Here is a 115,343-nt window from a genome sequence, read left to right on the forward strand (position 1 = left end):
AAAGTAATGCAGCACCATCTTTGAATTGCAATCAAATTTCAGACGATAGGATAGAATATAAAACATAAAGAACGAAAACAAAGCTACGATATATATAGAGACACCTAGTTCACCTGTATCAGAGCTGGACTTAGTATCTAATGAAAAAGGTAGCAAGACAAGTACAGCCATGTAAAAAAAGATAGTTAAGTAGCTTATATTGCGTCGATTCGTCCCAGCGTGAAGAAAAGGTGAAAATAAGGCGGCTACATTGTGAGTTAAAAAAGCAAAAGCCAAAGAATAAATTCTTTTTAAATAGCCAGCCTCAATATACATCAAAGACATGAAATAAACAAAAAAACAACAAGATAAGTACTGCCTGTATACGTTATTTATACCCATTACTGATGGAAAAAATAAAAAAAATAAAAACGGGAAATACTGAGGAAGCTTTATATTTTCTCTAGCTTTAAGCACGGCTATAAAACTAAGAAAATCGTAAACCATAAATGTAACTTCTGGCGATCCCAATAAATCATACAAATATCGAGAAATAACCCAATATATAGGCTCCTTTAAGTAATACATTGATATCACATTAGTTTCTAAAGTTGATACGTAAACATTCATATCAATATCAAAACCTGAGTACCGCATAACAGCAGAATTTATCATGAGCAGAATTAATGTACTAGTAAAATATAATACTTTAGAGCTTAAACTGCAAAAGCAATAAATGAGACCTACAAAAAACAAACTAAAATAGCAAACTAATTCATATGTCATAACTGAACCAACTTTTTATAAAGATTATATAACAAAATTCGGTAGTTACTATATGCAAGCGCTGAGAAGCATATTACATTATGGAGTCTATTAGGAAATATCTAGCAAATTTATTTTAGGAGCATAATACTGTTACATTAAAGAAATATTCACAAAAAAGACTACGCAAATCTACCCTACATAGTAACTACATTCAATAAAACTGTACGCCATACAATCTTTCGTTGATAACAGTGGCGCTTCACCATTCACCAGTGGCCACTCGACACCCACGCTGGGGTCATTCCATTTCAGCGAGTACTCATCCCCCGGGGCATAATAATCCGTGCATTTATACTGAAATTCCGCGGTTTCACTGATGACATAGAAGCCATGGGCGAATCCCGGTGGTACCCACAGCATCTGCTGATTGTCTTCACTCAGATGGGCGCCGACCCACTGACCGAACGTCGGGCTGCTCTTGCGCATGTCCACGGCCACATCATAGACTTCTCCCTGGGTGACACGCACCAGCTTGCCCTGCGGCTGCTTCAGCTGGTAGTGCAGGCCACGCAGAATACCCTGACGGGATTTGCTGTGGTTGTCCTGCACGAAGGTGTAATCACCGCAGTGCTCGACGAATTCGCTCTGGCGAAAGGTCTCCATGAAGAAGCCGCGCTCGTCACCGAATTTTTGTGGGGTCAGCAGCACGACATCCGGGATGGCGAGTTTTTCAAAATTCATGCGGGAATTGCTCCTTGTAGGGGACAGATATCACTTCAACAATCACAGGGCTCGATGCCCTGCCGGCCCAGGGCACGACAAGGCTCAGTCTCAATAGCGCGCAGGCATGGGGGGCGCCATGAAAATTCCCGCAGCCCTCGCCTTGTTGGCGACGACTGCGGGAAAGCGAGTACATCAGCATTGACTTCACTGCATGCGTACCCGGCCACAGCACCCTGGCTCATGTGTCGAGCTCAGTAGTTGCCACGGCGCTTGTCATCCAGGCGCTTCAGCAGGTACTGGCCGTAACCGGTCTTCTTGAGTGCGGTGCCCTGCTCTTCGAGCTGCTCGTCGCTGATCCAGCCGTTGATCCAGGCGATTTCCTCGAGACATGCCACCTTCAGGCCCTGACGATGCTCGATGGTCTGCACGTACTGGCCGGCTTCCAGCAGGCTGTCGTGGGTACCGGTATCCAGCCAGGCAAAGCCACGACCCAATCGCTCGACACGCAGATCACCGCGTTCCAGGTAGGCATTGTTGACGCTGGTGATTTCCAGCTCACCACGCTCGGAAGGCTCGACGGACTTGGCGATCTCGACCGCGTCATTGTCATAGAAGTAGAGGCCAGTCACGGCATACGGTGACTTGGGCTTCAGCGGCTTCTCCTCGATGGACATCGCCTTGCCGGACTCATCGAACTCCACCACGCCGAAGCGCTCCGGGTCCTGCACGAGGTAACCGAAAACGGTCGCGCCGCTCGGCTGAGTCGCGGCACGCTTGAGCTGATCCGAGAAGTGCTGACCGTGGAAGATGTTGTCACCCAGCACCAGGCAGACCGGGTCATCGCCGATGAATTCCTCACCGATGATGAAGGCTTGGGCCAGGCCATCCGGACTCGGCTGCACGGCATACTCGAAACGCACGCCGTACTGCTCGCCGTTGCCCAGCAGCTTTTCATATTGCGGCAGGTCTTCCGGGGTGGAGATGATCAGGATCTCGCGGATGCCGGCCAGCATCAGGACAGAGACCGGATAGAAGATCATCGGCTTGTCATAGATCGGCAGCAGCTGCTTGGAAACACCGCGAGTGATTGGATGCAGTCGTGTACCGGAACCACCGGCGAGGATGATGCCCTTGCGCGCCATATCAAAATCCTTGTCGTATCGACGTGTAGCGTTTCATTCGAAGAAGATCAGGTGCCGCGGGATGCCACACACTGAAGATGACCTGCCAATGTGACAGAGACCGCTGACTCAGCGATCCAGATGTTCCCTGAGCGTCAGCGCCAGCTGAGACTGCCAGTCAGGCAGATCGAGGCCAAGTGCCGCCTCAAGTTTCGTCAGCGCAAGACGGGAATTCAGTGGGCGTGTCGCCGGTGTCGGGTATTCCGCTGTCGGAATGCCACCCAGCGTCTGTGGGTCGACAGCCAGGGCTTCGCCCTGCTCGATGGCCAGACGCAAGATAGACTGGGCAAAGCCATGCCAGCTGGTGGTGCCCTGCGGCGCCAGGTGATAAAGCCCGGAGTCGATCCGTTTGCGCAATGCCTCACAGGTGAGCTGGGCGATCAGGCGCGCCGGAGTAGGCGCACCGATCTGATCATTGACGATATTCAGCGCGTCGCGATCACGCCCCAGCTTGAGCATCGTCTTCATGAAGTTGTTGCCACGGGCGGCATACACCCAGCTGGTGCGGAACACCAGATGACGACAGCCACTGGCCAATACTGCCTCATCGCCGACCAGCTTGCTCTCGCCATAGACGGATAGCGGCGCAGTGGGGCTATCTTCACGCCACGGCTGATCTCCATCTCCCGGATAGACGTAATCTGAGGAGTAATGCACCAGTGTCACACCCAGCGCGCTGGCCTTTTCTGCCAACAATGCCGGCAGCTCGGCATTGAGGCGCATAGCGCCCTCGCGCTCCTCCTCGGCCTTGTCGACCGCTGTCCAGGCAGCCGCATTGAGGATCAACTGCGGTTGATAGGCGTCAATCAATGTGGCGACAGCGTCGAGATCGCTGGCATCGACGTCGCTACGGCGCGGAGCACGCACCTCACCGAAGGGCGCAAAGCTGCGCTGCAACTCGAACCCGACCTGGCCATTGCCACCCAGAATCAGAATGCGGCCAAAGCATGTGGACGTCGTCATCATCAGCTCCCGGCACCCAGACGTTCACCGCGATAGCTGCCGTCCTGAACACGCTGCCACCAGCTTTCATTCGCCAGGTACCACTCGACCGTCTTGCGCAGACCGGTCTCGAAGGTTTCTTGCGGTACCCAGCCCAGCTCACGCTCGATCTTGGCGGCATCGATGGCATATCGCACATCATGGCCAGGACGATCAGTCACGTACTTGATCAGGTCTTCATACTTGGCAATGCCGGCCGGCTTCTGCGGTACCAGTTCTTCCAGCAGGGAACACAACGTCTTCACGACTTCGATGTTCTGCTTCTCGTTATGGCCACCGATGTTGTAGGTCTCGGCGATCTCGCCTTCGGTGGCGACCTTGATCAACGCCCGAGCGTGGTCTTCCACGTACAACCAGTCACGCACCTGCTTGCCATCGCCATACACCGGCAGCGCCTTGCCCGCCAGAGCATTCAGAATCATCAGCGGGATGAGCTTCTCGGGGAAATGGTACGGGCCGTAGTTGTTGGAGCAGTTGGTGACCAACGTCGGCAGACCATAGGTACGCTGCCAAGCCCGCACGAGGTGATCCGAACTTGCCTTGCTGGCAGAGTACGGGGAGCTGGGGGCATAGGCAGTCGTCTCGGTGAAGAGGTCTTCCGGCCCTTCGAGATCTCCATACACCTCATCAGTGGAGATGTGATGGAAACGGAAACCAGCAGCCTTCTCGGCATCAGTCTCCTTCAAGCCCTTCCAATACTGACGTGCCGCTTCCAACAGCTGATAGGTACCGACGATATTCGTCTGGATGAAATCCGCCGGACCATCGATGGAGCGATCCACATGGCTCTCGGCCGCCAGGTGCATCACGATATCCGGCTGTAACTCTGCAAAAACAGCTTTCATCTTCTCGCCATCGCAGATGTCCGCCTGCACGAAGTGATATCGCTTAGAATCCGCGACATCCGCCAAGGATTCGAGATTGCCGGCGTAGGTCAATGCATCCAGATTGATGACGGTATGTTGAGTTGAGCGAATCAGCTCACGGACGACCGCAGAGCCGATGAAGCCAGCGCCGCCGGTAACTAAGTAAATAGACATTTTTAATCCAATTCAAGAGCAGAAAAGTATTTTTTAGAAATAACTTCCCAAGTGTAAAAGCGATTAGCAATTGACTTTACTTCAAAGATAGATTTAGTGCAATTATTCTGACTCGAAATTATAATTTCTTTTAAAGAATCAGAATTATTGAAAAACGTACCTTGCCCCTTTAAGGTTTCACGGTTATAACAACAGTCAAAAGCCAGTATAGGTGTAGAAAAATGCATCATTTCAACTAAGGAGGGATTAGTACCACCAGCTGTGTGGCCATGTACATATGTACTAGCATTTGATCTGTATGAATGTAATTCCGCTACATCGTAAATAGGGTCAAGTATATGGATGTTATTATAACCTGTATACTTTTCTCTTAACTTTCGGCCATACTCGCTATTCTCCCAGTTACCTATAAACACAATATTCTTATTTGTCAAAGAGTACGCTTTCAGTATGAGGCCTACACTATTTTCTGGCTCTATACGGCAAACTGAAAGAGCATACTCAAATTTCACTGGGGATTTAACATTATCAGACATATTCAAAGTGGCATGATCACCACCATAAGCAATAGTAAGGGATGCCTTATTATACTCGCGTTGAACATAGTCTGTTATTGCTTTATTATCCGTAATAACAACGTTTGAAAATTTCACAGCCAGTTTTTCAGAAAACTTTAGGAAACTCTTGGCTAACATTGACCATTTATCACGCTTCCACTCTAACCCATCAATATTGGTAACAATTTTAGTCTTAGGCTTTATCAATCTAACAAGAGGTATAATTATGGCCCCAGACACACCTAGTATTAGGATACAATCTGATTTTTTCCTAATCGCAGAGAGTACCGAGATTATATCATAAAAAACACTAGAAATGCCGTTAGCATTTAAATTAATATATTTTAAACTAGCTCCTTTATAAGTTTTTTGTCTATTGACATAAGATTTAGCTGAACAGTAAACAGTAACAGTGTTATTATCAGCCATACCATTTGATAACAAATTCTCTACTAATGTTTCAAAGCCGCCGTACGATGCAGGAACACCGACAATACCAACAATTGAGATTTTCATATCACAACTCTAAATTAGAATATAAATAATGCATACCATAAGTCTCTCTAACCTTAGTTACATTCTCTTTTTTATCTCTTATATTATGTAAATCTAACTCATCTAGAAACGCTGTTAACTGATCACTATCATCTTGCAGAACCCACCCAATGTCATGTTTCGTAATTAACTTATTAACATCCTTAGAGTTATAAGTTATAATCGGCAAAGCTGATGCCATAAAATCAAAAAATTTATTTGGCAAGTAAGAGGCAGCACCCTTTTTAAGTGGCAGAAGACCAACATCAAACTTGGGGAGATTTTTAGATATAAAGAGCGGATGACACATACCATGAAATACTATTCTATTTGATGAAGTCATGCTTTTATATTTTTCTAAATTGATCCCACCACCAAAAATGTGAAAAACAACATTATGAGAAGTGGACGAACAAAAAGCTTTTATAAAACTCGTAAGGTCAAACTGTTGTGATAAATACCCGACATAAGCAATATTTATATTATCGGAGTCTAACTTAACATCCTCGTGCCCAGTACAATCCTCTCTCCATCTAGAATCATCATAACCAAGGGGTATGAATTTAAGCTTGTCTGAATTTATACTGATCGAGGTATTCTTGTGTATCCAGGGTAAAAAACCTGGTGCTACATACAAAATTTTTGCTACATTAGAGAACGAGTACTTATAAAAGAAATTACAATAAGCAGAAAACAAGTCGATCATTTTACTTCGTGATTCAGAGTTCACTAAAGCATCCGGCCATATATCTCTAACATCAACTATTAACTTGAAACCTTTGATCTTCGATGCTAGATTGCATGTAAATAAAACTTCTGGCGGTATTGCATTTACTAACACTGCATCATCTTTTTTGGAGCGAAACAGCAAATAGATCAAGAGCATTAGTGCAAATGAAACATTAGATAACACGCGCATTATAGAGATATTTTTATTGTACTTCAATATAGGGAGTATTACATTAGGGACTTCCATACTCTGCAACTTATTCTTTAGCTCACTTTTGCTTCTTAATAATTTATACCTGTGGTCAAATTTAGACGTAATCAATATAGCTTCTTGATTACTATTACGCATAAACTCTATATTGCGACTTGAAATATCTTTAATGTAGTTTTCAGATTCGAATGGAGCTACAACATGCAACATAAAATTACCTTTTAGTATTTATAAACGAATAATTGCTTACTAATAAGAAAATTAGAAACGCACCAAATAAGACCCCCGCATAGAATAAATGTGTAGTATAGCTAATGCCCCATGCTATACTTACAGCAATTAATAGGTATATATTGATTTTTAGTGCGCTTCGATGGCCACCCCAATATCGGTACCTTAAATCTATAAATAACAAAAGCGATAATAAGTATACAATAAATACTGACAATGATTCAAAGTCGATTTTATTAACGAACTCTATATACATGCCCAACATAACACTCACATTAAATGTATCAAATAAAAGAGCCATGACAGAGGCGGTTAACATAAAAATTATGGGTATAAGTATAGGTGGGTTTGAAAGACTTTTATTTAGAGCGTGTGCATATCTTCGGTTTATCACAACCATGCTAATTTGCCAAAATGCCTCAGCTACCGAATAAGTAATTGACATTGAATCAGTTAACCCCCCCGTAATAACAGCCAGTATTAGAACCGGAGATCTAAAAGAAAAATAATATATGGTACCAGAAACACTTTTAGTCCAAGAATCTCGAATCAATTTCAATAATATATTAAAATCACCCAATTTATTACTAGCAAAAAGCTTTAATGGCATCATTTTAATTATTACGGTAGTAACACAAACGTGACAAAGCAAGTGAATTATTAATAATTCACTTCCACTAGTCGGTCTATAAAGCAAAACTGTCGGTAAAAAAATCAACCAGGGCAAATTTACCATTAAGTCGTATTTATCCGGTGAAATAGTTCTTACTATTCCATTGATATAAAAACTAAATGAGAACACTATAATAGCAACCGGTATGTAGTTGCCTATGTAAATTGATATAAAAAGAGACGATATAAATAGTAGAGCAAAGGTTGGCAGTGCTGAAGACAAAAAATATGAAGAAATCTTATTTGAACCTTTTACTTTTGTAGGCAAATACTCTTCTAAACCTCCTAAAATAATTTTAGTGGCAAGCATCGAAAACGTAAGTCCTAAGAAATAATCAGAAAACACTCCACTCTGTAGATTAGGCGCCAACATCAATAAAAAAGTTAATTTACAACATAAACTAAAAACTTTAAGAAATATTCCCTTATACATTTTTATCCCTATGAATAAGCTAATTCGTTATAAAAACAATTCCAAACCGGTTTAACTTTATAAGCCACCACACTACTAAAGCAACCGACTAAAAGACATTCGAATTAATTAACAAGTGCCTCTTGCATAATAACACTACGATTACATTTGGAACCAAGAATAAAATTTATGTGAGATGTCATTGCGGGAGGTTTTATTCGTATACTTAATCACAATACAAGCAAAGCATACTATCTTGCACCTGAACCAAAAATGACTGTCTTAATGGTACGAACCAAAACAAGTAAATCAAGCCAAAAAGAAAAATTCTTTATATAGTAGAAATCGTATTCCAATTTCTCAATCATGCCTTCTACTTCTGCTGCATACCCTTGTTCAACCTGCGCCCAACCAGTAATTCCAGGGCGCACGACATGGCGATAGTTGAAAAACGGCACATCTTTCTCATACCATTCAGTCAAACTCATAGATTCTGGCCGCGGACCAATCATGCTCATATCGCCTTTCAAGACATTGAAGAGCTGTGGAAGCTCATCCAGGCGGCACTTGCGAATGAATCGCCCCACGCGCGTGATACGTGGATCATTACCTTCTTGGGTAAAGCCAGAGCCTTTCATGTCGGTATACATGCTACGAAACTTGTAGACCGTAAACGGACGGCAGTGGAAGCCCATACGCGGCTGGCAGAACAGCGCCTTGCCCGGGCTATCCAGTCGAATGGCAAGTGCCGTCAGCAACATGACAGGGGCCAACAGCGGAATCAGGATCAAGGCCGCGAGGATATCCATGCCGCGCTTGATCACTTCATAGTCTTCACGTGGCGTTAGAGAGCCGAATTCGTTGGCATAGAGGTGATCCAGCAGTACCTTGCCGGTAATCATTTCATGGGCCTGGGTGGCGTGATACACCGGAATACGGTGAATCGTGCAGTCAGCGAGAAAACGCTGCCACTCTTCCGGGAGATCTGCCCGCAGGTCCGCAACCACGGCGTCAATACGCTTGAACCCGACCAGTGTCGGTTCCTTCATCGCATACCAGTACACTGACTTGCTGTGGTGATCACATAAGGACGGGGCTTTCCCGAAGGGCGCCACTGCCATGCGCTTAGTGGTCAGCTTGCTGTCAACATAATAAAAGGCCCCACCGAAGACGATCGCCAGCACGAAGGAAATCCCGACCTGCAGACGTGACACCTCGATTTCCAGCACACCGCAGATGATGATGAGCAAGGTATAGGCAGCTGCAACTGTCGGAATGACATACGTGAAGGAGCGTGTCCCCGGCAGTTGGCAAAGACGGTTGATCAGCGTCAGCGACAAGGTGAAGGCGGCGGCGGTGCCTAGAATCGCATTCCATTGTGCCAAGGTGGAGGTATTCCAGAAATCGAATCCCCAGCGGTACATGGCAGGCAGTACCACAACCAGTAGCACGCCAAAGAATGTCTGCAGGCGCTTGCTGGCAAGCAAGCGCTCATAGTGACGTGAATAGCGCCGCTGATGCTCCATGGTAGAGCTCATGTCTTTCATGTCTAGTTCCCTTCGAATTCAATATGACTGATAACGGAATACAGCGGGATCATTTATAGCTGTAGTTGTAATAGCCATAATTCTCGCCATAGGCACCGGCGGCCTTGCGCTCCATGGCGTTGAGGATTCCACCTTTCACGGCAATGCCAGAAGCTGCCAGGCGCTTGAGAGAGACTTCCACTTCCTTGGGCGCGTTCACCTCGAAGCGTGAGACCAGCAGTGTCGTGCCCACATGCTTGCCGATGACGGCGGCATCGGTGACGGCAAGGATGGGCGGGGAGTCAATGATGATCAGGTCATAACGCTCGCTGACCGCAGCCAGGAAGTCCCGGAAACGCGCACTCATCAGCAGTTCCGAGGGGTTGGGCGGCGCAATGCCACGCGCGACGTAGGAAAGTGTCTCAAGCGCGGAAACAGGGCGAATGACCTCTTCCAGCGATTTCTTGCCTGCCAGGTAGTCACTCAAGCCACACTCGGAGCGCTCATCGAAGATGGAGTGCATATGGCCCTTGCGCATGTCGGCATCCACTACCAGCACGCGTTGCCCGGCCTGGGCACAGACAGCCGCCAGGTTGGCGGCGATGAAACTCTTGCCTATCCCCGGGCTGGGGCCGGTGATCATCAGGGTGTTGGATGAGGATTCCAGCATGGCGAAGTGCAGGCTGGTGCGTAAGCCACGCAAGGCCTCGATCGCGAGATCCGCAGGATTGCGTTCGGCCAGCAGTCCGTTGGGAATCTTGCGCGAATGCTTGTCTGTCGCACGCTTCACCTTGCGGCTCAGCTTGCCCTGCTCATCCGAGAGCGGGATGGTGGCATACATCGGTAGGCCCAGCGCTTCCAGCTGGTCCGGCGATTCCACCCCACGCCTAAACGCCGCACGCAGCAGAATGACACCGACGGACAGCATGCCACCCAGCAGTGTCATGATGACCACGATCATGGCCTTCTTCGGCTTGACGGGCTGCGGCAAGATACCGGCATCGTCCAGGATGCGCACATTGCCCACCGTACTGGCCTTGGCGATCTCCATTTCCTGCACTTTATTCAGCAGCTGCACATAGATGGCCTGAGTCACTTCCACACTACGTGTCAGGCGCAACACTTCCTGCTGGGTTTCCGGAAGGTCCTTCACCTGAGCATTCAGCTTGTCCATCTCGCGCTTGAGCTGAGACTTCTTCTCGAGCAGTGCCGCGTAGGTGGGGTGGCTAGGCGTATAACGCTTGGCGATCTCGGCTTCGGTCAGTTCCAGCTGATTGACCTGGGCCTCCAGATTCACGATGCGCTCCAGCACTGACTGGGTCTCCAGTGAGAGATCCACACTGTCACGTGACGTCCTGAACGCATTCAGGCGCGATTCCGCCTCATCGAGCTGGGCACGCACCTTGGGTACCTGGTTATCGAGAAACTCGAGACTGTTGCGCGCCTCTTCACTCTGACGCTGAACATTCTGTGAATAATAGATATCCGCGATGGTATTCAGCGTGCGCTGTAGCTCACGCGGCTGCTCGCCCGTCATCGACCAGGAGAGAATGCCGGTCTCCTTGCCCTGCTCCGAGACGGAGAATGATTTACGTAGATCTTCGATCGCCTGCATGCGGCTGATGTGGGTCAGCTCGAATTCCGCGCCTGTAGCGGCATTCAAGGCAGTGACACGCAGATTCAGCTGACCATCGGCAAAGCTGTCCAGCTGATTGATGCGCCCCTTGCCCAGCAACTCACCGTCATTGATCAACTCGTAATGCGCATCATCGACGACACGCAGGGTAATGGTGCTACCCAACATGGCCTCATCGACAGGCATCTCACTGACGCTGATGCTCTCCCCTGCCCAGGTACTTGCCCAACCCTGAGCGAAATCCGGGCGCTCCACCCCGCGGCGCACAAGGAAATCTCCCAGCAGCGGCAGTCGCTTCGGCGTGACGGTGACATCCAGGTTGAGCAGGTCCACCGCGCGGCCGAGTACCATCCGCGAGCGGATGATCTCGATCTCGGACTGGGACGGCGGCTCCTTGCCCAGAATCGAATTGACGTCAGCCAATGGATTGGTCGAAGGGGCATCATCGATCTGGATCAGGGCATCCACCTTGTAGATGGGCGTCGCCAATAGCGCGTAGACCACCCCGATGACGGCAAACAGGCCAGTGATCGCGATGATCCATTGCTTGTGATCGAGCAGGATGCCGAACAGGCGCCCCAGATCAATCGCATCGTCATCGTTGTCGCGAGTGGCAGGCGCTGGCATCGCCCCAGTGGCCGTATGTTGCGGGGTCTGATTCATGAAACACCCTTCGAGTGCTGCGGCTCTCGTGAGAACCAGTGGTAGATGGTAATGAAGAGGGAGACGGGAGGATGACGCGGATCAATCATCACTGCGCAGGTCATCGAAATCACTGGCGGAACGCGTCACCTGATAGACGGCGGTCAGCGTCGGCATCAGCTGGTTGACGACACGGTTCCAGCGACTGAGCGGCGCGGCCGTGACGTAGACCACATCCGAAGGCTGAAGCATGAATTCCGCACCGATCACGAAGGCCGCCGAATCACGCGCATCCAGCTGGTAGACCGTTGCCAGCTTGCCAGTGCTGGTGTCCGCACGCCGCACGACGAAGATGCCCTTGGCATCTGCCTGGCCTTCATCGATACCGCCAGACTGTGCGATGGCATCCGTCAGCGAGATACGCGAATTGCCCATCGCCAGACTGCCCGGCAATTGCACCTCGCCCATTACGTAGACCTTCTGATTGCCCACATCCGGGATATGCAGTACATCGCCGTCGCGCAGCAGACGGTTGTTGCTCAGCGCGCCGTTCTGCAGCAGGTCATACAGCGAGAAGTGCTCATCACTGTCATCACGTGTCAGTACCACGTCGTGCCAGTTGGCCAGCGGCGACAGGCCGCCTGCCTGATTGACGGCATCGAGGATGGTCAGCGGCACATTGGTGATTGGCAGGATTCCCGGCGTTTCCACCTGCCCGGTGACGTAAACCTTCTGGGACTTGAATGCCGCCACCTGCACATCGATCTGCGGGGAGGCGATATAGCCGGACAGGCGACGCTCGATGACCGCCCGCAATTCCTTGACGGTGAGCCCCGCCGCTTTCACGCGCCCGATATAGGGATAAAAGATGGTGCCGTCACTGTGAACGCTGTTGCCGGATTCGATGGCGCTGCGCTCGGAGCCAGCCGGGATGGTCAGTTCGGGGTGGTCATAGACGATGATGTTGAGCACATCCCCTCGGCCGATACGGTAATCGTAATCGGCCAGCTGCTGTTCCAGCTTCTCATTGTCACGCTGGGCCTTCCCGTGACTGTCCTTCAAGGCATCTACCATGCCAAAGGTGATGGGCCGGACCTCGAGCGCATCATCCAGGGGAGCCGTTTCCGTTTGATAATCCATGTTGCCACCGGGGGCAAAGGCACAGCCGGTGGTAGACAACATGGCAATCAACAGCGCGGTGGTCATTGCCAGGCGGGGGCGCGGCTTCAGCGCACAGCCCTTGCCAAACATGGTGACCTTGATCATGTAAAACCCCCGAAACCTGCAAGATGAAGTAAGCAGCTCACCCGGCGCGCCTTGGCAAGGCACATCCGCCATGAGTGCTGAAGCGATGAAAGACGATGGATCGTCAGGAAGAGACGCTGGTTCGCTGCCCAGGAACCGAGGTGGTGCACCTCTGAGCCCTTCAGCGTTCAGGCACGCTACCGCCCTGAGGTATATGACGGCGCTTACCCCAAGGCCCGGACACGCCCACCAGCAGAGGCTGCTGATGACGCGACAGAATTGCTTCCACGATGGAAACAATTAAAGAATTTTAAGACGAACGTTTCCCCACCCTGGAAAGGGCGTTACGAGAAGTCATAGGGAAAGCAGCAATGCAATGTGGCGCCTTGAAACGAAGTTCTCGAGTTCAATGCTGGATGGCCTTGACTCCTTCTCTTGATTTCATCAAGGCGAGACACAAAGCAGCACCTCAAGACAGAAAGCACATAGTAAGCATCGCCTTGAGGCGTGAGGATTCATCCATCACACGCAGGCATGTCGAGCTCATGAAGTTGCTTTGTGTCTTGACGCTATAGCGTTTGAGTGACTCAACTATGACATTGGCAGTACAAGAACTTCTTTACGCAAAAAAGCACGTCACCAGCGAGTCAGATGCAGGCGTGATTGACAAGAAAGAAGATTGCCAGCAGTAGCGGTAGGAGAATGTGTCACTTGCCAGAGGAGCACACGACAACCTCTGTGGTGCTTGATTTCCTATCAATCTGGTTCGCACCCTTGCCAACCCTGTCGCCTTTTCGCAACACCACGGTGACAAATTAGGTGCGCATCATACTGTAAAATCACGCAATTCATCTACCAGTTTTTCACATTTCATTCAGGTCCAGGAGTGAGAATCTGGCACCATGCATCTCATAAGATACTGATATAAAGACAATTTTCTATCATTTCACCCACTTTCCACTGTACCGTTCACAGTTGACAAGACCCACCGTGCGTCTGTCATATGCGACGCAGTAGTACTCACATGCCTCCGCGCCGTTACACAGAGATACGCAAATATACATTCTGGACCACAACAAGCCCCGACAAGCATTAGACAAACCATTCCCAAGAAATTAATTAAGCACCTTCTTATAATGACTTTCACTAACCGGATTTAGTAAGCTCAGCCCCCTGAAAGATTTAAGGCCCCATATGATTTCGGTAGGTGAAGACGTCACATTGGCTCCCATATCTCTGCCAGCGGGTGAATTGAGATTCTCTAAAGAATGGGAATACGCTAAGATGGTTCGCACTATCACTAGATGCGCCATGCTTCAACTGATTTCACCTGTCATTGATGAGAATGTCATGGCTTGAGTGTCCGCTTGCTTCTTTCACTCGCATGCCGGGCGCATTGTTCCAACTCTGTTCAAGTCTTGTCATAAAAATGTGCATGACCTGCCAATTGGTGCCAACAGGGAACCTATCGGCAGGACATCACGATCACAACCAGATGTGCAGATGTACTCTGCAGGAGATAAGGCCCTCTCATGAAACGTACTGCTACAACATTGGTCATCGCGGGATTGGCGCTATCCCCTCTCGTTGCCGGGATCACGCGCGCGGAAAGTGAAGCGCCAGCGCAGACGGGCACGACATCCACCGGCTCTTCCACAAGTACGGGCAGTAGCAGCGGTGGTGGCACTGCCGCAGGTGCCGGCGCAGCCGGTGGCATGGCAGCCGGCAGCATCGCCGCCGTTGCCGCTGGCCTCGCAGCGGCAGTGGGCGTCGCGGCGACTGTCGCATCTGGTGGCGATGGCAGTAGTGGTGGTAGCACTGGCGGCGATATCGGCACTGATCCGGGTGATGGCGGCGGCGGCGACGGCGGCACTGATCCAGGTGATGGCGGCGACGGCGGCACTGATCCAGGTGATGGTGGCGATGGCGGCACTGATCCGGGTGATGGCGGCGATGGCGGCACTGATCCGGGTGATGGCGGCGATGGCGGCACTGATCCGGGTGATGGTGGCGATGGCGGCACTGATCCGGGTGATGGTGGCGACGGCGGTACTTATCCGGGTGATGGCTCCACTGGCACCACCGATCCGGGCGATGGCGACGGCTCCACTGGCACCACCGATCCGGGTGACGGCGACGGCTCCACTGGCACCACCGATCCGGGTGACGGCGACGGCTCCACTGGCACCACCGATCCGGGTGACGGCGACGGCTCCACTGGCACCACCGATCCGGGCGATGGCGACGGCTCCACTGGCACCACCGATCCGGGTGACGGCGATGGCTCGACTGGCACCACCGATCCGGGTGACGGCGACGGCTCGACTGGCACCACCGATCCGGGCGATGGCGACGGCTCCCCTGGCACCACCGACCCAGGTGACGGCGATGGCTCGACTGGCACCACCGATCCGGGCGATGGCGACGGCTCGACCGGCACCACCGACCCAGGTGACGGCGACGGCTCCACTGGCACCACTGATCCGGGCGATGGCGACGGCTCGACCGGCACGACTGATCCCGACGATGGCAGTAACCCGGATGACGGCGGCGAGCCGGGCGATGGTGACGGCACGACAGGTACCACCGGGACGACAGGCACCACTGGCACGACAGGTACCACGGGCACGACCGGCACCACCGGTTCTACCGGGACGACAGGCACCACCGGCACGACAGGTACTTTCTGATCATCATGATCTCGACATCCATCAGAATGGGGGGTCGCCTGGCGGCCCCTTTGCTCGTGTCCGGCGCACTGCTGCTTGGCGGCTGTTCCGCGCTTGAGCAGGGGCAGCTGGGTCAGACGGCGAGTGCCGTGTTCGGCAGCGATCAATTCGATGCCGAGCGCGCGCGCGCCCTGCCCTACGCGTCGCTGCGTCTACGCTACGACGGCAACACCGGCATGGTGGTACTGGCGTCACTTGAGACCGTCAGTTCCCGCCCCCCCAGCGCCACGGACGCGAGTCCGACACAAGCAGACCACGAGCTGTCTTCACCGGCAGCCTCGTCATCTTCCGCCACTTCTGCCGGAACAGTGACGACTCCCTCGTTGTCTCCGACAGAACTGGCCCGTTTTGAAACCGCGGACCACGCCTTCGTTCGCCTGGAGAACGGCTGGCTGACCGGCACCGCCGGCTTCGACAGCGACCTCCTGGACATGCATCGCGAGACTCGCCTGACCACGCTGATGTCCGCGTTGGCCGCTGGCGAGCCGGCTCCCGGCTACCACGTACGCACGCGCTGGCAACGCGCCAATGGCACCGAGGGCTATGCCCAGGGCCGTGCCGACTGGTCGTGTGCCGCGCCGAGCGTGCAGCCCTTCCCGCTTGGCGAGCAACGCGTCGCCCGCTGTGAGGAGAGCATTCACTGGAGCGACGGCACGTTGAGCGTCAATCACTACGCGGTGGCGCCCGCCATGACACCGGATGCCTCCCCCAGAATCTGGGCGGCAGAGGTTCAGGCCTGGCCTGACTCACCCCATTGGCATTGGGAGGTGGCACGTGCCTGGTGGTAAGCGTGGTACCCGGTATGAAAGTGCCTGGCAAGACGGTACATGGCATGACAGCCGCCGGCGTCAGCGCCTTGATCACGTCGCCCCTCGCGGGGGAGCCGACGGCCATTCTCCTGTTCGTCGAGGTGTCGTGAAACCTTATCTGCCAACACGTCTGAAGGCCGTCCTGTCCGCCGCACTACTCGGCTCTCTGATGGCCGCGTCAGGGGCCTTTCTGACGCCTGCGCCAGCGTTTGCCGCTGATGCCGCGACTGACCGCGCTCAGCCACCCACCACGCTGACCATCAGCGAGGCACTGTCACGTCACCTCGCCGAACTGAGGGGTGAGCACGGCATTGAATGGCCGCACACCTTCGTGGCGACCCGGCAGGCACGTGAGCACTCCCGCCATCTGGGACGTCGGCTGTTCTTCGAATTGCGTCAACTGAGTTCACAGGCGGTGTTCGATGAGCGGTTGCCCGCCGCCGGGCTCAAGCATTGGATGCAGATCGTCAAGCGCACGCCGATCGGCGGCCGTCAGGTGGGGCGTATCGATCCCATCGCACTGTGGCGTTTCCCGCGCCTGGATATCCCGCTCAGCACGCATGACTGGATCGGGCAATGCCAGCCCGAGACACGCCTCCAGCTGTGGAGCGCCGTGGGCGTTCGTCAGCTTGACTGGCGGCCAGAGCTGACCCTGCGCGAGGCCATCGCCGGCCTGCCGGGCGCACGGACCAGCGCCGAGAGCGCCAGTGTCATCACGCTCAGCGGCCGAGTGATCGAGCGCGGTATCAGCGCCTGGAACGAGCAGCCCTACACGCTGGCACCGGGGGATCGTGTCGTGATCCATCTGCCGCGCCTCTCGCCCTCGGCGGCCTGGGTCAATCGCAGTCTTCCCGAGTGGTTGAGCCTGCAATGGCCGGGCAAGGCGTGCCGCAGCCTGGATGCCATCACGGGCCAACCCCAGGCGCCGGAGTACCTGCTGTCGCTGCGTGAGCTGGACGCCTCTCCTGAGGCAGCAGAAGCGAAAGCCCCAGAAGGCACGGCTGAGGCGAAGGTGGCGGCCGACAACGCCCCCGCCGACGCGTCGACGCCCGCATCCGACGAGAGTGAGACCCCATGAGCGAGGCGTCCATGAACCCGCCGCATGCTTCGCGCTCAGGCAAGCAAAGGATGGCAGCAGACAGCATGCATCATTTCCCCTCTTCTCCCGCCATGCAGGCCAGGCCGCGTCTGGCACCGCTGCCACGCATCATTCGCAGGCTGGCGCTGCTCAGCGCGGGCGTGATGCTGGCACCCGTGAGCCACGCCGGCGTGCTGGATGGTCCGCAGCCCGTTGAGAGCCGCCTGAGCGGCCTGGGGCACGGCCAATCGGATTTCGGCGGCGTCGGGCTGATGCAGACACCGACCGCGCGCATGCAGAAGCCGGGCAGCATCCACTTCTCCTACAGCCAGGTCGAACCGTATCAGCGCTATAACGTCAGCCTGCAGCCGCTTGACTGGCTGGAAGTGGGCTTTCGCTATACCGAGGTCACCAACCGCCTGTATGGCGAATCCATCGCCGGTGACCGCGATTATCTGGACAAGGGGGTCGATGCCAAGATCCGCCTGTGGGAAGAGAGCCGCTATCTGCCGCAGCTCGCGGTCGGCCTGCGCGACATGGGCGGTACCAGCCTGTTCGGTAGTGAATATCTGGTCGCCAGCAAGCGCTGGTATGACCTGGACTTCACGCTGGGACTGGGCTGGGGGTATCTGGGCTCTCGCGGGGATCTCTCCAACCCCATCGGCTGGATACGCGACAGCTACAACGACCGTCCCGGTCGCGGCGAGACCGGCGGTGACCAGGGTGGCGAGTTCTCCCTCAACAGCCTGTTCAAGGGCGACATGGGCGTGTTCGGCGGCGTGGAATGGCAGACCCCGTGGGACCCGCTGGTGATGATGGTGGAGCTGGATGGCAACGACTATCAGAGCGAGCCACAGGACAACGATCAAGCGCAGGACAGCCCGATCAATCTGGGCGCTCGCCTGAGCGTGACGGACAACCTGACCCTCAAGGCCGGTTGGGAGCGGGGCAATACCGCGATGCTGGGCGTCAACTTCGGGGTGGATCTCGCCGGGCTCTCCCAGGCCAAGCTGGACCGCCCGCCGGAGGCCTTGCAGGCAGAAGCCCCCTCACGCAACCAGGTCAGCTGGCCTGAGCTGTCCCGCGAGATCCAGGCGCAATCCGGCATTCGTGTCGATAGCCTGTCCCGCGAAGGCACGGCGCTGATCGTCAGCGGCGAGAGTACGCGTTTCCGCTCGACCGCACAGGCCGAAGGCCGTGCCAACCGCGTATTGCACAACCGCCTGGATGACTATTTCGAGAGCTTCCATTACCGCCTGCGCTCCGGCGGCCTGGATACCCGCGAAGATGTCCACCAGCGTGCCGATATCGTCAACGCCGGTCACGACGCCCGCCAGCAGCTGCGCTATACCCATGGCGTCTATGCGCTGGCCGCCACCGAACCCGACAGTGACGAGGCACAAGGTGCCGCACGCTACCCGGGTGAGAAGGTACTGCTCGAGAATCCCGATGATCGCTGGAGCGCCGGCTTCTCCCCCGGCCTCAACCAGAACATCGGCGGCCCGGATGGCTATCTCTATCAAGCCTATCTGCGCGGCTCCGCCGCCTGGCGTACCGATCGCCACGGCTGGCTCTCCGGCTCGGCGCAGCTGACCCTGTTCGACAACTTCGACAAGTTCGATTACATCTCGGACTCCAAGCTGCCGAGGGTTCGCTCCTATATCGGGCGCTATATCGAAGAGACCGACGTCGGTATCGACAACCTGCAGTACACCCGCACCCACCAGTTCGGGCGTGACTGGTACGGCATGGCCTATGGCGGCATCCTGGAGATGATGTATGCCGGTGTCGGCGCCGAGGTGCTCTATCGTCCGCTGGGCTCTCCACTGGCCTACGGGGTCGATGTGAACTGGGTCAAGCAGCGTGAATTCGACCAGCAGTTCGGGTTGCGCGACTACTCCACCACCACCGGCCATGCCAGCGTCTACTGGGATACCGGCTACGAGGATGTGCTGGCCAAGGCCAGTATCGGCCGCTATCTGGCAGAAGATGTCGGCGTGACGCTGGATGTCTCGCGCGGCTTCGCCAATGGCGCACGCATGGGTGCCTGGGCCACCTTTACCGATGCCGGTGACGACTTCGGTGAGGGTAGCTTCGACAAGGGCCTCTACATCGTGCTGCCGCTGGATGCCTTCTTCATGCACTCCACCCGCGACAATGTCGGCCTGGCATGGAATCCGCTGACGCGTGATGGTGGCGCCCGCCTCAATCGCAAGTTCAGCCTGTATGACATGACCAGCTATCGCGACATGGACGACTACTGGCGCGGTTTCGCCTCACAGGTATGGAAGTGATCCTGACCGCAAGCTGACCACTGGTCCCGCAGACAACGGCAGGTCGTGCTGAAATTCCCTCTGTCACCTGCCGTGCCAACGACAAGGCCCCGATCCTCTGGATCGGGGCCTTGTCGTCTACGCCTTCTGGTCTGCGCCTTCTGGTCTGCGCCTTCACTCATGCCTTCTTGAGCGAAGGCATGAGTGGGTCACAATCTCTCACGCCATACTCACCGACCGGTGAAGTTGTTGCGCACCAGATCGACCACATCATCCATGCGCCCATTGAGCACCGCCTTGGCGGAGTAGAGCGCGGTGGAGGCGACCTGTCCGGCTTCGATGTGCGGCGGCATCACCAGCTCCATGCGGTTGACCTTGACTTCGAGCACCCCGGGGCCGTCCTGGGCCAGCAGGCTCTGCACTGCCTCATCCAGCTCGTGCTTCTCCTCGACACGCCGTCCCCAGAGCCCCATGGACTGGGCGACCAGCGAGAAGTCGGGGTTCTCGAGTTCGGTGTAGGTATCCAGGATGCCCTCGACCTTCTGCTCCAGCTCCACGAAGCCCAGCGTGCTGTTGTTGAAGATGACGATCTTGAGCGGAATCTTCTCCTGCTTGAGAGTCAGCAGGTCCCCCATCAGCATCGACAGACCACCATCACCGCACATGGCGATCACCTGACGTTCAGGGTAGGCCTTCTGGATGCCGATGCCCTGAGGGTAGGCATTGGCCATGGTGCCATGCATCAGACTTGGCAGCGTGCGGCGCTTGCCGTTGGCGCGGATATGACGCAGGCACCACACCATGGGGCTGCCGCCATCGGCGGTGAAGACAGCGTCCTCACTGGCATGGCGGTCCAGCGCCAGGGTCAGCTCCTGCGGGTGAATCAGATGCTCATCGTCGGAGGTGACGGCGGCCTCGTCGCGTGCCTCGAGATATTTCTTGCGGCAGCTGTCAAGCCAGCCGCTGTCGTCACGCGGGTCCACGCGGGTCAGCAGAGCGTCGCAGGTGTCCTTGACGCTACCGACGACACCGAGATCCACCGGATGACGGATACCGATCTTGCCGGGGTCGAGATCCACCTGGATCACGGTGGCCTTGTCCGGATAGAACTGGGACCAGGCAAAGCTGCAGCCCAGCAGCAGCAAGGTGTCACATTCCGCGACAGCCTCGTAGCCGCCCTGCAGACCGAACACGCCGGTCATGCCGACTTCGAGTTCATTGTTGGGCTCGATGAAGTCCTTGGCACGCGACGTCCAGGCCACCGGCGCATTGAGGCGACGTGCCAATGCCAGCACTTCTTCCTGCGCATCCTGACAGCCGACCCCGGCGTAGATCGACACCTTGCCCGGCTTATTGAGCGCCTCGGCCACGGCGGCCAGCTCCTGCTCACTCGGACGGATCACCGGCGAGAAGCGGTGGGCACGCCAGGGCAGCGAGGCCTTCGGCTTCTGCGGGAATAGATCCCCCGGGACAATCAGCACCGCGACCCCACCTTCCGCCAGCGCCTTCTGCGCCGCGATGGCCACCATGCGGCGAGCATTCTCGGGATTGGTCAGGTATTCACAGAACACGCTGTACTGGGAATAAAGCGCCTTCTGGTCCACATCCTGCGGGAAGCCCACGCCCATCTCGGCGGTATCGATCTGCGAGGCGATGAACACCACCGGTGCGCCATTGCGATGCGATTCGATCAGACCATTGAGAAAGTGGGTACTCCCCGGGCCACAGGTGCCGGCGCAGCAGGTCAGCTCCCCACTGATGAAGGACTCGCCCCCTGCCGCGAAGCCGGCCACCTCCTCATGCCGCACATGCACCCACTCCATCTCGGAGCGCCGGATGGCGTCGGTGAAATGGTTGATGGTATCGCCGACGATGCCGTAACAGCGCTTGGCACCTGCCTCGAGCAGGGATTCGGTGATGATCTCGGAGACGCTATGGGCCGAAGAATGGGACTTGGACATGGGGGCGCTTTCCTTTTCCGTTGAGTTGCGGTGAAGGATGAGCAATGCATTCACTCATTCGAATAAACAGTAAACAAGACGTTGGGATGACCCGAGGAAATGCAATGGTGAGGACACAAGGCATCAGTGGCACACGGCGTTGCGTACGGCGTAGCATGGGCCTGAGACACCCGAACCACGAGGACCTGATCACGCCACACAGCGTGCCCAGGCGGAGTGCACAGGCAGAGTGGTGCTTGCAGAGCAGAGCGCAGTGCCAGAGAGAACGATGCTGAGGAGAACGAAAATGCTGAAGAGGATGGGGATGCAGTGGCCGATCATTCAGGCCCCGATGGCAGGCGTCTCGACGCCGCGTCTGGCAGCCGAGGTCTCGAAGGCAGGCGGACTGGGCTCGATCGGCGTCGGTGCCACGGATGCCGACGGCGCCCGCAGGATGATCACAGAACTGCAAGCGCTGACCGACAGGCCCTTCAACGTCAATGTCTTCGTGCACCCGGCCCCGACACATGACCCTGCTCGCGAGACAGCCTGGCGGGAGTGGCTGACGCCTTACTTCCAGGCTTTCAAGGCAACGCCCCCCGCCAGACTCGATACGCTCTATACCAGCTTTGCCGATGATCCCGACATGCTGGCGATGTTGCTGGAGACTCGCCCACCCGTCGTCAGCTTTCACTTCGGCCTGCCCTCACGCGATTTCATCCGCGCCTTGAAAGAGGCAGGCATCTGGCTCATGGCGACGGCGACCCACCTGGAGGAAGCCCGCGCCATCGAGCGGGCCGGCCTGGATGCCATCGTGGCGCAGGGATTCGAAGCGGGAGGTCATCGCGGCATGTTTGATCCAAAAACCGCGGATACCCAGCTGAGCACTGCCGCCCTGACCAGGCAGCTGGTAGACGCCACGCATCTGCCGATCATTGCCGCAGGAGGCATCATGAATGGTGAGGCCATTGCCGCCGCTCTCGCGAATGGTGCCGTGGCAGCCCAACTCGGAACCGCCTTCATCGCCTGCCTGGAATCCAGCGCCGATGCCGCCTATCGAGACGCACTCACAGGACCGGCAGCGCATGACACCCGCATGACCTCGATCGTCTCGGGCCGCCCCGCACGCATTCTCGCCAATCGATTCGTCAGCCTGATGGAAGACCCATCATGCCCCACACCACCGGACTACCCTCTCACCTACGCCGCCGGCAAGGCGCTCAACGCTGCCGCCAGATCGCAGGGCGACAACGGTTTCGGGGCACAGTGGGCGGGCCAGGGCGCCCCGCTGGCCAGAGCGATGCCAGCGGGAGAGCTGATGGCAATATTGGGAAAGGAATGGACAGAGGCGTCTAGCAATACGCAATGATCAGCGCTTCATCTTGTCCCGCGTCGTGTAATAGACGCTGTCGATATGCGAGAGCATGGCACGTTCGGCGGCGTCAGGGTCGCCGGCGCGCAGCGCTTCGACGATACGTACGTGCTCTTCATAGCTGCGCTTGATCGAGCCATGCTCGGCCATGACCTGGCGACGAATATTGAGCGCATAGGTATAGAGCTCGTGGGCGTAGCGGATCAAGATCTCGTTGCGCGAATACTCCGCGATCACCTGATGGAAGTTCTGATCCGAGAGCTGGAAGTTCACCGGCGAGTCGAAATGCTGGGACTGGGCGTCCAGCAAGGCATCCAGCTTCTTGAGGCCCGCGGCATCGATGTGCCGAGCAGCACGGCGGGCGATGGCCGACTCCACCACGATACGGCTCTCGAAGACGCTCTCGATGTCCAGATTGTTGAGCTCGTCGCCCTGCTGACGTGCGGGATGATTGCGAAAGCTGTCGATCACCGCCTCGCTGGCACACACCCGTGACTTGCTGCCATGCGAGACATTGAGTAGGCCATAGCCCGTCAACAGCGCCAGCCCCCCGCGCACGGTCTCACGACTCACTTCAAACAGCTGCGCCAGCTCACGCTCGCTGGGCAGCTCATCCCCATCGCGCAACAGGCCGGTCAGGATCATCTCGATGAGCTTGTCGGCGAGAATTTCCTTCTTGGTCTGATTTTTCAGCGCTTTCTCGAAGGCGAAAGGCGTCTGGTTCATGCGGCCCCCACTGGTATAGATTTCATACCAGAATAACTGACAACCGAATCAGACGCACCAGAAAACCGACCATGGTCGCAATTTTCGAGAAATCCTTGACCAATCATCGTGCGCTCGGCTAGCTTTCATCTCAACTGGTCCGGTAAACCAACCAGCAGTCCAATCAAGTCGTGATATTTCACAGTCCTGAACTGTCTTGAACTGTCTTGAGAAGGCCCTCACGCCAGAGGCCGAACTGCTGAGCACGCCTGACATCGACACGATCTACCACATCGATCGACAACGACAACAACGACGACACCACCAAGAGGCTGATCCCATGTCCGCAACACGCCCTGTCATTGCCCTGACCCTCGGTGACCCCGCCGGTATCGGCCCGGAGCTGATCGCTCGCCTGATCACGGAACCCGAGCAGTTCGCCGAGACCCACAGCGTGCTGGTCGGGGATCAGTGGCTTTGGGAGCAGGGCCAACGCCAGGCCGGGCTCTTCACCGAGCTGCCACGCGTCACAAGCTTCGCGGAAGCCCGTGAACATGAAGGCCTGTCATTGATGGTGGTGGAGAGCGTGGCACAGCAGGAGGTGACGCTGGCCGAGGAAAGTGCCGCCTGTGGCGCCTCGACCCTCGCGGTGCTGTCTCGTTGCCTGGAAGCGGCCCAGAACGAGGAAGTCGACGCCATCTGCTTCGCGCCACTCAACAAGCTGTCGATGAAGAAAGGCGGCCTTGGCCATGAGGACGAGCTGCACTTCTTCGCCGAGACGCTGGGCGTCAAGGGCTACTTCTGCGAGTTCAACACCCTGGGGACGCTGTGGACCTCACGCATCTCCTCGCATATCCCGCTCAAGGATGCCGCCGAGTACGTCACTCAGGAGCGCATCATCGCCGCCAGCCAGCTGATTCATGACTCGCTGACACTGGCCGGCGTCGAGCAGCCACGCATCGCCGTAGCCGCCTTCAATCCCCATGGTGGCGAGGGCGGCACCTGCGGGCGTGAGGAGATCGATGTCATCGCGCCGGCCGTGGCCGAGTGCCGCGCCCAGGGCTATCCCGTGGAAGGCCCCTTCCCTGCCGACACCATCTTCCTCAAGGCACGCGATGGCGAGTACGACGCCATCGTGACCATGTACCACGACCAGGGGCAGATCGCGATCAAGCTGCTGGGCTTCAAGTCCGGCGTCACCGTCCAGGGCGGCCTGCCGATCCCCATCACCACGCCGGCCCACGGCACCGCCTTCGATATCGCAGGCCAGGGCAAGGCGGACGTGAACCCGACCCGCAATGCCTTCGCGATCGCCAAGCGCATGGGCACCAACCTGCGCGCGCTGCGCCTCGAGACCGCGTCGGCCTGACGCCTTGCCACTCTTGCTCACCTATCTGCGCCAACGTCATCCACAACAAGGATAATCCGATGAAAATCACCAAGGTCAGAACTCGCGTCTTCGAATGGAAAGGCCACACCGTCCCCCCCACTGCCCACTTCTGCTCCAACGCCATGGATGAGCTGTGGGACAAGGGTGACTCGATGGGCACCTTCCGCTTCCACGGCTGGACGGTGGTGGAAATCGAGACCGACAACGGGCTGGTGGGGCTTGGCAACGTGGCACTCGCCCCGCGCATCGCCAAGGCGATCATCGATCAGTACCTCGCGCCGCTGATCATCGGCCAGGACCCCTTCGACTACGAATACCTGTGGCAGCGCATGTATCGCTCCACCCACGCCTGGGGTCGCAAGGGCATCGGCATGGCCGCTATTTCCGGCGTGGATATCGCCATCTGGGACATCATGGGCAAGGCAGTCGGCAAGCCGGTCTTCAAGCTGCTGGGCGGGCGCACCAAGGACAAGATCCCCTGCTACGCCTCCAAGCTCTATCGCACCGACCTCAAGGGCATGCAGGAAGAGGCCCAGTCCTATCTGGATCAAGGCTTCACCGCCATGAAGATGCGCTTCGGCTACGGTCCGCGTGACGGTGTCGAGGGCGTACGTGCCAACCTGGATAGCGTCGCCGCCGTGCGCGAAGTCATCGGCGAGGATGTCGACCTGATGCTCGAGTGCTACATGGGCTGGAACCTGGACTACGCCAAGCGCATGTTGCCGAAGCTCGAGCGCTTCCAGCCGCGCTGGCTGGAAGAGCCGGTGATCGCCGATGACATCGATGGCTACGCCGAACTCAATCAGCTGACCAGCATTCCCATCTCCGGTGGCGAGCACGAATTCACCCATTACGGCTTCCGCCAGCTGCTGGAAAAGCGTGCCGTCTCCGTCATCCAGTACGACACCAACCGGGTCGGTGGCATCACCGCGGCGCGCAAGATCAACGCCCTGGCCGAATCCTTCAGCGTGCCGGTCATCCCGCATGCCGGCCAGATGCACAACTACCACCTGACCATGGCCTCACTGGCCTCCCCGATGAGCGAATACTTCCCGGTGCATGACGTCGAGATCGGCAACGAGCTCTTCTACTACATCTTCAAGGGCGACCCGGAGCCGGTGAACGGCTTCATCGACCTCGACGAAGAGACCCCGGGGCTGGGCCTTGAGCTGAACAGCGACTACTTCGATCAGTTCAACATCATCGAGTGAGGAAGCCATCATGAGACTCGTCCAACTTCGCACCGCCAACGGCCCACGGGTCGCCGTGGTCGAAAGCCGTGACCAGCTGCGCCTGCTCGACTTCCCGGGCGGCACCTATGAGCTGGCCTCTCGCGCCATCGAGCTGGGCATCGGGCTCAGCGCACTGATCGAACAGCACTACTCCCACACCCTGGTCGACTACAAGCAGGCGATTGATCGCCAGGAACTGCTGCCGCCGGTCACCCACCCGGATCGCGCGCGCTGCACCGTCACCGGTACCGGCCTGACTCACCTGGGCAGCGCCGATACCCGCGACGCCATGCATGCCGCCGCACAGGCGCAGGATGACGCAAGCCTCACCGACTCGATGCGCATGTTCCGCATGGGGCTCGAGGGCGGCAAGCCCGCCGAGGGGCAGGTCGGCGCGCAGCCGGAATGGTTCTACAAGGGTGACGGCAGCATCGTGGTGGCACCGGAAACCGCGATCAGCGTGCCGGCCTTCGCCGAAGACGCCGGTGAAGAGCCCGAGCTGGTCGGCCTGTACGTGAACGATGCCAACGGTCAGCCGCATCGCATCGGCTACGCGGTAGGCAACGAGTTCTCCGACCACATCACCGAGCGCGCCAACTACCTGTGGCTGGCCCACTCCAAGCTGCGCGCCTGCAGCTACGGCCCTGAACTGCTGATCGGCGAGCTGCCCCAGCATCTGGAAGGCACTAGCCGCATCACCCGCGACGGCCAGACCCTGTGGGAGAAACCCTTCCTGACCGGTGAGGCCAACATGGCCCATAGCCTGGCCAACCTGGAGCATCACCACTTCAAGTACGCCCAGTTCCGCGCGCCCGGTGACCTGCATGTGCACTTCTTTGGCACCGCCACCCTGAGCTTCGCCGATCAGATCAAGGTGCAGGAAGGCGATCGCTTCGAGATCGAACTGCCCGCCTTCGGGCGTGCACTGCGCAATCCCGTCGCGTTCGAGACCCATGCCAACGACGCTGAGCAGCCATCCGCCATGGCGGTGCTGTGAGCACGCTTGATCAGCACGAGCCATAGAGGAGGGATCAGGGCCTGGAGGGTGTCGCCACCACCCGGCCCTGACCCCGTCAGCACCAGTAACAGAAACACCAGCAGCACCGGCGTCAATAACGCCTGTACGCACCAGAAGCATCACGACAATAACGAGAAAAGGGCTTCGCCATGACCATCACGACCCGCCATACCGCCGCCTCATTCATCACCGCCGCTCTTGCCGGTCTGCTGCTGGCAGGCCCCGCACACGCCGCCACCTCGCTGACCTTCGCGCATGCGCATCCGGTCACCGACTCGCAGCACCTGGCCGCCGAACGCTTCGCCGAACGTCTGGCAGAGCGCAGTGACGGTGAACTGACCGTCAAGATCTTCCCCAACGGTCAGCTGGGCAATGACCAGGCCATGATCTCGGGCGTGCGCAGCGGCACCATCGATATCGAGCTCTCAGGCAATCCCTACTTCAGCGGGCTGGTCGGCGAGCTCAATGTGCTCGACCTGCCCTTCCTGTTCGACACCCGTGAGCAGGCCTATCAGGTGCTGGATGGCGATATCGGCCAGGAGCTGCTGACCGCCATGCAGCCGCAACAGATCGAAGGACTGGCCTTCTGGGAAATCGGCTTTCGCAACCTCACCAACTCGCGACGTGCGGTCGAGAACGCCGATGACGTCAACGGCCTGACCCTGCGCACCACCCCGAATCCGGCGCATATCGCCGCCTTCCAGGCACTGGGTGCCAATCCGACCCCGATGCCCTTCGCGGAGCTCTATACCGCGCTGGAAACCCGCACCGTGGATGGCCAGGAGAATCCGGTCAGCCTGATCCGCTCCGCCAACCTGTACTCCGTGCAGGAGCACCTGTCGCTCACCGCACACGCCTACACCGCCGCCCCTTTGATCATGAACAAGCAGACGTTCGACAGCCTCGCGCCCGAACTGCAGACCCTGATCAAGGAAGAAGCTCAGGAAGCGGCCCGCTATCAGCGCCAGCTCAATCATGACAATGAGCAAGGCGATCTGGCCTTCCTCGAAGAGCAAGGCATGCAGGTCGTGCGCGAGCCCGATACCGCCAGCATGCGTACCAAGGTCGCCGAGCCGGTGCGCGCCGAGTTCACCGAGAAGCACGGCAGTGAGCTGTTGGATCGCATCGACACCGAGCTCGCGCGCTGATCACGCTCGCCTGACTCGCCACCAGAGGAAGCCCGCCATGCTTTCTGACTCACTCAAATCCCCGGTGGTGCCCGTGTCGCTTGCCGAACTGAGCGAGCAACGCGAGCGCTATCTAACCACGCAGCAAGAGAATGACCTGCCGATCATCGATGCCCACATGCATGTCTGGGATCCGACGCGTAATTACCACCCCTGGCTGTGTGACGAGCCGATGATCCCCTTCCGCTACGGCGACTATGCCGCAATTCGTCGCCCCTACCTCCCCGCCGAGCATTTTCAGGCAGTGGGCGAGGCGCACCGGTTGATGGGATGTGTCTACATGGAAGCGGAATGGGCGCGGGGCGATGCGCTCAAGGAAGTGCGCTGGATCGAGGAGACTGCCCGCGAGAGCGGCTGGCCCGATGCCATGATCGCCCAGGCCTGGCTGGATCAGAGCGACATCGGCGATCAGCTGGAAGGACTTTGCGCATCAGGAATGGTCAAGGGGGTCCGCCACAAGCCAGCTGCACTGGAGCGCTACGACCCGAGGCTGGCCACCCACGCCATGCCCGGTTCGCTACGCTGCCCGCGCTATCAGTATGGCGTCGGTGAAGTCGCGCGTCGTAGCCTGATCTTCGAGCTGCAGGTGCCCTGGTGGCACCTCGAGGAATTGCTGCCCTTGCTGCAACGCCATCCCGAGATGCCGGTGGTGATCAATCATGCAGGCGTGCCCGGCGATCGTCATCCCGACACCCTGCGTCAGTGGTCACGGGCCCTCGCCAAGGTCGCCGTTTGGCCACAGGTGATGATCAAGTTCTCGGGCCTCGGCGTCGCGGGCCAGCCCTGGCGGCTGGAAGACAACCGCGAGGTCTTCGAGATCGTGCTGCGCCATTTCGGGGTCCACCGCGTGATGTTCGCCAGCAACTTCCCGGTCGATGGGCTGGTGACCTCGCTCGATACGCTGTGGCAGGCCTTCAAGGACCTCAGTCGCTCATTGAGTCCCGAAAACCGCCTCAATCTGTTCTGCGACAACGCCGTTCGCTGCTACTCGCTGGACACCAGCGCCTAGCGCTCGTTCGACGCTCCAACGGTCGCCATGACATCCGCCCCACGACAACAGGCGCTGTATAACAGTCCCTATAAAAACAGTCCCTATAACAACAACCTGCAAGGAATTCGCCATGCTTATTCGCCACGCTCTGTCTGACAAGACTCTGCTCAACAACGCGCTGCTCAAGACAGTCACTACGCTGGGACTGATGTTGACCTTCGCGACCACCGCTCACGCCGAGATCACAGCGCGCATGGGCACCAGCCTGCCAGATGCCCACCCGCAGACGCTGGGCGCCAAGAAATTTGCACAACTGGTCGAGGAAAAATCAGACGGTGAGATCACCATCAAGGTGTTCTCCAACGGCATCCTGGGCAACGACGTCAACATGACCTCGATGCTGCAATCCGGGACCCTGGATTTCACCGCTCCCTCCACTGCGACGCTCAGCAGCCTCAATCCTGACTTCAACATCGTCAGCCTGCCCTTCCAGTTCGATGACAGTGAACACGCCGATGCGGTACTGGATGGCGAGGCCGGCCGTGCCCTGCTCGCAAGCCTCGATGACAAGCAGCTGGTGGCACTCGAGTACTGGGAGAACGGCTTCCGTCACATGACCAACAGCCGCCGTCCCATCGAGACGCTCGAGGACATCGAGGGCCTCAAGATTCGCACCATGCAGAACGCCCTCTACATCGACCTCTTCAATGGACTGAATGCCAATGCCGTGCCCATGTCGGTCAATGAACTGTTCACCGCCATGGAAACCCGCACGGTGGATGGTCAGGAAAACCCCTACACCGTGATCGATGCCAAGCGCTTCTACGAGGTCCAGAAGTACCTGTCGCGCACCGCGCATGCCTATGACGCCCAGGTGCTGGTCGCCTCAGCGGGCTTCATGCAGTCACTCGATGACACCCAACGCCAGCTGGTCCGTGATGCCGCCCGTGAAGCCACGCTCTATCAGCGTGAACAGAGCCGCGCCATGAACGAGGAACTGTTGAACGAGTTGCAGAACAAGATGACCGTCAACGTGGTGGCGGACAGTGAACGTCAGCGCATGCGCGAGGCACTGGCACCGGTGATCCAGCAGCACACCCAAGCGCTGGATCCGGCGGTGGTGACGCAATTCCAGGCAGCGCTGGCCGACGCGCGCTGACACCTGACATAAGCCCCTGCGTCATCAAGCCCTGACATCAGTCCCAGCCACCGACACGCGGCAGCGCCCTTTTCGCTGCAACCAGAGGGGCGCAATGACAGCGCTGCCGCACCGTCATCGAGATGCCTCCTTCGGGGATGACACCATGAACAAACTGACCCAAGAGATGCCGTTATCCATGTCGATCAAACCGCCCTCCGCCACGCATGCCGAGTCCCGCAAGGCCGCTGGCGACGCGCAGGAAAAGACAGCACCTCAGGACACGGCCGCTCCCTCGAGGCTTGCCATCAGCATCACGTCACTGTTCAAGGGATTGGAGAAGACCCTGACTCTGCTGATGGTGCTGGCGCTGGTGGCGATGATCGTACTGGTGTTCGTCAATGTGGTGCTGCGCTACGGCTTCAACAGCGGCATCTCGATCAGTGTCGAGCTGTCCCGCTTCCTGTTCGTGTGGGTCACCTTCATGGGCGCGGTCACGGCGCTGATCCGTCAGGAGCATCTGAGCGTCAATACCTTCGCCGACAAGCTGCCTGCGGCCATGCGCGCCGGGCTTGATCGGCTGGTGACCCTGGCGATGCTCGGCTGCTGCCTGATGCTGCTCAAGGGCAGCTATGCCCAGACGGTGCTCAACTGGAGCAACCTCTCTCCCATCAGCGGTATTCCGGTCGGCGTCTTCTATCTCGCCGGCCTGATGGCAGGCGTGCTGATGTCACTGATTCTGCTCTGGCGTCTGCTGACGCCGCTGGCACTGCATGGTGTCACGCCGCGCATCGCACCAAGCCAAGCCTCTGATTCGCAAGGAGACACGCCATGACCATCGGGCTCTTTCTCGGCTCCCTGCTGGCCGCCATCGGCCTGAGCCTTCCCATCGCCTTCGCCCTGCTGGTCAGTGCCATCGTGCTGATGCTGCACTTGGATCTGTTCAACTCGCAGATCCTGGCCCAGAACCTCGTCAATGGCGCCGACAGCTACACCCTGCTGGCCATTCCCTTCTTCCTCACCGCCGGCGAAGTGATGTCGCGCGGCGGGCTTTCCCAGCGCATCGTCACCCTGGCGATGTCACTGGTGGGTCATCGCAAGGGTGGACTGGGTTTCGTCGCCATCTTCGCCGCCATCGTCATGGCCAGCCTGTCCGGTTCCGCCGTCGCCGATACCGCCGCGCTGGCCAGCATGCTGCTGCCGATGATGCGCAAGGCGGGCTATCCGCTAGGCCGCTCCTCCGGTCTGATGGCCGCCGGTGGCATCATCGCGCCGATCATCCCGCCCTCGATCCCGCTGATCATCATCGGGGTCGCCGGTGGCATCTCCATCGGCAAGCTGTTCCTCGCCGGCATCGTGCCGGGCCTGATCATGGGCGTGACCCTGGTGGTGATGTGGCTGTTCATGACCCGCAAGGAAGATCTGGTGGTCACGAAGAAGGCCAGCGGGCGTGAGCGCCTCAAGGCACTCAAGGACAGCTTCTGGGCCATCATGCTGCCGGTCATCATCATCGGCGGTATCAAGAGCGGCATCTTCACCCCGACCGAAGCCGGTGTGGTCGCGGCGGTCTACGCCATCTTCGTTGCCACCGTGGTCTATCGCGAACTCGACCTCAGCCAGCTCTACGCCGTGCTCGCCCAGGCCGCCCGCAGCACCGCCATCGTGATGTTCCTGGTCGCCGCGGCGATGGTCGCCTCCTGGCTGATTAGCATCGCCCAGCTGCCGCTGATAGTGGCCGGTCTGCTGCAGCCGCTCGCCGATGACCCGCGCCTCCTGATGCTCGCCATCATGGGCATCGTGCTGGTGGTCGGCATGGTGATGGACCTGACGCCGACCATTCTGGTGCTCACCCCGATCCTGATGCCCATCGTCAAGCTGGCCGGCATCGACCCGGTCTACTTCGGGATCATGTTCGTCCTCAACTGCGCCATCGGGCTGATCACCCCGCCGGTCGGCAACGTGCTCAACGTGATCACCAGCGTCGGCAACCTCAAGTTCGAGAAGGCGGTCAGTGGCGTCGCGCCCTTCGCCCTTGCCTATGTGGTGATTCTGCTGCTGTTCGTCGCCTTCCCGCAGATCATCACCACGCCGCTTTACTGGATGACCGACTGACCCCGTGACAACCAAGACAACCAAGCCGGAAAAGAAGACAGGAAGAAGGCAAGACGCCAACGACACGCCGCTTGCTTAGCCAGCCGCCAACAAAGACAGCCGCCAACAAAGACAACAAGAGAGCCATTCAATGACACCCATAATCAAGACGACCCTCGCCAGCCTGCTGTTGATCGCCCCTCTGAGTGCTGCCCATGCCCAGATGATGCTCAAGCTGGCCCACGCCGCCCCGACCACCGATACCCAGCAGCAGGCGGCCGAGCGCTTCGCCGAGCTGGTCAAGGAAGGCACGGATGGCGAGGTCACCGTCAACATCTTCGGCAATGGTGTGCTCGGGGGCGATCAGCAGATGATCGCCGGCGTGCGCAGCGGCACCATCGATATCGAGATGTCCGGCAACCCCAACTTCGCGGGCCTTCAGCCGGCGCTGGGTGCCTTCGATCTGCCCTATATCTTCCCGGACCGCAAGACGGCCTATCAGGTGCTGGACGGCAAGGTCGGCGATGATGCCCTGGCTCTGCTCAAGGAAGACAACCTCAAGGGGCTGGCCTTCTGGGAGGTCGGCTTCCGCGCGATGACCAACTCCAAGCACCCGATCAAGACTCCCGAGGATGTCGACGGACTGGTGATGCGCACCAACTCCAACAAGTCGCTGATCGAGGCCTTCTCTTTGCTGGGCGCGAATCCGGTGCCGATGCCACTGGGCGAGCTCTACACCGCGATGGAGACGGGAACGGTCGATGCCCAGGACCACCCGATCAGCATCGTCTGGTCGGCGGGCTTCTATGAGGTCCAGGACTACCTGTCACTGACCAACCAGGCCTACACCTCGCTGCTGATGGTGATGAACGACGACAAGTTCGAAAGCCTGTCACCAGAATATCAGCAGGTACTGGTAAATGCGGCGCGCGAGGCCGGTGATTATCAGCGTGAACTGAACGCGAAGAACGAACAGAAGATTCTCGCTGAACTGGCCGACAAGGGCATGAAGATCGAGACCGACGTCGATACCGCCGCCTTCCAGAAGGTCGTGCTGCCGACCTGGGACAGCTATATCGCCGCCAATGGTCGCGACTGGATCGATGCCATACAGGGTGCCAGCCAGGCCAGCGCCGATGTAAATGCAAAAGACGAGCCGCAAGTCACGCAAACAACCACGGCCGCCGTGACGCAGTAACGCCCATCCGTTCTATCGCCTTGCTTACCTGTCACCCAGCGAGGGCAGAGCCCCGACGGCACCCTCGCTGATTGGAGAAATGTTATGTCCCGAGATGTTCTGCTGCTCAACCAGAAATGCGCGCACACCCTGAGTCTGTTCGACGCCACCAGCGGTGAGGAGCTCAACCATCTGCGCCTGCCGGACTACCCACATGAATTCGTGGTGGATTCCACTGGCCGCTACGCCTTCGTGGGCCACTACGGCATCCTCGGTGCCGACTGCATCGGCGACCAGGGCGGCTGCTCGGTGTTCGTGGTCGATCTCGAGACCTTCACGCTGATCAACACGCTCACCACCTGGCCGTACTACCGCATCCATGGGCTGGGCATTGATGAGCAGGATCGTCTGTATGCGATGAGCGAAGGCCACAACACCCTGCTGCTGTTCAATACGCCCCTGGCCCAGACCACGCCAGATCTGGCCGTGTCCTCCGGTGGTTACAAGACCCACCTGTTCGCGCTCACCAAGGCTGGCGACTGGGCCTACGGCATCAATCTGCTCAGCAATACCATCACCAAGTTCAAACCTCACGATGCCACTTTCGCGCCCATCGCGATGATTCCGGGCCGCAAGCCGGAGGGCAACAGCCTGTCCGCCGATGGCCGTACCCTGTTCATCAGCAACCGCGATGACGACAGCATCGTGGCGGTAGATACCGAATCGATGACCGTACGCGCCTCGGCGACCACCGGCCGAGATCCCAACCGCATCTACCGTGACCCTAAGGGGCGCCTGATCACCACCAATTACGGGGAAAGCTCGCTGTCATTGTTCGATGAGGCGCTGGCGCCGCTGGGCACCATCCAGCTCGAAGCGATTCCCATCGCGATGAGCTTCCACCCGGATGGTGAGCAGGCCTTCGTCTCACTCAAGGGGGATCGCATCGCGGTGCTGGATCTGGAGAGCGGCCAGGTACGCAGAAGCTTCGCGACACGCGCCGAGCCGGACGTGTCCCGCCTGCTGGTGCGTGACCACTGAGTCAATCGGCACTTGATGCTTCATTACCAGGACCCGAACCAGTCATGACGGATACCACATTCAGGCACAAGCCTTCACACAGCCAGCCGCTGGTCGATGCGCACCATCACTTCTGGGCACTGGATGGCCAGGTAGCGTACCCCTGGCTAGAAGAGTCACCGGTGGAGAACTTCTTTCTCGGCGATTACGCCGCGATCCGTCGGCCCTTTGTGGCCGCGGACTTGAAGCGCGTGGTGCCTGATGGCTTCCGGCTGGTGGGCAGCGTGCACTGCGAAGCCGAAGCCGCACGCTCTCAGGCACTGGAAGAGACGCGCTGGATCACCCGACAGCAAGCCACTCATGCGCTACCCAGCGCGCATGTCGGCTGGGCCGCCTTCGGCACTGACGAGTGCGCCGCTCAGCTGGACGCCCAGCGTGAATCGCCGCTGTTTCGCGGCGTGCGCGCCAAGCCGGTCACCGCCGCCACGCCCCAGACCCGCCAGTCAGTGGCGGGCACCATCGGCAGTCTGCAGGATCCGCGCTGGTGCGAGGGACTGGCGCTGCTCGAAGCGCGTGACCTGAGCTGGGACCTGCGCGTGCCCGCCTGGCACCTCGAAGAGGCGGCCACGACCCTTCAGGACTACCCCGGCTTGCGCGTCATTCTCAATCACAGCGGCCTGCCGTGGGATCGTACGCAGGAAGGTCTCGCCCAATGGCACGCAGGCATGCGGGCGCTTTCTGAGAACCCGAATGTCGCCGTCAAGCTCTCGGAGCTGGGCACGCCCTGGCATACCTGGGATGCCAGCGCCAATCACGAGCTGCTCTGCGAGGTACTGGACATCTTCGGAACCCGTCGTTGCCTGTTCGCCAGCAACTTCCCGGTCTCCGGACTCAAGGTCAGCTATGGCGATTGGCTATCACTGGTGACCGGGTCCATTGCGCAGACGGCGTCTCACGACCAACGCCAGATCGCGTTCGACCAGGTTCTGCACGACAACGCCATTCACTGGTATCGGCTGCCGATTGCCGCTATCACCCACGATGCCAGACTCACTCAACATGCCAGACAGGAGGCACCATGACACTCAACGGCCATCAGCTCATCGGGCAGCGCAGCTTTGCCGCCAAGGGCGAGGTGATCCACGCCATCAACCCGGCCACCGGAGAGCGCCTGGCGCCCGGCTACCCGGGGGCCAATGCAGGGGATGTGGAAGACGCCTGCCGACTGGCCGGCCAGGCCTTTGATGCCTATCGCGCCACGACGCCCGAAGAAAGAGCCATCTTTCTCGAGACCATCGCCGAGGAGATCGAGGCACTCGGTGAGACCCTGACCCAGCGCGGAATGCAGGAAACCGGCCTGCCTGAGGCACGCCTTAACGGTGAACGCGGTCGCACCTGCGGACAGCTCAAGCTGTTCGCCAAGGTGCTGCGTCGCGGTGAGTGGCAGGATGTGCGCGTCGACCCTGCGCTGCCGGAGCGCACTCCCCTGCCGCGGACAGACCTGCGCCAGCGTCAGATACCGCTTGGCCCGGTCGCCGTCTTCGGTGCCAGCAACTTCCCATTGGCCTTCTCGGTGGCCGGCGGCGATACCGCCTCCGCACTGGCTGCAGGCTGTCCGGTCGTGGTCAAGGGACACTCGGCCCACCCGGGCACCTCGGAACTGGTCGGTCAGGCCGTGGCTCGCGCCGCCCGGCGTTGTCAGATGCCGGAAGGCGTCTTCTCGTTGCTGTTCGGCCCCGGCAATGAGGTCGGTCAGGCACTGGTCAAACATCCCGAGATCCAGGCGGTCGGCTTTACCGGCTCGCGCAGTGGTGGCACCGCCCTGCTGACGCTCGCCCAGTCGCGTCCGCAGCCGATTCCGGTCTACGCCGAAATGAGCAGCATCAATCCGGTCATCCTGATGCCAGCGGCCCTGGAAGCCCGCGCCGAATTGCTGGGTGAGGCCTTCGTCGGCTCGCTCAACATGGGCGCCGGGCAGTTCTGCACCAACCCGGGCCTGGTGCTGGCAGTGAAAGGCGCAGCGCTGGAACGCTTCAAGCAGGCGGCCATCCCTGCCATTCAGGCAAGCCCGGTGCAGACCATGCTGACACCCGGCATCCACAAGGCCTATGCCCAAGGCGTCGCGAGCCTGTCCGAACAGCCAGGCATCACCTGCCTGGCCAACGGTGAAAGCGACTCCCCCATCGCCAGCCCGTGTCAGACACAGTTGTTCAGCACCCAGGCGAGTGACTTTCTTGCCAATGAGGCCATGCAGGCGGAAGTCTTCGGCTCCAGCTCGTTGATCGTCGAATGCGAGGATCTCGCTCAGCTCAAGCAGGTCTGCAGTGCACTCGAAGGCCAGCTGACCGCCACGCTGCATCTCGATGAAGCAGATCACACCGCGGCCTGCCACTTGCTACCAGTGCTGGAGCGTCGTGCGGGCCGCATCCTCGTCAATGGCTGGCCGACAGGGGTCGAAGTCTGTGACGCCATGGTGCACGGCGGCCCCTGGCCCGCCACCTCCGATAGCCGCACCACCTCGGTCGGCACCGCCGCGATTCACCGCTTCCTGCGCCCGGTCTGCTATCAGGACCTGCCGGATGCCCTGCTGCCACCGGAGCTCAAGCACAACGCGCCCTCCGACATCAGTCGACTGGTGGATGGGAAGCGCCAGGTCATGCGGTGACAAACAAAAAAGCCCGCCAATTTGGCGGGCTTTTGTCATTCATATCCTTGATACCGTCACGCGATACCTACAGCATTCCCACGATGCCAGAAACCGTATCTTCGCGATCCTCTAACAATAACGATAGACACCGCCTTGCTTGAGGATCATCCCATCGCTTTCCAGTGCAGAGAGGTATTGACGTGCCTTCTCGACATCACCGTCAAGCAGATAGCGATAAATGACCTTGCTCAAGTACGTGATTGAACGCGCAGTTCGAGAATAACGAATGTTGGGAGGATCAATACTACAATCAAAACGCGTCACGGGGGTACGCCAATCGCCATAGTTCTCAGTCAAGTAACGATCAGCATCCGCGGCACCTTTGACTACCTGACTGCCCAAGGTGTAGTCAGTCAACGAAAACTCCGAGTTGTCCCACCGGTGGATAGCGGAGCCATGCCAGACGACGCTCCCCTCTTGCACATGAACAAAAAGGTCAGCGACAAGGCCGGTATGGTGCACGAGTTTGACAAGTATCGGCTGAGTCAATCTGGAATATCGCACGGCGCTCTCGGATACGACTTCCCGGAAAGTACAATAACTTTCTGACTTTATGAACCAGGTATTGTCGGATCCAGCAACAGCATCTCGAAGTTGCTTGATATCGAAGTCCTTGGCGTCGACACCGATATCAATATCGTAGTCATGTCCCAGGAAATCCTGTTCTCTCACGGCTCCAAGGAGCGTGCCACTGATGACATACCAGGGCCATTCAAGGCTACCCATCAAACTATCGCAATCCTTGATCGTGCGATAGGCATCATTCTTGTCAAACGACTGTGCTGACTTCTGGAACTTATGCGCCACGACAGGCGCTGCTGTCGGATTGTCCATGTCAGCGCTGATGATCGACAATGCATGATTGACGCTGGCGCAGAATGATTTGTCATATTGCCAGAGTGAGTCTTGCGGAGAGATGACCAGACTGCTGGTAGACGTATCACGATCATTATCACACTCTGAGAAATCGGCTTTTTCCAGCTTCCCACCATGCAGATCAGCCTGCCAGATATGGCGCTCAAAGTCAGTGATGCGCCGGTTGTCAGCCAACCAGGCAATGAGGCAGTCGGCCGCCTTGGTAGACATTTCTTCAGAAATATCGAAAAAGAAATCAGACCTGGTCGACACTGGCAGCCACCCGGTATGCGCAAACCAGATGCCTCGCCGCACGACGATTTTCAGGCCATTGCTTCGCGATGCAAGCTTGATACTGTCTGCCGCTACGGCTAGAGGCGCACCCAGCATCCACACACCAATGCCGGATAACAAGGCCAAAGGATAACGAAGTAATGGGTGGCGTGGTTTATTCAAAAACCGTAGAAGCCGATAGGATTTTTCGACTTCGATATTCATTTCACTTTCACCAATGTGTCAGTACGCATGTTTATGGATCAAACCCTTGAAGAGAGTCAGCATGATGATACGTAAGTCCAGCCATAATGACCAATGCTCTACATACCACAGGTCGCATTCAATTCGCTTGGCCAGGTCCGTATCGCCTCGCCAACCATTGATCTGTGCCCAGCCCGTGATACCGGCCTTGACCATGTGCTTTTGCATATAACCAGGAATTTCGTGACGAAGTTTTTCGACGAAGATCGTGCGTTCTGGACGCGGCCCCACGATTGACATGTCACCTTTGAGCACGTTGAGGAACTGCGGCAACTCATCCAGGCTGGTCTTGCGAAGGAACCTGCCCACAAGGGTAGTACGTTTCGCCTGGGCATTTCCCCACTGCACCCCACCCTTTTCACTGCCGACTGGCATCGAGCGGAATTTCAGCATTTTGAAGGGCTTTCCGTTCAATCCGACCCTTTCCTGGGTATAGAATACCGGGCCCGCAGAGGTACATTTCACCAATAGCGCGATAAGCGCCAATAAAGGTGACAGCAGAATCACGATGATCAATGACAGCAGGCGATCCTCGATCCACTTGAGAAGCTTTGCCCCCAGCGACATGCGACTGCAACTTAGATCAAGCATGAATAGACCGGCAACATCTGATACATCATGGTTGATAAGGCGAAAATCACGCATATCGGGCATGTAACGCACATTGCAGGTCGTCAGGCTCAACTCTGACTGGATATCACGAACCAAGTTACCTTGCGTCAATGGGAGACAGATCCAGACTTCCTGCTCCTGGTGGACGATCTGTTGGTCAGGCTGGTAGCGCTCTGGCTCAATCGCGCTCGACCCCCAATGCTCAATCCCCTCAGTCAAGATGACTCGTTCTACATCAAAGCCTGCTGTCGGGATCTTGGCCAGCTGACGCACTGCACCAACACAGGTCAAGGCATCACCAATCAAGAGGACGCTTTTGCGGTTCTTGCCCTTGGCTCGCAGATGGTTGAGAACAGGATAAGCAATCGCACGAATCAGGATGGAGTATGTCGTAGCACTTACCATCCAGTAGCCAACCCACAGCCGGGAGAACTTGTCACCGGTCTTGGTCATGAACATGACCAGCGCCAACAGCCCTCCCAACATCATGTATCCGGCCATGATCTGGAATACCAGACGGAAGCGGACTTGTCCTCTCCACGAACGATAGAGATTGAAATGCGGCAGTACCAGAAGAGCTAATATCCCCCCCAGCAACATGCCCCATCCATATCTCTCGGAAACATCCAGCCCCCCAAAATGGAACCAGTGTGCACTGAACCCTGCCAGAAAGATAATACAGAAATCGACCAAGCGTACCAATTCAGTGGTATACATGGTATAGCCACTCAAGACACGATTTTGAACTTTCATAGCGTTTGTAACATCATCATTATTCAAGATCTCTACGGAGCAATTCCAAGACTTCGAATGCCTTGATGAGATCTTCATGAGGAATAGACAAGAACCGCTTCAGTGAGCGCTTCAAATCCGTCGTGGAAATATCCTTGGTGCGCTCCAGATACAGTACCTCACAATACTCCTGCAGAAAATCGAACTCGCCTTTCCAGTCTTCCCCTATAGCGAAAGTATCAACGCTGTATGCCTTGACATCGTGTACTTTTTGTTCCCAGTTATTTTCGGGAATGACAAGATCTACACAGTCGATCGCTTCCACAATCTTGGCACGCTGATCGTAGGGAATCAGAGTTTTCTTACCTTTAAGTAAATTAAACTCATCTGTCGAAACACCGACAATTAACTGATCACCAAGTAAGCTAAGTTTTTTTAGTAAATTCAGGTGACCAACATGAAACATATCAAATGTTCCATATGTGATAATTACCTTCATAGTTGATCACTCCAAAGTTTGTATTATATCGCGCAAGTTCTCAGATGACTTATCAATTGAGTAGTTATTTTTAATATGTTCGTGAGATCTATAGCACATTTCCTTATATACATCTGGATTATCGATTAGATAAGAAATCTTATTAGCCAGATCATGATAATCAAAGCAAGATGCTTTAAGGCCATTAATACCATCTATAACAAGTTCTTTAGGCCCATAACCAATATCAAAACAGACTATTGGTACAGCCTCTGCATTAGCTTCAATAATAGTCATTCCAAAGGATTCGGATGAAGATGTCAATACACATAAATCAGAGTTGCGATACACTGTGGCAACGTCATTTATAGCACCATTTATCGTTACACAATCTTCAAGTCCTAACTGTTTAACTTGTTGTACAAGCTCAGCTTTTAAATCGCCATGCCCATATATATTAAGGCTTATATTGTATTCTTGCTTCTTCAATATATCAGCAGCTAATATCAATAAGTCGATCTGTTTCAATGTCACATAGCGACCTAAACAGACTATATTGAAAACACGATCATCCTCTTGCGCGACTTCTATAAACTCATTATTTAATCTAACTGGTCTCTCTGGGCAATGAGTACCATTTGGTGCTATTAATATCTTCCCGCCGACTTGCTTTTCATATACTGACTTATCGTCTTGTGTCAATACTGTTACTATATCGCAACCGGGATAATACTTTTTTATACTATCTTGCATACTTTTACTATGAGCATCAAAATATCGATGCTCTTGAGCAATAACTTTAACTGTAGAGTTAGTCCATTTAGAGAGCATGATGTTGATGCTAGGTAGAGTGCCGATAGCGATACAGTCATCTAAATTTTTTATTTTTCTCAATAACTTTACATCTGTTAAAAAGCTTAAGTTATCATAAAGCTCTTCATCTTTATGAAATGCAAATGATTTAAAGCGAGATAAGCCACTAACCACTAGGTGATATGTAAGTTTTTTTAATCCTTGCTTTGAGTCAATTTTATATATATTGCGCCTAGCATCGTAGCAATGAGTAACTCGTATGCCTGGATGCAATCCCATCTTAGGGTATTTTGACGTCCTTCTAACACTAACAACTTCAACCTCATAACCTTTGGTGTAAAGCCAGTTAGCAAAATTTGTTACAGTTCTAACAGTTCCACCGACACCATATATATTATAGACAAAAAAGTATATTTTTTTCTTTATATTAGAAATACTGTCAAGTAATTTAGCTGAGCAACTAGAGGGCAAAGACAATTGACTTTTTAAGCTATTGCTGTCGATCTTATTATCTATCTTATTTCCAATCGACTCTATTAGTGATTCTTCATCATAGTAAATACTACCAATCCAATCAGAATCATTGTCTACGTAAGAACCTCTTTTAGCATAATAGTCTTCATAGTCAAATTGATAAAAAACAACTTCTTTTTTGAGAGCATTAAAATCCCAAGAAAGGCTAGAATAATCAGTAATCAAAATAGTCGACTGACAAATTATTTTCTGAACATCAACGTCACCAGTGACAACTTCGACTATATCGCTTTTTACATCATCGAATAATTGGACAAAATTATCTTTCTCTACATGTAGTAGAAATAAAATTCTCCAACCTTTAGATCTCAATTCATCACATAACTTCGTATTCGAAAGTAAGGAGAAATAGCTTTTAAAAAAATCAGATTCAGCAAATCCTTTCTCATCTTTATTAGCTAACCACTCTCTCCAGGTAGGGAATATTAAGATTGTTTTAGTTTGCTTAATATCACCAGCTAACTCTCTTAATTTATCATATCTTGGCAATCCAGAATTAATTACTCGTCCTTCTGCAATACCAATTTTTTTTTCTTCAAATTCAAGACTTGCACTCAGTTTTTCTCTGTATCCAGTCGACTCAATATATTCACCTAGCTCTACCTGAGAATGATTTGAAACTAATGCATCGTGAGAATATAACTTCCATCTTAAAAATTTAAGTCGATGCTCCGTCCGTCGGGGCATCATTCTATTTGTTACTATTTCTTTTTCTGATTCTGAAGATACTACAAATCTCAAGATATTTTTATTATATGACTCCGAGTTATAAAATATTTTTTTATATTTTATAACTCCATGCTGCAGATAAATTATAGGCTTAACGTTCTTTTTTTTCCTTGATACGAACATATCGGGTACGGCATCTTTTATGCCGTGTGAGACTATGCAAAAACGTGCTTTCAAGTAAATCTGACTATGCCTACGTGTATTCCTTTTTATCAATTTATCATTGCTGATCGACTTTAATTTGTTATTATCTTTGAATTTTTTAACATCATATACAAAATAGCAATCAACTTGAGCATTATGCTCTAAGCAGTATTTAAAAAATAGGAAGCCGTTATCTCTAGCTGTCTTTCCTAAATTTTCACCAAATAACCAAATAGGCTTTTTCATTTGATTACTGTCGATCTCTTTACTTAATTTACCAAACATATATGGTCCCTATTTTGCATGTAAAATTATATAAATATTTTCCATCGAAAATCTTTGCACTGATTGAAAAATCATTCTTCCAATTAATAGTAAAAACAATGCATTAAAGACTCCAATATTATTTATCTCAACTTGTAAGGCTAACATTGCGAATATAGCTATAAAACTTACAGATGAAAGATATTCAATATATTGCTTTCTATGCAGTCGAAGTATTCCTATTCGATCATGCTCTTTAACATAAAATACTTTTTTAACAAAGACTAAATAATTCCCGACCACTAAAAATACGACAAATAGGAAAGTATAAGGATCGACAATAATAGTTAACAGCATGGAAATAATAAGCAAGTATATTTCGGACATCAATTTTGCAATGTGTCCATGTAGCTTTTCAAAGCTAGATTTAGATTTAACTTTAAAAGCTTCTACCGTATTATTATTATTGACCCACATTGAAATATCTTTATCTAGATAGTATCTATGCAACACTCCAAAAACAATATACCCAAGATATGTTATCGGCACCAAAGCAAACATTAATAACATGATATAGTTATGATTAATATCGAAAGGTAAGTAAGAAAAAGAAAGCGGTATACTATTAGGCGAAGATAACAGTATTAATATCTTAAGTGGTAAAAAGAAACTTATAACTTGCAAGAGTCTAGATACAGATAGAAATACGCTACTCATTTGGTAAGAGCGCGAATTGAATATGAATTCAAACAAGACGATTTTTATAAATCTATAGTGATCAAGTGATGTAGTGTTCAAATTTCATCTCCAACATCAATCATTTTCAACTATCTTTTTAAATCTAGCCAAGGCACCTTCAGGAAATTCACCTAAAGATTCAAGCCTAATCTTACGTCTCGCTTCGTATAAACTATCATCAGTTTCTATTTGCTTTAATGTTTCTATAACATCAATATTTTTATCTATTAAACTCGCTGCTTTGCTAGATGGAAAATCTTGCATAAACTGCTCTTCATTATTGCAACCAGGCTTATATAATACTATCGGTTTCTGTGTTACTAAATACTCATTTAACACACTAGAAACATCACATATTAAGGCATCGCTCTTATTCATCAACTCATGGAGTGATGTCTCACTACCATAAATTTCTTGATGATGATCTGAGAATAACTTTTTTATCTTTTCGAGAAATATTTTGTTTTTCCTATTTATCTTGCCAGTGTAGGGGTGAGGTTTAAATAATACATTATACTTACCTGAAGAAAGCAATCTATCGCAAAATTTATATCCATCTTGGTTAATAGAGCTATAGTTGACTCCTTCTACATATCCTTCCCATGTAGGGGCATACAACACTGTTTCGATTTTCTCGACTTCTGATTTTATGTTTAATGACATATCAGCCTGTGGTCTCCCCACATACTTTATCTGCTCAGTACGTACGGGAATGCCGGAATCATGTAGACGACGCTCTGATAAAGGGCCTGCTATATATAATTTATCATAAGCCATTAAGAATTTACTTTGATTTACGGCTTTATCACTTTCCCCATGATTAATAAAGCAATGCTCCAGATGATGATAACGCAAGGCTTGTACATTCTTCATCGTATTAGCAGGATATAAAACTTTTTTTATCGATGTAGGTTGGCCAAATATAATCTCTAGATCTAATTGAGTTCTAGCTGAAATCACTGTTATATTAGTAGGCAACATTCCCAAATATATATCTGCTTCTCGAACAACGATAATTACTCTTTGTTCTAACTTCTCTAATACTGGCAACCACTGATTTATCTGATATGCAACGCCCTGCATACCAGTCACATATACTGCGATCATGGGCCTTTCATTTTTCATACGATTTATTGCATACTCTCGTATACACTTTCTGTTAGTTATTCTATGAACTAAAGGAGCAAAATAATAAACGGATAGTACGACATAAACTGCAAAAACAATCATAGCCACATAAGATGGTGTTAATGCAACAAAAAATGGCACGATTGAGCTTGCGAGAGATAATTTATAAGAGTGATTATGTAACTTTCGGAAATGTTTTTCCTTTTGTATTTCTAGACCAGCAATTCGGAAATCTATTTTAGATAATTTAGCCGTTAAGATTTGGAAGCAACATATCAGAGCGAATATAGCTACCGTAAAAAAATCAACTGATGAATTTATTACACTTGCAAAAAGTAAAGATAGTAAAGATAAGAAGATTGGGAATAAACTGTGTTTAAATAATTTTCCTATTGGACCTTTCATAGTTGCTTGTCTCTTCCCAAGTTTTGGACACGCTACCGCCCCAGAATTAAAGGGCATTTTCTGAAGCCTGAGGCACAATCAAGGAGCCGTAAGAATTGAAACAGTTCCTTGATCGATGCACAAAAATAGCGGTATAGATTCATAAAAGCTTCATCGATTATACACAATTCTGACGTATTAGGCCAGAGATTAGGAGTAAATCCAGCTTACATACAAGACCAAAGATAACTTTAAGCGCATAATGTAAAATTTAGAAAATAGTCTTTATTGATGCTTGTCCGATCGAGTGATCAAAGAACTCTTAATAAAAAAGCACTTCGGATATACCGAAGTGCTTTTTTACTATGGATACATACACTCAATATTTTCGAATTTTCCAGCGCCAGTAATGCGTTACCAAACCACCGACAATCAGGTTATGCACAAACAGGCCTGTCGGGAATGAATTATAGGATTCAAAGTTACTGATTATCATCCAATAGATGAAGAACATCAGACCGAAGCAGGCAATGTCATTAGGCATCGCATTACCCCGCCATGCGAGCCAGGTGGCACGGCCAATCCAGAATGCCAATAGGGACATCGCGACAAGTCCAACAATCCCATATTCGACCCAGGTTTCAAGGAAGTAATTATGCAGGTGGCCATATTTTGCCAGTACCCAATCTGGCAGCCAAGTCGTTTCCGACATGACCAACTGACGGCCTTCAGGTCCCCACCCTGTCATCGGGCGTTCCGCAATCCACTGGCTCGCCGCGATCCAGCTATTGATACGAATGCCGATGCTTGTATAAGGAACTTCCGTGATTTCGCCATCTACCAACTGAGATATCACACTGCTCTCTTTATGGAAGCGATGATTGAGAGAGTCTCCCAGTGTAGAGACCAGTACCCCTGCCCCGATTACAATGGATAATAGAATTGTGACGAGATACTTTGTCAAATGTCTGGTTCTACCCTCCAGCACGGACTTGATAATCCACAGAATTAGACCAATGCCACTCGCAATCGTGGCACTAAGCCAGACGGCTCTTGTCTGACCAACGGCGATGCCAGTCACCACCATCACCATCGCCAGGCACCAAAGCGCTATTCTCAAATACCGCGCGTTACCGTCGCTCCAAAAGCGACGAGCAAAACAGAGCAAACCCAATAGCGAAACCCCAAACAACATGGATGCATGCTGGTTGTTACGGATGCCAAATCCCACTCTCTCACCAGTGAATCCCGTCAGCCACCCATCATCATCTGGTGCGATCAATGTCGTTAGCAAGATTCCAGCTACAGCCAGCCCCCATACAATAAGTGTATTCCGTGTACTACCTTTCAACCACCAAGCAACACAGATAAAAATGAATAACCTGGCCAGATCTTGAAGTCTAGGATCATCAATCGCCCACTGAGGATATTGCCACAACCCTAGTGTCCACGAGAAAAATTGTAAGCAAAGAAAACCAATCAACAATAATAGTGGAGCTTTGCGTATTCCTTTTCCATATAAACAAAATGCTATTAAGCCCGTTAGCACCAAGACTTTTTCGACTGCTCCCTGTATTTCAGGGATCAAAAATTGCATTGAGGAATATAAAATTAATGACAAGATGCCTATACAAGCCAGCCAACGGGGCTCGAGGCTATCCTCTAATGAATACCAATTCTTTATAGGCTGCATGATAACTCTTCTTGGCTCGGGGACTTTAAAACTTGGCTTTAATTTTGTATATCAGAAAGCTCTGAGAAATGTGCTTTTGATAATCTTTTCAGGCTTCATTGTCGCCCTACAATTCTGGACGCTGAATTTTACACAATTCTAAAGAGCACGACAATGTAAACAAACCTGAAGGGTTAGCAATGCAACTACCGCCATGTCAAAACCAAGCCTAACGCCAAACTACTAGTGCATTAGTGCATCTCATTCTTGATACGGGCATACCTCCAGTACTCGCAGCGTCAACAGGGTTTAGCTGCAGGGCTTGGGTCTCTTGCTAGGGGCTTGCTTTTCCTCTATGTGCACCGCCCTCCTCAGCCCTGGCGATCAGCCAATCCCGGAACAATCGCGCGGAGGCCGAGAGCGGTCGCTCGAGATCAAACACGAGATGCTCCGCAAGACCGGTGATCGCGCGATGATCCGTGACACGTACCAGCTCGCCCTTGGCGATGGCGTCCGCCGCCATGAAGTCCCATGCCAGCCCGATGCCAGCACCTCGCTGGATGGCGGCATAGGTCAGTGTGAGCTGATTGAAGGTGATGTCGGACTTGGGTGGACGGTAGCGAATACCGAAGTGGGCAAACCAGTGAGACCAGTCCATGCAGTTCCAGGAGGAGACCAGCTGAATCAGCGGGCGCTGGGCTAGCTCTTCCAGCGAAAGTACCTCCTCCTTAATCACATCTGGGTGCGCCACAGGATAGATATCTTCGTGAATCAGCGGCGTGGCACTTAGCGCTGGCCATCCGCCGTCGCCATAGAGGATCGCGAGATCATGGTCCGGCACCATGCTGGCATCCATCTCGTTGCTGGCGTGGATGTGCACGGTGATCTCGGGATGCTCGGCGCTGAAGCTCAACAGGCAGGGAAACAGCCAATACTGGGACACAGCATGCGTTGCCAGCACGCTGACGGTATCAGGGTGCTGAAGCGCGCGTAGGCGCTGCCCGGCCATCTCGAGCCCTTGTAAGGCCGGGAGAATGTGCTGCTGGTAGTGCATTCCCGCAGTGGAGAGCGTGACACCGCGCGCCTTGCGCACGAACAACGACGTGCCAAGCGACGCTTCCAGCGCCCGAATCTGCTTGCTGATGGCGCTCTGAGTCAGGCATAGCTCATCGGCGGCTCGGGTGAAGCTTCCCAATCGACTCACCGACTCGAAGGCTGCGAGACCCTCCAGCGAGGGAAGATGACGAAAACGTCCTGCCATGAGGGCTCCCTGTGTCTGTATTAGTGTCTGAGCTCGAGAAAAGTATTTATGACAGCCCTCGCGCCATACATTCCTGAATGGAATGTCTTGATGCGGAAAATTCGCTGCTTCATCACGAAGTAACGCATTAAAGTACCCCCCTGATCAAGACAAGGGCGACTCATCATGAAGAAAGCAATAGTCCATGCAGGCATGGCAGGCGCCCTCTGGGGAGGCGTCATCGTGTTGCCATCACTGCTTGGCGACATCCATCCAGTGGTCATCAGCTGCGCGCGTTTCGGGCTCTATGGACTGTTTGCCGCGGCGATCGCATTGCCCCATGCTCGCCGCCTGTCTTCTCGCCTCACCCCGCGCGATACCCGCTTGCTGCTGGAGTTGGCGCTGACAGGCAATGTGGCGTATTTCATTCTGCTGACGGCTGCCGTCCAATATGCCGGCGTGGCCATTGCGGCATTGATCAACGGGCTGGTGCCGGTGGCGGTGATGTTGATCGGGAGACGCCATATTCAGGCGAGCCGCCTGTCCGTGAGCCTGTCCCTGACGCTGATCGGGGTGGGAATCGTCTGCATGAACGTGCCTGTTCTGCTTCGCTTCCTGCAGGGCGCGGGAGACTGGCGAGATCTTATCGGCGTGCTGTGTGGCTCACTCGGTGTGATGTCCTGGGCATGGTTCGCGCTGCGCAATGCCCAGCAGCTCAAGGCCGGTCGTTTTTCCGCGCGAGAGTGGTCCACCCTGCAAGGCATCGCGACCGGGGTCGTGGCAGTGATGATTCTTGTGCTGGTCGCCGTCTTGCAACCGCGGATACTGCCGCTGGAGCTCTCATCTGAACGCTGGCTGGCCTTCGCTGCTGCAGCCCTGTTCATGTCGGTCGGGGGCTCCTGGATCGCCAATGCCCTGTGGAATTCCTCGGCCCAGCGCCTGCCGGTATCGGTAGGCGGCCAGATGATTGTCTTCGAGACCTGCTGTGCGTTGCTCTACGGATATCTGCTTGCCTGGCAATGGCCGCAGACCAATGAAGTGCTGGGCATGCTGTTGATTCTCGGCGGTGTCATGTGGGCGCTGCGCGCCGAGCAGCGTGTGTCCGGCCCTCGGCAGATACCACCAGGCAACCCTATTGCTGAGCCGGAGCAGTGAAATACCCCGCCTGATGAAACCTGGCCTGGCTGATGGTCATACACCGCGGACTTCACGCGCCTATTTCAGACACGCCAAGGCCGCCCTTTTAGGCGGCCTTGGCGTGTCTGGCGGGCAGCCTCCCTCCCTGCCTTCTCAACCATTGCTCTCAGCCATAGCGCTTAACCATAGAAGTGCTCGACAAGACTCATGGGAATCGCCGGCACGTAGGTAACCAGCATCAGCACCAGGAAGAGCACGAATATCATCGGCAGATTGACCTTGGTGGTCTCCCACATGTCCGTCTTGGCGATGGAGCATGAGGTGGCCAGCACCGAAGCCACGGGCGGCGTTTGCTGACCGATGGCCAGATTGAGGGTCAGGATCAGGCCGAAGTGGATGGGATCGATCCCGATCTGCTGGATCAGTGGCATCACGATCGGCACTACCAAGATGATAGCCGCGGCACCATGCAGGAACATCCCCAACAACAGCAGCAGGATATTGAGCAACGCCAGCACAGCTACCGGGTCCGTAGTGATCGCAGTGATTTCCTGGGCCAGCTGTTGCGGCAGCTGCATCTCGGTCAGGAACAGTCCCAGCACTGCGGACGTGGCGACCAGCAGCATCACGACGGAGGTCTGGATCACGCCATCGATCACCGCGCGATACAGCACCTGCAGGTTCAGCTCACGATACACCAGCCCACCGATGACCAGCGCCGCCAGCACGGCGATGCCCGCGCCTTCGGTAGCGGTCACGAAGCCTCCGAAGATCCCGCCCAGAATGATGACCGGCAGCGTCAGGGCCCAGAAGGCCTCGCGGAATGCCTTACCGAGTGTCGACAGCGAGAAGGCGGCCTCACGCGGCATATCGTACTTGCGGGCGTAGTAATAGCAGAGCATCGCCAGCCCCAGACCGCCCAGAATCCCCGGGATAATGCCGGCGACGAACAGCTTGACGATGGACGTGTCCGCGATGGCGCCATAGAGAATCATCGACAGTGACGGCGGGATGATGATGGCAAGCGACGCCGAAGACGACGTGATCGCCGCCGAGAACTGCGGTGTATACTTGCGCTTCTTCATCTCGGGAATCAGCACCGAACCCGTCGCAGCCACATCGGCCACCGCAGAGCCGGAAATCTCGGCGAAGAACAGCGATACCCCGACATTGACCATGGCCAGACCACCGCGCACGAACCCGACCATGGCCGTGACGAGGTTGATCAGTCGCATGGAGATGCCCGAGGTATTCATCAGCGCGCCGGCCAGAATGAACAACGGAATCGCGATCAGCGGGAACTTGGTGGCGCCATTGAAGAGCGTCAGCGGCACGTTCACCAGCGCGTCCACGCCCATGAAGATCACCACTCCGACGACCCCGACGGTGCCGATGGCGACCGCAATGGGCACGTTGATCAACACCAGTGCGAACAGCGCCGCGATAATGATCAGTAGCGTCATGAACGGTGCTCCTTGAGGTCTTGCTCGGCGAGACGGATGGCTTCCGCGATCTCTTCCTCTTCGCTGTTGACGCCTGCACACATCTTGCGCCACGCATGAGGCAGACTCAGCAGTTCACACAGAATGAAGAGCGCCGCACTGATCGGAATCACCGACTGGGTGAAATCCAGACCGATGGTCGGCAAGGCGATGAGGGAGTCCCAGGCCAGCACGTCCAATACCTGATAGCCGAACCAGCCCACCACGGCGAAGAATCCGATCACGATTAGCTCAGAGGTAATAAACAGCGCACTGCGCAATGCGATGGGCGCCTTGGTGATCAGACCAGGGAAGCCCATATGGGAACGCTTCAGAGCCGCCAGGCCAGCGCCATAGAAGCTGAGCCAGGCCAGATTGATCGAGGCGACCTCGTCATACCAGGGCAAGGAGCCCCCGAAGGTACGCAAGGCCACCGCCGCCAGCACGATCACCGTCAGCGAGAGCAGCAACCCGACAGTGAACACTTCCAGGCAGCGTTCCACCACCCGATTGAGTCTGTCCAGCAGCGTCAGGTCAGCCGTGGCCGTCAGTCCTTCCCCACTCTCGGTGGGGAAGGTTGCCTTGGCCGCATGGGAATGCGAGCTCATGACTTACTCCTTGGCCAGTGCCATGGCCCGGTCAACCATCGCCTGGCCACCGTCGACCTTGTCGGAGAACGCCTGATAGACCGGCGCACTCGCGGTGACGAAAGCATCCCGATCCACCTCATTGACGGCCATGCCGCCGGCCTTGAGGCTCGCCAGCAGCTTTTCATCCAGTTCTGCACCCTTGGCGAAGGCCCAACTCTGGGTCTCGGCGGACACCTCGGCAATCGCGGCCTTCACGTCCTCGGGCATCTTGCTCCAGCCGACCTGACTGCTGGTCAGCCAGATGGGCGAATAGACATGATTGGAGAGCGACAGGTACTTCTGGACCTCCTGGAACTTGGCACCATCGATGTTGGACAGCGGGTTCTCCTGGCCATCGACCACCCCAGTCTGGAGTGCCACGAAGACTTCCGAGAAGGCCATCGGTGTCGGATTGGCCCCCCACGCCGTGAACATGCCGGTACGCCATTCGCTCTGCGGGGTGCGCAGCTTCAGTCCGTCCAGATCTTCCGGCTGCACCACAGGGTGTTCATTGTTGGTGATCTGACGGAAGCCATTCTCCCAGGTGGAGACCAGCTTGAGGCCCTTGGCCTTGGCATCCTCGGCCAGATCCGTCATTACGATCTCATCATCGATACGCTTGAGATGCTCGCGGTCCTTGACCATGAAAGGCATGTCAAACAGCGCAAAGCTAGGCGATACGGACGACATCACCGAGGAAATCGCGGCCAGGTCGACCGTGCCAAGACGCAGCTTCTGGATCAGCTGGCGCTCATCCCCCAGCTGGCCACTGTGGTAGTACTCGACTTGATGCTCATCCCCAAGTCGAGCTTGCAGACTATCGGCGAAATGTTGCGCAGTCTGGCCCTGCAGACTGTTGGGGCTCCCTCCGATGGCAAATACGATCTTCTCTGCATGCGCGGTTGTGGTACCCAAGGCGGCGGCTAACAGTGTGGCGGCAAGCATGGCTCGCTTCATTGTCGAATCCCTTTGATTGTTATGATTCTGGAGATGGGCGTATCGGGCCTGGCTTGCTACTTGAACGGTCCGGACCTGAGCGTGTGGCGAGGAAGGCTCAGGGCTTCACGATCAAGTCCCACCTCCCAAAGTGGACTGCAAACCATACCAGATGAAGCAAAACTTAGTCGCCAACCGGCGCAAAGGTCAATCACTCCGCCGCATAAATAGACCTTTGTCTAGAAAAATACGCAACAATTCGCCATTTCTGACTCCATCTGGACTGGATGGCAAACCACACCAACAGCAACTGGCATGTGTGACATCAGAGGCTTTCATCAATCTGGAGTCCCTGGAAAGCCAAAAGCCCCGCCGATATTATCGGCAGGGCTTGCAGGCGCATCAGAGATGCCAGGGCCTCAACAGAATGGGAAGAAGAGTGCGGCTGGCCGTCACTCAGTCACGGCGCCCCCAGGCGACGGCGTCGTGGGGGTGAAGGCTCTCGATATGGCGCACATGGACATGCGCTTCGCCGTCGGTGATCGACAGACCATTGATCAAGCGGCGTGCGGCGTCTTCGACGAACATCAGATTCTGACCATTGAGCGCCGCAAACGCCTGCTCATCGGCGCGTTTCACGGCCGTCTGGACTGGCGTCGCCACGGCCTGCTCGATGGCATCGATCAACCCGATCAGCCCCAGATCCTTGGCTTCAGGCTTGAGCGTGACCTGAACCAGTGCTTCACTGCGCTGGCTGTGGGGTGTGGCCAGGGTGGCATGCTGGGTGAGCCACTCGGCGACCTGCTCCGGGGTCAGTGTGATGTCATTGCGGTGAGCCTCCAGGAACGCCTGCTCTATCAGCTGGCGCGACAAGGCCGCCGAGCAGGGACAGGTGGAGGAATAGCCCACCGTGACACTGGCCTGCAACGTGAACCTGCACTCTTGCAGGTTGGCCTCCAGCATGACGGGATACGACTTCCAGCCAGAGAGCCCCGGCGTGACTAGCGCCGGACGCTTCACCAGCAGCGCGAATTCCAGCCTGACACGCGCATTGCGCGAGGCGCAGTCATGATGGCTTGCCACCATCGCGGCGAGCACCTCCTGCAGATTGCCCGGGGTCAGCGCCTTGCCCTCCGCCAGCCCATCCAGCAGTCGGTAGAGGCGCGACATGTGAATGCCCTTGGTGTGCGGCATCGGCAGGTCGACCTGCGCATCCACATGGGCATGCAATTCACGGCGATAATCGCCCTCCTCGATGAGTACGGGCAGATCGATCCCCTGCATGCCCACCCACTCCAGGGGACTCAGGGAGCGGGAGCACTCGGTCAGGGAAACGTCGGGGAGTATTGCAGTCATTCGTCAGATATCCAGAGCGGCTCTCATCACTGTCGCCTCCCTCACGCCGGTGGGAGGCAGGCACTGAGTTCAGCCGAAGTGTGGGGAGTGTCAGGAGAGATGAAGAACACAGCGCGGACGACTCGACGTCAGCGCAGGCTCATCCCGCCAGTCGCGAGGAGTGATGGCCGGTGATCTTCCACTCGCCCAAGATCTCCTCGAAGGTGAACAGAAAACGGGCCGGTATCGTGACCGTCTCGTCAGCGGCACGATACTCAAAGGTGTAGTGCCCGCCGATCACGACGGTCCCCAGCTTGCGGCTGACACGAGGTGAGTACTCCCCCAGCTCGCAGGCCAGTGCCTCATTGGCGAGAAAGCCATCGAAGTAGGCCTGACGCTGCTGGCGATTCTCACGCACATCATCAGCGACCGTCGGCACCAGGATCGCATCTTCGGCATAAAGCGAGAGAAGCGTCTCCTTTTCTCCGCGAGTGACGGCGATCGCCCAGCGCTCAAGCGTGCGCGTGGCGGCATTGATGCAGAATTCAGCGTCACGTTCCGTCAATGGAGGGGACGTCGGATGAGGCATGCTGTAGCTCTCCCTTGAGGATGAGGCTCTTGAGGTTTTAGAAGAAAAGACGGGGGCCTGCCGCCTCTCCGCCCAGGTGTCACGTGATCGCTCAGGCGTCGGCACACTGCAGGATGCCCTGCCCCAAGCGCTCGATCAGCTGTGGATAGAGTGTCTCGCCCAGCGGCAGCCCGACACCCAGCGGCTCGAAGACGATGGAGGTCTTGACGCCGGTCCACTCGAAGACACTCTCGATCAACGCCGGGTTGTACTGTGGCTCACGGAAGACGCACTGGATGTTGTCCCGCGCCACGCGCGCCTGAATCTCCTTGATGCGAGCCGGGCTGGGCGTGGAGGCATCTCCCAGCGAGATGGCACCGGAGGCCGGAGCATCGAAGCGGTGCTCGAAGTACTGGTAGGCATCATGGAAGACGATGTAGCGAGTGCCCTGCACCTGCGCGAGGCGTGCTGACAATGCGTCCGTCATCGCCTCGAGCTCCTGCTGTCCGGCCTGGGCATTGCTGCGATAGGTGTCCGCGTGCTCCGGGTCCTGCGCTGCCAGCGATTCCGCGATCGCCGCCAACCAGAGATGCGCATTCATCGGGTCCAGCCAGCCATGCGGGTTCATGCCATCGTGGGCATGCTCATGGTGCTCGTCATGGCCGCCGTGATGCTCGTCGTGCTCCGCATGGACTTCGTGACCGCCATCATGATGCTCGTCATGGTCACCATGCTCGTCATGATCACCACCGTGATGCTCATCGTGATCGCCATGCGCTTTATCATGTTCGGAAGACGCCTCGTCATCATGATGATGCGCTTCGAAGGTGGCGCCCTCGCGATAGTTCAGATGAAGGGTACCGGGCACTTCCATCAGCTCGACGGCATCGGCATCCGCCGCCAGCGACGTACGTGCCTTGGCAAGCCAGGGCGTCAGGTCGTCACTGACGAAGAACACGATATCCGCGTCGGCCAGTGATCTGGCCTCGGAGGTCCGCATGGAATAGCCGTGCGGAGACGCGCCCGGCTGAATGACAAGATCGGGGCTGCCCAGCTCCCCCATGACGCGCGAGACCAATGAATGCACGGGAGGGATGTCCACCGCGACCGAGGGCACCTCGGCCACTGCTACGGCAGGTGCCAACATCAGGGGCAGAGAGAGACAAGGCAAAAACCGATGGCGCATGACGGTTCTCCAATAGAGGCGATATCGCGGAAGGAAGATCGAAGACTGCAATGACCAATCATAATATGTTATAACATAACATTAACAGTTACTTCCCCGTCAACTCTTCAGCGCCAAGAGGTCCCCATGTCGCTGTTATCGATCAAGAATCTCTGTGTCACGCTTGGCAGGCATCGCATCCTCGAAGCGATCGATCTGCAGGTGGAGCGCGGCGAAATCGTCACCCTGGTTGGACCGAATGGATCGGGAAAATCCACGCTGCTTCGCAGCATCATCGGGGCCATAGCCCCTTCGCGTGGCCACATAACGCGACAGCCCGGACTCAAGATCGGCTATGTTCCCCAACGCCTGAGCCTTGACCCGACACTGCCGATGACGGTGGAGCGCTTTCTTAACCTGCCACATCGACATTCGCTGGATGCCGTGGCCCACGCTCTCCTGCAGGCCGGGATCCCCGGCGCCGAGGTGCAGCAGATCGCCAGCCTCTCCGGCGGCCAGTTCCAGCGCGTTCTGCTGGCGCGCGCACTGCTCGACTCCCCTGATCTCCTGCTGCTGGATGAGGCGACTCAGGGGCTGGATCACCGAGGTATCGCGGACTTCTACCGTCAGATCGACCGTGTCCGTCACACCCTCGGTTGCGGGGTCCTGATGGTCAGTCACGAGCTGCATGTGGTGATGCGCGCCTCGGACCGCGTCGTCTGCCTGCATGGGCATGTCTGTTGTCAGGGCACGCCCGAGCGTGTCATGGCCTCATCGGCCTACCAGGACCTGTTCGGACTCGACACCGCCGATGCCCTCGCCTTCTACCGCCATGACCATCGGCACAGCCATCACCACAGCCACTCGGCACCGCCGCTGGATGACAGCATCCCGCCACGTACTTCCACGACTCCCGTTTCAGAGAGACTGCACTGATGCTCGACGCTTTCATGAACGACTTCATGGTCCGCGCCGCACTGGCGGGTATTGCCGTCGCGCTTGCAGCAGCACCATTGGGCTGTTTCGTCGTCTGGCGACGCATGGCCTATTTCGGCGATGCCACGGCCCATGCCGCGATTCTCGGCGTAGCCCTATCACTATTGATGTCCACCTCGATTCTGGTCGGCGTGCTCGCCGTCTCGCTGATCATGGCGACACTGGTGACCCTGCTCAGTGGGCGTGGCTATGCCATGGACACCCTGCTTGGCGTCATGGCGCACTCCGCTCTCGCCTTCGGCCTGGTGGCCGTCTCCTTCCTGCCAGGCGTACGCATCGACCTGATGGCCTATCTGTTCGGTGACATTCTGGCAGTGAACAAGATGGATCTTGCCATCATCACCTCAGGTGGCCTGCTGGTCATCGGCCTCATACGCTGGCGCTGGTCAGCACTGCTCACCGCCACGCTCAACGAGGACCTAGCGCGAGCCAGCGGCATCAACCCACGACGCGAGCAGCTGGTGCTGACACTGTCGCTGGCCGTGGTGGTCGCGGTCGCCCTCAAGGTGGTCGGTGCGCTTCTGATCACCGCACTGCTGATCATTCCAGCGGCCACGGCGCGTCGCTTCTGCCATACCCCCGAACTCATGGCGATCACCGCTGCCATCATCGGCGGGATTTCCACCACCGGCGGCCTGCAGGTGGCTTACTGGCTTGATACCCCCACCGGCCCGACCATTGTGTGCCTCGCCACCCTGCTGTTTGCCCTGAGCACTGTCGCGACACGCATCTCACGCCTCGTTTCTCAGGCCAGCAGCGAAGCGCCTGCTCGTGGAAAGTGACAGCCTCCTCCCATCTTGATCAGCACGACTGTCGATCAGTACGAAGCCGATCAGGAGCGTAATAGACGCGCCACCAATGAAGACACCCCACTGATCGCGGATCAGCGGGGTGTCTTGGCGAATATCAGCAGATCAGGGTCTCAGGCGCCGTCACTCACTCCCAGGCGGGGAACGGGTCAGGCAGAGTACGCCAGGCTTCCTTGCCCGCCAGTAACGTGGCGTCATCGAGCAGACATTCATCCAGCGCCTTGCAGATGCGCACTTCATCCAGATTCTGACCGATGAAGACGAGCTCCTGACGCATGTCGCCGAACGGCTCCTGCCACTTTTCCCGGATCGACTCCAGGTACTCGGGGTCTTCTGGCCATTCGACCTCCGGCACTGCCCTCCAGAACATGCCGCCGAACCCATAGTGCGCGATGCCACCGGCCTGATTCCACTGACCCGCGAACTGTGGGCGCGTGGCCAGCCAGAAGAAGCCCTTGGAGCGCAGCAGCTTGCCACCAAACCAGTCACCGTGGAGCAGCTGATGGAATTTCTCGGGATGGAACGGCACACGGGCATGGTAAGAGAAGCTCGAGATGCCGTACTCCTCGGTCTCCGGCACGTGCTCGCCGCGCATCTCCTTCAGCCAGCCCGGCGCCTGCTGCGCGCGATCGAAGCTAAAGCGGGCGGTATCCAGCACCTTCTCCAGTGGCACGGCGCCCTTCGTCATGGACAGAATCTCGGCCTCCGGGTTAAGCGAGCGCAGCACGGCCGTCAGCTCGTCCAGCTGCGAGGCATCGAGCAGGTCCGTCTTGCTGATCAACAGCACATCACAGAACTCGATCTGATCGACGAGCAGGTCGGCGACATTACGCTCATCGTCTTCACCAAGGCTTTCCCCCGCTTCCGCCAGAGACTGCGCCTCGCGATACTGGGTGAGGAAGTTGGCACCATCAACAACGGTAACCATGGTATCGAGACGCGCGACATCCGAGAGGCACTGGCCATCCTCACCTTCAAAGGTAAAGGTCTCCGCCACCGGCAGTGGCTCGGAAATGCCGGTGGATTCGATTACCAGACAGTCGAAGCGGCCTTCCTCGGCTAGCCGACGCACCTCGATGAGCAGGTCCTCGCGCAACGTGCAGCAGATGCAGCCATTGCTCATCTCCACCAGCTGCTCCTCGGCGCGATTGAGCGCCACCTCGCCGCCTGTGCCGGGTGCGCCACGCACCATGGCGGCGTCGATGTTGACCTCGCTCATGTCATTGACGATCACCGCGACTCGCCGCCCTTCACGGTTGGCCAGAATGTGATTCAACAGTGTCGTCTTGCCGGCGCCCAGAAAACCGGACAGCACGGTCACTGGCAGGGGCTGTGGCAGGGATTGCGATGAAGATGTTTGGGGGGAAGTCATCAGGCTCTACCTCAATGGATTGGGTCATTGCCACGTCGTGCGCGCATGACGGCATCCTTGCCGGCGCAGGGTCAGGCCGAGAGTCAGGTAAGTGCCTGGACGTGGGGGGACCTCTGGTTTCTCGATGATCAGATGCGCCAAATGATACGTTATAACATAATCTTACGTCAGCCATTTTTTGATGAACCGCCCCACCTCCTTGACTCATCAGCATCAGAAAGAAAGAAAACGCCCCGCTGGCAAGCCAGCGGGGCGTTTCTCGTCGTGAGCAGAATGTCAGGTGACGATCAGACCGCCATCATCACGGCAGAGGCCATCACTGCCCCGCCCACCAGACGAGACGCGATGGTTGGCACGTCCATCAGGCGCTGACCCACTGCACGGCCCAGCAACGCCAAGGCCAGTGTCGCGACCACGAAGCCCGCCATGTAACCCATGGCACTGCCAGCCGCGGGCATTTCCAGCGCGTGGGCGAAGCCGTGGAAGGCCATGAAGCCGGCCACCATGACGGCGCCAGCCAAAGTCGGTAGCCGCAGTAACAATGCCACCAGAGCACCGGACACCAGCACCGAGAGCAGGATGCCCTGTTCCGCGACCAGTGCATGCAGCGCCTGTCCACCGCTGAGAAGCGCAATACCGGCTCCCGCCAGCATGCCGATGACCATCAGCAGAGGTGTGACAAGCCTCAAGGCCCGTGACTGGCGTGCACTCCAGATGCCGATGGCCAGCATGGCCAGCAGGTGATCCAGCCCGGTGAAGGGATGCGTCAGGCCGGCCATCAGTCCGTGGGCATCATGGCCGGGGTGTGCGGAGGCCGAGGTCGCCACCAGCAACAGTGAGGTGGTCAGCAGTGCGGAGTGAGAACGCTTCATGTGTCATTCCTGAACAAGATGATGATGAATTCACCCGATATCCGTCATGTGTCGACTACCGGGAGACAATGGATCCTTAGCAAGCGGTAGAAAACGCTGCGCCGTCAGGCCTGTGCGGCCAGCTTTTCCGGGCGGCGCTCCGGCAGCATGCCGCGATCCAGAATGAAGGCGATGATCTCTTCTAGGCCGACGCCGTCATAAAGGTTGGCAAACACGAAGGGCCGCTCGCCACGCATCTTGCGCGAGTCGCGGTCCATCACCTCAAGCGAGGCATGCACCTGCTCGGCGATGTCGATCTTGTTGATGATCAGAAGGTCCGACTTAGTGATGCCCGGCCCGCCCTTGCGCGGAATCTTGTCGCCTGCCGAGACATCGATCACATAGAGCGTGAGATCGGAAAGTTCGGGGCTGAAGGTCGCGGATAGGTTGTCACCGCCGGATTCCACCAGCACCAGCTCCATGTCTGGATGACGGGCCTGGAGATCATCGATGGCCGCCAGATTCATCGAGGCGTCTTCGCGGATCGCGGTATGCGGACAGCCACCGGTCTCGACCCCAAGGATACGGTCCGCGTCCAGCGCTTCATGGCGCAGCAAGAAATCGGCATCTTCGCGGGTGTAGATGTCATTGGTGACCACCCCGATGTCGTAGTGATCGCGCAGGGCCAAACACAGCTGACGCAACAGCGCCGTCTTGCCGGAGCCTACCGGCCCACCCACTCCTACGCGTAGACAATGCTTCATGACAGCTTCCTTTCTCGTGAGATATCAGGCGTTCGTGTCGGTCGGTTCAGGCGCCGCCGCCTCAGGACAGGCGGCGTTCACTCAACTCCTGAACAGACGGGAATATTGGGTTTCGTGCTGTGCGGAGGCGAGCGCCAGCCCCGGCAGTATCGGGCCAAGTTCAGCATCCGGGCGCTCAAGCGCCTGCGCGACGACCTCCACCACGCGGGGGCGCAGTTGCTCGGTCAGGCGCTGCGCGGCGGTATGCCCCAGCGGCATGGCCTTGCAGGCCACTGCCAGCTGGTTTTCCAGCCAGGCCCAGGCAAAGCCGATCAAGGTCTGGCGCAGTGGCACCCCGCGCTGGTGCGCCACCCAGGCGAACACCGTGACGTAGCCCGGTGTCTCGGGCATCAGCGCCGCTGGCGGTTCAAGTTCGAGGCTTCTGAGCAGACGCAGCAGCGCCGCCCCGAGACGCGCGTCCTCATCGCTGAGTTCGGCGGTTTCCCGTGTCGCCTTGAGCCAGCCATCCCACTCGTTGAGCGCCGCCACATCCTCCACGGCCCATGCCTGCTGCAGGCGCACCAGCAACGGCAGTTCGCAACGGCCGAGCCCATCTTCCAGCACGCCGTCGATCCACTCGCCAAGCTCCTGCTCCTGAGTGACCCACCCCAGTTCAAAGGCACTCTCCAGCCCCTGGGACCAGGCAAAGGCGCCGATGGGCAAGGCCGGACTCACCAGCTGCAGGAGCCCCAGCAGTGCCAGGTCCTCCTGAGCCGGCAGGCCCGCCATGGCATCAGTGCTCATGCGTGTGCTCATGAGAGTGGCTGTGAGAATGACCGTGGCTGTGCTCATGGTCATGTGACTGACCATGATCGTGGCTATGGTCATGGCCGTGAGCATGGGAATGCGCTTGCCCCGCCTGGGCATAGGCACCCGGCTCAGGATCAAAGGGCGCCTCGTGATGGGTGAGGGTCGCGCCAAGGCGCTCGGCCAGCGCTTCCAGCACGTGGTCCGGCGGGAAGCGCACCCAGCCGGTTTCGCCCTTTGCTTCAGCATCAGCGTCAGGCGTATGCATGCCGATCGCCAGCTGCACATGGCGATTGCCCAGGTGATAGCAGAGCGCCGCCATCGGACGCCCGGCGGCGATGTAGGCAGTCACTACCGGCTCATCCGCGGCGCGGATGCGGATCACCTTGCCCTCGCGCGAGGCCAGCCGATCGCCGTCACGCAGCACCGGTCCGCGATCCAGAAACAGGCCGACCTCGCGCCCGCCGTCCGTGGTGGCACGCAAGCGCCCGCGGATGCGCAGCTCCAGCGGCAGAGTCAAGGTATCCAGAGGCTCCGCCTCGGTGTGAGCGCTCGCTGGGTCGCCTGATCCACTGGCGTCTGGCAGGCGATGTATCAGTTCCATCATGGCGTCAATCTCGAATAGGGAATCAGAACAGGCTCTTGAAACAGGCTCTCAGAACAGGTGATAGCGCTGGGCCAGGGGTAGCTCGGTGGCAGGCTCACAGGTCAGAAGCTCACCGTCGGCGAAGACTTCGTAGGTTTCGGGGTCGACCTTGAGCTCCGGGCAGGCATCGTTGAGTTTCATGTCACGCTTGCGCACCTGGCGTACGTCGCGGCAGGCGGACAACGGGCTGTCGAGTCCAAGGGCCTCGCCAACACCGGCCTTGAGTGCCGCCTGAGAGACGAAGGTCAGGCGTGTGGCGCTGGCCGCCTTGCCGAAGGCGCCGAACATCGGGCGGTAATGCACTGGCTGCGGCGTGGGAATCGAGGCATTCGGGTCGCCCATCGGGGCGGCGGCGATCATGCCACCCTTGAGAATGCAGGCCGGTTTGACGCCGAAGAACGCCGGTGACCACAGCACCAGATCCGCCAGCTTGCCGACCTCGATGGAGCCGACCTCATGGGCGATGCCGTGAGTGATGGCCGAGTTGATGGTGTACTTGGCGATATAGCGGCGGGCGCGGAAGTTGTCGGTGCCGCGTTCGGCATCCTCCGCCAGCAGGCCGCGCTGCTCGCGCATCTTGTGCGCGGTCTGCCAGGTGCGGCAGATCACCTCGCCCACACGGCCCATCGCCTGGGAATCCGAGGACATCATCGAGATGACACCCAGGTCATGCAGAATGTCCTCGGCGGCGATGGTCTCGCGGCGAATGCGCGAATCGGCGAAGGCCACATCCTCGGGGATGCTCGGGTCCAGGTGGTGGCAGACCATCAGCATGTCGAGATGCTCATCCACCGTGTTGACGGTGTAGGGACGCGTCGGGTTGGTGGAGGACGGCAACACATTGGGCCGCGAACAGGCGGTGATGATGTCCGGCGCATGGCCGCCACCGGCGCCTTCGGTGTGAAAGGTGTGGATGCAACGGTCCTTGAAGGCCGCCAACGTATCCTCGACGAAGCCTGATTCATTCAGGGTGTCGGTATGGATCGCCACCTGCACGTCATAGGCGTCTGCCACCGTGAGACAGTTGTCGATGGAGGCCGGCGACGTGCCCCAGTCCTCATGAAGCTTGAGGCCGATCACCCCAGCCTCAATCTGCTGCTCTAGCCCCTGTGGCAGCGAGGCATTGCCCTTGCCGAGAAAGCCGATGTTCATCGGCAGGCTGTCCACCGCCTGCAGCATCTTGCCGATATGCCAAGGCCCCGGCGTACAGGTGGTGGCATTGGTGCCGGTGGCCGGCCCCGTCCCACCGCCCAGCATGGTGGTGATGCCGCTCATCAGCGCCTCTTCCACCTGCTGGGGGCAGATGAAATGGATATGCGGATCGACACCGCCAGCGGTGAGGATCTTGCCCTCGCCGGCGATGATCTCGGTGCCCGGGCCAATCACGATATCCACGTCAGGCTGAATGTCGGGATTGCCAGCCTTGCCGATGGCCGCGATACGCCCGCCCTTGAGACCGACATCCGCCTTGACGATGCCCCACCAGTCCAGAATCAACGCATTGGTGATCACGGTATCCATCACGCTCTCATCAGCGCGCTGACTCTGGCCCATGCCATCGCGAATCACCTTGCCACCGCCGAACTTCACCTCTTCGCCATAGTGGGTGAAATCCTTTTCCACCTCGATCCACAGTGCCGTGTCGCCCAGACGCACGCGGTCACCGGTGGTCGGGCCGTACATGTCAGCATAGGCCTGTCGCGTTATCTTCATGGGTTGCCTCTTGATCCCTGAGCCGCAGTCTCTGAATGAGCTCCGAGGTAAATGCCTGTCAGTACCATTGCCTGACGCATTGAGCTAAAGGGCGTCGCTCGCTCAGCGCTCGACACTGCCGTCATCCTTGAGCTGTCCCATCACCTCGCCACGGAAGCCATAGATGTGGCGACTGCCGGCGAAGGGAATCAGCGTGACGTCACGCGTCTGCCCGGGCTCGAAGCGAATCGCCGTGCCGGCGGCGATGTCCAGGCGCTGTCCGAGGGCGGCCTCGCGATCGAACACCAGCGCCGGATTGGCCTCGGCAAAGTGATAGTGCGAGCCGATCTGGATCGGTCGGTCGCCGCTATTGCCGACCGAGAGCGTGGTGCGCAGGCGGTCCTCGCAGAGAGAAATCTCGCCGTCCGCCACCTGATATTCACCGGGAATCATCATTGCTCACCTCACACGATGGGGTTGTGAACGGTCACCAGCTTGGTGCCATCCGGGAAGGTCGCCTCGACCTGCACCTCGGGAATCATCTCGGCGATGCCTTCCATCACGTCATCACGGGTCAGCACCTCTGCCCCGCGCCCCATCAGTTCAGCCACACTCAATCCTTCGCGTGCGCCTTCCAGAATCTCGGCGCTGATCAACGCGATGGATTCCGGATAGTTGAGCTTGAGGCCCTTGGCCTTGCGGCGCTCGGCCAGCAGCGCTGCGGTAAACAGCAACAGCTTGTCCTTGTCTCTTGGCGTCAGTTCCATGTCGTGGCTCTTGTGGTTGTCATTGCGTGGGGCTTTCGAGGTCAGGTCAGCCAGATACGTGGCACCTGTGCCTCAAGCCCCGTCATCAGCGGGCGCAAGATCTGCCATGCCTGCTGGCACAGCGCCCAGGCCTCGTTGCGTTCATGGCCCAGATAGCGCAGCAGCAGCACGCCCTCGCGGCGTGTCACCGCCCATCGTAGAGAGGCAGGCATCGCCTCGCGCAGGGCCTCGATGGCCGCCGCCTCATCTGCAAGCCCTACCGCCCACAGCGTGGCCTGGACACTGCAGCCGCCCTGCCCCCAGCGCCCCATGAAGCGCGCATGCAGAGGGTCCAGCGACTGGCGCTCGATCCACACTGGCTTGCCGTCACGCGTCAGGCGGAAGCGTTGCTCCAGATGGCCACTGACGAAGGGCAGCTCACCGACGGGACGGCCGAGTGCCAGCACCTCCCAACCCAGACAACGGGCATTGCCCTCAAGCTCGAGGGTGGTGGTCTGCTCGCCGCGCGAGCCATTGAAGGCCAGCGTCTCCTGAGGCAGCCATTCCAGAGTGGCGCCGTTGGCGACCTTGAGATGCGTATGCTGGCCCCAGGGCACGCCGTTGCGATCCGCCTTGTAGAGCTTGGCCGCCGCCGGCGTGGTCAACAGCACCTGCGCGCCTTCCTCGACCTCTGCCGTGATATGCAGCGCATCACCACTGACCAGCCCGCCGGGAGGGTGCAGCAGATAGACATGGCAGCAGCCGTGGCGGCCTTCCGGATAGAAAGGGCGCTGCGCGCGCAGCGGGCCGTGGTGACGACGACGCGTCAGTCGCGTGATGGGGCCTGCGCCATCGCGGGTGTCGGTCTCGAAGCGCAGCGCCAGCGAGGCCTGCCACTGACGCTGATCATCGAAGCGATGGCCGGACGCGACATCCGTCGCGCCGTCTGCGGAAATCATGTGCTGGATCGTCATACGGTCAGGTGCTGCTTGATCAGTTCATCGGACAGCGCCGCGATCTCGCCTTCGGCCACCCGCCGGCCGCGATCCATGATCACGAAGCGATCGGCGTACTTGCGCGCGAAGGGCAGCTTCTGCTCGACCAGCAGCACCGTCAGGCCGTCTTCCTTGATCAGGCGCCGAATGACCTCGCCTATCTGAGCGACGATATTGGGCTGGATGCCTTCGCCGGGCTCATCGAGGATCAGCAGGCGCGGCTCGATCACCAGCGCGCGGCCGATGGCGAGCTGTTGCTGCTGACCGCCGGACAGGTCGCCCCCGCGCCGGTGACGCATCTCCTTGAGCACGGGAAACAGCTCATAGATGCGCTCGGGAATCTGACGCAGACCATCACGGCGCACGGCGAGCCCGGTGCGCAGGTTCTCTTCCACCGTCATCATCGGGAAGATCTGACGTCCCTGAGGGACATAGCCGACGCCCAGGCGAGCGCGCTCCTCGAGCTTGCGACGTGTCAGATCAAGGGGTTCGTGGCCACTGGCATCGCTGCTACTGCCCTCAGCATCGGCGCGGTACAGGAGCTTGCCGTCACGGACGCTCTCCTCACCCATGATGCATTTCATCAAGGTGGTCTTGCCGACGCCGTTGCGGCCCATCACGCAGGTGCATTGGCCGGCGGGAATCTCCAGCGTGAGATCCCACAGCGTATGACTCTCGCCGTAGAACTGATTGAGCGACTCGATGCTCAGCAGCGGCGCCACGTCATTCGTCGCCGGGTCGTGGATCGGTGATGCGTGGGGCATCGGGGTATCGGTCATCTGCGCTTGCGTCATCCGTCACTCTCTCCCAGGTAGACCTCGACGACCTTGGGGTCGCTCGATACCGCATCCATGCTGCCTTCCGCCAGTACCGAGCCCTGATGCAGCACCGTGACCTTGCGCGCGATGGAGCGCACGAAGCCCATGTCATGCTCGACCACCACCACCGACTGGCGTCCCGCCAGACTGGTCAGCAGCTCCGCGGTGCGCTCCATCTCCTGCTCGGTCATGCCAGCCACCGGCTCATCGACCAGTAGCAGACGTGGTTTCTGCATCAACAGCATGCCAATCTCCAGCCACTGCTTCTGGCCGTGGGACAGGATGCCCGCCTCGCGCGCATGCCATTCCTTGAGATGAATCGTCTGCAGCACTTCCTCGATCCGATCCCGAGTCTCGCCGGTCATGCGCGCGGTCAGGGTCGGGAAGATGCGCTTGTCGGTGGCCATCGCGAGTTCGAGATTCTCGAACACGCTGAGCGCCTCGAAGACGGTGGGCTTCTGGAACTTGCGACCGATGCCCAGGGTGGCGATCTCGGGCTCACTCATATGCAGCAGATCGTGGCGGCTGCCGAACCATACCGAGCCACTGTCGGGGCGCGTATTGCCGGTGATGATGTCCATCATCGTGGTCTTGCCCGCGCCGTTGGGGCCGATAATGCAGCGCAGCTCACCATCGTCGATGGTCAGGTTGAGGTCGTTGATCGCCTTGAAGCCATCGAAGCTGACACTGACATCCTCCAAATAGAGGATCGGCCCGTGGGTCACATCCACCGGCGAGACGCGCGGGGTCAGGAAGTCGAACACGCGATCCCGCGTGGCCATCTCTTTCAACAGGCTCATGCAGTGGCCTCCTGCTCGGTGGGACGAGTCGCGTTCGTCGGATCAATCTTCGCCTTGGACGACGAGCGCCTGCCCCAGCCACGCTGGGCGAACAGGCCGGCGATGCCCTTGGGCAACAGCACGGTGACCAGCACGAACAGGCCGCCGAGAGCGAACAGCCAGGCGTCCGGCATGATGCCGGTGAACACCGTCTTGGCGTAATTGACGATCAGCGCGCCCAGCACAGCGCCGTAGAGCGTCGCGCGACCACCGAGCGCTACCCACACCACCACCTCGATGGAGAACAGCGGCGAGAACTCGCCGGGGTTGATGATGCCGACCTGCGGCACATACAGCGCTCCCGCCACTCCGGCCAGCATCGCCGAGACCACGAAGATGAACAGCTGGACACGCTCGACGCGATAGCCCAGAAAGCGCGTGCGCGCCTCGGCGTCGCGACAGGCGATACTCACGCGCCCGAGCTTGGAGCCGACGATGCCGCGACACAGCAGATAGCCGAGTCCCAGCGCCACACCACTGGCGATGAACAGCGCGACGCGCATGGCATCCGTGCGTAGATCGAAGCCCAGCATGTCCTTGAAGTCGGTCAGGCCGTTGTTGCCACCAAAGCCCATCTCATTGCGGAAGAACGCCAGCATCAACGCGAAGGTCAGCGCCTGGGTGATGATAGAGAGATAGACACCGGTGACGCGTGAGCGGAAGGCCAGGAAGCCGAACACCAGCGCCAGCAGTCCCGGTGCCAGCAGCACCATCAAGAAGGCGAAGCCGGGCATGTCGAAGCCCTGCCAGAACCACGGCAGCTCCTGCCAGTTGAGGAAGACCATGAAGTCCGGCAGTTCCGGATTGCCATAGACGCCGCGGTCACCGATCTCACGCATCAGGTACATGCCCATGGCGTAACCGCCCAGCGCGAAGAAGGCGCCGTGGCCCAGGCTGAGGATACCCAGGTAGCCCCAGACGAGATCCACCGCCACCGCCAGCAGCGCATAGCACAGGTACTTGCCCAGCAAGGTGACAGTGAAGGTGCTGACATGCAGCGGATTACTCTCGGGCAGCAGCACATGCAGCAGCGTGACCGCGAGAACCGACAGTGTCAGGACTGCCAGGAATATCTGGGTGGAGCGCTCCGTGAAGGGGCGCGCCAGCCAGTAACGTGAATCAGGCATGGATCAACCCTCCGCGGCGCGGCCCTTCTGCGGGAAGAGTCCCCGCGGGCGCTTTTGAATGAACAGGATGATGAACACCAGCACCACGATCTTGGCGAGGACCGCACCCGCCCAGGGCTCGAGGAACTGGTTGAGCAGCCCCAGCGACATGCCGGCCACCAGCGTGCCCCACAGATTGCCGACCCCGCCGAACACCACCACCATGAAGGAATCGATGATGTAGTTCTGGCCCAGGTTCGGCCCGACGTTGGTGATCTGTGAGAGCGCGACACCGGCAAGGCCGGCAACGCCGGAGCCGAGTGCGAAGGTCATGATGTCGACACGCGTCGCCTTGATGCCCATCGAGCGCGCCATGGCACGGTTCTGGGTCACCGCCCGCACCTCGAGTCCGAGACGGGTACGCCGCATGATCAGCATCAGGCCAGCGAACACGAACAGCGCGAAGCCGATGATGTAGAGGCGATTGAGCGTCAGTGATAGCGCCTCGTTGATCATCAGCGAGCCGCTCATCCACTCCGGCGTGACCACGATGCGATTCAGGGGCGAGATGGTGGTACGCACCAGTTGCTGCAGGATCAGGCTGATGCCGAAGGTGGCCAGCAAGGTCTCAAGCGGACGCCCCTTGAGATGCTGGATGACGCTGCGCTCGATGATCACACCCACCGCCGCCGCGACCAGAAAGCCCGCCGGAATCGACAGCAGCAGCGCCAGTCCCGGCTGCCCGGGCAGCAATTGCTGCATGCCCCAGGTGGTGTAGGCGCCCAGCATGATCAGTTCGCCATGCGCCATGTTGATCACGCCCATGACACCGAAGGTGATGGCAAGCCCGATGGCGGCCAGCACCAGTACCGAACCCAGCGAGAGGCCGAAGTAGAGCGTCTCGAGCCCGCTGTTGAGCTGAAGCTTCTGCTCGATACCGGCCAGCGCCACCTTGGCGGCTTGGGCAAGCTTTGGATCATCACTCACCGCGGCGCCATTGATGGCGGCGATCGCGGCGGCGTTCAGGCTGCCGGAGAGCGTCTCCAGCGCTACGGGGTCGCCAGTGGCTTCCAGCTGCTGGATGGCGAGCGCTTCCTTCAGAGTGGCGCGGATAGCGTCATCGCCTTCCTGCTCGATCAGGCTGGGCAGCCGCTCGGCCATGGCCTCGTCGACACTGCCGCGCAGGCCGCGCGCCGCCGCGAGTCTGACCTCGGCATCCGGGGAAGACAGGTCGATCATCGAGAGCACGCCATCGATATGTCCACGCAGCGAGTTGTTGCTGCGCAGTGTCTTGAGATCGCGGCGCGAGACCTTGCCTGCCGATTCTCCCGACAGGGCGTCGGAAACGGCCCACTCACGGCCGCGATTGTTGTCGATGATCAAGAAGCGCTCGGCGTCCTTGAGGCGAGCCAGCTTGCTGGCGGAAAAGGCTTCCAGCCAGCCACGTGCACGTGCATCGCCGCTCATGGCGATCTCATCGATCACGGCCGGCTTGGCCGGGTTGCGTGCCTCGGCAAGCCGGGTCAACAGAGATTGGGCAGCGCCATCGGACAGGCGCGCAGACTGGCCAGTCGCGGACTCGGACTGGGCAGCGGCAAACAGGGCGAATGACAAAAGACAGACCAGCAGCATCCACTGCCAGCACCAGCGGTACATCGTTGCAACGGAGATAGACATCAAGAAGGCCATCCATGGTGAACGCGCAAAGGCGTCATCAGTGTCCGAGGGCATCGAGGCCTCGGAGCTGACACTCAACGAGGCGGCATGCAGGCTCCCCTGCACGCCGCCTCGCTCTCAAAACGTGCTACGCATCATTGCGTCGCAACGCTCTGTTGAGCCCCACAGGAATGGGTCACGACATTGTAGTTGCCGCATTCCATCGGCTTGCGCCAGTCACTGATCAGGTCCTTGGAACCTTCCAGATAGTCAGACCAGGCATCGCCTGCCACGGTGGACGGGGTCTGCCAGACGACGGAGAACTGGCCGTTGTCTTGGATCTCGCCGATCAGCACCGGCTTGGTGATGTGATGGTTGGGCATCATGGTGGCGTAGCCGCCGGTCAGGTTGGGCACCGAGACACCGATGATGGCGTCCTTGACCGCATCGACCTCGACACTGCCGGCCTTGCGCGCGGCTTCCATCCACATGTTGAAGCCGATGTAGTGGGCTTCCATCGGGTCATTGGTGACCGCATCTTCCTTGCCGGTGTAATCGATCCACTCATCGATGAAGTCGTAGTTGGTGTCGCTGTCCACGCTCATGAAGTAGTTCCAGGCGGCCAAGTGGCCGACCAGCGGCGCGGTATCGATGCCCGAGAGTTCCTGCTCGCCCACCGAGAAGGCCACCACCGGGATGTCCTCGGCATTGATGCCCTGGTTGGCCAGCTCACGATAGAACGGCACGTTGGCATCGCCATTGATGGTGGACACCACGGCCGTCTTCTTGCCGGCACTGCCGAAGGACTTGATGTCCGAGACGATGGACTGCCAGTTGGAATGGCCGAAGGGGGTGTAATTGACCATCACATCCGCGTCCGCCACGCCCTTTGACTTGAGGTAGGCAGCCAGGATCTTGTTGGTGGTACGCGGATAGACATAATCCGTGCCCGCCAGCACCCAGCGCTCCACGCCGACGTCGTTCATCAGGTAATCCACTGCCGGAATCGCCTGCTGATTGGGCGCCGCCCCTGTATAGAAGACGTTCTCCGAAGACTCCTCGCCCTCATACTGCACCGGATAGAACAGCAGGCCGTTGAGCTCCTCGACCACCGGCAACACCGACTTTCGCGAGACGGACGTCCAGTTGCCGAAGATCACGTCGACCTTGTCCTGCGCCAGTAGCTCACGCGCCTTCTCGGCGAACAGCGGCCAGTTGGAGGCCGGGTCGACAACCACAGGCTCCAGCTTGCGTCCCAGCAGCCCGCCCTGCTCGTTCTGCTTCTCGATCAGCATCAGCATGGTGTCTTTCAGTGTCGATTCACTGATCGCCATGGTGCCGGACAGTGAATGCAGGATGCCGACCTTGATCGGCCCCTCTTCTGCCTGAGCGACATTGGCGAGCGAGAAACCGACACAGGCGGATAGCATTGCGGCAGCGATTTTCTTATTCACGACATTCCCTCGTGTCTTGTTGTACTTGTTGTCCAGACTGAGGTACTGCAATCGATGTGCCAGCCCATGATCAAGCGCCCCGTTATTGAGACATCATCCTTGTATCGCGCTTGTGGAGAGATGCGCGCGCACCTCAAGCGCACCGAAACAGAGCAACAAAGTCTCCTTCATGCTGAAAGCGCACCAATATGGTGAGCTTTTTATAAACACCTTATATAAGCCTCTGTTTCACAGTACTTCTTAGACTGGTTTTGTTGTTGCGTACTGGTGCATATCGCATTCGATAGACTTTCCAACCACATGATGCCTCTGCGAAATCAATCCCTTTTAAACAGCCCTTCCCCTCTCTATAAGGACAGCGACTTCTGACATACAGACTGCAGGAGTGCGGCCGTCAGGCCGTTGCAGATCGCCTTCCCTGAAGCACGAAGCCCGATAGCGTAGGTGGGACTTGCGAACAACAGCGCAAGCCACAGGCGTCACGGCGTCGACGCCCCACACTACCGATCAACCGAGGTGCTTCATGACCATCCCATTGCCATACCGGTATTCATCCAGGCGTGAAAACGCCACATGCTGGATAACGCCCTCTGACTTCGATGGATTGACATCATCAGGAGGTGGGCATGTCGCTTGAAAAGGAACCGGGTCTTTTACCGAGCGAAGTCACACCATGGCTCGGCAAGGAGCAGAGCCATGAGCTGACAGACAACATGCAATTGTCACGCGCCGCGAGACGATTACTGGCTGACAGCATGGCAAAGAACACCATCCTGGCATTTCGATCAGATATCCGGGGCTTCATGAAGGCCGGCTACTCACTCCCCGCTACTGCCCAGCAAGTCGCCAATTATCTGGCGGAGATGCATACCAAAGGCCGCAAGCCTGCCACGATTTCCCGTCACGCCAGCTCGCTGGGCACCTGGCATGTTTACATGCAGCTGCCCTCTCCCACCCTGAGCCTGGAAGTGAAAGGCGTATTGAAGGGGATTCATCGCAAGAGTGATGGACGGCAACGTCAAGCGCCCGCATTGCGACTCCATCATTTGCGACAGCTGTTGCAGGCTCTGGACCTTGATGCTCCACGAGATCTACGTGATGCCAGCATGTTCTGTCTGTGCTTCTACGGGGCGTTTCGCTCCAGTGAGGTCGTCGCGCTCTACAGAGAGGATATCGAATGGCGTGATGGCGGTATCGTGATCACGTTGCGCCACAGCAAAACCAATCAAAGCGGACGGATCGAACAGAAGATGCTTCCCCGTAATCCTGCGGGGGGGCGTTGCTGCCCAGTGACGTTACTGGAGGCTTGGCTTGCATGGAGCGGCATTCGTCGAGGCGCACTGTACCGATCCATCGATCAGGCAGATCGAGTGGGGGCCGGCAGAATGCACCCCGTCACGTTCGGCAACCTGCTCAAGAAGGCGTTACAGCGCGCCAACCTCACTGCAGAGAAGTTTACCACCCACAGCTTTCGTGCCGGCTTCATCACTGAAGCGCATCTCCGTGGTAAGAGCGACCAACAGATAAAGCGCATCAGCGGGCATCGTGACCAAAAAACCTTCGAACGCTACATCCGCATGGCGGATGACATGCATGACCCGGGCAATGACATCTTTTGATAGCTCGCACCCTGAAAGGCGCTGCCAAGGACGGCAGCACTTCCAGCGGGGCCGATGAGATGATATTTATCCTACTATAAGGATGAGATAATTAATAAGACGCAAGGGAGAGCTCATGACCGATACCTACACGCCCCTGCCTGAGGCTGAGTTTTCCATCTCAGGCAAGATACGGAATCTTTCACGACGCTCTCTTGGCGATCTCATCTCCCTTCCGCCTCCACGCAAAGGCAAAGCCCCTTCATACAAGGGCCTGCTGCTCAGTCACCTACCCATCGTGCTTGTCGGTGCCCAGGGCCACACCGAGCTGCTCACCCATGGCATGCTCCTACGACAACTCAGAGGGTCATCTCTCGAGAACTTCCGTTCCCTGAAGGTGTTTGAGGTGGACCGTGAAGGTCTCACCTACGAGGAGCTGGAGGTGTTGCGCTATCTGTCAGAGGTGCTACCTCAGGAGCTTTTCAACACCTCACACGTGATGGAAGCCCGTGCATTCATCAAGCAGCTCAATGAGAAGCCTGGGCTGGAAGAGAAGTTGGCCCGTATCGTGTTCGGGTTATCGAAATCCACCCTGGATATCAAGAGTCTCATGATCCTGACCCAGGGCCGCTGGGCGAAGAGCACACTGCAACGTGCCCACAGTCCCAAAGGCCAGCGGAGTCTCGACGATGATCGCGGAGCTTCAGAGCCACCCTCCCCCGAGACAAGCAAGGACAACGAGGCACAAAAAGCGGCGCCAACATCAGTGCCCCTCACTCCCCCAGCGCCCAAGCCGATTCCATCCGCTCGGTACCAATCAGCATCGGGCTCCGCCCCAGACACCACGAGGCCAGCCACCTCACCCACTCGCAGGTCCCATGTAGCACAAAGGGTTGACGACCTGTTTGGCGATCTATTGGACGAGGAAGGGAGTCCTCCTCATGATGGATGATACTCCCGAAAGCAAGACATGGCTCCCCGAAACCATCCTTCATCAGTGGGAAGAACAACTAGATGACGTGGTATTGTCGGCTTCGGAGGAAACGCGCTTATGGCCGTTTCTTCACTGTAATCTTCCCCCATGTAGTCAGGCGGATCTCTGGATATCCGCTCATATTCAGGCAGCGGATGACAATGATCCTGAGTTGCTCGACCTCATCAACAAACTCCTGAGGATACTCCCTCTTGCGCCGGGACCATTACAGGCGATTCGTCAGAGCCACCCACTGCATAGCCAGCTGACCTTTCCCGATAAATTCGCTCCCTCCATGGTGCGAGCCAATATCGCAAACCAGGCAATACAGCTCGCGCGCCATGGCACGACCTCAACACACGCTTTCGAACTCTTGCCAAGCAATGGCGAGCCATCCCCCATCGAGCACAATCGCCGATTGATTCGTCTTGCCTTGCGCGACATGGCCGGCTATCACTCGGGGCCTTCTGTCGATTGCAATCTCTATTACCAGCATTTATCGACCCTACATGTCGCATTGAAGTACATGCTGTCACTTTGGCAGCACCCGATCGCGTGGCATCATTCTGCCAATCTCTCGTTATTCAGCGCCTGGCAACACATCCCATGGCTGAAAAACGACAACCCAAGGCTGCATGACCAATTGCAGCAAGCCCAGGAACTGCTCTCCGGTTACCTGCCCATCGGGACTCGTCGCGCGCGCTACGTGAAGCGGCACCCGCAACGCTCCGTCTTTTTTCACGACTCATTCAAGCGCGACTTTTCATCGGTTGCCTCCAGTCCTGAACTATCTGAGACACTCGGTACCGCACGACCTTCGGACGACAACGAGGACGTTGACACCAGTCTCGAACCAGACAAGATCTCTCAGCCACAAGAAGAAGTGGAAGCGCCCTTTCATCACAAGGGAGATACCCTGTTGACACCGCAAGATTGCAGGGTGATCGCGCGCAAACGTCAGCAAACCTCTATCGCACAGAGCCTGGGAAGTCTGTCGAATTTCGCCACCACTCAAGGGCAGATCCGAGGAATACTGACATTATCTTTCCCGCCTGATGCCAGACTGCTGGTGCAGCTTGTGCTCGCAACAGGTATTGCCCCCGAACGTCTCAGTCAGCTCCGTGTGACGGGTGTCGAGCAGGAGGCACTGCTCTGCACTGCGACGGTGTCGCGGAATCAATCACTGCAGTGGGTCCCCGATAGCAACACACTCTACGTTCCTGTCATTCATGCACCGTCACAAAGCCCACCCCTGCCTCTTCGCCTACCGGACGCCCTCGCGATACCCCTCAATCAATTGAGCGAAGCGACACCTCAGCCTCTGACCAAGAGTCTGGCGGTGCTCAACCGCCAGCTGAGGCAACATATGGCAACGCACACAGGCACGACTCCCACGGCCCAGCGCGTGGCCAGAGCCGCACGGCTTCATCTTCTCGGCATGGCGAAGACCGATATCGAAGCGGAGTGGCTTCACGGGGAGCTCAGCCTGAAAACAGCAGCGCCTGCCGCTTACCGCAAGACGTCCCTACGTGAACTGCAGCGTCTCATGAACACGTCGCTGGGGTGGTGGGAGATCACGACACCGATTAACGCGACCCTGCCTCCCAGGAATGCACACGCCATCACGACCTTGGGCTCGAGCATGACACTTTCGCTCCACACTGCCAGGGTGGCACTGAAGGGCTTACATGATCTGGCCCAAAAGGGTCTTTCCGACTTTCCTATTGCTGCACGTGGCCGAACCCCTTCACCTGAGGACTGCTCAGCCTTGATCGAGCTCAACAGTGCGCTGTGCTGCTACATACTCATGGGAGTCCAGCTGACGGCAGGACTTCGTCCACCAGGCGCCACTACGCAAATGTCTCGGCGTGGACGTCTGCTGTGGGTCGCTGACAAGGATTCAGGCCTCTACAGAGAAAGCCGGGTCATCCCGTTGCCTCTCCCGGTTTGCCAGAATCTCGATACCCTGCAGGCATGGCAGGCCTCCTGGCGGCAGCACTGGCCACGAAATGGCGGGACCTGGCTGTCATGGCCTGAAGACGAACAGGCACTGGCCATGTGGTGGTCAAGACGCCAGGCCAGCCTCAACCTGACCGCAAAGCCTTGCCAGCAGACCCACATCCGAGGCTGGATCAGCACACATCATCAGGCGCCGTCACTGACAGTCGCGTCACGCAGTGCACTCGCTACCCTGCTGGCACTTCCCGATAACGCGCCACGTCATTTCGTCGCCCAGACACTCGATGGGCGAATGCAAGCGAACGCGCTGGATATGCTGCTGGGCCATGTCAAACGCGGCCAGCAGCGCCACGCCCCCTATGCCAGCAACATCTGCCTACCGCCGGAGATGCAACGCCTCTTGGGGGAGTTGTCTGATGAGTTGCGAATCAAGGCGATACCTCTCAAGGACTTGCCATGAGCAGAGATGGGAAATTTTACCTTGCACCTGCAAGGGAGATGCCAGGACCCCGATCACTGGCCAATCTCGACCCTGACCTGCACCTAAAGCTCATGAGCACCCACCACATGCAAGAACTCTGGTCGCGCTGGGAGGAACGCCGACTTGATCGAGTCAAAGGCAAGCAACGCCAGCAAAGCCTGCATCTGCTGTACTGGATCGAGCGTCACGCCAAGCGCCAACCGGCCAACGATATGCCGGCAGAGGCCGGAAGCATGATGCTGTACCTTAACCATACGCAAGCCAAGGCCATGGTCACGGAACTGATTCGATGGGGAAAGGTGCATCATCGCCGGCCGATAAGGCCTCGTGAAGCTTACCGCGTCATCAGCCGCTTTCTGGAGGAAGTCAACCAAAGCCCGGGAGTCGTGGCGATGCTGCCACAGTGGCCCACACAGGCCCGGCGCAAAAGCGTGCTGCCAATGGAAGCCAAAGCTCTGGACCGCGCGACCAGGGTCTTGCCAATCATCCGCGCGCTACGTCAACCCGGGGCTGGCTTTCCGCTGTTGCGCGCTGCCGTAGAGCTCGGTGTGCGTGCAGGGTTAGGCCAACAGGTGATTCTGGTCACATTGGCCTGCCTGACGCGTCGTCACTTCGAGAGCGACCGCAACGCCCCCAATGAGTGGGTCTGGATCCCCGCTCACGCGGCACCGCCGCCGGTCATGTCGCCTCACCTGACGGCCTACCGCCTGCCATTGGAGTCGACACTGACGACTGCGCTCAAGACATTGAGAGCCAGAAAGCTCACCACCGCCAGGGACGAATGGTTATTGGCCGAGAGGCCAGAAGACCAGTCCCTCTCGATTCCCGAACGGATTCGCATCGTCAAGGGTCGCATGAGACAGGAGCTAGCCTCCCTGATCACCACACTGCCCATGACAACCGAGGAACGCCGCACGCTTAAGCTGACCACCTTACTGAGCGCATTGCCTCATGCGGCAGTCCTGGGGGGATTGCCCGGCTACTGGGTCAGCCAGTTCAGTCGCTATCCGATTCCCTACAGCAGCGCGCATGGGCTTTATGAGCCCCACTCCTACTTCGCTCGGCTCGAGGCACCACCAGTCAGCACGGTCATGGCGACTGATTCCGGCAATCACCAGCAGGAATCCGTGACGAATGACGACACGGTGAGCGCCATGGATCTTTTCGCGACCAAGGCTTCTGAAACGAACGCTTCCCCCCACTCAAGTGTACTGACACAACCTCCGGGACAACGCTTGATGACCCAGGATTCCTGGCCGATCGACTGGCTTCCGTCGGCAAGGCGCATCCTCAAGCAATGGATCGGGGTCATTTCCTCTGATCATCTTCGCAAGACAAGTGACAAGAGGGTCAAGAAGCGTCTGGAGGCGCTGCTGCTCGAGACAAGCAGACGTCTCACAAGACTCATGGGCATCCGCCATAGCTACCCGGTCATGGTGCTCTATTGGCTGCATGATCTGCGCGTGACTCGCATGCTGCGCGTCAGTTCGCTGCACACCTATCTTTCTCGCAGCTTGCCAATGGCGATGGCGGACTACACCTTGTCGATCGACATTCAGGAGTGGGACAACGACAGTGCCCAGGAAATGTGCTGGTGCGTGCCACGCGATATGGGGTGGTCTGCCAGCACGACACACAGCTTTCTCGGCAATATGGGGCAGCTCATCCGCTTCATGCACAGCATGGGAGTATTGCTGGACGTGGAGCCGCCGATATCAGGCAATCACAAGACCCCCAGTGCCAAACGCATTCATTTCGCCACCCTGAGACAGATGGAAAAGGTACGTACCCACCTTCTCGCAGTCCCCGATGCAAGGCCTGATGCCACCATGCAGTGGCTCAGCATCGCACTGGGCTTCCACGGGGGGATGCGCGCCAGCGAGGTCTGCGCCCTGACGCTACGGGACATCCGCATCGAATGTCCTCAGGGCACTTTTTCGCTTGAGCAGTGGTTGGAGGATCACTGCCCGGCCGCCCCCTCAACGGCGTTATCTGATGCAGGATTCTCACCTCCCGCACCACATGAGAGAGAGACCCTGCACGTAAAGTTGAGTGAACTGCTGAAGTCATTGCCGGAGATTGAGTGCCGCGTTTATATTCACGCTGGAAAGACGCCTTCAGCGCGGCGCGTACTTCCCCTGCACCTTCTGACATTCTTCGGCGATATTGAACTGTTGGCAGCATGGTGGGTAGATCGACGGCGATGCTTCCCCTCGACAGCCCTCTCCGACATCGCGTTGTTCGGCCCGAACGAGAGTTGTCAGGCATTCAATCATGCCGGTCTGATCGCTCCGGCAATCGACACCATGAGAAGTGTGCTGGGGAGTGCCATCGATTTTCACTCGTTGCGCCATGCAGCGGTCAGTTGGTGGCTGATCCGTCTTGAGGCGGCACAGAGCCGTGACATACTTGACGACTTGCAGGAGCACGGCTCCTGGGGACTGCAAAAAGCCCCCCTGAAACGCTTTCTGAAGGGGGTTCGAGGCTATGCCGGACAGGACAGTCAGGATCGCGGCATGTTGTTGTATCAACTTGCCGTCTGGATCGGCCACCGCACCCCGGAACAGACATTGACGCACTATGCCCATAGTCTGGAATACCTGCACCGGCAGGCCATGCGGCGCGCCAGTGAGTACACCCAGGCGATCACACCCTGGGTAGCCCCAATAACATGAGGTGCCAGGGCCTGACTCAACGCCTCTCCAAGCCCCCCCAACAGGCAACCGCCTTGCCGTGCCCCAACGGGGGGCCGTATCGGTATCATACCGGAGCAAACAACAAGGCCAGATCCTCCTCATCAAACAGTGGGCCCTCCTCCTGACGCCCACTTCCCCCTTCCAGTACTGATGCGGCAAGATCCGCCTTGCGAGACTGCAGCTCCAAAATGCGTTCCTCAACAGTTCCTGCACAAACCAGCTTGTAGACAAACACCGGATTCTTCTGGCCCATTCGATGAGCACGCCCGGTGGCTTGGGCCTCTACGGCAGGATTCCACCAGGGGTCGTAGTGGATGACCGTATCTGCCGTCGTGAGATTGAGCCCAGTCCCCCCTGCCTTGAGGCTGATCAGGAATACGGGCACCTCCCCACGCTGGAATTGCGCCACACGCTCAGTTCGCACTGCCCCGGGCGTCTGCCCGGCGAGAGTCAAGTGAGAAATCCCTTCCCGCTCCAGTGCCCCCCCGATCAATTCAAGCATTTCCGTAAATTGCGAGAAGATGAGGATACGCCGACCATCCTCGACCAATGATGGCAACAGTTCACCTAGCGCCTCCAGTTTGGCTGAGCGCTGAACCGTCGCCGCACTTTGATGTTTGACAAGCCGTGGGTCACAACATACCTGGCGTAATTTCAACAGGGCATCCAGCATCACGATGCCGGAGGCCGCCAGCCCGCGTGTCTCGATCGCCTCCTTGACCCGTTGATGCTGTGTCAGTCGAAGACTCTCATAAAGCTCTCGCTGTGCACCGGTCAGTGTGATGTCTCGCTGAGTCTCAGTCTTGTCCGGCAACTCATTGAGGACTTGCTGTTTGGTACGCCGGAGGATGAGTGGCGAGATACGACGAGAGAGTCGCTGACTCACAGCGTCGTCAGCATGTTTCTCGATAGGGGTACGAAAATTCCGACCAAACCACTGCTGGCTCCCCAGCGCGCCTGGCGCAGCAACATCCAATTGCGCCCATAACTCACCTAGGTGGTTTTCCAATGGCGTTCCGGTCATCGCGATCATGCGACCAGCATTGAGCCTGCGCACGGTACGCGCCGTCTGACTGGCAGCGTTCTTGATGGCTTGGGCCTCATCCAGTACCACGATACCGAAGTGCTGCTCGCACAGATGCTCGATATCTCGAACCAGAAGGGGGTAAGTCGTGATGACAAGATCTACATTGGCGACAGCAGTATCGATCTGCTCACGACGACTGGCCTTGGCTCCCTGAAGCGCCAGCACGCTCAGTGTCGGCGTAAATCGAGCCGCTTCGGCGCACCAGTTACCGACGAGACTCGTCGGGGCCACCACCATGACAGGCCCACGCAGTCCCCCTCGCGAACGCTCATCGAGCACGTGTGCAAGGATCTGAATGGTTTTTCCAAGCCCCATGTCATCCGCCAGAATACCGCCAGTACTCAACTCCGAGAGGAATCGTAACCAGGCCAGTCCTCGCGCCTGGTAATCGCGCAATTCTCCCTGGAAACCGTCAGGGGCTGGCAATTTATCAGGAAGCTCACGCAAGCGTTGGGCAAGGGCAACGACATCCTCTCGCCCTACCCAGCGCTCATGATCTGCCAAGGGGGCCAGCTGATCGATGGAGGTCAGGGGGACACGCAGTGCACTTGTGGGTGCCTCGCTATCGTGAAGCCAGTCCATCAAGGGAGCCAACCAGGCACGTAGCCTGGCAAGTGGAAGCACCAGCCGACGATTATCCGGCAGGTGTACTACCCAGCTTGCTCCCGCTTCCTCATCCTCCTCCGGCGTCAACGGGAAGTCTTCGCGCTGAATGAGTTGACGCAGAATGGGGAGCAGATTGAAGGATTCATTCTCCACCTCAACGCCCAACGCAAGATCGAACCAACCATTCTTGGCAGGCTCGAGCGCTCCATACCAGTTGTCTGGCGATAGATATTCGGGCTCTTGCGGGAAGTCGTCACTGAACTCGACCACACATCCCGCCTGACGTAATTGCAGGATCATGTCCCACCATTCCTCAGGAGCAGAAAGACATGTCCTCCATTGCGCCGCATTTTCTGGCACCTGCCTATCTATCGGCAGCAGCAAGCTCCACGAGGGCAACTCCAACCCATCCGGTACATCGTGGTGCGCAGCGAGTTCTTCCAACGTGACCATGCCTGGCGGAATGGCGCGAATCAGCGCGATTTCCGCCTGTTGATCACGCGGTATCGTCAAACGCTGCCCATCGCGCAGCCCCTGGGCCACCTCTCCCTCCTCTGGGGGTATCTCGATACCGGCATAGCTCAGGGTCACGACACCAGCGCCCAACCGAATAGGAGTTTCATTCCAGACATGGCGGCGTGTTGGCAGATGTGCCGGTGCGACACACATGGTGATCTTCAGCTTGGGTTTCAAATCCTCGAGCGTTGTTTCCACAAGTGTTCTCGGAGAGGGGACCTGGGCTGCCAGCCCCGAGACATTCTGGAGACGAGAGGTCAACCACTCGCTCATTTCCGGCGGTAAAGCGGGAACATGCTGGAGTTGGCGCCAAAGCTCAACATCCCCCTCCAGCGGGCCAAACTGTTTATTCTGAGGGTCAAGATAACAAAGCGACTTGCCGACACTGGCCACGATAGCCTCGGGAGACAAGACATCTTCAGGCGTCGTGGACATCTGCAGCCGCTGCACACCCTGCTCATCCATCTGCCAGGTCGGGGCGATACGGCAGGTCGGCCCAATACCAAGCTGTGGGCCCGTCTGCTTCTGATGGAAAAGCAAGGGGGAGGCATCGCTTGCCAGCAGGGACCAGAGCGCTTTCGCCTGGAATGCCTTGTTCAACGTCAAACCTTTGGATTGCCCAGGAAAGTACCATTGCGAATCTTTGCTGCCATGCAATAACTGCTCGATGGCCTCCTCCTGCGCCGGCTGCCATCCCATTGCAGGAACAGGTGACAACTCCCCCACGTGAGAGACTTCAACTTTCACTGGCGAGACCCATCGATCAAGCTGCGTCTTGCTCTTGGAGGGCCTCAACCACACCGGCTGCACCGTCAGCGCGGGAAGCCCCCTGTGGCCGGACTGCACATCAAGGAACAACCCGAGACGGTGGTTGGCACCTACTTGGACGGCTGACGGCACCGCCGAGGCTTGACTGTGATGTTGCAGCCAGATTGTCCACTCACGTTTCGCCGCCTGAAGCGACGGCGCTTGCTCCACTTCGTCGGGCTCAAGCGTGTCAGGAATCTCCAGGGCTTTACCCAGAGGGCCGGTACTCAGAAAGGTATCGATCAATGCGACTGCGTGCTTGCAGGTACTGCCCACCGGACAACTGCAAGCTGTTCGCATCTGGTGCCGAGTGCCCGAAGAAGTCAATATGATCGTCGTGTGATAAGGGGTGCCCAGACTGCCTGCGACATCGCCCGAAAGCGTCAAACCACCCTTCTCATCCAACTCTACCTGCCACTGCTCATCCACTCGCTGCTGGCGAGCGTAACGCAGACCACGCTCCAAGGTGCCTGCATCAAACTCATCACGCCATGCATGCTGAAGGAGTGCGATATTCAAGGCGAACGATGCATTACTCAAACCAGTGGCTGCCACAGCGGCACTCTCCATAGAAATATGACGATATTGGAGCAAATTACGCGACTACTAGTAAACCAGACGGATTCGCCGCCATCGGGCAGGCTTAACAAGCCTCATGGACCGAAGCAAACCTCTATGCAAAGGGGCTTGCTCCGATAGCCAGAGAAGTGAGCGAACACCATGAGAATGAAAGTATCAGTCGCGATGCCACCTGAGACTCTTTGGTGTAGCGTCCTCCTCCATTTCGGTATCCTTGCCCTTCCAAAGCCCACCAGGACAGCTCCCCATGAAGCGTTATGAACGCTTTGCCGCCGAGATCTCCAACCTGATCCGTACCGGAATTCTCGCGCCGGGTGAGCGAGTACCGTCGGTGCGGCAGGCCAGCAAGGCACATGGCATCAGCCCCTCTACCGTCTTTCAAGCGTATTACCTGCTGGAGAATCAAGGCCTGGTCAGTGCGCGGCCGCGCTCGGGATATTTCGTGCGTGACAATGCCTCGCGGATACTCGATGAACCGCATGTCGCCCTGCAGCAGCAAGCCCCTTCCGACGTCGCCGTCAGTGAACTGGTGTTCTCGGTACTGGGTTCACTGAGCGACAACGATACCGTCCCCTTCGGATCTGCCTTCCCGAGCCCGGAGCTCTTCCCGCTCGCGCGGCTTGCAACCAGCATGACGCGCGGGCTGCGCCAGCTATCGTCGCATGCCGTGATCTCCGACATGACGACCGGCCATCCTGACCTGTGCCGGCAGATCGCTCAGCGCTATATGGTCAACGGCATGCAGCTGCCGACGGAGGAGCTGGTGATCACCAATGGCGCCATGGAGGCGCTCAACCTTGGCCTTCAATGTGTCACCCAGCCCGGAGACCTTGTCGCCATCGAAGCGCCGGCCTTCTATGCCACGCTTCAGGTGCTTGAGCGGCTCAAGTTGCGCGCAGTGGAAATTCCGGTACACCCGCGAGACGGGATTGATCTCGAGGTGCTAGAGAATCGTCTGGAGTCGCTGCCCATCAAGGCCTGCTGGTTCATGAGCCACCTGCAGAATCCGCTGGGGGCCAGCCTGAGCGATGCGCGCAAGGCCCAACTGTATGCGCTGCTCTACCGTCATCAGCTACCGATGCTGGAGGATGATGTCTACGCAGAACTGTATTTCGATCAACGTGCCGAGGTGTCGCCCCCGCAGCCCGTCAAGGCGCTGGATGTCGAAGGTCTGGTGATGCATTGCGGGTCGTTCTCCAAGTGCCTGGCACCGGGCTATCGGGTGGGCTGGATATCCGCGAGGCGGCATACCCGGGAGATTTCGCGCCTCAAGCTGATGACGACCATCTCGCCATCGCTGCCCGCCCAAGTGGCCCTGGCCGACTACCTTCAGCATGGCGGCTACGACCGCCACCTGCGCAAGCTACGTCTGGCGCTCGAGACCCAGCAGACAGCCATGCTGGCAGCCATTGATCGCTACTTCCCCGAAGACACTCGCGTGACCCACCCCCACGGGGGTTATTTCCTGTGGTGCGAGCTTCCCGAGCACATCGACTCGCTGGCTCTGTTCCAGCAGGCGTTGGCCCACGGCATCAGTCTGGCACCGGGGCCCATCTTCTCGGCCACCCAGGGCTTCAAGCATTGCATTCGCTTGAGCTACGGCCACCCGTGGGACGCGGCGTCAGAGCGCGCCATGCAGACTTTGGGGGAATTGCTCAAGGCAGCCTGAAACGCGGACCGCTCAGACGAGATGCGAGAAGTACCTTGAGTATGTGCGCGCATGAGTGCGCGCAAATGCCGCAGCCCTTGCGGCCGCCTTGCCACACAGTCTTCATGCGTTATCCGCTGGGGCGAAAACAGCCTTGCGCGGCGCCTATCACTTGCTCGAGAGCCGCTTGCCACGCCTGGATATCGCACCTTGCTGCGTACCTTGATTGCATCCCTGATGCCGCACGCGTGCCCCTGCAGGAAGCGCCAGAGCCCGCCATGGCAGGGCCTGTCACCAAGGGCGATACGACAAACACCTGATCCCATCATGGTGCTGGCATCAATCAGAGTGCGCCCTCCTGCCCGGCTCGCCTTGCTGGCTGCTCGCCATACCACCTGGCTGGCCGGCTGACTGGCTCACGCGCCTTTAACGACTGATCAGAATTCGGCACGCAACTGATATGGTTTTTTCTCGCACAACTGAGCCTGTTATGGCTTCCGGTGGCTCCCTAGAGTAGCGGCGAAGATTCAGGCAGGGCCGTCCCCCTTGCCGCCTACTCAGGAGACATTGCCATGTTCGGCACCGAGGCCATCGACCTGGCCAGGATACAGTTCGCCTTCACCATCTCGTTTCACATCATCTTCCCGGCCATCACCATTGGCCTCGCCAGCTATCTGGCGGTGCTGGAAGGCATGTGGTTGAAGACAGGCACACAGGTCTACCGCAACCTCTATCATTTCTGGTCGAAGGTATTCGCGGTCAACTTCGCGATGGGCGTGGTGTCAGGACTGGTCATGGCCTACCAGTTCGGCACGCATTGGAGCGGTTTCTCGGCCTTTGCCGGCAGCGTGACCGGGCCGCTGCTGACCTATGAAGTGCTGACCGCCTTCTTCCTCGAAGCCGGCTTCCTCGGCGTGATGCTATTTGGCTGGAATCGCGTCGGCCGCGGCCTGCACTTCTTCTCGACCTGCATGGTCGCGCTCGGCACCCTGGTCTCGATGTTCTGGATCCTGTCCTCCAACAGCTGGATGCAGACCCCTCAGGGGCATGAGGTCATCGATGGCACCGTCGTGCCGGTCGACTGGTTCGCGATCGTTTTCAACCCTTCCTTCCCCTATCGCCTGGCCCACATGGCACTGGCCGCCTTCCTGAGCACCTCGCTGTTCGTGGCAGCCTCCGCCGCCTGGTTGCTGCTCAAGAAACGCGACACCCCGGAAGTGCGCAAGATGCTGGTCATGGCGGTACTGATGTTGATGGTGACCGCCCCGCTGCAGGCCTTCGTCGGCGACATGCATGGCCTGAATACGCTCAAGCACCAACCGGCCAAGATCGCGGCCATCGAAGGGCATTGGGACAACAGCCATGGGGAACCGACGCCGTTGATCCTGTTCGGTGTGCCCGACATGCAGCGCGAAGAGACGCGCTTCGCGCTCGAGATTCCGGCCCTCGGCAGCCTGCTGTTGATGCATGACATTGACAAGCAGGTACCGGCGCTCAAGGACTTCCCCGCCGCGGACCGCCCCAATTCGACCGTCGTGTTCTGGAGCTTCCGCCTGATGGTCGGCCTGGGCCTTGCGATGATTCTCCTCGGCCTCTCGGGTGTCTATCTGGCCCGCAAGGGCAGGCTCTTCATCTCGCGGCGCTGGCTGAGGCTGGCCGTCGCCATGGGGCCGGCTGGGCTGATCGCGATACTCGCGGGCTGGTTCACCACCGAGGTCGGCCGCCAGCCGTGGGTGATCTACGGCTTGATGAGAACGGAAGATGCCGTCTCTGCCCACAGCGCCGTTCACCTCAGCATCAGCCTGACAGCCTTTGTCACGGTCTACTTCATCGTCTTCGGCACGGGGATCAACTACCTCTTCAAGCTGATCAAGAAAGGGCCGGCGGGTGATGACAGCCACGCCCCCAGCGGCGGCCCCGGCAAGCCACGCACACCTTCCCGCCCACTGTCGGCCATCGAGGAATCACTCGACGGCACCACTCACTGACCGGAGCGATGAACGCTATGGGTATCGACCTTTCTGTCATCTGGGCGGGCATCATCCTGTTCGGCCTGATGATGTACGTGATCATGGACGGCTTTGATCTGGGCATCGGCATTCTTTTCCCGTGGGTGGAGGAAAAGGTGGACCGCGATGTGATGATGAATACCGTGGCGCCCGTGTGGGATGGCAACGAGACATGGCTGGTACTTGGCGGCGCTGGGCTATTTGCGGCCTTCCCGCTGGCCTATGCCATCTTGCTGGAAGCCCTGAGCATTCCCCTTGTCGCCATGTTGATCGGCCTCATCTTCCGCGGCGTCGCCTTCGAATTTCGCTTCAAGGCCTCGGACGCAAGCCGCCACTGGTGGGACAAGGCCTTCGTGGGCGGCTCGGTGCTGGCTACCTTCAGTCAAGGCGTCGCACTGGGAGGCTACATCCAGGGCATCGCCTTCGATGGGGGACACTTTAGCGGCGGTTCGCTGGACTGGCTGTCCCCCTTCCCGCTGTTCTGTGGTGTGGCGCTACTGTTCACCTATGCGCTTCTCGGCAGCACCTGGTTGATCATGAAGACCGAAGGCATTCTCCAGGCACGCATGTTTTCCCTGATGCGCCCACTGACACTGTGGGTATTGATCATGATCGCGGCCGTCAGTCTGTGGACTCCGCTGGCGCACCCCGCCATCGCCGAGCGCTGGTTCACACTGCCGCAGCTGTTCTGGTTCCTGCCGGTGCCAGTGCTGGTAGTGCTGGCCGGTTATGCGCTGATCCGCGCTGTCGCCTTTGAATATCATGCCCAGCCTTTCCTGCTGGTGCTGGTCCTGATCTTCCTGGGCTACAGCGGTTTCGGCATCAGCATGTGGCCTGACATCATTCCAGGTCATGTGACGATCTGGGAAGCGGCCTCTCCGCCACAAAGCCAGGGTTTTGCCCTCGTCGGTACGCTCTTCATCCTGCCGATCATCCTGGTGTACACGGCGTGGAGCTACTTCGTGTTCAAGGGCAAGGTCCGTCACACCGATGGCTACCATTGAGAGGTGCTGACATGACATCCCCGACTCGCGAGACACATTCAGCGCCACTACATGCCCCCATAACCAGACTCGACGACAGGCCATCCGGGACGCCCGCGCGCCCAGCCAGCTGGCTCAGCAAGATCGGCTGGCTGGTGGTGATCTGGGGAGGCAGCGTCAGCGCGCTGGGACTCGTCTCTCTGGCACTGCGCCGCTTCATGCAGGCCGCGGGCCTTACGCCCTGACAGCAGCGAAAGAAGACATCACGTAGACACAAAAAGACGCCGGAGCAGCGAATGCTTCGGCGTCTTTCTTGTTGGCCTGAGGGCTTGATGAACCGATGGGCCACAATGACCTGTCAATGCAGGGCACAAACGTGACGGGTCACTTCCTCGCCCGCATCCCGGAGGCTTTAGACATCAACCTCCAGTGCGGCATAGGCGACCATCTCCACCAGCATCTCTTCGCGTGCAAACCCGGAGACGATGATGGCAGCCCGATTGGGATACGGCTCACGCACGTACTCAGCATAGATGCCATTGACCGTCGCCAGGTGCTCGCGATCAGTCACATAGATCAGCACCTGGGTCAGCGAGGAAGCGTCACCACCGGCGCATTCCAGTGTATGAATCAGATTATCCAGCGTCTGGCGGGTCTGAGCCGCAATTCCCCCCTCCACGACATTGCCAGCGGCGTCGATTGGAATCTGCGCAGTGAACAGGATGCCATTGCCGACACTCGCCCATGACAGGGGCGCACGAGAGGCAAACAGATCAGTCTTGACGGGATGAACCATGGGTTATTCCTCGAATATCTTTCGATAGGTGCACTCCATGACTCGCCGGCGCAAGAGCGGCGAATCATGGAATGTTGGGGCGTATTGAGAAGCGAGAGGTCAGTCGTTGTCGGTGATACCGGCGCCGGCACCACTGCGAGAATCTTCCGTTGCCTCGACCAGCAGACGTGTCGAGAGCGCTTTCAGGCGTGACCAGAGTTCGTCATCCACCTCGATCCCTTCCTGCATGGCTCGTTGGCGACAGGCAAGCAGCTTCGACTCTTCATGACAGGCCAGCAGGTCAACGTCATAGTCGGAGCGAAGGGATGGCAGCAGATCGACATGGTTGGCCATCACCAGGGTGATGCCGTCATTGGGCTCATTCTCTTCTGGCACTTCACGCACGGCATAGACCCGTATCTCGGGGACCGAGCTGTTGGCCCTGAAACCCACGACCTGCTCGATCATGGGGCAGCCGATCGCCTCATCCACATCCTGGGCGTTGCGCCAGAAGGCGGTAACATTCATGCCACGCCCCGCAAGACGCGCCAGATAGCCCATGATCAGCTGCCGATTGTGGCAATGCTGGATCTTGATGACAGCGAGGCCACGCGCACGGGCCTTGGCGAAACCGAGTTCCAACGCCAGCGATGAGCTCTTCAATACGCTGTGGCCGTGACTATCGAGTACTGCGAGGTCTCCATCGGCATAGACAATTTCCGGCGGACGCTCCTCGGTGTCCTCCAGCAAGAAACGCAGTCCGCGATTGAGCGCCGCCAGCCCTTCCAGCTCATAGAGCTGCATCCAGGCAACCATGTCGGCGGCATCACCGGCGTCACCGTCTTCGAACCCCATCGCCTGAAAGGCCTTGCGACACAGTCCGTGAAGCTCGTTGTAGGAGACCTTCATGACATTCCTCCCACTGTCGTGGTGTTGCCCTGCCGAGGATCGGCGGTCATCTCTGGCCTCGTCGTGCTTGCAAGCTGCGGTGCCAGCGGGAAGCTCCAATCATCAAACGCGACAGGATCCTCTGGCTCGGCATTGAGTTCCTCCACCAACGGAGCCCCCTGGAAGAGCGTGATACGCACCCAACGATCAGACTTCGGGTCGAAACGGCTGGCACCGAAGAATGAGAGCTTGGTCCGCAACAGGTGCATGGGCTTCATGTCCCGCGCCCACAGGTTGGCACGTATCTCGCCAAAGCTGGTGTTGGCCATGCTCTGGATGCGGCGCACGATATCCTTGTGACGTGGGCAATGGATGAGGAATTCCACCACCAAGGCACGAGGGTGATCTTCCAGGTACTGACTAATCGCCGCATGGGTATCGGCGACACGCGGGGCAATCGCCAGCTTCATTTCCTTGTCGGCACCTGCCTCCGTGTCGCGGACTCCCAGGCGGGGCTCCTCCTTCTCGACCGAGCGATACCAGAACCAGTGGCGATTCTCGGCGAGTGAAAAATCGAAGCGCAACGCCCAGTCGTAGTGCGTTTCGATTACCTGCTTGAGGTGAACCAGCGGCATGTCCGGGGTCAGTTCCAGGCTTTCCTCCACCGCCATAAGGTCCTCATAGCGGTCGACGATGCTCGGGTACAGTTCCAGCAAGAGGGTATTCACCAGCTCCTGGGCTTCGAGCCCATGCAGCTGGTGGCTCCAGTCGATCAACTCCTGCCAGAGCTCCGGCGACAGCGGCACAAGCTCGAGCCAGGTCATCAGCTCAGGCAAGGACGCCACCGTGGCCTGGTTGCGCAAGGTCTGCTCGTGATCATCCGTGACCGTCTGGCGAAGATGGGTCTCGGCGCGCTTGAGGAGAGCCAGCAGACGTGAACGCTCCTGCTCTCCCGGCACCTGTGCCGTCACTTCGGCAAGTGCCAGTTCTCGGCTTTCCACCCAGCGCTGTACCAGCTGCGGGTGATTGATCAGGAACGGCGCCATTCCGAGGCCAGTGGAGTTGCCAATGCCCAGATAACGCTTCAATGAGGTTGCCAGAGGTGCGGCGGTCTCGGGGGCCTGGGCATGGGCCATGTGCTCTATCTGCTGGATCGAGAAATGACGCAGCAGATAGACGCCCAGCATCTGGGCAGAAAAGGGTCGATGGAAATCCGCGTTGTCCTTGAGGCGGTCATAATCCGCGATGCCGAACTTGCCATTGCCGTAGACGGCCGTGGTCCGATACAGATAGCCGACCCGGGTCAGCCACTCAGGATCAGGTTGCTGGCCTGCACTCAGCGCCTCCAGGAAGCTTGCGAAGTTACGCAAGCTGCGATTGGCACGCGACAGGACCAGCAGTCTGGGATGCTGGCGTCCGGCCTCCTGCAACGGCACATTGGCCGCCATCTGCTCGAGAAGCGCATCATCCACATCACCCTCCACTACACCGAAGGTGACATCCCATGCCTCGGCGATGACGCGGTCAGAGCGTGCGGAATCCTCAAGCGCCTGGGAAAATATGACGCCGTGATAGCGCTTGCTGGGCGTCTGCAGGCAGTAGATCGCCACACCGTGACCGAGAGCATCCAGTTCGAAGCGGGTCGTGGTGATCTTCCATTTTTCATGTGCCATCTGGCGCACCAGACTTCTCACGAAACTCAGACGACTGGCATGCAGGCTGCCGAGGCGCTCCAGCTGCATCACATCGTCCGGTGCCCGCAGCCGAAGCCGCTGCTCGGTGGATGAGAGGCGTGCGCCCTGGTGATTGCGCGACATATCAACGCTCTCCTTCGTGTTCCGGGGCCGGCATGGCTGACCGCTGGCTGGTGATTCCCTGCGCACGTGCCATCGCGAAGGCTGATTGGGGTCCTGTCCACAATGAGGGCAGCAGTACCAGCGAGACAGGGATGGCCGTGATGACGATGAACTGCTGAAGTGCACTGATCTGGCCGGCGCCCATATAGAGGAGTATCGCAGCCATCAACGCCATGCTGATGCCCCAGAAGGCACGCACCAGCGGGCTTGGATCATCGTGTCCGGCACTGACGACGGCGATCGCGTAGCTCATCGAGTCACCCGTGGTGGCGACGAAGATGGTGGTCAGCGTCAGGATGGCAGCTGCCATTGCGGTTCCGCCGGGCAATGCCTGCGCCACGGTGAGGGTCGCGACATCGAACTGGAAGTTGTTGAGCGCTTCGGTGAGGTCGATCACGCCGGTGAACTGATAGAAGATGCCCGCCCCGCCCAGTAGCGTGAACCAGACAGCGGTCGCCAGGGGCGCCAGTACGGCAACGGTCAGAATCATCTGGCGGATGGTTCTGCCCTTGGAAATGCGCGCCACGAAGATCGCCATCAGCGGGCCATAGCCGAGGAACCAGGCAAAGAAGAATACGGTCCACCACTGCATCCACCAGTCTGGAGCGCTCTGTGCGGTCATGGTCGACATGGTGAAGAACGAGCTCAGATACTCGCCAAAGCCCTGAGTAAAGGCATTGACCATGAACAGGGTCGGCCCGAAGACGAAGATCACCGCCGCCACACCCAGCGCCAGGAAGACGTTGAAGCGCGACATGATCTGGATGCCCTTGTCGATGCCAGTCACGGCCGAGGTGACATAGATCACCCCGAGCACTATCAGCACGCTCAGCTGCGTCGAATAGTCATTGGTCACCCCAAAGAGTTCATGCAGACCATAGCTGACTTGGGTGGCTAGAAATCCAATGGGGCCCACCGTTCCTGCCACCACGGCGATGACGCACAGGGCATCCACCACGCCGCCCAGCTTGCCCTTCATGATCTTCTCGCCGAACACGGGATACAGCAGCGTTCTCGGCTGCAAGGGCTGACCCTTGTCGTAATGGGCATGCGCCAGCACGATGGCGGTCAGGCTGCCTAGAATGGCCCAGGCAAGAAAGCCCCAGTGCATGAAGGATTGCGCCAGTGCAGGCGCAATGGCGTTAGCAGTGCCCGGTTCGGTATCAAAGGCAGGCGGCGTCACCAGGAAGTGGTACACCGGTTCGCCGGCAGCGAAGAAGACTCCACCTCCCGCCAGCAAGGTGCACATGATGATCGATACCCACTTGAAGGTGGATAGCTCAGGCCTGCGCGTGCCACCGATACGGGCACTGGCCGCAGGCGTTGCGGTCAGCCCCAGGGCAATGAAGAAGGTGAGCAGCAACAGAATCTGAAAGTAGCTGCCCAGTGTTCTGGCGGTCCAGGCAAAGCCGGCACTGATGGCTTGCGCGACCCCTTCAAGATCAAACAGGGACAAGCCGACGAACAGCAGTATAAAGCCGATGCTGCAGGTCAGAACGACAGGGTCACCAAAGCGGTACTGACCTTCCGGTAACGCATCCGACGTGGCAGACGTCGTGGTCTTGCGAGATGAAGTCATGTGGCATTCCTCTGACGAGCTCTCGTCATTGGCAGGCATTTATTATGGTTGTTGGTTGCCGAGCGATACCCTGAGGATTCCTGGCTCGGCACAGGTGCCATGGCATAGCGTTACGGCGATCAGGCAGGCGTGGTCTCCTGACGGGTTGCGGCGCGCTCGAGGAGTGCGACCCAGTTCTTGCCCATGATGCCGGCCACTTCGTCCTCGGACATGCCGACCTTGCGCAAACCGGCAATCAGGTTGGGGAAGTCACGACTGTCTCGCAGCCAAGACAATGGACGCGGCCAGTCAGCGTTGCTGGCACTGCCTTCGCCGTAGTCCATGTCCTTGGACCAGCGACCATTGCGCATCCACTCAAGAATGGACACCGGCTGGTTCTGACACAGGTCGGTGCCGATTCCCAGGTGCTCGATGCCCATCAAGTCTGCGGTTCTGGCGATCATTTCGCAGTACTCTGTCAGAGTACAGTCGGAGCCATTGCGCAGATGGAAGGGATACGCCGAGAACCCCAGCAGCCCATCACTCTCCGCGATGGCCTTGAGCACCTTATCGGACTTGTTGCGCTTTGCCGGATGGAAGCTTTCCGGGTTGGCGTGGGAAATGATCACGGGGCGCTCGGATATCTCGATCGCCTCGAGCGTGGAGCGCTCTGCGCTGTGCGACATGTCGATGACCATGCCGACGCGATTCATCTCACGGATCACCTGACGTCCGAAGCGAGTGATCCCGCTGTCTTGTGCCTCATAACACCCGCAGGCCAGCAGACTCTGGTTGTTGTAGGTCAGCTGCATGATCATCAACCCGAGGTCACGCATCACCTCGACCATGTCGATATCGTCCTCGATGGGCGAGCAGTTCTGCGCCCCCAGAATGATGCCGACACGCCCGCTGGCTTGCGCAACCGCGATGTCCTGCGGCACATGCACGGGCATGATCAGATCAGGCCAGGCCTCGAAACGTCGATTCCACTCGCCAAGACGCGACAAGGTCTCTCGCGTCGTCTCGTGGTACACGAGAGTGGCGTGTACGGCGTCCAGCCCCCCTTCTCGCATCTGCTCGAATATCTCGCGTGACCAGTTGGAATACTGCAGGCCATCGATCGTCAGCATTGTCTTTGACATGGGGCCTCCTCACGCCTTGATGTAGCAAGTCTTCACGACGGTGTAGAACTCGCGCGCGTATCGCCCCTGCTCACGAGGCCCGAAGCTTGAAGCCTTGCGACCACCGAAGGGCACGTGGTAATCCGTCCCCGCTGTCGGCAGATTGACCATCACGCAGCCGGTCTCGGCACGCGCCTTGAAGCTGCTGGCCAGTTTCAGGGAATTGGTGATGATGCCCGCCGTGAGCCCGAAGTGCGTGTCATTGAGCACATCGATGGCCTCTTCTGCGTCGCTCACCTTGATGACGCAGGCGATCGGACCGAAGATCTCCTCGCGATTGATAGCCATGTCGTTGGTGGTATTTACCAGCAGCGCCGGGCTCATGAAGTAGCCGTCGGTGGCGCACTCCACACGCTCGCCGCCACAGACCAGCGTTGCCCCCTCTTGCTGGGCGCGCTGCACCCAGGACAGGTTGGACTCAAGCTGCTTGGCATCGACGGCCGGCCCCATGTGCACGCCCTCTTCCAATGCGTGACCGACGCGGACCTGAGACAGGCGCTCAGTCAGCTTTTCCACGAACTCGTCATGGACCGATTCCATCACGATCAGCCGCGAAGATGCCGTGCATTTCTGGCCGGTGCCTGAGTAGGCACCATTGAAGGCTGCCTCGACGGCCAGCTCCATGTCGGCATCATCGGCGATGATCAGGGCGTTCTTGGAGCCCATTTCCAGCTGGCACTTGACCAGATTGGCAGCAGTGGCCGCCGCCACTCGACGACCCACTTCCAGAGAGCCGGTGAAGGACAGGGCATGAATGTCGGGGCTGGAGATCAGTTCATCCCCGATGCTGCTGCCCGGGCCCATCACCAGATTGAAAGTGCCTGCCGGGAGTGACTGGCGATGAATGATTTCGGTCAGCGCCCATGCGCTCGCAGGGACCAGATTGGCCGGCTTGAAGACGACCGCGTTGCCGAAGGCCAGCGCAGGCGCAATCTTCCAGACCGCTGTCGCCATCGGGAAATTCCAGGGGCTGATCACACCGACGACACCAACGGGCTCCCGACGGACCTCGACCTCAACGCCAGGACGCACCGAGTCTGCGCGCTCATCAATCTGGCGCAAGACTTCGGCACCGTAGTAATGGAAGAACTGCCCGGAGCGATGCACCTCACCCACTCCCTCCGCCAGGGTCTTGCCCTCTTCACGCGCCAGCAGCTCACCCAGCTCCGCCTTGCGGGCGATCAGCTCATCGCCGATGGCCATCAACACGGAATAACGTTGCTCGAGACCTGACTGGGCCCATTGTGCCTGGCCACGCTTGGCCGCCTGGATGGCATCGGCAACCTGATCGACACTGGCCTGCGCATAATGGCCGATGACATCGCGGGTATCGGACGGATTGAGATTGGCGATGCTGCCCTGACCTGCGACCCACTGACCATCGATGTAGAGATCGTGGACAGCGGCGTGAGTGGCGGTAGTGGTGTGGTGTGACATGTGAACCTCCTTGAACGCGGTGACAACAGATTAGGAGGACCAGAGGGATAAAGATAATCAATAATAAATACCCTATGATAAATTTCATTTACCATTCTTAAGAGGATCGATGCGATGGTCGCAGAGCTGAAGATCACGCCGCTTCGCTATGTCCTGGCAGTGGTGGACCACGGTGGTTTTCACGCTGCCTCTCGTTATCTGCATCGCACGCAGCCGGCCCTGTCGATGGCCATCCGCGAGCTGGAAAACCGCCTGGGAGAGGCGCTGTTCGAGAAGGGTGCCAAGGCGACTCTGACACCCTATGGCAGCTACTGCGTGCCGCGATTTCGGGAGCTGATCAATCAGCATGATCGCCTCAGCCGGGAGCTGCAGGCTCGCGCCGCCAAGGAGGCAGGCCAACTGGACATGGCAGTGGTGCCGTCAGTGGCCAGCCGACTGATGCCGAAACTGCTCTCCGAGTTCGTCAGTCGCTATCCGGGTATCAAGGTCGGCCTCCACGATGGCAACGCCGATTTCGTTCGCGAGCAGGTCATCAGCGGCCAGGTCGACATCGGCATTACCAGCCTGTGGGGGTTGGAGGAAGAACTGCTCTTTCATCCGTTGTTTCATGACGAAGTCGGCGTGGTCTGCCGTGACGATCACCCCTTTGCCGAGCGCCAGACCCTGACATGGCAAGCACTGGAGACAGAGTCCCTAATCGGCAATGGCACCTCGCGGCTGTTGCAGGGCACGACGGCCGAATCACTGCTAGAGATGCATGCCTTGTATATCTCCAACATGATTTCGCTGACAGCCACGCTGGTCGCCGGGATGGGGATCACAACGCTGCCCCGCCTGGCGTTTCCGCAGGAATATGAGCGCCTGCGGTTCATTGAGCTCGCTGAACCGCGGGTCAGCCGCGAAGTGGGCCTGATTCGCCGCAAGGGCGCCAGCTTGTCGCCGGCGGCGCAGGCCATGGAGAGCTTCATCATTGAAAGCCTCGCCGCCGAACAATGAGTCCTTCATGACCCGTCTCCTGCGCCTTGGCCTTGGCCTTTCTATAGTGACGCTGTCGCCCACGGGATGTCGGCCCGGGTGGCGGCCGTGCGAAGATAACGCTCCAGAACGCCCAGGGCGTTACCCCCGCAAGGTTTTGACAGGAGACATGCGTGTATTCGATTCGTCTGTGGGCCGCACGTCACGCGCGACTGCTGGAGCTCACCTATCAGGCCGTCGAGCCGGTGATCATCAAACTGCAGCCGCTGTGGAAGTCCGTCGGTTACGCACGCGCCGAGAAGCCTGTCGCCAGGCTGGAGCAAGCCTGCAAGGGCTTGCTGTTCGACTGTCAGATGTGTGGCCAGTGCATTCTGAGTTCGACCGGCATGTCCTGCTCAATGAACTGCCCCAAGCACCTGCGCAACGGCCCCTGCGGCGGTGTCATGCAGAATGGCAACTGTGAAGTCGAACCGGACACGCGCTGCGTCTGGGTGGAAGCCTGGGAAGGCAGCCAGCGGATGAAGGACAACGATGCGATCCAGATCGTGCAGTTGCCGGTGGACCACCGCCTGCAGGGCACCTCATCCTGGCTGCGCGTGGCCCGGCAAGCCGCTGAGCGTCGAGAGAGCCTGAAATGACCTCCAGACTCACTATCCCGGATAGCTCCCAGCTGCCACCTGCCGAGCGCGACGGCAATGTCGGTCGCCTGGAGCGAGTACTTCGCAGCGGTCAGTTTGCCGTCACCGCCGAGCTGGCACCGCCCGACTCGGCCGACCCACAGGAGGTGCATGCGCGCGCGCAGCTGTTTGCCGGCCATGTGGATGCCATGAACGCCACCGATGGCTCGGGTGCCAACTGCCATATGTCGAGCGTGGCGATGTGTGCCCTGCTGGCCCGCGAAGGCCATGAGACGGTGATGCAGATCTCGTGTCGTGACAGAAACCGCATCGCCATCCAAGGCGATGTACTGGGGGCTGCGGCGCTGGGCATCCCCAACCTGCTGTGTCTGACCGGGGATGGCGTGCAGGTCGGGGATCACCCCGAGGCCAAGCCGGTGTTCGATCTCGACTCCCTGTCGCTGCTGGAAATCGTCGCCGGATTGCGTGACAAGCACGCCTTCGCCAGCGGGCGAACACTGACCTCAGCGCCCCAGGTATTTCTGGGCGCAGCCGCCAACCCCTTCGCCCCACCCTTCGCGTTTCGCCCTCATCGTCTGGCCAAGAAGATTGCCGCCGGCGCCCAGTTCATCCAGACACAATACTGCTTCGACCTGCCGCGCTTTCAGGACTTCATGCATCGTGCACGTGATCTGGGGCTGCTGGAGAAGTGCTTCATTCTGCCCGGCGTCGGTCCGCTGGCCTCGGCGCGCACCGCCGACTGGATGCGCCGCCATGTTCCCGGTGTCCATATCCCGGATGACGTACTCGCGCGCTTGAAGGGAGCCAGGGATCAGAAGGCAGAGGGCCGTGACCTCTGCATCGAGATGATCCAGCAATTACGTGAGATCGAGGGCGTCAGCGGCGTGCATATCATGGCGCATCGCCAGGAGGCCTTCGTGCCCGAGATCATCCAGCGCGCGGGCATTCTGGGGGCGCGTATGCCATGGACCCCCGAACCTCGCCCAACCCCTTCGCCGTAAACCCGCTAGCCTGTGATTAATAGCGTCAAACTTCAGGAAGCAATGACAGAGTGATGACCAACAACGAGAATGATATCCGCTCGAGCCCCCTTGTCGATATCGCGTGGGCGTTGGCGAGTCTGGTGGCAGCGTTCGTGCTCTTCTGTCTGATGTCGGTTCAGGTTTTGGCCTAAGCCAGTACTACCTCAGGAAGCCGACAAACGATACGAGATACTGGCAAATGAATCATCTAACACCCTAAAGAGGTATCAGATGAAGTCACGGGAGAGAGCTAAGCAAGCCGCTATCAAAGAGTATCGCCCAAAACCAGCCACTCGGAAGTGAAGTGGACCCCATCCTTTGGACCACCTGACGGGTCGTCTAAGCTCGGATCAGGTCATCATCGGCATCAGGCCGCCTGGGTCAGTGGTTGAGAGAAGTACACTTCATCAGGTGTAGCATCGTCTAGCCCTTAGTGGGGCCGCTCCGTGTTGTACCAAGCGAAGTAACGCTTCAGATCCCTTCGCAAGTGGGCGCCGCTCTCGAAAGCCTTCAGATAAACGCACTCATACTTCACACTGCGCCAGAGTCGTTCCACGAATATGTTGTCCTGATAGCATCCCTTGCCGTCCATGCTGATCCGGACATCATGGGCTTCCAGAACTTCGGTGAATGACTGGCTGGTGAACTGACAGCCTTGATCTGTATTGAATATCTCGGGCTTTCCATAACACGCCAGGGCTTCCTCCCAAGCACCGATACAGAAGTCCGTATCCAAGGTGTTGGAGACCCGCCAGGCCAACACGCGACGGCTGTGCCAGTCCATGATGGCCACCAGGTACATGAACCCGCGCGCCAAAGGAATATAGGTGATATCGGCCGCCCAGACCTGATTGGGGCGGTCGATGACTCGCCCCCGCAGCAAGTAAGGATAGATCCGATGTCCTGTGCCTGGCCGGCTGGTGCATGGCTTCGGATAAATAGCCTGTAGTCCCACCCCGCGCATCAATCGCTGGACGCGCTTGCGGCTCACTGCGTGCCCAAGCGATTGAGATAGGCTGACATCCTTCGTGAGCCATAGACCGGTGTGCGCAGATGTTCCGCGTCGATCAGACGCATTAACTCCAGATCATAGGCCCGTAGTGCCTTGCGTTAATAGTACATCGAGGAGCGAGTGATACCGAGTAGCTGGCATTGACGTCGGAGGCTGACGCCGGGCGCTTGCGGCTCGACCATTGTCAGGCGCTGGGCCCGACTCAACGATCGAGCCTGCGTGACAAAAAATCCCGTTCCACCGTCAGCTTGCCGATCTCGCGATAGAGCGTATCGATCTCCTCCTGGGTCTTCTGGGCGGTTTTACTGGAACTTTTGCCCTCGAAGACGCCGGTGGCGTTGTCCAGCAGGTCGCGCTTCCACTGACTCACCATGGTTGGGTGGATCTCGAAGCGGGCCGCGATCTCTGACGTGGTCTGTTCCTCCTTGAGGGCGGTAAGGGCTACCTTGGCTTTGAACTCACTGCTGTACTGTCGACGTTTCCTGCTCATGATCAAGCTCTCCTGGTCGGTATGATCAGAGATTAGCGCCTGGTCCGAATTCTGGGGTCCACTTCAGATTTGCCAACCCCCATGGCCTCACACGCCGCCTTCAGCGTGTAGCCCTGGTCGACCACGAGCTGGGCCGCTTCCAAGCGAAATTCCGGGCTAAACGTTCTCTTCTTCGTCATCATCTGCACCTGATTGTCTCTGTGAGCCATCATACACTCAAAGTCAGGTGGCCAGATTCACTGTGCCACTACACTTCTCAGGAAACAATTCTTTACAAATCGGGTTTCGTCGCTGAATGCTTCTTTCTGATGCCCGGTTTAGTGACGCTTGAGGAACTATATACCAAAGTATTAAAAAAGGCATAACATCATGAAAATATCATATAATAGAAATAGCCTAAATATCTTGGACTAAAGCGAGAAACATAAAATTACCTTGCCAAAAAACAGCAAAATGAGAAATAAGAAAATATTAAATTAGAAAAATATGAAAAATATATTAGAAAAACTCTGCTTTTTTGAAAAATAAAAATAATGTAAATTCAAACAGATAGAAAACATTTGGCGAAAAAATCTTACTTTTTATAAACAATAAGAAGACAAAAAACACAACTATTTCCTCGTAGTTCTAAAGAAAATTAAAGACAATATAGAAGAAAAAATTTCTATCAAAACAATCTATCTCATGGCAATAAATATACTCAAAGAAAATAAAAAAAACAGCTAATTCTCAAAAAATACATTGATTTTGTGCACTTTATTCGAAGCTGAAAATAACTTTACAAAGCTCTCTAAACACTATTTTTTTCCTGATCACACCTCTAAAAGCAATTTGTTTGTTCAAAAAGACTGTGCTAAAAGTTTTCTATCTGCAGAGGTCGGATGATCGGGTTTCGCAACGAGGACATCCTTTCTGGCCTTACGTGAGCTCATCATGCAATTTATTCAGGAAAGGCTTTATGGACATCAAGCTGCATAAGCAAGCGACGACGACACCGGAAATTCTTGCCGACACCCAAATAGCTCCTGCCGGTATGTCCAAAAAATATCATGCTCGTCAGTTTGGGGTCAGCGTCTCATCTACCCAGCGCTGGCGTCATCGTGATGATGTCCTTAATCGTCCCAAAACACGTCATAACCTACTGCCGCTCTGACCTCAGAACAAGAAGAGATAGTCATCGCCGCTCGGGCACTACTACGGCTGGGACTCGATGATCTACTTGTTGTTGCTCGTGAATCCCTGAATCTCAATCTGTCACGTTCCGCGCTCCAGCGTATGCTCAAACGACGTGATGTACCGACTCTTGCCCAGCTGGCGCGTCAAGACGCGGAACAGAACGAGAAGCCCAAGCAGCGGCCTTTCATGGATTATGAACCCGGATATGTGCACATTGATATCAAGCACTTGCCCCAAAGGCTTGATGGAGATCAGAAGCGTTATCTCTACATCGCGATTGATCGTGCCACTCGGTGGGTGTATCTGGAGGTCAGATCTAGTCAATCTACAAAAGAGGCTCGTGTATTCATGAGATGCGTGGAAGAGAGGGCTCCCTTCACTATTCAAGCCGTACTCACGGATAATGGTAAATCCTTTACCAATTACTTCACCGTGGGTGGCGATCGTAAGCCCCGTGGGCATCACTTATTCGGTCAGGAATGTCAGAGCCATGGAATAGAACATCGATTGATCAAGCCGCGCAGGGCCCAAACGAATGAAATAGTGAAGCACTTCAATGGGCGTATCAGCGATGTTCTGCAGATTCTGCGCAATAACTCAAGAGAGGATTTAGAACAGACTCTCGAGCGGTATTACTGGTTATACAATCACCAAATCCCCCAGAAATCACTACACCACAGGACACCTGTTGAAGTAATGAAGGAGTGGCAGACTGAACGATCGGAGCTGTTTACTCGGGCTGTAATCAATTAGACGGAACCCGACAGCTATATGTGCTAAATGAACCCACAGCAATTCAATATGAAAATTAACCAAGGAGTTAAAATGACACATATAATCGCGATAGCAAATGAAAAAGGTGGAGTTGGGAAAACACCGATTTGTTGGCTGATGGCTCAAAGGCTTTCAGAACTTTCATATATTGATGGAAACGGTCGCGATCCTCAACGTGTATTGTGTGTTGATCTTGATCAGCTTTGCTGTTTGAGCTTTCTATTCTTAGAAAAATACGATAGTTTTAAAGAAATGTGGACTGATTTAGCGAAAGATAATGCCATAGAAATTCTTTTAGAAAAAGATGATAGGTTACCGACAATAAAAACATACAACTCGAACATTGACCTAATATCAGGATCACCGAATGCAAGCATAATTACTAACGATAATCAGCCTCATGACGTTACTTTAGGCTACAAAAGAATACGTGAGTTAGCAGAAAAAGGTGACTATGACTATATTCTAATCGACACTAAGGCCAGTCCAAAGAATAAATATAAAGCAGCAATTATAATGGCAGACTATGTTCTGATTCCTGCCACCCAGGATATATTTTCTATACGGGGCGCTATTAACACAGAGGGGTTTATAAAAGACATAAGTTCTCAATACGAAAAGTCTGCAACATCCCTTGGTACAGTTTTCGTAGGTTATCAGAAATCTCTAGGTGATGATATAGAAAAATTAGCACAACCATTGAAAGAGCGCGGTTACTACTCATTCACAAACAACATTAAACTTAGTAAATCAATAAAAAAATCATTACATACCAGGCAGCCTCTTAACAAAATCACTAACAGCCACATTGCCAGAAAAAACATAGACCGTTTTGTCAAAGAATTGACTGTTAGAATCAAGACAATGGAATCCTACAAAAAATAGAAATTAAACTAAATAGATGCAAAAGATCATGAGAAACGAATATGAAAAATACAGCGCCGCATTTAAAGCAGATATTGCTTTATTAGCGTTAGAAAAACATTCCATAGAAGAAATATCTTCTATGTATAACGTTAGCTATGAGTTCGTCTATAAATGTAAATCAGAATTACTTAATAAAGCCTGTACTATTTTTGGAGGCAATAGTGAAAAGAACAACTACACTACGGAAGATGTTCGAGAACTCTATGATAATATTAAAAAATTCATTGATGGTGTAGATAAATTTAATTATGAAATAAAGCAACTAAGAAAAGACTCTTCGACACCAAGTGCAGAATCAGCTACCAAAAATAATCCAGGGTATGGGCCCTCAAACAAACTGAAGAAGACTTGCCGACCAGGATCTAACCAACGCATATCTGGCAAATATGAATGATCTCCTTCAAGCTGTTATGCCTCGGGCTTGCGGCTACCGAAACGAAAGCAATTTCATTGCGATGATTTACCAGATCGGTAGCCCCGAAGGAGGCATGCTGGATGAAGCCAAGTTCACATGAAACGTTGAGGAGTTCCAGATTCACTGTGCCACTACAAGTGGTGATCCCCGAACGCTTACTCTTGACAGCCTCAACGGTAGGTCACACCTTCTTGAGGCAGTCTCTGGTGGGCTGCCATCAGCGTCTTCATTTCTCGTACGACAAAGCGTGGCATCCAGTCGCACAGAGACTCAAAATCAAACCGCTCGTTGTTGGCGCTTCCTTCAGGTGTCACTAGGCGATTTAGGATCAGCTCCTCATAGAGCCACTCATCCAGTTTCAGACTGATACCGTAGTCATCGAGGAGCTTGCAGCGCAGTTGATGGGCAATCTTTAGGCCCGCCACATCCAGGTCACCAAAATAGAGCAGTTGCTTTATCTGTTCGGCCTCAAGAAGTTGTGACACGCACTCTGCTTGGCCTGACACCTTGTTACCCGCGCCATAAATCACCAGTGACCAATGTCTTTGTTCACGATTAATTTGGCATAGGCGGTAATACACATCGGAATTTTCAACGATGATGGCCGGAAGATCTCTGCGACTGAATGGTTCATACGGTAGCGGCGGTGCTCGCCGAATGGCACCTAGGTCGGCCAAGGTCAGCGCTACATGCTTCCAGCCACCGAGCGGCATGGAGTCTAGTGCTTTTTCATCACCAAAGATCAACAGCGCCCGCTCACGGCGCCCGAGCGTGCCCGGAAAAAGCGGCTTGCCGCACTCGGCTTGACGAAACAGGTAAGCATTGAGCTGCTGTAAACGCTCCTTGACCTGCGGCGAGAGCAGCCCTGTAACACGCTCCGCCAACCAAGGATGCCAGGCGATTTCTGGCACCGTCGTCTCGGAGGCTACTGCACCTTCGTAAATAAAAACGTTGGGAAGGCGCAGTCCTCGCCAGTACGGCTGCCAGCTTGCTTCGCGCTTGGGTTGGGCTCGCCAGTCGCCCTCGAGCATTTGCACGATCGCTTGAGCCAGCAGGTCGGGAGCGTCATGATTCAAGGCCTCCTGCCGATGCGTGCTCAACACCTCATCAAGTACCGCCTTGGCCTTCGCCGTGCGCGCTGCCTTGCCTGCTGCAAGACGGTGTTTGTTGGCGGTCGACTCCATTCGGGATAGCCACAGCGTCACACCGTTCATAACGCTCCTCCTTCTATGACGTGGCTATGGGTTGCGGCTTGGCTGCCAGGGAGGCGGCCCACAACGCGTGGCGGTCGTTATCAACGGTCACCAGATCACGCCGCTTCAGCTTCTGCACCTTGTTCAGGAAGAGGTGGTTATCAAACATCGACTGGGCATTCTCGTCAGAAATGCCGGTCAAGTAGATGAGCTGGATGTTGTAGGCCTTGGCCATCTGTGTCTGAATCCGCATCAGATCATCGGCATTCGATTTGCCCAGCGGATTGTCGGCCAGCAAGAAGCCCGCGCTCGAAATACCCGTATCGTACTCTCGTACCTTGCCGACCGTCACAAACAGCAGGAAGGCTGATGTGAGTCGCTGGCCTCCTGATCCCTCCAGCCGGGTGATATGGGTCCACTGTGGACGACTGGCGTTCGTCTTGAGCAGCCGCACCTCGAGCGAACCTTCGCCGAACACCGACTGAACCAGATCGGCCGTCAGGGCATCACGGTTTGGTGCGCGGGGCACCTGGCCCTTGGCGATCCAGTGTTGCAAGCGGGCGCTGGCAAAGCCCCTGAGGTCGGCGGTGATATTGTTCAATCGGTCCGTCAGCTTCAAAATAGGCCGACCGGGCAGTACGGGGCAGTCGTCCGGGATTCTGACCGACTTGGCACGTTTGAGCAGCTTAATCGCCCCTTCCAGATGAGCGGTCAGGTGGGTAACGGTCAGATCAATCGAACGCTGGAACTGCTCCAGGCTGTCCTGAACAGCCTCAAACACCTGCGTGATCCCCGTACCGACCCGGTCCAGATCGCCCAGCACCTCGTGGTAGGTTGCGATTGAATCCAGCTGTCGCAAGTATTCTTGGCTGGCACGACCGTCCGGGTCCTTGGTCGACTCTGCTTCGATCCGTTTGCGGAAGTGACTCCAGACCGTGGCTACACGCACATCTTGCTGCTTCAGCGTTTCTTTCAGCTGCGCGTACGTTTGGCATTGGATACGCAGTGAATTCGCATACTCAGCGATGTTCAGGATCTTAGCGGGCAAACCCGCCGCCGAGGTCGGCGTGATGGGCTGGATCATCGCCTGAGCTGTTTTGGCGCTCTGTAGCCGCTCCTTCACATCCTCGATCTTTTTCGCCTGGAGCGTCCGTTGCTCCTGCAGGCATCTAAGCTGGTGCTTGGTTTCATGGAGATTATCGACGATTTCGACCAGAGACGCCCGAATAGCTTCGATCTCGGTGGGCTTCTCCTCCCACACAAAATCTTCGCCCAACGCCTCGCGCGCCTCCTCGCATTTCTCGGTCAGATTTTGCAGAGTGGCCTGCGCCGTAATCTGACGCTGCGCGCATTGCCGGTGCTGCGTCTCGAGCTGCGCGATGCGGTCGTTAATCAGCGCCAGATCACTGATGGCTGCTGTTTTGACCGCATCCGGATGCGTCTCGTAGGCGGTATGTGTCGATAGCTGATCAAAGGCGTCGCGTTGCGCCTGTTCAGCCTCTTTCCGCTGTTGCTTGAGTTCCGTGACCTGATCACCCTGGGCAGCCTCAAGTAATTTCTTGTGCGCCTGAGAGGCCGCCTCATGGGCATCTTGCGGGCTCCGATCGTCGGCACCCTCGTTCGCCGTAATCCCCGTATAGAACGGCTCGTTGCGCATGCTTATCCACTGGCTGATCTGTATATTGATGCCGGTTCGCTCGGCGCGCTTGGTCTCCGCTGTCTGGCTTTGCTGTGTCAGCTCCTCGGTCTGGCGCGCGAGAGTTTCCTCGCTCCGCCGAATCTGCCCTGTCAGCTGATCCAGCTTAAGGATCGCTGCTTCGCGCGCCGCCCATTCCGTGTCAACAAAATGAGTCAGCGTTTCATGCTTCTTTTCCGCTTGATTGCGCTGCTGTTGGGCGCTTTCGAGTCGCGCTTGAGCCTGTGCTTTTTCGCCGCGTAGGTCCTGTTCGCGTTGGCGTGCCTGCTCGAGCGCGGCATTGGCTTTTGCCAGTGCTGAGCGTGCGTGATCACGCTGTTCGATCAGGCTCAACCAGTGTCTGCCGTGCTGGTTGTGGTGTAGGCACCATTCGTTCTTGAAGGACTCCAATGTCTTCAGGGCGCGTTCCGCAGTTTCTACGCAGGCCTTTTGTGACGCCACGTCGCTTTCCAGCTCCAGTAGCCGCGCTTCGTAGGCGGCCTGGCTGTAGCCGTGCTTGTCTGGGTTTGAGAGAACGACCTGTGCTGACTCGGGTGCCATACCCCTGAGATCTCGCGCTTCATCCAGGCGATGAACGGCGACGGGCCCCCCTTTCCAGGTCAGCGTCTCACTGACCGCGCAGACTTGAGAGAGTGTCGCCTCATCCAGTGCGACTAGACTCAGATAGCGGCCCGGGTTTTGATCGATAACCGCAGCGATACGCGGCGCATCATCGTTGAAGGCAGAGGCCAGGTAGTGAGGGAAGGCCCAGAGCTTATCCCGAGGAATGCCCGCCGCATAGAACGCCTCAAGCGCCTGGTTGATCTGCTTGGTGACCAGCTCGTGGCCCGTGAGCTTTAACTCATTCAACTCGTGCTGGGCTTGCAACAATCGCTGTTTCATCCCATTGAGCGTTTGGGTGTTGGTCTCCAGCACCTCACCGATCTGCGATCCACACTGCGCGCTGTGCCAGTTGGTATCCTCAAGACCAAGGACGTGCTGGGTCGGCGCAGGTAGCGCCTGATAGCCCTCGGCCAAAGCCCGTGCGCTGTCTACCGCAGCCTGGTGCTTTTGCTCTGCGTGAGTGAACGCCTGCTGTGCTTGGCTTTGTGCAACCGAGGCTTTTCCCACCACCTGCTGATGCACTTCCAGTGCCTGCTCTGCCTTACCACAAGAGATCTTGGCCTGAGCCTCGGCCTGCTCTGATTCACGCAAACCCGACCCCAGTCGATGCTGGGCGGCCGCAGGGGTTTCCCCTGTCTGGATCAGCCCCTCGTCGCACAGCGCATCCCTTCGCGATTCGCCCTTGTGCTTGTCCAGCCGGCACTGTTTGCTCTCCGACTCCAGGCTGCCCAGCTTTTTCTGCAGCTTGCCACAGGACTGCCTGAGGGCTTCGCTTTCCTTGTTGAGCTGTGTCAACGCTTCCGTGATCTCGGCCTCCTGCTGGCGATGACCGCTAATCACCCACTCCAGCACACCCAGCGCTTCGCCGGCGGTGCGCTCGAAGATTACCTGCAGCGGCTTTTCTGTTTCGCTTTGGAAAACCTTCAGGTCGTCGTCCGCTTGGTGGTACGCATCTTGAGCCTTCGCATAGGCTTTGTAGTCAATGGCAGTGCGTGTGATCTGCAGCTGACGCTGACAGGTGTCGTCCTCGTCTTGAAGTGCGGCGACTTTGGCCTGCTGTTCGTTGAGTTGATGCAGAGCGAGATCGTGCTCAAGCAGAGCCTGGCGCCTGCCCTGCATGTCGCGGTGAGACGTTGTTTGGACAATCTCTTTCCGAAGGCTTTCCGCTTGGTCATCGAGCCGTGCTTGCTCTGTCTGAGTATCCTCAATAAAGGCCGTGAGATCACGCATTGCCTCGCGGAAGCCATCATCCATCTGCCGTTGCTGCGTCTGGGCGCTTTCCAGCAGCCGGGCCGGCTCAAGAAACGCCTGCCAGTTCGATAGCACATCCCTCAGAAAGGATTCGTTGCGGCGAATCGTTTCCAGCTCACCCTGGCGCTCGACCTCGTGCGCCACCAGATCACGCAACTGCTCCGTGGTGTCCTTGGACATGGTGCATGCGAAGAACGCGCCGAGAAAATCCTGCTCGGTTTTATAGTCAATGAACTTGGTCAGCCCACCCTCTTCTGAGTTGAAGGTGACCATTGTTTTGATGAGATCAATATTGATCCGCTGCTCCAGCAAAAACGCGCGCCATTCTTTGATCACTCGGGTTTTTCGCCAGTGTACACCGCCGCTGCCACCCGCCTTGAGATTGAGCCAACCTTCAAAGCTATGCAGAGTGTTGGCATAGGGACGCAGCTCGGGATTGTACTCGGCACGCGAGTATGACGGCACTTCGTCAAACGGGGTGTCCAGCAGGGAGTCGGGCGTATCACAGATAAACAGAACGCGATCCACATCATCGCCGCGGCGCTGGTGGGCGTGTCCCAGCAGCAAGGTTTGACCGGCTTCATTGACCATTTCCACCAATATGACAGACAGCTCCTGATGGAAGTAATTGCGGTAGTGGTATTCACTCTGGCGACGATTGGCCAGGTACTGGGTAAAGTCGTTGACAGACGGCTCAAAGACTGACAATAGCAATGCGATGTAGGTGGACTTGCCGCCACCGTTCACCAGTTGCTGATAGGTGCTGGCCACAGCCTTTACGTTCTTGGCCGAGATGCTGCGTGGTGAGTCAGCAGATTGATCGACCGCATGAGTCATGCCAATGTAGTCTAGAGTAAGGTCTTTGTAGAAGGCCTCTTCGTGGCCCGCACCATCCATATAAACCCGTTTGATCAGCCACATGCCTAGTAGACCTCCCCCGAGCGTAGAGTTTCAGCGGTTTCGACGGGATCAGGCTGGCCCTTGGCCGCTGCAGGTTCCGGGTTGTCAACTGCCCCCGCCGCATCACTGTCGACAAGGTCGGACGGCGGCTTCCCTGTTGTGGGGTCGATATTCATCACAAAGCGTACCGTCTCTTCAATGCCAGTATGGCGCAGATAGTGTTTGAGCTTCTGGGTCGGGTACCAGTCGGATTCTCCTGACAGGCTGCTGTCCTCTGCCAGGAAGCCTTCCTCCTGCAGCAGCTGTATCCAGCGCATTGCCATTTCCGTTTGCGAGCGAATGCTGGAGACACGCCCCACCTTCTCGTCGTGGATGCGGGGGATACGTTCTTCCTGCACAAACCGGGCAGCCAGGAGCATGCCGTCCACCACATCGTCCCCCTCAGCTTTGCGTTGCGCGATCACCTGGTCGGCAACGTCGTTGAGCTTGGTTACTACTGAGGTAGCATTGGTACCGCTGGTTTGACCGGACTCGACCCGAACCGCATCGGGGTTGGGAAACATATCGGCCAGCAACGCGATCAGTGTTAATCCCGCGAAGAGACGCTGCTCCTTGCGCTCTCTGCTCATTTGCTCTGCTGTGGTTTCAGGTAGCAGGCGTTTATTCAGCCAGCCCAGGGTGGGGGCAAAAGGGCCACGACCATCTGCAGTCAGCAATACTCCGTATGTCTCGTGGATGCCGAGGTAACGCAATTTCATACCGGCCGCGACGCCACGGATAATTTCAGCGAACAGAACGTCTCCCTGAAGCTCCAGTGCTCGCTGAATTGGCTCCTCCCCCATCTTGTACCCCAATGAACCCATGATCGCCTGTGTGGCGATCTCGGCATAGAGTTTGGCCTGTTGATGCATCTCGTACATGACTACTCCTCAAAGGGCAGTGCGGGGGCGACTGTCAGTAGGCTGATATTGTCAGCCCGCCAGAGCGCTGTTTCGATAGGGGCGTCGTCCACATCCACCTCGATGGTAGGATCGCTGTTGGCCGCTAAACTGCCGATGTGGAGCAAGCAGACCTGTTGCTCCAGCTCGGACAACTCGCCGTTCGCGTAGGCGTCAAATACATCAGCAAAACTGACGCGCCCACGATCATTCAAACGGGCGCTAACCCAGTCGCTGCAGTGCTTAACTACCGAGTCGGGAATACCGCGCAGTGTGGCTTCAATGGCAACGGGCTGCTCGGTGGGGTCGTGAATCTCGCGTGGAAGCTCTTGCTCGAACTGATCGAGATACAGGTTAAGCACTGCCTCGAGGTCGAGCAGGGTGTGCAGGTCGTCATCTTGGTTTCGGGGAGCCAACAGGTGCGTGACCAGCTCATCCATTCTCTGTTCGGCGGTCGCTGGGGCATGGGCTAGCAAGGGCTTGAGTGCACCTTGTACCAGCGTCTCCCGAAACAGGGTGTTGTCTCTGGGAATGATTAGCTTCAGGCGAGCCCGCTCAAAATCCTTGTTCACATCGTGCAAGCAATCTTGATAGCTCAGTGTGAAGGTGCTGACCTCGGCAAAAATCTCTTGCGCCTTGCGTAGCTTGTGTAGCTTGTCGGGGTGCAATTCCGAGTGTCCATCAGCCAGCATTTCGGTAATGGTCGACAGAGTGTTCTGAATATGCCCCAGCACTTCCTGAGTCTTATCAAAGGAGTCGCTGAGTACGGGACGGATATCGTGCGCATAGGATGTGCTCAAATCACCCGACTGCGCGGCGCGTACTTTCATCCGCATCCCAATCAGGTATTGCTCCAACTGCCGCTGGGTTGACTGGATCTGCTGTACCGCTTTATCGATCTCGCCTCGACGGATGGTTTTGAGCGTTCGCCAAGCGAGAATCGCAGCTCGCTCTATCGGCGTTTCGTCCAGACGGAGGGTGTAAAACAGCATCCCCTCATCGGTCAGAGACCAGAGAATATCATCGGAACCGAGCACTTGGTCGTGGCGTATCAGGCGAACGACCTGCTCATCGGAATGCGCGCGTTCGGTGAAATCGTAGTACCGGAGGCGAAAAGGGTCCTTGATCGCCGCGAAAATCTTGCCGGCTACCTGCGTGTAGCTTGAGGCTTTTTGTCCCGGATACGCCTCCTGCAGGTGCTCCGCCAAGCACCACTCCGCTTCTTTGCGAGTCATGCCCGGCTGGTGCTCACGGTCGGCGTAGTAAAGCATGGAGTCGAAGAGGTGCATGATGGCCGCGAGGGCGTCAAAGTCGACTCCGTCAAACAACTTGCGCTGTAGGGCGCTATAGATCGAATCCAGCGTCCGCACGACCAGCAGCGCGTGAGACTGAATGGTCAGCTCACGACGTGCCATGGATTCATTGCGAGCCTGCTCCAGAAACTCTAGCAACATAACGCCCACCAGCTTAGAGAGGATCACCGTAGCAAATCATGCCGGATCATGGAAAACAATAAAAATGATGTTTTTTATACATACCACACACAATAAACTAAAAATGACGCAATGATAAACAATGCAATCATGGCGATTTTATTTCCCCTGTCGTACCTGGATGCATTACACTGCTTACCAAACTTTTCTCCCCCAACCTCTTTCACCAGCCCCTGAACGCGGAAACTTCCGGCCAACCCCATGGGGTTAGCCTCCCGACCACACCGCCTCCATAACCTGTTGTTCAATAATAGAAAATCGGTGGTTCTTGCCGGATGGCAAGGAACGCCCACTCCTAGAATCGCTTACCATATGACAACAAAGTGCGATTTTGCATCTATCATCCTTCAGCAAGTGTTTGATTTAATTAAGCACATAAAATAACGGGGACTATTACATATCAATCTTTCCAAAGGGCAGCGCATCAGCCTCGCCAAGGATGACGGCACCAAGCTCGATTACATCGAGATCGGTGTCAACTGGGGCGCCATCGAGAAGAAAGGCTTCTTCGGCAAGAAAAGTGTTGCCGTGGACCTGGACGCCTCCATCGGCATGTTCGATGCCAACGGCAAGACCACGGACATCGTCTACTTCGGCAACCTCAAGTCCAAGTGCGGCTCCATCAAGCACAGTGGCGATGACCGCACCGGTGACACCGGTGGGGACGACGGCAAGGACAACGAAGTCATCCAGATCGACTTGATGCGCGTGCCGAAGGAAGTCAATCACTTGGCGGTGGTGCTGAATTCCTTCAGTCAGCAGAAGTTCGACGCCATCCCGTTTGCCAATGCCCGTATCCACAACGGCAGAGCCGGCAAAGGCGACGTCTTCGCCAAGTTCGATGTGTCAAATGACAAGACCTTCGCTGGCCGTGTCAGCATGATCCTCGGCAGCGTCTACCGTCACGGCAACGAGTGGAAATTCCGCTCCATCGGCACCGCGGTGGATGCACGTGATCTGAAATCCACCCTGCAGACCTTCTCCAGCGACTACATCAGCGCATAACACCACTGCCAGGGAGGGCGGGCCAGTCAGCATGACTGGCCCGTATGACAATGAACAAGACTCCGCCACCTTTGGAAGAGGTGCCTCTGTACGTTCGCTACTTCCAGGGCTTGCCCGTCTGCGAAGACCAGAAGGACGCACAGGCTGCACTACAGAGGATCCGCCGAGGAAAAGAGCTGGTGGACTGGGTCAACCAATGGGCCTGCGATGAAGACTGGCGCCGTGCCCGGGACAGCATCAGGGCATATCGCTACAAGTCCCGCCATCACCTCACCCGGGCCAATATCGATCAAGCCACCAAGACGATATTGGAACAACGGGCCCGAGAACTTGGGCTCCCCCTGTGGCAATACGTACAGAACCTTGGACTGAATGAAGAAACGCTTGAACAGCTGGAGCAGCGTGCGAACTGCGACCGCAAGGATAGATCTCCACAGGCTTGAGGCGCGGGGCGAAGGCCCCGGGCCTTCTTTCATGCCACTCTTCGCACGCTATCAGTTTTCATGAGATGCCATGGAGGGCTATACGAGTGAAACTTCAGAAGCTCAGGGGGCCACGATAAAAGGCTGAGCGACAGCCCGTTGGCAGCACCTGTTGTCATCATTGCTCAAGGATAGTGTCGGGGCTCAGCAGAACCAGAGCACCTGCAAGTGGATAGGCGCATCAAGTCTGACCGAAGTCAGTGCCAGAAATCTCTGAAACTACGCACCGAAACGAACAACTTTTCGGGACACACCTCCACTGCAGCGCGCTGCTGGAAACAGGCAAGTCAGTTGACTGTTCCCTGCAACGGCTCAAAGTGAGCATCACTGAATCTTTGTATCAATCCATCAGGACGCATCACGGGCCAGGTTCTCGAGTTCTATCCGGCCCATAAGAAAAATGCATACCCTCCGATAACACTCACCCCCTACTTAGGTCCCATGCCTCGCTCCCATAATGGCCACGATATACAACCGTGCTAATGGAGAGATACCTGCATGTCCCTGACCAATGCCCTGTCCGACGCGCTGCCGCTGAGCCTGAGCGAGTCGCCGCTGTCACTGAACCTGATCACCGCTGAAGGCCACGAACCGGTCAGCCCGCTGTGGCTGCGCGAGCGCACCCAGGACCCGGAGCAGCTCGATGAGGTCACCACCCAGCGCCTGTTCGATTCGCATGCCATCGACGTCAATCTCGAGTTGACCGAGGCGCGCCCGGTCGATGAGACGCACGTGGAATTCACTTTCAGTGACGGGCATTGCGAGGTGTATGACCTCACCCTGCTGGCGCATGAGCTGCAGGGCATCACGCCGTTCCCCAAGGCCGAGAGCTGGGATGCGGGCATCGATCAGCAGGCGCAGCGCGTCGACTGGGAGAAGATGGGCAACAATGAGGACTTCCAGAAGGCACTGGAGGCCTATCTGCGCTTTGGCTACATCATCGTGCAGAACGTGCCGACCGATCCGGAGCGCATTCTGGAAGTGGCCGGTCACTTCGGTTACGTGAAGGACACCAACTTCGGCAGCTACTTCGAGGTGTATTCGCGCCCAACCGGCAACGATCTGGCCTATCGTAGCGTGGCACTTGGACCGCACACCGATAATCCGTATCGTGATCCGGTGCCGGGCATCCAGATGCTGCATTGCCTGGTCAACGAGACCACTGGCGGTCTATCCACGCTGGTCGACAGCCTGAATGCGCTCAAGCAGCTCAAGGCCGAGATGCCGGAAGGTTATGAACTGCTGCGCACCACCCCGGTGGGCTTCCGCTTCCTGGATGCCGGCACCGAGCTGACCACCCGTCGCTGCGTGATCCGTGAGAGCGCCGATGGTGAGCCGATCGGCGTCAACTACAGCCCGCGTCTTGATCATCTGCCGCACATGTCGCTGGAGAACACGCGCCGCTACCATCAGGCCCGCCAGCGTCTGGGGCAGCTGTTCCAGGACCCTGCCAACGAGATTCGCTTCCAGCTCGAGTCCGGTGAGTTGATGATGTTCGACAACACCCGCGTGCTGCATGGCCGTACGGCGTTCGACACCAATGAGGGGCATCGTCACCTGCAGGGCTGCTACATGGACAGCGACGGCCCGCGTGAGCGCTTCGCCACGACCCTGATGCGTCAGCGTCAGCAGCAGGCACAACAAGAAAACCGTGAGGAAATGGCGTAATGGATCAGGTTTCATTCACCCAGATGAAGGACGGCACCGCAGAAGACTATGCGTTGCTCGAGCGTCTTGAAGACCAGTTCAATGAAGGGCTGGTGGAGCGTCTCAAGCTTGCCCTGCGCAAGCTCGATGATGGTCTGAGCGGCTACAAGGTCAGCCGTCTGGAGCACTCCCTGCAGTCAGCGGCACGTGCCGAAGCCGACGGTGGCGATGATGATCTCGTCGTCGCGACCCTCCTGCATGACCTGGGTGACGAGCTGGCGCCCTACAATCACTCGCAGCTGGCCGCCGCCATCATTCGCCCGTATGTGCGTGCCGAGGTCACCTGGATCATCCACCACCATGGACTGTTCCAGAAGTTCTACTACGGTCACTTCTACGGCGAGGACCGCAACGAGCGCGAGATCTACAAGGATCACCCCTGGTATCAGAAGTGTGTGGATTTCTGCGAGCGTTATGATCAGGCGGCCTTCGATCCGGACTATCCGACCCCGCCGCTGGAGCACTTCGAGCCGGCTCTGCGTCGCGTCTTCGCACGCAAGCCCTTCGATCCGGACGTGATCGGCGAAGAGCCCGCCGGCGGTTTCGACAGCCGCGTCTGAACGTGTGGAGGGCGGGCGCATGAATCGCGCCTGACCTCCTCCGCTCCTGTGCTTGACCATTGCCCCCACTGGCCCGCCCAGTGGGGGCAATGTGGTTTGTGGGCGTTGCGTTGAGCGCACCACGCCAACAGGGGGTTGAACCTCGCCACTCAGCCTTCATCATCGTGGGGCAAGGCAAGTATCCATGAAGACTGTCCCTGATGATGCGGCAGTCTCGCTCCTTGAGACGCATTCCCCCTCCCCGACCCGACAGGCAGACACATGGAACACCTCTTCATCTATGGCCCGCTGGGGCCAGGCGGACTCAACGAACATGTCATCGCCAACATCGATGGCGAATGGCGCCCGGCCTATCTGCGCGGCCGACTCGAGAACAGCGATCAGGGTACCGAGCACAACTTCCCCGGGCTGGTGGTCGACAACACGGGGCAGGTGATACGCGGCCACGTCTTTTCCTCACCGCAGCTGCCCGAGCATTGGGACGCTCTCGATGACTTCGAGGGCCCCATCTATCAGCGTCGCGTCACCACCGTCATTCTCGACGACAATCGTGAGCTCGAGGTCTATGTCTATGCGCTGGCGATGTGAGAATCTCCTGCCGGGCAGGCAGAGCGACAAGTGACAGAGCGATCCCCCTGCCTCTGGATTGAGTCACCCTCTCGGCCCCAGCCTCGCCAGCGCCCTCGCCCAGGCATCACAAGGAGAATTTCTCATGCAGCTTGAAGGTTCGTGCCACTGCAAGGCCGTCACATTCCAGCTTGAGTCGCCGCATCCCTACCCGTACCAGCGCTGCTACTGCTCGATCTGTCGCAAGACGGCAGGCAGCGGCGGCCATGCGATCAACCTGGCGGGCGACGCCGGCA

92 protein-coding genes and 2 pseudogenes (2 of these 94 running past the window's edge) are annotated in these 115,343 nt (G+C 57.0%); 40 read left to right on the forward strand and 54 right to left on the reverse strand.

The window, feature by feature from the left end; genetic code table 11:
* The 11 genes from BOH68_RS10710 to BOH68_RS10760 form a co-directional block, all read right to left on the reverse strand.
* Positions 1-765, reverse strand: the 5' portion of a protein-coding gene (locus BOH68_RS10710; protein ID WP_077373738.1) for an EpsG family protein. 228 nt of this gene lie to the left of the window's left edge; only the first 765 of its 993 coding nucleotides appear in the window; the start codon lies at positions 763-765; its stop codon lies beyond the left edge, outside the window.
* A gap of 171 nt (positions 766-936) precedes the next feature.
* Positions 937-1,488 carry a dTDP-4-dehydrorhamnose 3,5-epimerase gene (gene rfbC / locus BOH68_RS10715; protein ID WP_077373741.1) on the reverse strand — a complete coding sequence of 184 codons (552 nt, stop codon included), beginning with the start codon at positions 1,486-1,488 and terminating at the stop codon, positions 937-939.
* A 233-nt stretch (positions 1,489-1,721) separates the two neighbouring features.
* Positions 1,722-2,612 carry a glucose-1-phosphate thymidylyltransferase RfbA gene (rfbA, locus tag BOH68_RS10720; protein WP_077373743.1) on the reverse strand — a complete coding sequence of 297 codons (891 nt, stop codon included), beginning with the start codon at positions 2,610-2,612 and terminating at the stop codon, positions 1,722-1,724.
* A gap of 108 nt (positions 2,613-2,720) precedes the next feature.
* On the reverse strand, positions 2,721-3,614 hold the full coding sequence (gene rfbD / locus BOH68_RS10725) for a dTDP-4-dehydrorhamnose reductase (protein ID WP_077373746.1): 894 nt from the start codon (positions 3,612-3,614) through the stop codon (positions 2,721-2,723).
* A 2-nt stretch (positions 3,615-3,616) separates the two neighbouring features.
* Positions 3,617-4,693, reverse strand: coding sequence for a dTDP-glucose 4,6-dehydratase (gene rfbB, locus BOH68_RS10730; RefSeq protein ID WP_077373748.1), 1,077 nt, complete (start codon positions 4,691-4,693; stop codon positions 3,617-3,619).
* A gap of 2 nt (positions 4,694-4,695) precedes the next feature.
* Positions 4,696-5,766 carry a DUF1972 domain-containing protein gene (locus BOH68_RS10735; RefSeq protein WP_077373751.1) on the reverse strand — a complete coding sequence of 357 codons (1,071 nt, stop codon included), beginning with the start codon at positions 5,764-5,766 and terminating at the stop codon, positions 4,696-4,698.
* Position 5,767: 1 nt separating this feature from the next.
* The gene (locus tag BOH68_RS10740) at positions 5,768-6,934 is read right to left on the reverse strand and encodes a glycosyltransferase (RefSeq protein ID WP_077373754.1); all 1,167 of its coding nucleotides are present in this window, start codon (positions 6,932-6,934) and stop codon (positions 5,768-5,770) included.
* Positions 6,935-6,938: 4 nt separating this feature from the next.
* The gene (locus tag BOH68_RS10745) at positions 6,939-7,937 is read right to left on the reverse strand and encodes a hypothetical protein (protein ID WP_139345436.1); all 999 of its coding nucleotides are present in this window, start codon (positions 7,935-7,937) and stop codon (positions 6,939-6,941) included.
* 353 nt (positions 7,938-8,290) lie between these two features.
* Complete coding sequence (locus tag BOH68_RS10750; protein WP_219815770.1) at positions 8,291-9,586, reverse strand: exopolysaccharide biosynthesis polyprenyl glycosylphosphotransferase; 1,296 nt, start codon at positions 9,584-9,586, stop codon at positions 8,291-8,293.
* Between the two features lie 49 nt (positions 9,587-9,635).
* Positions 9,636-11,864: a polysaccharide biosynthesis tyrosine autokinase gene (locus tag BOH68_RS10755; protein ID WP_077373757.1), complete on the reverse strand. Its 2,229-nt coding sequence runs from the start codon at positions 11,862-11,864 to the stop codon at positions 9,636-9,638.
* Positions 11,865-11,945: 81 nt separating this feature from the next.
* A complete protein-coding gene (locus BOH68_RS10760) occupies positions 11,946-13,109 on the reverse strand; it encodes a polysaccharide export protein (protein ID WP_308457327.1) in 1,164 nt (387 codons plus the stop codon).
* A 1,511-nt stretch (positions 13,110-14,620) separates the two neighbouring features.
* Between BOH68_RS10760 and BOH68_RS10765 the strand changes: the two genes are divergently transcribed.
* The 4 genes from BOH68_RS10765 to BOH68_RS10780 all read left to right on the forward strand — a co-directional run bounded on the left by BOH68_RS10765 (position 14,621) and on the right by BOH68_RS10780 (position 19,998).
* Positions 14,621-15,778, forward strand: a complete 1,158-nt coding sequence (locus BOH68_RS10765; protein ID WP_456821149.1) for a hypothetical protein — start codon at positions 14,621-14,623, stop codon at positions 15,776-15,778.
* Between the two features lie 5 nt (positions 15,779-15,783).
* Complete coding sequence (locus tag BOH68_RS10770) at positions 15,784-16,605, forward strand: hypothetical protein (RefSeq protein ID WP_077373763.1); 822 nt, start codon at positions 15,784-15,786, stop codon at positions 16,603-16,605.
* A 127-nt stretch (positions 16,606-16,732) separates the two neighbouring features.
* Positions 16,733-17,704, forward strand: a complete 972-nt coding sequence (locus BOH68_RS10775; RefSeq protein WP_170877374.1) for a capsule biosynthesis GfcC family protein — start codon at positions 16,733-16,735, stop codon at positions 17,702-17,704.
* A gap of 65 nt (positions 17,705-17,769) precedes the next feature.
* Positions 17,770-19,998, forward strand: a complete 2,229-nt coding sequence (locus BOH68_RS10780; protein ID WP_258038200.1) for a YjbH domain-containing protein — start codon at positions 17,770-17,772, stop codon at positions 19,996-19,998.
* A gap of 209 nt (positions 19,999-20,207) precedes the next feature.
* On the opposite strand, the gene BOH68_RS10785 is transcribed toward BOH68_RS10780, so the two are convergent.
* Positions 20,208-21,938: a thiamine pyrophosphate-dependent enzyme gene (locus tag BOH68_RS10785; protein ID WP_077373770.1), complete on the reverse strand. Its 1,731-nt coding sequence runs from the start codon at positions 21,936-21,938 to the stop codon at positions 20,208-20,210.
* A 286-nt stretch (positions 21,939-22,224) separates the two neighbouring features.
* Between BOH68_RS10785 and BOH68_RS10790 the strand changes: the two genes are divergently transcribed.
* Positions 22,225-23,286, forward strand: coding sequence for an NAD(P)H-dependent flavin oxidoreductase (locus BOH68_RS10790; RefSeq protein WP_077373791.1), 1,062 nt, complete (start codon positions 22,225-22,227; stop codon positions 23,284-23,286).
* Here BOH68_RS10790 and BOH68_RS10795 read toward each other — a convergent pair whose 3' ends face one another.
* Positions 23,287-24,015, reverse strand: coding sequence for a FadR/GntR family transcriptional regulator (locus BOH68_RS10795; protein WP_077373794.1), 729 nt, complete (start codon positions 24,013-24,015; stop codon positions 23,287-23,289).
* A gap of 319 nt (positions 24,016-24,334) precedes the next feature.
* Here BOH68_RS10795 and BOH68_RS10800 point away from each other — a divergent pair, with 319 nt between their 5' ends.
* The 12 genes from BOH68_RS10800 to BOH68_RS10855 all read left to right on the forward strand — a co-directional run bounded on the left by BOH68_RS10800 (position 24,335) and on the right by BOH68_RS10855 (position 37,903).
* The gene (locus BOH68_RS10800) at positions 24,335-25,363 is read left to right on the forward strand and encodes a 4-hydroxythreonine-4-phosphate dehydrogenase PdxA (protein WP_077373797.1); all 1,029 of its coding nucleotides are present in this window, start codon (positions 24,335-24,337) and stop codon (positions 25,361-25,363) included.
* A 59-nt stretch (positions 25,364-25,422) separates the two neighbouring features.
* Positions 25,423-26,595 (forward strand): L-rhamnonate dehydratase, encoded by a 1,173-nt coding sequence (locus BOH68_RS10805; protein WP_077373800.1) that lies wholly within the window; start codon positions 25,423-25,425, stop codon positions 26,593-26,595.
* A 10-nt stretch (positions 26,596-26,605) separates the two neighbouring features.
* Positions 26,606-27,613, forward strand: a complete 1,008-nt coding sequence (gene araD1, locus BOH68_RS10810) for an AraD1 family protein (protein ID WP_077373803.1) — start codon at positions 26,606-26,608, stop codon at positions 27,611-27,613.
* A gap of 170 nt (positions 27,614-27,783) precedes the next feature.
* Positions 27,784-28,782 (forward strand): TRAP transporter substrate-binding protein, encoded by a 999-nt coding sequence (locus tag BOH68_RS10815; protein ID WP_077373806.1) that lies wholly within the window; start codon positions 27,784-27,786, stop codon positions 28,780-28,782.
* Between the two features lie 37 nt (positions 28,783-28,819).
* The gene (locus BOH68_RS10820; RefSeq protein ID WP_077373809.1) at positions 28,820-29,830 is read left to right on the forward strand and encodes an amidohydrolase family protein; all 1,011 of its coding nucleotides are present in this window, start codon (positions 28,820-28,822) and stop codon (positions 29,828-29,830) included.
* Between the two features lie 112 nt (positions 29,831-29,942).
* Entirely contained in the window at positions 29,943-30,971 is a 1,029-nt protein-coding gene (locus tag BOH68_RS10825) for a TRAP transporter substrate-binding protein (RefSeq protein WP_077373812.1), read from the forward strand.
* Positions 30,972-31,116: 145 nt separating this feature from the next.
* Complete coding sequence (locus BOH68_RS10830; protein WP_170877375.1) at positions 31,117-31,785, forward strand: TRAP transporter small permease; 669 nt, start codon at positions 31,117-31,119, stop codon at positions 31,783-31,785.
* A complete protein-coding gene (locus BOH68_RS10835) occupies positions 31,782-33,062 on the forward strand; it encodes a TRAP transporter large permease subunit (protein ID WP_077373818.1) in 1,281 nt (426 codons plus the stop codon). Before BOH68_RS10830 ends, BOH68_RS10835 begins: the two co-directional genes overlap by 4 nt.
* A 130-nt stretch (positions 33,063-33,192) precedes the next feature.
* Entirely contained in the window at positions 33,193-34,239 is a 1,047-nt protein-coding gene (locus BOH68_RS10840) for a TRAP transporter substrate-binding protein (RefSeq protein ID WP_077373820.1), read from the forward strand.
* A gap of 84 nt (positions 34,240-34,323) precedes the next feature.
* A complete protein-coding gene (locus tag BOH68_RS10845) occupies positions 34,324-35,259 on the forward strand; it encodes a YncE family protein (RefSeq protein WP_077373823.1) in 936 nt (311 codons plus the stop codon).
* A 44-nt stretch (positions 35,260-35,303) separates the two neighbouring features.
* Complete coding sequence (locus tag BOH68_RS10850) at positions 35,304-36,320, forward strand: amidohydrolase family protein (RefSeq protein ID WP_077373826.1); 1,017 nt, start codon at positions 35,304-35,306, stop codon at positions 36,318-36,320.
* Positions 36,317-37,903, forward strand: a complete 1,587-nt coding sequence (locus BOH68_RS10855; protein ID WP_077373829.1) for an aldehyde dehydrogenase (NADP(+)) — start codon at positions 36,317-36,319, stop codon at positions 37,901-37,903. The genes BOH68_RS10850 and BOH68_RS10855 overlap by 4 nt, the downstream gene beginning before the upstream one ends.
* Positions 37,904-38,014: 111 nt before the next feature.
* Here the strand turns inward: BOH68_RS10855 and BOH68_RS10860 are convergent, their stop codons facing one another.
* From BOH68_RS10860 to BOH68_RS10895, 8 genes are all read right to left on the reverse strand, one after another.
* A complete protein-coding gene (locus BOH68_RS10860) occupies positions 38,015-39,298 on the reverse strand; it encodes a hypothetical protein (protein WP_103751393.1) in 1,284 nt (427 codons plus the stop codon).
* 18 nt (positions 39,299-39,316) lie between these two features.
* Positions 39,317-40,666: an undecaprenyl-phosphate glucose phosphotransferase gene (locus BOH68_RS10865; RefSeq protein WP_103751394.1), complete on the reverse strand. Its 1,350-nt coding sequence runs from the start codon at positions 40,664-40,666 to the stop codon at positions 39,317-39,319.
* Positions 40,667-40,721: 55 nt separating this feature from the next.
* Positions 40,722-41,180: an adenylyltransferase/cytidyltransferase family protein gene (locus BOH68_RS10870; RefSeq protein ID WP_077373839.1), complete on the reverse strand. Its 459-nt coding sequence runs from the start codon at positions 41,178-41,180 to the stop codon at positions 40,722-40,724.
* A 6-nt stretch (positions 41,181-41,186) separates the two neighbouring features.
* Complete coding sequence (locus BOH68_RS10875) at positions 41,187-43,664, reverse strand: CDP-glycerol glycerophosphotransferase family protein (RefSeq protein WP_077373842.1); 2,478 nt, start codon at positions 43,662-43,664, stop codon at positions 41,187-41,189.
* Between the two features lie 9 nt (positions 43,665-43,673).
* On the reverse strand, positions 43,674-44,120 hold the full coding sequence (locus BOH68_RS10880) for a hypothetical protein (protein ID WP_139345437.1): 447 nt from the start codon (positions 44,118-44,120) through the stop codon (positions 43,674-43,676).
* A 336-nt stretch (positions 44,121-44,456) separates the two neighbouring features.
* Positions 44,457-45,971, reverse strand: a complete 1,515-nt coding sequence (locus tag BOH68_RS10885) for a CDP-glycerol glycerophosphotransferase family protein (protein ID WP_077373846.1) — start codon at positions 45,969-45,971, stop codon at positions 44,457-44,459.
* A 301-nt stretch (positions 45,972-46,272) separates the two neighbouring features.
* The gene (locus tag BOH68_RS10890; protein WP_258038203.1) at positions 46,273-47,586 is read right to left on the reverse strand and encodes an O-antigen ligase family protein; all 1,314 of its coding nucleotides are present in this window, start codon (positions 47,584-47,586) and stop codon (positions 46,273-46,275) included.
* A 313-nt stretch (positions 47,587-47,899) separates the two neighbouring features.
* A complete protein-coding gene (locus tag BOH68_RS10895) occupies positions 47,900-48,826 on the reverse strand; it encodes a LysR substrate-binding domain-containing protein (RefSeq protein WP_077373849.1) in 927 nt (308 codons plus the stop codon).
* Positions 48,827-48,991: 165 nt separating this feature from the next.
* On the opposite strand from BOH68_RS10895, the gene BOH68_RS10900 reads away from it, so the two are divergent.
* A complete protein-coding gene (locus BOH68_RS10900; RefSeq protein WP_077373852.1) occupies positions 48,992-49,960 on the forward strand; it encodes a DMT family transporter in 969 nt (322 codons plus the stop codon).
* A gap of 161 nt (positions 49,961-50,121) precedes the next feature.
* On the opposite strand, the gene BOH68_RS10905 is transcribed toward BOH68_RS10900, so the two are convergent.
* The 6 genes from BOH68_RS10905 to BOH68_RS10930 all read right to left on the reverse strand — a co-directional run bounded on the left by BOH68_RS10905 (position 50,122) and on the right by BOH68_RS10930 (position 56,077).
* Positions 50,122-51,405 (reverse strand): TRAP transporter large permease, encoded by a 1,284-nt coding sequence (locus BOH68_RS10905; RefSeq protein WP_024952532.1) that lies wholly within the window; start codon positions 51,403-51,405, stop codon positions 50,122-50,124.
* Positions 51,402-52,031 carry a TRAP transporter small permease gene (locus BOH68_RS10910; RefSeq protein WP_077373855.1) on the reverse strand — a complete coding sequence of 210 codons (630 nt, stop codon included), beginning with the start codon at positions 52,029-52,031 and terminating at the stop codon, positions 51,402-51,404. Before BOH68_RS10910 ends, BOH68_RS10905 begins: the two co-directional genes overlap by 4 nt.
* A gap of 3 nt (positions 52,032-52,034) precedes the next feature.
* Positions 52,035-52,997, reverse strand: coding sequence for a TRAP transporter substrate-binding protein (locus tag BOH68_RS10915; RefSeq protein WP_077373858.1), 963 nt, complete (start codon positions 52,995-52,997; stop codon positions 52,035-52,037).
* A 447-nt stretch (positions 52,998-53,444) separates the two neighbouring features.
* Positions 53,445-54,344: a GTP cyclohydrolase FolE2 gene (folE2, locus tag BOH68_RS10920; protein WP_077373861.1), complete on the reverse strand. Its 900-nt coding sequence runs from the start codon at positions 54,342-54,344 to the stop codon at positions 53,445-53,447.
* A gap of 139 nt (positions 54,345-54,483) precedes the next feature.
* Positions 54,484-54,912, reverse strand: a complete 429-nt coding sequence (locus BOH68_RS10925) for a DUF4440 domain-containing protein (protein ID WP_077373864.1) — start codon at positions 54,910-54,912, stop codon at positions 54,484-54,486.
* A 91-nt stretch (positions 54,913-55,003) separates the two neighbouring features.
* On the reverse strand, positions 55,004-56,077 hold the full coding sequence (locus BOH68_RS10930) for a zinc ABC transporter substrate-binding protein (RefSeq protein ID WP_077373867.1): 1,074 nt from the start codon (positions 56,075-56,077) through the stop codon (positions 55,004-55,006).
* Positions 56,078-56,203: 126 nt separating this feature from the next.
* On the opposite strand from BOH68_RS10930, the gene BOH68_RS10935 reads away from it, so the two are divergent.
* Together BOH68_RS10935 and BOH68_RS10940 are read left to right on the forward strand one after the other, a co-directional pair.
* Positions 56,204-56,992 carry a metal ABC transporter ATP-binding protein gene (locus BOH68_RS10935; RefSeq protein ID WP_077373870.1) on the forward strand — a complete coding sequence of 263 codons (789 nt, stop codon included), beginning with the start codon at positions 56,204-56,206 and terminating at the stop codon, positions 56,990-56,992.
* On the forward strand, positions 56,992-57,834 hold the full coding sequence (locus BOH68_RS10940) for a metal ABC transporter permease (RefSeq protein ID WP_077373873.1): 843 nt from the start codon (positions 56,992-56,994) through the stop codon (positions 57,832-57,834). Before BOH68_RS10935 ends, BOH68_RS10940 begins: the two co-directional genes overlap by 1 nt.
* A 154-nt stretch (positions 57,835-57,988) precedes the next feature.
* On the opposite strand, the gene zigA is transcribed toward BOH68_RS10940, so the two are convergent.
* The 14 genes from zigA to urtA all read right to left on the reverse strand — a co-directional run bounded on the left by zigA (position 57,989) and on the right by urtA (position 71,562).
* Positions 57,989-59,233 (reverse strand): zinc metallochaperone GTPase ZigA, encoded by a 1,245-nt coding sequence (gene zigA, locus BOH68_RS10945; protein ID WP_077373876.1) that lies wholly within the window; start codon positions 59,231-59,233, stop codon positions 57,989-57,991.
* A gap of 287 nt (positions 59,234-59,520) precedes the next feature.
* Positions 59,521-60,105 carry a HupE/UreJ family protein gene (locus BOH68_RS10950; protein WP_077373879.1) on the reverse strand — a complete coding sequence of 195 codons (585 nt, stop codon included), beginning with the start codon at positions 60,103-60,105 and terminating at the stop codon, positions 59,521-59,523.
* A gap of 104 nt (positions 60,106-60,209) precedes the next feature.
* Positions 60,210-60,848, reverse strand: a complete 639-nt coding sequence (gene ureG / locus BOH68_RS10955; RefSeq protein ID WP_077373882.1) for an urease accessory protein UreG — start codon at positions 60,846-60,848, stop codon at positions 60,210-60,212.
* Positions 60,849-60,929: 81 nt separating this feature from the next.
* Positions 60,930-61,631 carry an urease accessory protein UreF gene (locus tag BOH68_RS10960; RefSeq protein ID WP_077373885.1) on the reverse strand — a complete coding sequence of 234 codons (702 nt, stop codon included), beginning with the start codon at positions 61,629-61,631 and terminating at the stop codon, positions 60,930-60,932.
* A complete protein-coding gene (ureE, locus tag BOH68_RS10965) occupies positions 61,621-62,241 on the reverse strand; it encodes an urease accessory protein UreE (protein ID WP_077373888.1) in 621 nt (206 codons plus the stop codon). The genes BOH68_RS10960 and ureE overlap by 11 nt, the downstream gene beginning before the upstream one ends.
* A 48-nt stretch (positions 62,242-62,289) precedes the next feature.
* Complete coding sequence (ureC, locus tag BOH68_RS10970; protein ID WP_077373891.1) at positions 62,290-63,993, reverse strand: urease subunit alpha; 1,704 nt, start codon at positions 63,991-63,993, stop codon at positions 62,290-62,292.
* Positions 63,994-64,095: 102 nt separating this feature from the next.
* Complete coding sequence (locus tag BOH68_RS10975; protein WP_077375537.1) at positions 64,096-64,425, reverse strand: urease subunit beta; 330 nt, start codon at positions 64,423-64,425, stop codon at positions 64,096-64,098.
* Between the two features lie 11 nt (positions 64,426-64,436).
* Entirely contained in the window at positions 64,437-64,739 is a 303-nt protein-coding gene (gene ureA / locus BOH68_RS10980; protein ID WP_024952521.1) for an urease subunit gamma, read from the reverse strand.
* Positions 64,740-64,780: 41 nt separating this feature from the next.
* Positions 64,781-65,677, reverse strand: a complete 897-nt coding sequence (locus BOH68_RS10985) for an urease accessory protein UreD (RefSeq protein ID WP_077375543.1) — start codon at positions 65,675-65,677, stop codon at positions 64,781-64,783.
* An 11-nt stretch (positions 65,678-65,688) separates the two neighbouring features.
* On the reverse strand, positions 65,689-66,426 hold the full coding sequence (gene urtE, locus BOH68_RS10990) for an urea ABC transporter ATP-binding subunit UrtE (protein WP_077375540.1): 738 nt from the start codon (positions 66,424-66,426) through the stop codon (positions 65,689-65,691).
* A gap of 77 nt (positions 66,427-66,503) precedes the next feature.
* On the reverse strand, positions 66,504-67,331 hold the full coding sequence (urtD, locus tag BOH68_RS10995; RefSeq protein ID WP_077373894.1) for an urea ABC transporter ATP-binding protein UrtD: 828 nt from the start codon (positions 67,329-67,331) through the stop codon (positions 66,504-66,506).
* Positions 67,328-68,497 carry an urea ABC transporter permease subunit UrtC gene (urtC, locus tag BOH68_RS11000; RefSeq protein ID WP_077373898.1) on the reverse strand — a complete coding sequence of 390 codons (1,170 nt, stop codon included), beginning with the start codon at positions 68,495-68,497 and terminating at the stop codon, positions 67,328-67,330. Before urtC ends, urtD begins: the two co-directional genes overlap by 4 nt.
* A 3-nt stretch (positions 68,498-68,500) precedes the next feature.
* Positions 68,501-70,153, reverse strand: a complete 1,653-nt coding sequence (gene urtB / locus BOH68_RS11005) for an urea ABC transporter permease subunit UrtB (RefSeq protein ID WP_258038207.1) — start codon at positions 70,151-70,153, stop codon at positions 68,501-68,503.
* Positions 70,154-70,287: 134 nt separating this feature from the next.
* Positions 70,288-71,562: an urea ABC transporter substrate-binding protein gene (gene urtA, locus BOH68_RS11010; protein ID WP_035160076.1), complete on the reverse strand. Its 1,275-nt coding sequence runs from the start codon at positions 71,560-71,562 to the stop codon at positions 70,288-70,290.
* A 650-nt stretch (positions 71,563-72,212) separates the two neighbouring features.
* On the opposite strand from urtA, the gene BOH68_RS11015 reads away from it, so the two are divergent.
* From BOH68_RS11015 to BOH68_RS11030, 4 genes are all read left to right on the forward strand, one after another.
* On the forward strand, positions 72,213-73,205 hold the full coding sequence (locus BOH68_RS11015) for a site-specific integrase (protein WP_258038208.1): 993 nt from the start codon (positions 72,213-72,215) through the stop codon (positions 73,203-73,205).
* Between the two features lie 115 nt (positions 73,206-73,320).
* Positions 73,321-74,136: a hypothetical protein gene (locus tag BOH68_RS11020; RefSeq protein WP_077373904.1), complete on the forward strand. Its 816-nt coding sequence runs from the start codon at positions 73,321-73,323 to the stop codon at positions 74,134-74,136.
* A complete protein-coding gene (locus BOH68_RS11025; RefSeq protein WP_077373907.1) occupies positions 74,126-76,576 on the forward strand; it encodes a hypothetical protein in 2,451 nt (816 codons plus the stop codon). The genes BOH68_RS11020 and BOH68_RS11025 overlap by 11 nt, the downstream gene beginning before the upstream one ends.
* A gap of 107 nt (positions 76,577-76,683) precedes the next feature.
* Positions 76,684-79,272 (forward strand): site-specific integrase, encoded by a 2,589-nt coding sequence (locus tag BOH68_RS11030; RefSeq protein ID WP_139345438.1) that lies wholly within the window; start codon positions 76,684-76,686, stop codon positions 79,270-79,272.
* A gap of 85 nt (positions 79,273-79,357) precedes the next feature.
* On the opposite strand, the gene BOH68_RS11035 is transcribed toward BOH68_RS11030, so the two are convergent.
* Entirely contained in the window at positions 79,358-82,864 is a 3,507-nt protein-coding gene (locus tag BOH68_RS11035) for a DEAD/DEAH box helicase (RefSeq protein WP_170877377.1), read from the reverse strand.
* Positions 82,865-83,135: 271 nt separating this feature from the next.
* Here BOH68_RS11035 and BOH68_RS11040 point away from each other — a divergent pair, with 271 nt between their 5' ends.
* From BOH68_RS11040 to BOH68_RS11055, 4 genes are all read left to right on the forward strand, one after another.
* Entirely contained in the window at positions 83,136-84,557 is a 1,422-nt protein-coding gene (locus BOH68_RS11040; protein ID WP_077373917.1) for an aminotransferase-like domain-containing protein, read from the forward strand.
* A gap of 551 nt (positions 84,558-85,108) precedes the next feature.
* Entirely contained in the window at positions 85,109-86,524 is a 1,416-nt protein-coding gene (locus tag BOH68_RS11045) for a cytochrome ubiquinol oxidase subunit I (RefSeq protein ID WP_077373920.1), read from the forward strand.
* A 17-nt stretch (positions 86,525-86,541) separates the two neighbouring features.
* A complete protein-coding gene (gene cydB / locus BOH68_RS11050; RefSeq protein ID WP_077373923.1) occupies positions 86,542-87,549 on the forward strand; it encodes a cytochrome d ubiquinol oxidase subunit II in 1,008 nt (335 codons plus the stop codon).
* Between the two features lie 11 nt (positions 87,550-87,560).
* Positions 87,561-87,773 (forward strand): DUF2474 domain-containing protein, encoded by a 213-nt coding sequence (locus BOH68_RS11055; RefSeq protein WP_077373925.1) that lies wholly within the window; start codon positions 87,561-87,563, stop codon positions 87,771-87,773.
* Between the two features lie 167 nt (positions 87,774-87,940).
* On the opposite strand, the gene BOH68_RS11060 is transcribed toward BOH68_RS11055, so the two are convergent.
* The 6 genes from BOH68_RS11060 to BOH68_RS11085 all read right to left on the reverse strand — a co-directional run bounded on the left by BOH68_RS11060 (position 87,941) and on the right by BOH68_RS11085 (position 95,223).
* Complete coding sequence (locus BOH68_RS11060) at positions 87,941-88,324, reverse strand: RidA family protein (protein WP_077373927.1); 384 nt, start codon at positions 88,322-88,324, stop codon at positions 87,941-87,943.
* A gap of 99 nt (positions 88,325-88,423) precedes the next feature.
* Positions 88,424-89,212, reverse strand: coding sequence for a DUF3726 domain-containing protein (locus tag BOH68_RS11065; RefSeq protein WP_077373930.1), 789 nt, complete (start codon positions 89,210-89,212; stop codon positions 88,424-88,426).
* Positions 89,209-91,008: a hypothetical protein gene (locus tag BOH68_RS11070; protein ID WP_219815772.1), complete on the reverse strand. Its 1,800-nt coding sequence runs from the start codon at positions 91,006-91,008 to the stop codon at positions 89,209-89,211. Before BOH68_RS11070 ends, BOH68_RS11065 begins: the two co-directional genes overlap by 4 nt.
* Position 91,009: 1 nt before the next feature.
* Positions 91,010-92,626, reverse strand: a complete 1,617-nt coding sequence (locus tag BOH68_RS11075) for a BCCT family transporter (RefSeq protein ID WP_077373933.1) — start codon at positions 92,624-92,626, stop codon at positions 91,010-91,012.
* Positions 92,627-92,745: 119 nt separating this feature from the next.
* Positions 92,746-93,747, reverse strand: a complete 1,002-nt coding sequence (locus BOH68_RS11080; protein WP_170877378.1) for a dipeptidase — start codon at positions 93,745-93,747, stop codon at positions 92,746-92,748.
* Between the two features lie 9 nt (positions 93,748-93,756).
* Positions 93,757-95,223 carry an aldehyde dehydrogenase family protein gene (locus BOH68_RS11085; protein ID WP_077373939.1) on the reverse strand — a complete coding sequence of 489 codons (1,467 nt, stop codon included), beginning with the start codon at positions 95,221-95,223 and terminating at the stop codon, positions 93,757-93,759.
* A 114-nt stretch (positions 95,224-95,337) separates the two neighbouring features.
* On the opposite strand from BOH68_RS11085, the gene BOH68_RS11090 reads away from it, so the two are divergent.
* The 3 genes from BOH68_RS11090 (at position 95,338) to BOH68_RS11100 (ending at position 97,837) form a co-directional block, all read left to right on the forward strand.
* Positions 95,338-96,219 (forward strand): LysR family transcriptional regulator, encoded by an 882-nt coding sequence (locus BOH68_RS11090; RefSeq protein ID WP_077373941.1) that lies wholly within the window; start codon positions 95,338-95,340, stop codon positions 96,217-96,219.
* Positions 96,220-96,371: 152 nt separating this feature from the next.
* The gene (locus BOH68_RS11095) at positions 96,372-96,836 is read left to right on the forward strand and encodes a methylenetetrahydrofolate reductase C-terminal domain-containing protein (RefSeq protein WP_077373944.1); all 465 of its coding nucleotides are present in this window, start codon (positions 96,372-96,374) and stop codon (positions 96,834-96,836) included.
* Positions 96,833-97,837, forward strand: a complete 1,005-nt coding sequence (locus BOH68_RS11100; RefSeq protein WP_077373947.1) for a methylenetetrahydrofolate reductase — start codon at positions 96,833-96,835, stop codon at positions 97,835-97,837. The genes BOH68_RS11095 and BOH68_RS11100 overlap by 4 nt, the downstream gene beginning before the upstream one ends.
* Positions 97,838-98,225: 388 nt before the next feature.
* Here BOH68_RS11100 and BOH68_RS11105 read toward each other — a convergent pair.
* Positions 98,226-99,360 (reverse strand): annotated as a pseudogene (locus BOH68_RS11105) (IS3 family transposase).
* A gap of 32 nt (positions 99,361-99,392) precedes the next feature.
* A complete protein-coding gene (locus tag BOH68_RS11110) occupies positions 99,393-99,572 on the reverse strand; it encodes a transposase (RefSeq protein WP_083730705.1) in 180 nt (59 codons plus the stop codon).
* Positions 99,573-100,318: 746 nt separating this feature from the next.
* On the opposite strand from BOH68_RS11110, the pseudogene BOH68_RS11115 reads away from it, so the two are divergent.
* The 3 genes and pseudogenes from BOH68_RS11115 to BOH68_RS11125 all read left to right on the forward strand — a co-directional run bounded on the left by BOH68_RS11115 (position 100,319) and on the right by BOH68_RS11125 (position 102,631).
* Positions 100,319-101,289 (forward strand): annotated as a pseudogene (locus BOH68_RS11115) (DDE-type integrase/transposase/recombinase).
* A gap of 72 nt (positions 101,290-101,361) precedes the next feature.
* Positions 101,362-102,195: a ParA family protein gene (locus BOH68_RS11120; RefSeq protein WP_170877380.1), complete on the forward strand. Its 834-nt coding sequence runs from the start codon at positions 101,362-101,364 to the stop codon at positions 102,193-102,195.
* Between the two features lie 28 nt (positions 102,196-102,223).
* Positions 102,224-102,631 (forward strand): helix-turn-helix domain-containing protein, encoded by a 408-nt coding sequence (locus tag BOH68_RS11125; RefSeq protein ID WP_139345439.1) that lies wholly within the window; start codon positions 102,224-102,226, stop codon positions 102,629-102,631.
* 191 nt (positions 102,632-102,822) lie between these two features.
* Here the strand turns inward: BOH68_RS11125 and BOH68_RS11130 are convergent, their stop codons facing one another.
* The 4 genes from BOH68_RS11130 to BOH68_RS11145 are packed head-to-tail and all read right to left on the reverse strand — an operon-like array spanning position 102,823 to position 110,687.
* Positions 102,823-103,866 (reverse strand): Wadjet anti-phage system protein JetD domain-containing protein, encoded by a 1,044-nt coding sequence (locus BOH68_RS11130; protein WP_077373957.1) that lies wholly within the window; start codon positions 103,864-103,866, stop codon positions 102,823-102,825.
* 13 nt (positions 103,867-103,879) lie between these two features.
* The gene (locus tag BOH68_RS11135) at positions 103,880-108,316 is read right to left on the reverse strand and encodes a coiled-coil domain-containing protein (protein ID WP_077373960.1); all 4,437 of its coding nucleotides are present in this window, start codon (positions 108,314-108,316) and stop codon (positions 103,880-103,882) included.
* Between the two features lie 2 nt (positions 108,317-108,318).
* Complete coding sequence (locus BOH68_RS11140) at positions 108,319-109,215, reverse strand: hypothetical protein (RefSeq protein WP_077373964.1); 897 nt, start codon at positions 109,213-109,215, stop codon at positions 108,319-108,321.
* A 2-nt stretch (positions 109,216-109,217) separates the two neighbouring features.
* Positions 109,218-110,687, reverse strand: a complete 1,470-nt coding sequence (locus tag BOH68_RS11145; protein ID WP_077375551.1) for a hypothetical protein — start codon at positions 110,685-110,687, stop codon at positions 109,218-109,220.
* Between the two features lie 438 nt (positions 110,688-111,125).
* Between BOH68_RS11145 and BOH68_RS11150 the strand changes: the two genes are divergently transcribed.
* The 6 genes from BOH68_RS11150 to BOH68_RS11175 form a co-directional block, all read left to right on the forward strand.
* Positions 111,126-111,731, forward strand: a complete 606-nt coding sequence (locus BOH68_RS11150; RefSeq protein WP_077373967.1) for a TerD family protein — start codon at positions 111,126-111,128, stop codon at positions 111,729-111,731.
* A gap of 50 nt (positions 111,732-111,781) precedes the next feature.
* Positions 111,782-112,174: a hypothetical protein gene (locus BOH68_RS11155; protein ID WP_181013918.1), complete on the forward strand. Its 393-nt coding sequence runs from the start codon at positions 111,782-111,784 to the stop codon at positions 112,172-112,174.
* 537 nt (positions 112,175-112,711) lie between these two features.
* Positions 112,712-113,881 carry a TauD/TfdA family dioxygenase gene (locus BOH68_RS11160; RefSeq protein WP_077373973.1) on the forward strand — a complete coding sequence of 390 codons (1,170 nt, stop codon included), beginning with the start codon at positions 112,712-112,714 and terminating at the stop codon, positions 113,879-113,881.
* Complete coding sequence (locus tag BOH68_RS11165; RefSeq protein WP_077373977.1) at positions 113,881-114,480, forward strand: HD domain-containing protein; 600 nt, start codon at positions 113,881-113,883, stop codon at positions 114,478-114,480. The genes BOH68_RS11160 and BOH68_RS11165 overlap by 1 nt, the downstream gene beginning before the upstream one ends.
* 261 nt (positions 114,481-114,741) lie before the next feature.
* Positions 114,742-115,068, forward strand: coding sequence for a gamma-glutamylcyclotransferase family protein (locus tag BOH68_RS11170; RefSeq protein ID WP_077373980.1), 327 nt, complete (start codon positions 114,742-114,744; stop codon positions 115,066-115,068).
* A gap of 124 nt (positions 115,069-115,192) precedes the next feature.
* Positions 115,193-115,343 carry the start of a GFA family protein gene (locus tag BOH68_RS11175; RefSeq protein WP_077373983.1) on the forward strand. It continues 326 nt past the right edge of the window, so only the first 151 of its 477 coding nucleotides appear in the window; the start codon lies at positions 115,193-115,195; its stop codon lies off the right edge, out of view.

The organism is Cobetia sp. MM1IDA2H-1 (assembly GCF_002916775.2).
Taxonomy (GTDB): Bacteria; Pseudomonadota; Gammaproteobacteria; order Pseudomonadales; family Halomonadaceae; genus Cobetia; species Cobetia marina.

What these genes read in the sequence shown, in the direction of transcription:
- rfbC (WP_077373741.1), bottom strand. Translation starts at nt 1,488, where the DNA reads ATGAATTTTGAAAAACTCGCCATCCCGGATGTCGTGCTGCTGACCCCA.
- rfbA (WP_077373743.1), bottom strand. Translation starts at nt 2,612, where the DNA reads ATGGCGCGCAAGGGCATCATCCTCGCCGGTGGTTCCGGTACACGACTG.
- rfbD (WP_077373746.1), bottom strand. Translation starts at nt 3,614, where the DNA reads ATGACGACGTCCACATGCTTTGGCCGCATTCTGATTCTGGGTGGCAAT.
- rfbB (WP_077373748.1), bottom strand. Translation starts at nt 4,693, where the DNA reads ATGTCTATTTACTTAGTTACCGGCGGCGCTGGCTTCATCGGCTCTGCG.
- BOH68_RS10735 (WP_077373751.1), bottom strand. Translation starts at nt 5,766, where the DNA reads ATGAAAATCTCAATTGTTGGTATTGTCGGTGTTCCTGCATCGTACGGC.
- BOH68_RS10740 (WP_077373754.1), bottom strand. Translation starts at nt 6,934, where the DNA reads ATGTTGCATGTTGTAGCTCCATTCGAATCTGAAAACTACATTAAAGAT.
- BOH68_RS10745 (WP_139345436.1), bottom strand. Translation starts at nt 7,937, where the DNA reads ATGCTTGCCACTAAAATTATTTTAGGAGGTTTAGAAGAGTATTTGCCT.
- BOH68_RS10750 (WP_219815770.1), bottom strand. Translation starts at nt 9,586, where the DNA reads ATGAAAGACATGAGCTCTACCATGGAGCATCAGCGGCGCTATTCACGT.
- BOH68_RS10755 (WP_077373757.1), bottom strand. Translation starts at nt 11,864, where the DNA reads ATGAATCAGACCCCGCAACATACGGCCACTGGGGCGATGCCAGCGCCT.
- BOH68_RS10760 (WP_308457327.1), bottom strand. Translation starts at nt 13,109, where the DNA reads ATGATCAAGGTCACCATGTTTGGCAAGGGCTGTGCGCTGAAGCCGCGC.
- BOH68_RS10765 (WP_456821149.1), top strand. Translation starts at nt 14,621, where the DNA reads ATGAAACGTACTGCTACAACATTGGTCATCGCGGGATTGGCGCTATCC.
- BOH68_RS10770 (WP_077373763.1), top strand. Translation starts at nt 15,784, where the DNA reads ATGATCTCGACATCCATCAGAATGGGGGGTCGCCTGGCGGCCCCTTTG.
- BOH68_RS10780 (WP_258038200.1), top strand. Translation starts at nt 17,770, where the DNA reads ATGCATCATTTCCCCTCTTCTCCCGCCATGCAGGCCAGGCCGCGTCTG.
- BOH68_RS10785 (WP_077373770.1), bottom strand. Translation starts at nt 21,938, where the DNA reads ATGTCCAAGTCCCATTCTTCGGCCCATAGCGTCTCCGAGATCATCACC.
- BOH68_RS10790 (WP_077373791.1), top strand. Translation starts at nt 22,225, where the DNA reads ATGCTGAAGAGGATGGGGATGCAGTGGCCGATCATTCAGGCCCCGATG.
- BOH68_RS10795 (WP_077373794.1), bottom strand. Translation starts at nt 24,015, where the DNA reads ATGAACCAGACGCCTTTCGCCTTCGAGAAAGCGCTGAAAAATCAGACC.
- BOH68_RS10800 (WP_077373797.1), top strand. Translation starts at nt 24,335, where the DNA reads ATGTCCGCAACACGCCCTGTCATTGCCCTGACCCTCGGTGACCCCGCC.
- BOH68_RS10805 (WP_077373800.1), top strand. Translation starts at nt 25,423, where the DNA reads ATGAAAATCACCAAGGTCAGAACTCGCGTCTTCGAATGGAAAGGCCAC.
- araD1 (WP_077373803.1), top strand. Translation starts at nt 26,606, where the DNA reads ATGAGACTCGTCCAACTTCGCACCGCCAACGGCCCACGGGTCGCCGTG.
- BOH68_RS10815 (WP_077373806.1), top strand. Translation starts at nt 27,784, where the DNA reads ATGACCATCACGACCCGCCATACCGCCGCCTCATTCATCACCGCCGCT.
- BOH68_RS10820 (WP_077373809.1), top strand. Translation starts at nt 28,820, where the DNA reads ATGCTTTCTGACTCACTCAAATCCCCGGTGGTGCCCGTGTCGCTTGCC.
- BOH68_RS10825 (WP_077373812.1), top strand. Translation starts at nt 29,943, where the DNA reads ATGCTTATTCGCCACGCTCTGTCTGACAAGACTCTGCTCAACAACGCG.
- BOH68_RS10830 (WP_170877375.1), top strand. Translation starts at nt 31,117, where the DNA reads ATGAACAAACTGACCCAAGAGATGCCGTTATCCATGTCGATCAAACCG.
- BOH68_RS10835 (WP_077373818.1), top strand. Translation starts at nt 31,782, where the DNA reads ATGACCATCGGGCTCTTTCTCGGCTCCCTGCTGGCCGCCATCGGCCTG.
- BOH68_RS10840 (WP_077373820.1), top strand. Translation starts at nt 33,193, where the DNA reads ATGACACCCATAATCAAGACGACCCTCGCCAGCCTGCTGTTGATCGCC.
- BOH68_RS10845 (WP_077373823.1), top strand. Translation starts at nt 34,324, where the DNA reads ATGTCCCGAGATGTTCTGCTGCTCAACCAGAAATGCGCGCACACCCTG.
- BOH68_RS10850 (WP_077373826.1), top strand. Translation starts at nt 35,304, where the DNA reads ATGACGGATACCACATTCAGGCACAAGCCTTCACACAGCCAGCCGCTG.
- BOH68_RS10855 (WP_077373829.1), top strand. Translation starts at nt 36,317, where the DNA reads ATGACACTCAACGGCCATCAGCTCATCGGGCAGCGCAGCTTTGCCGCC.
- BOH68_RS10860 (WP_103751393.1), bottom strand. Translation starts at nt 39,298, where the DNA reads ATGAATATCGAAGTCGAAAAATCCTATCGGCTTCTACGGTTTTTGAAT.
- BOH68_RS10865 (WP_103751394.1), bottom strand. Translation starts at nt 40,666, where the DNA reads ATGTATACCACTGAATTGGTACGCTTGGTCGATTTCTGTATTATCTTT.
- BOH68_RS10870 (WP_077373839.1), bottom strand. Translation starts at nt 41,180, where the DNA reads ATGAAGGTAATTATCACATATGGAACATTTGATATGTTTCATGTTGGT.
- BOH68_RS10875 (WP_077373842.1), bottom strand. Translation starts at nt 43,664, where the DNA reads ATGTTTGGTAAATTAAGTAAAGAGATCGACAGTAATCAAATGAAAAAG.
- BOH68_RS10880 (WP_139345437.1), bottom strand. Translation starts at nt 44,120, where the DNA reads ATGTGGGTCAATAATAATAATACGGTAGAAGCTTTTAAAGTTAAATCT.
- BOH68_RS10885 (WP_077373846.1), bottom strand. Translation starts at nt 45,971, where the DNA reads ATGCCCTTTAATTCTGGGGCGGTAGCGTGTCCAAAACTTGGGAAGAGA.
- BOH68_RS10890 (WP_258038203.1), bottom strand. Translation starts at nt 47,586, where the DNA reads ATGCAGCCTATAAAGAATTGGTATTCATTAGAGGATAGCCTCGAGCCC.
- BOH68_RS10895 (WP_077373849.1), bottom strand. Translation starts at nt 48,826, where the DNA reads ATGGCAGGACGTTTTCGTCATCTTCCCTCGCTGGAGGGTCTCGCAGCC.
- BOH68_RS10900 (WP_077373852.1), top strand. Translation starts at nt 48,992, where the DNA reads ATGAAGAAAGCAATAGTCCATGCAGGCATGGCAGGCGCCCTCTGGGGA.
- BOH68_RS10905 (WP_024952532.1), bottom strand. Translation starts at nt 51,405, where the DNA reads ATGACGCTACTGATCATTATCGCGGCGCTGTTCGCACTGGTGTTGATC.
- BOH68_RS10910 (WP_077373855.1), bottom strand. Translation starts at nt 52,031, where the DNA reads ATGAGCTCGCATTCCCATGCGGCCAAGGCAACCTTCCCCACCGAGAGT.
- BOH68_RS10915 (WP_077373858.1), bottom strand. Translation starts at nt 52,997, where the DNA reads ATGCTTGCCGCCACACTGTTAGCCGCCGCCTTGGGTACCACAACCGCG.
- folE2 (WP_077373861.1), bottom strand. Translation starts at nt 54,344, where the DNA reads ATGACTGCAATACTCCCCGACGTTTCCCTGACCGAGTGCTCCCGCTCC.
- BOH68_RS10925 (WP_077373864.1), bottom strand. Translation starts at nt 54,912, where the DNA reads ATGCCTCATCCGACGTCCCCTCCATTGACGGAACGTGACGCTGAATTC.
- BOH68_RS10930 (WP_077373867.1), bottom strand. Translation starts at nt 56,077, where the DNA reads ATGCGCCATCGGTTTTTGCCTTGTCTCTCTCTGCCCCTGATGTTGGCA.
- BOH68_RS10935 (WP_077373870.1), top strand. Translation starts at nt 56,204, where the DNA reads ATGTCGCTGTTATCGATCAAGAATCTCTGTGTCACGCTTGGCAGGCAT.
- BOH68_RS10940 (WP_077373873.1), top strand. Translation starts at nt 56,992, where the DNA reads ATGCTCGACGCTTTCATGAACGACTTCATGGTCCGCGCCGCACTGGCG.
- zigA (WP_077373876.1), bottom strand. Translation starts at nt 59,233, where the DNA reads ATGACTTCCCCCCAAACATCTTCATCGCAATCCCTGCCACAGCCCCTG.
- BOH68_RS10950 (WP_077373879.1), bottom strand. Translation starts at nt 60,105, where the DNA reads ATGAAGCGTTCTCACTCCGCACTGCTGACCACCTCACTGTTGCTGGTG.
- ureG (WP_077373882.1), bottom strand. Translation starts at nt 60,848, where the DNA reads ATGAAGCATTGTCTACGCGTAGGAGTGGGTGGGCCGGTAGGCTCCGGC.
- BOH68_RS10960 (WP_077373885.1), bottom strand. Translation starts at nt 61,631, where the DNA reads ATGAGCACTGATGCCATGGCGGGCCTGCCGGCTCAGGAGGACCTGGCA.
- ureE (WP_077373888.1), bottom strand. Translation starts at nt 62,241, where the DNA reads ATGATGGAACTGATACATCGCCTGCCAGACGCCAGTGGATCAGGCGAC.
- ureC (WP_077373891.1), bottom strand. Translation starts at nt 63,993, where the DNA reads ATGAAGATAACGCGACAGGCCTATGCTGACATGTACGGCCCGACCACC.
- BOH68_RS10975 (WP_077375537.1), bottom strand. Translation starts at nt 64,425, where the DNA reads ATGATTCCCGGTGAATATCAGGTGGCGGACGGCGAGATTTCTCTCTGC.
- ureA (WP_024952521.1), bottom strand. Translation starts at nt 64,739, where the DNA reads ATGGAACTGACGCCAAGAGACAAGGACAAGCTGTTGCTGTTTACCGCA.
- BOH68_RS10985 (WP_077375543.1), bottom strand. Translation starts at nt 65,677, where the DNA reads ATGATTTCCGCAGACGGCGCGACGGATGTCGCGTCCGGCCATCGCTTC.
- urtD (WP_077373894.1), bottom strand. Translation starts at nt 67,331, where the DNA reads ATGAGCCTGTTGAAAGAGATGGCCACGCGGGATCGCGTGTTCGACTTC.
- urtC (WP_077373898.1), bottom strand. Translation starts at nt 68,497, where the DNA reads ATGCCTGATTCACGTTACTGGCTGGCGCGCCCCTTCACGGAGCGCTCC.
- urtB (WP_258038207.1), bottom strand. Translation starts at nt 70,153, where the DNA reads ATGTCTATCTCCGTTGCAACGATGTACCGCTGGTGCTGGCAGTGGATG.
- urtA (WP_035160076.1), bottom strand. Translation starts at nt 71,562, where the DNA reads ATGCTATCCGCCTGTGTCGGTTTCTCGCTCGCCAATGTCGCTCAGGCA.
- BOH68_RS11015 (WP_258038208.1), top strand. Translation starts at nt 72,213, where the DNA reads ATGTCGCTTGAAAAGGAACCGGGTCTTTTACCGAGCGAAGTCACACCA.
- BOH68_RS11020 (WP_077373904.1), top strand. Translation starts at nt 73,321, where the DNA reads ATGACCGATACCTACACGCCCCTGCCTGAGGCTGAGTTTTCCATCTCA.
- BOH68_RS11025 (WP_077373907.1), top strand. Translation starts at nt 74,126, where the DNA reads ATGATGGATGATACTCCCGAAAGCAAGACATGGCTCCCCGAAACCATC.
- BOH68_RS11030 (WP_139345438.1), top strand. Translation starts at nt 76,684, where the DNA reads ATGCAAGAACTCTGGTCGCGCTGGGAGGAACGCCGACTTGATCGAGTC.
- BOH68_RS11040 (WP_077373917.1), top strand. Translation starts at nt 83,136, where the DNA reads ATGAAGCGTTATGAACGCTTTGCCGCCGAGATCTCCAACCTGATCCGT.
- BOH68_RS11045 (WP_077373920.1), top strand. Translation starts at nt 85,109, where the DNA reads ATGTTCGGCACCGAGGCCATCGACCTGGCCAGGATACAGTTCGCCTTC.
- cydB (WP_077373923.1), top strand. Translation starts at nt 86,542, where the DNA reads ATGGGTATCGACCTTTCTGTCATCTGGGCGGGCATCATCCTGTTCGGC.
- BOH68_RS11055 (WP_077373925.1), top strand. Translation starts at nt 87,561, where the DNA reads ATGACATCCCCGACTCGCGAGACACATTCAGCGCCACTACATGCCCCC.
- BOH68_RS11060 (WP_077373927.1), bottom strand. Translation starts at nt 88,324, where the DNA reads ATGGTTCATCCCGTCAAGACTGATCTGTTTGCCTCTCGTGCGCCCCTG.
- BOH68_RS11065 (WP_077373930.1), bottom strand. Translation starts at nt 89,212, where the DNA reads ATGAAGGTCTCCTACAACGAGCTTCACGGACTGTGTCGCAAGGCCTTT.
- BOH68_RS11070 (WP_219815772.1), bottom strand. Translation starts at nt 91,008, where the DNA reads ATGTCGCGCAATCACCAGGGCGCACGCCTCTCATCCACCGAGCAGCGG.
- BOH68_RS11075 (WP_077373933.1), bottom strand. Translation starts at nt 92,626, where the DNA reads ATGACTTCATCTCGCAAGACCACGACGTCTGCCACGTCGGATGCGTTA.
- BOH68_RS11080 (WP_170877378.1), bottom strand. Translation starts at nt 93,747, where the DNA reads ATGTCAAAGACAATGCTGACGATCGATGGCCTGCAGTATTCCAACTGG.
- BOH68_RS11085 (WP_077373939.1), bottom strand. Translation starts at nt 95,223, where the DNA reads ATGTCACACCACACCACTACCGCCACTCACGCCGCTGTCCACGATCTC.
- BOH68_RS11090 (WP_077373941.1), top strand. Translation starts at nt 95,338, where the DNA reads ATGGTCGCAGAGCTGAAGATCACGCCGCTTCGCTATGTCCTGGCAGTG.
- BOH68_RS11100 (WP_077373947.1), top strand. Translation starts at nt 96,833, where the DNA reads ATGACCTCCAGACTCACTATCCCGGATAGCTCCCAGCTGCCACCTGCC.
- BOH68_RS11110 (WP_083730705.1), bottom strand. Translation starts at nt 99,572, where the DNA reads ATGATGGCTCACAGAGACAATCAGGTGCAGATGATGACGAAGAAGAGA.
- BOH68_RS11120 (WP_170877380.1), top strand. Translation starts at nt 101,362, where the DNA reads ATGACACATATAATCGCGATAGCAAATGAAAAAGGTGGAGTTGGGAAA.
- BOH68_RS11125 (WP_139345439.1), top strand. Translation starts at nt 102,224, where the DNA reads ATGAGAAACGAATATGAAAAATACAGCGCCGCATTTAAAGCAGATATT.
- BOH68_RS11130 (WP_077373957.1), bottom strand. Translation starts at nt 103,866, where the DNA reads ATGAACGGTGTGACGCTGTGGCTATCCCGAATGGAGTCGACCGCCAAC.
- BOH68_RS11135 (WP_077373960.1), bottom strand. Translation starts at nt 108,316, where the DNA reads ATGTGGCTGATCAAACGGGTTTATATGGATGGTGCGGGCCACGAAGAG.
- BOH68_RS11140 (WP_077373964.1), bottom strand. Translation starts at nt 109,215, where the DNA reads ATGTACGAGATGCATCAACAGGCCAAACTCTATGCCGAGATCGCCACA.
- BOH68_RS11145 (WP_077375551.1), bottom strand. Translation starts at nt 110,687, where the DNA reads ATGTTGCTAGAGTTTCTGGAGCAGGCTCGCAATGAATCCATGGCACGT.
- BOH68_RS11155 (WP_181013918.1), top strand. Translation starts at nt 111,782, where the DNA reads ATGAACAAGACTCCGCCACCTTTGGAAGAGGTGCCTCTGTACGTTCGC.
- BOH68_RS11160 (WP_077373973.1), top strand. Translation starts at nt 112,712, where the DNA reads ATGTCCCTGACCAATGCCCTGTCCGACGCGCTGCCGCTGAGCCTGAGC.
- BOH68_RS11165 (WP_077373977.1), top strand. Translation starts at nt 113,881, where the DNA reads ATGGATCAGGTTTCATTCACCCAGATGAAGGACGGCACCGCAGAAGAC.
- BOH68_RS11170 (WP_077373980.1), top strand. Translation starts at nt 114,742, where the DNA reads ATGGAACACCTCTTCATCTATGGCCCGCTGGGGCCAGGCGGACTCAAC.